The 98,985-nt window shown below is 58.3% G+C and carries 83 protein-coding genes; 24 read left to right on the forward strand and 59 right to left on the reverse strand.

Translation table 11 applies throughout. The features are described 5' to 3' along the window. Positions 1-239: 239 nt before the first annotated feature. The 3 genes from RUH64_RS11475 to RUH64_RS11485 all read right to left on the reverse strand — a co-directional run bounded on the left by RUH64_RS11475 (position 240) and on the right by RUH64_RS11485 (position 3,656). Positions 240-1,346, reverse strand: a complete 1,107-nt coding sequence (locus RUH64_RS11475) for a DUF4192 domain-containing protein (RefSeq protein WP_313813485.1) — start codon at positions 1,344-1,346, stop codon at positions 240-242. 85 nt (positions 1,347-1,431) lie between these two features. Next, the gene (locus RUH64_RS11480) at positions 1,432-2,697 is read right to left on the reverse strand and encodes an MFS transporter (RefSeq protein WP_313813487.1); all 1,266 of its coding nucleotides are present in this window, start codon (positions 2,695-2,697) and stop codon (positions 1,432-1,434) included. Continuing rightward, on the reverse strand, positions 2,697-3,656 hold the full coding sequence (locus tag RUH64_RS11485) for a PAC2 family protein (protein WP_313813488.1): 960 nt from the start codon (positions 3,654-3,656) through the stop codon (positions 2,697-2,699). Before RUH64_RS11485 ends, RUH64_RS11480 begins: the two co-directional genes overlap by 1 nt. A gap of 266 nt (positions 3,657-3,922) precedes the next feature. Between RUH64_RS11485 and RUH64_RS11490 the strand changes: the two genes are divergently transcribed. The 4 genes from RUH64_RS11490 (at position 3,923) to RUH64_RS11505 (ending at position 9,340) form a co-directional block, all read left to right on the forward strand. Next, the gene (locus tag RUH64_RS11490; RefSeq protein ID WP_313813489.1) at positions 3,923-5,437 is read left to right on the forward strand and encodes a leucyl aminopeptidase; all 1,515 of its coding nucleotides are present in this window, start codon (positions 3,923-3,925) and stop codon (positions 5,435-5,437) included. 255 nt (positions 5,438-5,692) lie between these two features. Then, positions 5,693-7,072: a dihydrolipoyl dehydrogenase gene (gene lpdA, locus RUH64_RS11495; protein WP_313813490.1), complete on the forward strand. Its 1,380-nt coding sequence runs from the start codon at positions 5,693-5,695 to the stop codon at positions 7,070-7,072. A gap of 116 nt (positions 7,073-7,188) precedes the next feature. Beyond that, positions 7,189-8,874 carry a 2-oxoglutarate dehydrogenase, E2 component, dihydrolipoamide succinyltransferase gene (gene sucB / locus RUH64_RS11500; RefSeq protein ID WP_313813492.1) on the forward strand — a complete coding sequence of 562 codons (1,686 nt, stop codon included), beginning with the start codon at positions 7,189-7,191 and terminating at the stop codon, positions 8,872-8,874. A 115-nt stretch (positions 8,875-8,989) separates the two neighbouring features. Continuing rightward, entirely contained in the window at positions 8,990-9,340 is a 351-nt protein-coding gene (locus RUH64_RS11505) for a hypothetical protein (protein WP_313813494.1), read from the forward strand. 69 nt (positions 9,341-9,409) lie between these two features. Here the strand turns inward: RUH64_RS11505 and RUH64_RS11510 are convergent, their stop codons facing one another. Beyond that, positions 9,410-10,861: a protein kinase domain-containing protein gene (locus RUH64_RS11510; RefSeq protein WP_313813495.1), complete on the reverse strand. Its 1,452-nt coding sequence runs from the start codon at positions 10,859-10,861 to the stop codon at positions 9,410-9,412. 148 nt (positions 10,862-11,009) lie between these two features. Between RUH64_RS11510 and lipB the strand changes: the two genes are divergently transcribed. From lipB to RUH64_RS11525, 3 genes are all read left to right on the forward strand, one after another. After that, on the forward strand, positions 11,010-11,663 hold the full coding sequence (gene lipB, locus RUH64_RS11515; RefSeq protein ID WP_313813593.1) for a lipoyl(octanoyl) transferase LipB: 654 nt from the start codon (positions 11,010-11,012) through the stop codon (positions 11,661-11,663). Positions 11,664-11,696: 33 nt separating this feature from the next. After that, on the forward strand, positions 11,697-12,698 hold the full coding sequence (gene lipA, locus RUH64_RS11520) for a lipoyl synthase (RefSeq protein ID WP_396276011.1): 1,002 nt from the start codon (positions 11,697-11,699) through the stop codon (positions 12,696-12,698). Between the two features lie 175 nt (positions 12,699-12,873). Continuing rightward, positions 12,874-13,626, forward strand: coding sequence for a DUF4191 domain-containing protein (locus RUH64_RS11525; RefSeq protein WP_313813496.1), 753 nt, complete (start codon positions 12,874-12,876; stop codon positions 13,624-13,626). Positions 13,627-13,711: 85 nt separating this feature from the next. Here RUH64_RS11525 and RUH64_RS11530 read toward each other — a convergent pair whose 3' ends face one another. Then, positions 13,712-14,149, reverse strand: a complete 438-nt coding sequence (locus RUH64_RS11530) for an RDD family protein (RefSeq protein WP_313813497.1) — start codon at positions 14,147-14,149, stop codon at positions 13,712-13,714. Between the two features lie 261 nt (positions 14,150-14,410). On the opposite strand from RUH64_RS11530, the gene glnA (RUH64_RS11535) reads away from it, so the two are divergent. Both glnA (RUH64_RS11535) and RUH64_RS11540 read left to right on the forward strand, forming a co-directional pair. Next, positions 14,411-15,835, forward strand: coding sequence for a type I glutamate--ammonia ligase (gene glnA, locus RUH64_RS11535; protein ID WP_313813498.1), 1,425 nt, complete (start codon positions 14,411-14,413; stop codon positions 15,833-15,835). 144 nt (positions 15,836-15,979) lie between these two features. Next, complete coding sequence (locus tag RUH64_RS11540) at positions 15,980-16,351, forward strand: hypothetical protein (protein ID WP_313813499.1); 372 nt, start codon at positions 15,980-15,982, stop codon at positions 16,349-16,351. 36 nt (positions 16,352-16,387) lie between these two features. Here RUH64_RS11540 and RUH64_RS11545 read toward each other — a convergent pair whose 3' ends face one another. Genes RUH64_RS11545 through glnA (RUH64_RS11555) form a run of 3 tightly spaced genes read right to left on the reverse strand, consistent with a single transcriptional unit; the run spans position 16,388 to position 21,345 of the window. Then, positions 16,388-16,918: a DUF1990 family protein gene (locus RUH64_RS11545; RefSeq protein WP_313813500.1), complete on the reverse strand. Its 531-nt coding sequence runs from the start codon at positions 16,916-16,918 to the stop codon at positions 16,388-16,390. A gap of 8 nt (positions 16,919-16,926) precedes the next feature. Continuing rightward, entirely contained in the window at positions 16,927-19,953 is a 3,027-nt protein-coding gene (locus RUH64_RS11550) for a bifunctional [glutamine synthetase] adenylyltransferase/[glutamine synthetase]-adenylyl-L-tyrosine phosphorylase (protein WP_313813502.1), read from the reverse strand. A 51-nt stretch (positions 19,954-20,004) separates the two neighbouring features. Then, positions 20,005-21,345 carry a type I glutamate--ammonia ligase gene (gene glnA / locus RUH64_RS11555; protein ID WP_313813503.1) on the reverse strand — a complete coding sequence of 447 codons (1,341 nt, stop codon included), beginning with the start codon at positions 21,343-21,345 and terminating at the stop codon, positions 20,005-20,007. Between the two features lie 134 nt (positions 21,346-21,479). Between glnA (RUH64_RS11555) and panB the strand changes: the two genes are divergently transcribed. Beyond that, a complete protein-coding gene (panB, locus tag RUH64_RS11560; protein ID WP_313813504.1) occupies positions 21,480-22,316 on the forward strand; it encodes a 3-methyl-2-oxobutanoate hydroxymethyltransferase in 837 nt (278 codons plus the stop codon). An 83-nt stretch (positions 22,317-22,399) separates the two neighbouring features. On the opposite strand, the gene RUH64_RS11565 is transcribed toward panB, so the two are convergent. Continuing rightward, complete coding sequence (locus tag RUH64_RS11565) at positions 22,400-22,594, reverse strand: SPOR domain-containing protein (RefSeq protein ID WP_313813505.1); 195 nt, start codon at positions 22,592-22,594, stop codon at positions 22,400-22,402. Between the two features lie 131 nt (positions 22,595-22,725). On the opposite strand from RUH64_RS11565, the gene map reads away from it, so the two are divergent. Next, positions 22,726-23,601 (forward strand): type I methionyl aminopeptidase, encoded by an 876-nt coding sequence (map, locus tag RUH64_RS11570; protein ID WP_313813507.1) that lies wholly within the window; start codon positions 22,726-22,728, stop codon positions 23,599-23,601. 73 nt (positions 23,602-23,674) lie between these two features. Here the strand turns inward: map and nrdR are convergent, their stop codons facing one another. The 24 genes from nrdR to dinB form a co-directional block, all read right to left on the reverse strand. Then, the gene (gene nrdR, locus RUH64_RS11575; protein ID WP_313813508.1) at positions 23,675-24,163 is read right to left on the reverse strand and encodes a transcriptional regulator NrdR; all 489 of its coding nucleotides are present in this window, start codon (positions 24,161-24,163) and stop codon (positions 23,675-23,677) included. An 83-nt stretch (positions 24,164-24,246) separates the two neighbouring features. Next, a complete protein-coding gene (gene hisD / locus RUH64_RS11580; RefSeq protein WP_313813509.1) occupies positions 24,247-25,599 on the reverse strand; it encodes a histidinol dehydrogenase in 1,353 nt (450 codons plus the stop codon). Positions 25,600-25,687: 88 nt separating this feature from the next. Then, complete coding sequence (gene dnaE / locus RUH64_RS11585; RefSeq protein ID WP_313813510.1) at positions 25,688-29,251, reverse strand: DNA polymerase III subunit alpha; 3,564 nt, start codon at positions 29,249-29,251, stop codon at positions 25,688-25,690. A gap of 119 nt (positions 29,252-29,370) precedes the next feature. Continuing rightward, the gene (locus tag RUH64_RS11590; RefSeq protein ID WP_313813511.1) at positions 29,371-30,318 is read right to left on the reverse strand and encodes an RluA family pseudouridine synthase; all 948 of its coding nucleotides are present in this window, start codon (positions 30,316-30,318) and stop codon (positions 29,371-29,373) included. Then, on the reverse strand, positions 30,315-30,899 hold the full coding sequence (gene lspA, locus RUH64_RS11595; RefSeq protein WP_313813512.1) for a signal peptidase II: 585 nt from the start codon (positions 30,897-30,899) through the stop codon (positions 30,315-30,317). The genes RUH64_RS11590 and lspA overlap by 4 nt, the downstream gene beginning before the upstream one ends. Before the next feature lie 109 nt (positions 30,900-31,008). Continuing rightward, positions 31,009-31,749: a DivIVA domain-containing protein gene (locus tag RUH64_RS11600; RefSeq protein WP_313813514.1), complete on the reverse strand. Its 741-nt coding sequence runs from the start codon at positions 31,747-31,749 to the stop codon at positions 31,009-31,011. 226 nt (positions 31,750-31,975) lie between these two features. Next, entirely contained in the window at positions 31,976-32,272 is a 297-nt protein-coding gene (locus tag RUH64_RS11605; protein WP_313813515.1) for a YggT family protein, read from the reverse strand. A gap of 24 nt (positions 32,273-32,296) precedes the next feature. Then, positions 32,297-32,848, reverse strand: coding sequence for a cell division protein SepF (locus RUH64_RS11610; RefSeq protein WP_313813516.1), 552 nt, complete (start codon positions 32,846-32,848; stop codon positions 32,297-32,299). Positions 32,849-32,935: 87 nt separating this feature from the next. Further along, on the reverse strand, positions 32,936-33,694 hold the full coding sequence (locus RUH64_RS11615) for a polyphenol oxidase family protein (protein WP_313813517.1): 759 nt from the start codon (positions 33,692-33,694) through the stop codon (positions 32,936-32,938). 20 nt (positions 33,695-33,714) lie between these two features. After that, positions 33,715-34,902, reverse strand: coding sequence for a cell division protein FtsZ (gene ftsZ / locus RUH64_RS11620; protein ID WP_313813519.1), 1,188 nt, complete (start codon positions 34,900-34,902; stop codon positions 33,715-33,717). A 221-nt stretch (positions 34,903-35,123) separates the two neighbouring features. Then, the gene (locus tag RUH64_RS11625) at positions 35,124-35,858 is read right to left on the reverse strand and encodes an FtsQ-type POTRA domain-containing protein (RefSeq protein WP_313813520.1); all 735 of its coding nucleotides are present in this window, start codon (positions 35,856-35,858) and stop codon (positions 35,124-35,126) included. Positions 35,859-35,891: 33 nt separating this feature from the next. Then, on the reverse strand, positions 35,892-37,289 hold the full coding sequence (gene murC, locus RUH64_RS11630; protein ID WP_313813522.1) for a UDP-N-acetylmuramate--L-alanine ligase: 1,398 nt from the start codon (positions 37,287-37,289) through the stop codon (positions 35,892-35,894). Between the two features lie 2 nt (positions 37,290-37,291). After that, a complete protein-coding gene (murG, locus tag RUH64_RS11635) occupies positions 37,292-38,413 on the reverse strand; it encodes an undecaprenyldiphospho-muramoylpentapeptide beta-N-acetylglucosaminyltransferase (protein WP_313813523.1) in 1,122 nt (373 codons plus the stop codon). An 80-nt stretch (positions 38,414-38,493) separates the two neighbouring features. Continuing rightward, positions 38,494-39,771: a putative lipid II flippase FtsW gene (ftsW, locus tag RUH64_RS11640; RefSeq protein ID WP_313813525.1), complete on the reverse strand. Its 1,278-nt coding sequence runs from the start codon at positions 39,769-39,771 to the stop codon at positions 38,494-38,496. 54 nt (positions 39,772-39,825) lie between these two features. Then, complete coding sequence (gene murD, locus RUH64_RS11645; RefSeq protein ID WP_313813527.1) at positions 39,826-41,364, reverse strand: UDP-N-acetylmuramoyl-L-alanine--D-glutamate ligase; 1,539 nt, start codon at positions 41,362-41,364, stop codon at positions 39,826-39,828. Between the two features lie 2 nt (positions 41,365-41,366). Continuing rightward, positions 41,367-42,470, reverse strand: a complete 1,104-nt coding sequence (gene mraY / locus RUH64_RS11650; RefSeq protein ID WP_313813528.1) for a phospho-N-acetylmuramoyl-pentapeptide-transferase — start codon at positions 42,468-42,470, stop codon at positions 41,367-41,369. Further along, positions 42,467-43,924 carry a UDP-N-acetylmuramoyl-tripeptide--D-alanyl-D-alanine ligase gene (gene murF, locus RUH64_RS11655; protein WP_313813530.1) on the reverse strand — a complete coding sequence of 486 codons (1,458 nt, stop codon included), beginning with the start codon at positions 43,922-43,924 and terminating at the stop codon, positions 42,467-42,469. The genes mraY and murF overlap by 4 nt, the downstream gene beginning before the upstream one ends. Before the next feature lie 50 nt (positions 43,925-43,974). Beyond that, positions 43,975-45,567: a UDP-N-acetylmuramoyl-L-alanyl-D-glutamate--2,6-diaminopimelate ligase gene (locus tag RUH64_RS11660; RefSeq protein ID WP_313813531.1), complete on the reverse strand. Its 1,593-nt coding sequence runs from the start codon at positions 45,565-45,567 to the stop codon at positions 43,975-43,977. Then, positions 45,561-47,378: a penicillin-binding protein 2 gene (locus tag RUH64_RS11665; RefSeq protein WP_313813534.1), complete on the reverse strand. Its 1,818-nt coding sequence runs from the start codon at positions 47,376-47,378 to the stop codon at positions 45,561-45,563. Before RUH64_RS11665 ends, RUH64_RS11660 begins: the two co-directional genes overlap by 7 nt. Positions 47,379-47,453: 75 nt before the next feature. Further along, a complete protein-coding gene (locus RUH64_RS11670; RefSeq protein ID WP_313813536.1) occupies positions 47,454-48,221 on the reverse strand; it encodes a hypothetical protein in 768 nt (255 codons plus the stop codon). 1 nt (position 48,222) lies between these two features. Then, the gene (gene rsmH / locus RUH64_RS11675; RefSeq protein ID WP_313813538.1) at positions 48,223-49,215 is read right to left on the reverse strand and encodes a 16S rRNA (cytosine(1402)-N(4))-methyltransferase RsmH; all 993 of its coding nucleotides are present in this window, start codon (positions 49,213-49,215) and stop codon (positions 48,223-48,225) included. Between the two features lie 171 nt (positions 49,216-49,386). Further along, positions 49,387-49,800 (reverse strand): division/cell wall cluster transcriptional repressor MraZ, encoded by a 414-nt coding sequence (gene mraZ / locus RUH64_RS11680; protein WP_313813540.1) that lies wholly within the window; start codon positions 49,798-49,800, stop codon positions 49,387-49,389. A 478-nt stretch (positions 49,801-50,278) separates the two neighbouring features. Further along, positions 50,279-50,662, reverse strand: a complete 384-nt coding sequence (locus RUH64_RS11685) for a DUF3040 domain-containing protein (RefSeq protein WP_313813542.1) — start codon at positions 50,660-50,662, stop codon at positions 50,279-50,281. A 179-nt stretch (positions 50,663-50,841) separates the two neighbouring features. Continuing rightward, positions 50,842-52,020 (reverse strand): DNA polymerase IV, encoded by a 1,179-nt coding sequence (dinB, locus tag RUH64_RS11690; RefSeq protein ID WP_313813544.1) that lies wholly within the window; start codon positions 52,018-52,020, stop codon positions 50,842-50,844. Between the two features lie 160 nt (positions 52,021-52,180). Between dinB and RUH64_RS11695 the strand changes: the two genes are divergently transcribed. Beyond that, positions 52,181-53,287: a polyprenyl synthetase family protein gene (locus RUH64_RS11695; protein ID WP_313813546.1), complete on the forward strand. Its 1,107-nt coding sequence runs from the start codon at positions 52,181-52,183 to the stop codon at positions 53,285-53,287. Positions 53,288-53,377: 90 nt separating this feature from the next. On the opposite strand, the gene RUH64_RS11700 is transcribed toward RUH64_RS11695, so the two are convergent. Then, positions 53,378-53,710, reverse strand: coding sequence for an Rv2175c family DNA-binding protein (locus tag RUH64_RS11700; RefSeq protein ID WP_396276015.1), 333 nt, complete (start codon positions 53,708-53,710; stop codon positions 53,378-53,380). A gap of 226 nt (positions 53,711-53,936) precedes the next feature. Between RUH64_RS11700 and RUH64_RS11705 the strand changes: the two genes are divergently transcribed. Then, positions 53,937-55,664, forward strand: a complete 1,728-nt coding sequence (locus RUH64_RS11705; protein ID WP_313813548.1) for a LysM peptidoglycan-binding domain-containing protein — start codon at positions 53,937-53,939, stop codon at positions 55,662-55,664. A gap of 73 nt (positions 55,665-55,737) precedes the next feature. On the opposite strand, the gene RUH64_RS11710 is transcribed toward RUH64_RS11705, so the two are convergent. From RUH64_RS11710 to RUH64_RS11730, 5 genes are all read right to left on the reverse strand, one after another. After that, positions 55,738-57,216 (reverse strand): histidine kinase N-terminal domain-containing protein, encoded by a 1,479-nt coding sequence (locus RUH64_RS11710; protein ID WP_313813549.1) that lies wholly within the window; start codon positions 57,214-57,216, stop codon positions 55,738-55,740. Positions 57,217-57,225: 9 nt separating this feature from the next. Beyond that, entirely contained in the window at positions 57,226-62,040 is a 4,815-nt protein-coding gene (locus RUH64_RS11715) for an NAD-glutamate dehydrogenase (RefSeq protein ID WP_313813550.1), read from the reverse strand. 111 nt (positions 62,041-62,151) lie between these two features. Then, the gene (locus RUH64_RS11720; RefSeq protein WP_313813552.1) at positions 62,152-63,399 is read right to left on the reverse strand and encodes a chromosome partitioning protein; all 1,248 of its coding nucleotides are present in this window, start codon (positions 63,397-63,399) and stop codon (positions 62,152-62,154) included. Continuing rightward, positions 63,396-63,917, reverse strand: a complete 522-nt coding sequence (locus tag RUH64_RS11725) for a hypothetical protein (protein WP_313813553.1) — start codon at positions 63,915-63,917, stop codon at positions 63,396-63,398. Before RUH64_RS11725 ends, RUH64_RS11720 begins: the two co-directional genes overlap by 4 nt. A gap of 230 nt (positions 63,918-64,147) precedes the next feature. Then, positions 64,148-64,708 (reverse strand): hypothetical protein, encoded by a 561-nt coding sequence (locus RUH64_RS11730; RefSeq protein ID WP_313813554.1) that lies wholly within the window; start codon positions 64,706-64,708, stop codon positions 64,148-64,150. A 108-nt stretch (positions 64,709-64,816) separates the two neighbouring features. Here RUH64_RS11730 and RUH64_RS11735 point away from each other — a divergent pair, with 108 nt between their 5' ends. Both RUH64_RS11735 and RUH64_RS11740 read left to right on the forward strand, forming a co-directional pair. Then, a complete protein-coding gene (locus RUH64_RS11735) occupies positions 64,817-65,554 on the forward strand; it encodes a LysM peptidoglycan-binding domain-containing protein (protein ID WP_313813556.1) in 738 nt (245 codons plus the stop codon). Positions 65,555-65,626: 72 nt separating this feature from the next. Next, positions 65,627-66,163 carry an Rv3235 family protein gene (locus RUH64_RS11740; protein ID WP_313813557.1) on the forward strand — a complete coding sequence of 179 codons (537 nt, stop codon included), beginning with the start codon at positions 65,627-65,629 and terminating at the stop codon, positions 66,161-66,163. Here RUH64_RS11740 and secA read toward each other — a convergent pair. The 13 genes from secA to RUH64_RS11805 all read right to left on the reverse strand — a co-directional run bounded on the left by secA (position 66,160) and on the right by RUH64_RS11805 (position 83,345). After that, complete coding sequence (secA, locus tag RUH64_RS11745) at positions 66,160-68,814, reverse strand: preprotein translocase subunit SecA (protein ID WP_313813558.1); 2,655 nt, start codon at positions 68,812-68,814, stop codon at positions 66,160-66,162. The genes RUH64_RS11740 and secA overlap by 4 nt on opposite strands. 132 nt (positions 68,815-68,946) lie before the next feature. Beyond that, a complete protein-coding gene (locus RUH64_RS11750; protein ID WP_313813559.1) occupies positions 68,947-69,999 on the reverse strand; it encodes a DNA glycosylase AlkZ-like family protein in 1,053 nt (350 codons plus the stop codon). Positions 70,000-70,133: 134 nt separating this feature from the next. Further along, positions 70,134-70,832, reverse strand: coding sequence for a ribosome hibernation-promoting factor, HPF/YfiA family (gene hpf / locus RUH64_RS11755; RefSeq protein ID WP_313813561.1), 699 nt, complete (start codon positions 70,830-70,832; stop codon positions 70,134-70,136). A 168-nt stretch (positions 70,833-71,000) separates the two neighbouring features. Then, entirely contained in the window at positions 71,001-71,789 is a 789-nt protein-coding gene (locus RUH64_RS11760) for a hypothetical protein (protein WP_313813563.1), read from the reverse strand. A gap of 58 nt (positions 71,790-71,847) precedes the next feature. Beyond that, a complete protein-coding gene (locus RUH64_RS11765) occupies positions 71,848-73,551 on the reverse strand; it encodes an LpqB family beta-propeller domain-containing protein (protein WP_313813565.1) in 1,704 nt (567 codons plus the stop codon). Further along, positions 73,551-75,353 (reverse strand): MtrAB system histidine kinase MtrB, encoded by a 1,803-nt coding sequence (gene mtrB, locus RUH64_RS11770; RefSeq protein ID WP_313813566.1) that lies wholly within the window; start codon positions 75,351-75,353, stop codon positions 73,551-73,553. The genes RUH64_RS11765 and mtrB overlap by 1 nt, the downstream gene beginning before the upstream one ends. Then, the gene (gene mtrA / locus RUH64_RS11775; RefSeq protein ID WP_313813568.1) at positions 75,350-76,030 is read right to left on the reverse strand and encodes an MtrAB system response regulator MtrA; all 681 of its coding nucleotides are present in this window, start codon (positions 76,028-76,030) and stop codon (positions 75,350-75,352) included. Before mtrA ends, mtrB begins: the two co-directional genes overlap by 4 nt. Before the next feature lie 190 nt (positions 76,031-76,220). Continuing rightward, a complete protein-coding gene (locus tag RUH64_RS11780) occupies positions 76,221-77,294 on the reverse strand; it encodes a hypothetical protein (protein ID WP_313813569.1) in 1,074 nt (357 codons plus the stop codon). Continuing rightward, positions 77,287-77,670 (reverse strand): chorismate mutase, encoded by a 384-nt coding sequence (locus RUH64_RS11785; protein WP_313813570.1) that lies wholly within the window; start codon positions 77,668-77,670, stop codon positions 77,287-77,289. The genes RUH64_RS11780 and RUH64_RS11785 overlap by 8 nt, the downstream gene beginning before the upstream one ends. A 140-nt stretch (positions 77,671-77,810) precedes the next feature. Next, entirely contained in the window at positions 77,811-79,499 is a 1,689-nt protein-coding gene (locus tag RUH64_RS11790; protein WP_313813571.1) for an ABC transporter ATP-binding protein, read from the reverse strand. Next, positions 79,496-80,473 (reverse strand): ABC transporter permease, encoded by a 978-nt coding sequence (locus tag RUH64_RS11795; protein WP_313813572.1) that lies wholly within the window; start codon positions 80,471-80,473, stop codon positions 79,496-79,498. Before RUH64_RS11795 ends, RUH64_RS11790 begins: the two co-directional genes overlap by 4 nt. A 2-nt stretch (positions 80,474-80,475) precedes the next feature. Continuing rightward, on the reverse strand, positions 80,476-81,573 hold the full coding sequence (locus RUH64_RS11800) for an ABC transporter permease (RefSeq protein WP_396276012.1): 1,098 nt from the start codon (positions 81,571-81,573) through the stop codon (positions 80,476-80,478). A gap of 134 nt (positions 81,574-81,707) precedes the next feature. Then, the gene (locus RUH64_RS11805) at positions 81,708-83,345 is read right to left on the reverse strand and encodes an ABC transporter substrate-binding protein (protein WP_313813574.1); all 1,638 of its coding nucleotides are present in this window, start codon (positions 83,343-83,345) and stop codon (positions 81,708-81,710) included. A gap of 235 nt (positions 83,346-83,580) precedes the next feature. Here RUH64_RS11805 and RUH64_RS11810 point away from each other — a divergent pair, with 235 nt between their 5' ends. Then, a complete protein-coding gene (locus RUH64_RS11810; RefSeq protein ID WP_313813575.1) occupies positions 83,581-83,940 on the forward strand; it encodes a hypothetical protein in 360 nt (119 codons plus the stop codon). Positions 83,941-84,087: 147 nt separating this feature from the next. On the opposite strand, the gene mnmA is transcribed toward RUH64_RS11810, so the two are convergent. From mnmA to RUH64_RS11825, 3 genes are read right to left on the reverse strand one after another with little or no spacing between them, the layout of a single operon-like run. After that, positions 84,088-85,224: a tRNA 2-thiouridine(34) synthase MnmA gene (mnmA, locus tag RUH64_RS11815; RefSeq protein WP_313813576.1), complete on the reverse strand. Its 1,137-nt coding sequence runs from the start codon at positions 85,222-85,224 to the stop codon at positions 84,088-84,090. Further along, the gene (locus tag RUH64_RS11820; RefSeq protein ID WP_313813577.1) at positions 85,221-86,456 is read right to left on the reverse strand and encodes a cysteine desulfurase family protein; all 1,236 of its coding nucleotides are present in this window, start codon (positions 86,454-86,456) and stop codon (positions 85,221-85,223) included. Before RUH64_RS11820 ends, mnmA begins: the two co-directional genes overlap by 4 nt. A gap of 29 nt (positions 86,457-86,485) precedes the next feature. Further along, positions 86,486-87,292 (reverse strand): hypothetical protein, encoded by an 807-nt coding sequence (locus tag RUH64_RS11825; RefSeq protein ID WP_313813579.1) that lies wholly within the window; start codon positions 87,290-87,292, stop codon positions 86,486-86,488. Here RUH64_RS11825 and RUH64_RS11830 point away from each other — a divergent pair. The 6 genes from RUH64_RS11830 (at position 87,278) to RUH64_RS11855 (ending at position 91,322) form a co-directional block, all read left to right on the forward strand. After that, entirely contained in the window at positions 87,278-87,496 is a 219-nt protein-coding gene (locus RUH64_RS11830; protein WP_313813595.1) for a hypothetical protein, read from the forward strand. The two genes, RUH64_RS11825 and RUH64_RS11830, sit on opposite strands and share 15 nt — an antisense overlap. Beyond that, on the forward strand, positions 87,405-88,337 hold the full coding sequence (gene folP, locus RUH64_RS11835; RefSeq protein ID WP_313813580.1) for a dihydropteroate synthase: 933 nt from the start codon (positions 87,405-87,407) through the stop codon (positions 88,335-88,337). Before RUH64_RS11830 ends, folP begins: the two co-directional genes overlap by 92 nt. Before the next feature lie 11 nt (positions 88,338-88,348). Further along, positions 88,349-89,086: a dihydrofolate reductase family protein gene (locus RUH64_RS11840; RefSeq protein ID WP_313813581.1), complete on the forward strand. Its 738-nt coding sequence runs from the start codon at positions 88,349-88,351 to the stop codon at positions 89,084-89,086. 129 nt (positions 89,087-89,215) lie between these two features. Beyond that, positions 89,216-90,115, forward strand: coding sequence for a J domain-containing protein (locus RUH64_RS11845; protein WP_313813582.1), 900 nt, complete (start codon positions 89,216-89,218; stop codon positions 90,113-90,115). Between the two features lie 41 nt (positions 90,116-90,156). Continuing rightward, a complete protein-coding gene (locus RUH64_RS11850) occupies positions 90,157-90,618 on the forward strand; it encodes a tRNA (cytidine(34)-2'-O)-methyltransferase (RefSeq protein ID WP_313813584.1) in 462 nt (153 codons plus the stop codon). Positions 90,619-90,743: 125 nt separating this feature from the next. After that, on the forward strand, positions 90,744-91,322 hold the full coding sequence (locus RUH64_RS11855) for an anti-sigma factor domain-containing protein (protein WP_313813585.1): 579 nt from the start codon (positions 90,744-90,746) through the stop codon (positions 91,320-91,322). Positions 91,323-91,401: 79 nt separating this feature from the next. Here RUH64_RS11855 and RUH64_RS11860 read toward each other — a convergent pair whose 3' ends face one another. The 4 genes from RUH64_RS11860 to RUH64_RS11875 form a co-directional block, all read right to left on the reverse strand. Beyond that, on the reverse strand, positions 91,402-92,163 hold the full coding sequence (locus RUH64_RS11860; protein ID WP_313813586.1) for a PIG-L deacetylase family protein: 762 nt from the start codon (positions 92,161-92,163) through the stop codon (positions 91,402-91,404). Continuing rightward, positions 92,160-93,104, reverse strand: coding sequence for an electron transfer flavoprotein subunit alpha/FixB family protein (locus RUH64_RS11865; protein WP_313813588.1), 945 nt, complete (start codon positions 93,102-93,104; stop codon positions 92,160-92,162). The genes RUH64_RS11860 and RUH64_RS11865 overlap by 4 nt, the downstream gene beginning before the upstream one ends. A gap of 15 nt (positions 93,105-93,119) precedes the next feature. Further along, the gene (locus RUH64_RS11870) at positions 93,120-93,941 is read right to left on the reverse strand and encodes an electron transfer flavoprotein subunit beta/FixA family protein (protein ID WP_313813589.1); all 822 of its coding nucleotides are present in this window, start codon (positions 93,939-93,941) and stop codon (positions 93,120-93,122) included. Between the two features lie 193 nt (positions 93,942-94,134). After that, on the reverse strand, positions 94,135-95,760 hold the full coding sequence (locus RUH64_RS11875) for a trypsin-like peptidase domain-containing protein (protein WP_313813590.1): 1,626 nt from the start codon (positions 95,758-95,760) through the stop codon (positions 94,135-94,137). A gap of 236 nt (positions 95,761-95,996) precedes the next feature. Here RUH64_RS11875 and RUH64_RS11880 point away from each other — a divergent pair, with 236 nt between their 5' ends. Further along, positions 95,997-98,060, forward strand: a complete 2,064-nt coding sequence (locus RUH64_RS11880; protein WP_313813591.1) for a TPM domain-containing protein — start codon at positions 95,997-95,999, stop codon at positions 98,058-98,060. Positions 98,061-98,133: 73 nt separating this feature from the next. Continuing rightward, positions 98,134-98,865: a PspA/IM30 family protein gene (locus RUH64_RS11885; protein WP_313813592.1), complete on the forward strand. Its 732-nt coding sequence runs from the start codon at positions 98,134-98,136 to the stop codon at positions 98,863-98,865. The last annotated feature ends 120 nt before the right edge of the window (positions 98,866-98,985 follow it).

Genomic DNA, 98,985 nt, shown 5'->3' on the forward strand with positions numbered 1-98,985 from the left:
CGATGCGTTCCGGATGCACCTGCCGGTAACACCACTATGACCCTGTCAAGTCCGAGGGCGTTTCGTTCAAGACGATTCACCTTGAGCGAGCACATATTATTCAACGCACCACACTCGCCGAATGTTCCCAAAATCTATGTTTTGGAATCACCAGCATTTTCGAACCTAACCGGGTCTGTTGAACCATTATCCATGAATTCATCCCCGGATACCACTTGAAGCTACCTAGACACTTTGTGTCACACGAATTGTGCCCGCCAGGCGCGTAATTGATCGGTGGCCCAATACGGCATCACACCGCTCATCAGCAGCTGTTTGAGAAGCACAGCCAAGTTGTAATCTTCGCATTCGCGCAGCACCTGCTCCAAAAGCGTCATGGCCAACGAGCCTCGGCCACGCGCCCACTCTATCCAAGCGAGTACGCACAACAGTGCGTACCGTTGATTCCCCTGAGCCACGCCGAGTAGATCCCGGGCGACGGCCCAGAGCCGCTCAGTCCGCTGCCAATCGGGACTGCGCCAACCACGCCCAAGGAGAAAATTCGAAAGTTCAGGAACGGCTTCACCTTGTTTCCGTTCGGTCAAAATATTGAAAATTTTCAAGGTAGCGTCCTGATCCGTGCCAGCCAGATACGGAAGCAGGTCACGGACAACCTTCCAATGGAGGGAACGCAACAGCTCTACGGCGCAATCCGGATCCGAGTGGAGATAAATCAGTGCGCGGTCTACGGGGAAATTGAGCAGCTCAGCCCATCGAACCAGCCCTGCACTTTTTTGGGCGCCAGGTGCCTTAGACCTGTCGAAGACTTCCCGAGCGTTGGGCCACGGTGGAATGCCGCATCCGTCCCAAGGCTTTTGCAGGGGCGCAGACCCAGCAAGCACCATCGACAAATTGGTCGCATTCGATAACGTCGAAGGCCGCGGTTTTGCCTTGTTCCAGCCTGGTGCGTCATAGTCCCACACCGAAGTGTCATCCACGCACCATGAATGTTGCAGCCCAATTTGCCTCGCGCTCAGGTGGGCCTCAAGTCGTTCATGTAGTTCCGCGAGCGGGGCCTGTTCATGCTCCCCTACCACCTCTGGCACGAACGCCACAGATATGACGCTTTGGATCCCCGGCAATTGACCTGCGAGATTCGTTACCTGCCGGAGCCACGAATCCAGGTCCTTCGATGCCGATGCCTCATCGGGAAGATCCACGCGCAACGTCGCTTCAAGCCGCTTGCCGTCGATCAGCAGCAGCACCATCGAATTGCTGGGCTGAAATCCGAGTGCATGCGGGATATAAGCAAGGATGTCCTCTATATCGGACAGCGAAAGCGGTTGCCGTTCAGGTGTTGTTGTCATGATCCAACACTCACCCAGTTGAAGGGACGCGCTGTCCTCACCGCGACGAGCTGTGGACAAGCGCGGAAGGAGACCGGCGTTGAAGCTATTTGGAGTTCAGCTGACGTTTCGCTTTGCCGCGCTCAATCAGCATGAAGGTGACGCCGATGGCAGTCATGACGAACTGGAACGACAATGCAAATTTGAAGGCGGGCAGGTTATACAGTTCTCCGACGGAGCCGGCTGCCTTGTATTGCCAGTCCATGATGAATCCGATGACATAGATCGTGATGAAAGCACCGATGAAACCGCCGGTATTCACTACGCCGGTAGCTGTTCCCATCAATTGCGGCGGATTGAACGTCCGGGCGAAATCAAAACTAATCACCGATGCAGGTCCACCTGCTGCCACGGCGATCATCAAGATGATCAAGACCCACATCGGAGCCTGCCCTGGCCAGGCCAGAACGATGATCCACATCAGCACAATCCAGCCGACGATCGAGAGGGCAAAAGTCGATCGTTTTTCCGGGTAGCGAGAGGTAAGCGCTCCCAGAAGCGGGCCCACCAACACGGCAACGACGACAAAGATTGTCATCAAGCTTGATGCGATCGAACTGTCGATGCCTTCGCCCTGGACAAGGAAGGGGTAGCCCCAAGACATCATGAAGACATTTGCCATGAAAGCGGTCGTGAAATGCGTCCAAAAACCGAGCCGAGTTCCTGGCTGACGAATCGCGGCGGCAAGCCTGGAACCTTGATGTGATTCACCGTGGACTTGCGCGCCTGACCATCGCGGGCCATTGCGCACAAACGCGACTGTCGTGACAAGCGTTGCGAACGCCAGCGCCGACAGCATGGAAAATGCCTGAGTCCAGCCGATGCTGATCAGCATCATATGGAACGGGAAAATGCTGATGAGCTGGCCAAGTTGCCCGAAAGTTCCGGTCAACTGCGTCAGAATCGGAATTCTGGAACCGGAGAACCACAACGGAAGCAGCTTAAGCACCGAGACGAAAACCATCGCGTCACCCATGCCAACCATGACGCGGCCGACAAGGCCCATGGGCACGTTAGTGGATATCGCAAGGAACGCCTGGCCCACGGTCATCAGTGCCGCACCGCTGGTAATAAGTATTCGAGGGCCGAGCTTATCAAGGGCTAAACCGACCGGCACCTGCGCCCCGGCGTAGACCACAAGCTGCACCACCGAAAACGTCGCTAAGATTTGTGCACTTGCGTTAAATCGCTCGGTGGCTTCCAGGCCCGCCACACCGAAGCTGGTGCGCTGGGCGATCGCTGAGATGTAGGTGAGTATGGCAAAACCATAAACAGTCCACGATTTCGCAGAATTAAGCTGCGTGGAAGTCACTACTCCGGATCACCTGGCAATTGTCCGTTATCGGTACTGTTCAGCCAGTCGTCGGTATCTTCGATGGTCGCCAGGAAGTCCTCTACTCGAGTACCGAGCTCTTCTGCATCGGGCAGGTTCTCCCCTTCGTCCAGAAGGAGCGAACGGCGTTCGTGTTCTTGCGAATGGGCGTCGAACCGCTTTTCGAATCCGTCGACCATTTGCCTCACGTCGGTGCTGTTTTCCAACTGCTCAGCAAGCTGTCCATCCACCAGTCGGCCCGCTTCACGCAGGTTGTCGGTGGGCAAGGCAAGTTTTAGTGCGGCACCGACATATTCCAGGGCGGCTACCGCAACGGCTGGGTATTCAGATTCTGCAAGGTAGTGCGGGGTGTGCAGCGAGTAGCCGACCACATCGCGCTCGATGTCGTTCAACCGGATTTCAAGAAGCGAGGTTAAACCCGCTGGGGATTCAACCGTCGGGCTCCACGTAGAGATGTTCTCTATCAGATCCTTGCGGTTTCCGTGTGCTGTGACGCCAACCGGTCGGGTGTGTGGAACGGGCATAGGAAGCGATGCTGTGCTGACGACCAAATCGACGTTGAATGCTTTGACGAAACTGATCAGTTCGGTGATGACCCGTTCCCACTTCAAGTCAGGCTCCACGCCGGTGACAAGCCAAAAGCGTTGTTCAAGTTCGTCGGTCATCAGGTAGATCTCCAGGCGCGGAGCCTGGTATCCGGCGAAATGATCACCGAGGAATGTCACGCGTGGCCGTTGTGAGGTGTAGGCGACAAGTTCATCAGCGTCGAAGCTTGCAAAAAGTTCGGAGTCCAGCTTGCCGAATAGTTCGTTGGCTACCTGCGAATGGGTGTTGCCCGCATCCGACATTCCACGCAGGGAGATGTACATCCCCAAACCCTGCAGGCTTGGATCGTCCAGTTCGTTCGCGACAAGAGTCATCAACGGTTCTTTGGACATGTCCACCTCTCTTACTGCGCTGGGAACGACTTTCATCGGTTCCATGGTTCACTCGCGACACCTGATGCTCAGGGTCTGCGCAATGAACTCAATTCATCATCATATCGTGGACCGACTTACGCTCGCTGTGAAGTAACGCACCATGACGCTATACCTCGGATAATATTTTCTATTGGGAGTACACAGTCTGCCGGTCTTACCGTGACCGGAAGTTACGCGGACTGTCTCATCCTTAGACCCTACAAAGGCACAGAAGGACTGATTTTGTGATCAACTCCAGTGATCTCACACTGACTGCCATTGGCACCGAGATTCAGCGCAAGGGCGCGGATACTTTGGTGCTGGGCGTATGGAAGAACGAAGACAAGGTATTCATTGCCGCTTCTCCGTTCTCTGCGGACACCACCACCGAACTTGAGAAGACGCTGAACGCCATTGGCGTTGCCGGTAAGGCCGATGAAGTGACCTTGCTGCCAGCCGTGGAAGAAACCAAGGCCAAAGTCCTGATGTTCATCGGGCTGGGCGTAAAAGATCTTGCAGAACTTACCGATGAGAAGCTGCGTCGCGCCGCTGGTTCAGCCGCCCGTCAGCTTTCCAACGCAAAGAGCGCAATCTTCGCGTTCCCAGCCGACAGCGTTGCGCGGGCGGCAGCGGTCGCCGAAGGCATTGCCCTGGGCAGCTATCGCTATGAGAACCTGCGTTCCAAGCAGAGCGACAAGCCAGTGCTCAGCGAAGCGCTGATCGCCACCTCGGTCGCCACCGACAAGGATCTGCCGGCGGCGCTCAAGCGCGCGGCCGTACTGGGACGTGCGGTTCGTGCCACCCGCGACCTGATCAACACCCCAGCAAATCTGCTCTACCCCGAGTCGTTCGCCGCTACCGTCAAGGACTACGCCAAGTCCCTGCCGTTGAAGGTCACCGTCATGGATGAGAAGCGACTGGCCAAGGACGGCTTCGGCGGCCTGATCGGCGTTGGCGGCGGCTCCGTACGCCAGCCGCGCATGGTCAAGGTCGAGTACGCACCGGCCAAGGCTGCCAAGCACCTGGCGTTGATCGGCAAGGGCATTACCTTTGACACCGGCGGCATCTCACTGAAGCCGCCTGCAGGCATGCACGCCATGAAGTCCGACATGTCGGGCGCCGCCGCCATGTTCCAGACCATCGCAGCGATTGCGGAGCTGGGCCTGAACCTCAAGGTGACCGCATGGTTGTGCCTGGCGGAAAATATGCCAGGCGGAGCGTCGACTCGTCCCGGCGATGTCATCACCATGTTCGGCGGCAAGACCGTCGAGGTGCTGAACACCGATGCCGAAGGCCGTCTTGTCATGGCCGACGGCCTTGCTGCAGCCAGCGAAGAAAAGCCAGATGTAATGATCGACATGGCAACCCTGACCGGCGCCCAGATGCTCGCACTGGGCCTGCGCACCGCCGGAATCATGGGCGACGAGGCAGTCCGCGACGAGCTCGTTGCCGCTTCCAACGAGGTGGGCGAGCTGGCCTGGGCCATGCCGCTGCCAGAGGAGCTGCGCCCGAGCATCGACTCGCAGGTAGCGGATCTTGCAAACATCGGCGAACGCATGGGCGGCATGATGACCGCCGCAGTGTTCCTGGAGGAGTTCGTCGGCGAGGTCGACGGCAAGAAGATTCCTTGGGCACACATCGACTTTGCCGGTCCTGCTTTCAACGAGGGCAGCGCCTGGGGCTATACCCCGAAGAACGGCACCGGTTCCCAGGTTCGCACCCTGGTGGCCTATGCCGAGAAGCTTGCGGGCTCCAACTAGTCGCAATTGTGACGTCAGCCCGTGGTGCCCGGATTCTCGGTAATTCGCGCACCACGGGCAGTTCAACAGACGAGACTTGCCTGACTTTTAAGCGCCCGAAGATGACTATGGCGTATTGACGGTACTAAGGTAAGTTCTGAAACATCACCGTAGACTCATGGCCCGCGCCTATCAGCGCAAAACCCTGTGCTCTGCGACCCGATCCCCTGGTCGGCCAAAGCCGACCTCACTTAGCTAATACGAGGGAGCGTTCACGTGGCCGATTCGGCAGCAACGCAAGAATTTGATGTCCTCATCCTCGGCGGTGGATCCGCTGGATACTCGGCAGCCTTGCGCGCCATCCAGCTGGGCTACAGCGTCGGACTGATCGAAAAGGAGAAGCTGGGCGGCACCTGCCTGCACACCGGCTGTATCCCAACCAAGGCTTACCTGCACGCAGCTGAGCTTGCCGAGAACGCTCGCGAGGGTGCCAAGTACGGCATCAACTCCTCGCTGCAGTCCATCGACATGGCTGGCGTACGCAAGTACAAGGAAGGCATTGTCGCTGGAAAGCACAAGGGCCTTGAAGGCCTGCTGAAGATGAAGAAGGTCAACGTTATCACCGGTAACGGCCGCCTCATCTCGCAGGATTCCATCGATGTCGATGGCACCGTTTACAAGGGCAAGAACATCATCCTCGCCACCGGTTCCGAGTCCAAGACCTTCGGTCTGGAAATCGGCGGCCGCATCCTGACCAGCACCGAAGCGCTGAACATGGAAGAGGTGCCAAAGAGCGCCATCGTCCTGGGCGGCGGCGTCATCGGCGTTGAATTCGCATCCGTTTGGAACTCCTTCGGTGTGGACGTCACCATCGTTGAGGGCCTGCCATCGCTGGTTCCAAACGAGGACCCAGCCATCATCAAGGTTCTGGAGCGCGCGTTCAAGAAGCGCGGCATCAAGTTCAACACCGGTGTCTTCTTCGAGAAGGTTGAGCAGGACGCCAACGGCGTCAAGGTCTCGCTGGCCGACGGCAAGGTTCTGGAAGCCGAGATCGTTCTGGTGGCAGTGGGCCGCGGTCCGGTCACCGCAAACCTGGGCTACGAGGAGCAGGGCATCACCATCGATCGCGGCTTCGTGATCACCAACGAGCGCCTGCACACCGGCGTAGGCAACATCTACGCCATCGGCGACATTGTTCCAGGTGTCCAGCTGGCTCACCGCGGTTACCAGCACGGCCGTTTCGTGGCCGAAGAAATCGCTGGCCTGAAGCCAACCATCGTCGAGGACATCAACATCCCGAAGGTGACCTTCTGCGAACCTGAGATCGCATCGGTGGGCTACTCCGAGCCAAAGGCCAAGGAGAAGTTCGGCGCCGATCAGATCGAAACCACCGAGTACAACCTGGCCGGCAACGGCAAGTCCTCGATCCTTGGCACCAGCGGCATCATCAAGATGGTCCGCGTCAAGAACGGCCCAATCGTGGGCGTTCACGGCATCGGCGGCCGCATCGGCGAGCAGATCGGCGAAGCACAGCTGATCGTGAACTGGGAGGCATTCCCAGAGGACGTGGCTCAGCTGATCCATGCGCACCCAACCCAGAACGAGTCCCTGGGTGAGGCCGCTATGGCCTTGGCCGGCGCTCCTCTGCACGGCTAAAGACGCATTTGAGTCATTCAGGCAGCGCGTTTTCCGACGCGTTGCCTGAATGCACTAGGCTCGGAGGCAACGCCTCCTACAGAATTCAAGCTTTATAAACGAGGAGATACGGGACGATGTCTGAAACCGTAAACCTACCCGCACTGGGTGAAAGCGTTACCGAAGGTACGGTAACCCGCTGGCTGAAGCAGGTCGGCGACCGTGTCGAGGTAGACGAACCGTTGGTGGAAGTTTCCACCGACAAGGTAGACACCGAGGTTCCTTCGCCAGTTGCTGGCATCATTGAAGAAATCTTTGTCGCCGAGGACGAGGAAGCCGAAGTTGGCGCTCCACTGGTCCGCATTGGCGACGGTTCGGGCTCCGGCGAAGCCGCTGCCCCAGCCGCACCAGCCGCCGAAGAGGCACCTGCCGCTGCACCAGCAGTCGAGGAAGCTCCAGCTGCCCCTGCAGCTGCCGCCGCTCCTGCTGCACCAGCCGCCGGCGCAACTTCCGGCACCGAAATCACTTTGCCAGCGCTGGGCGAATCGGTCACCGAAGGTACCGTCACCCGCTGGTTGAAGGAAGTCGGCGAAGAAGTAGCAGTTGACGAGCCTCTGGTTGAGGTCTCCACCGACAAGGTCGACACCGAGGTTCCTTCCCCGGTTGCTGGCACCCTGCTGGAGATCCGCGTTCCAGAAGACGAGACCGCTGAAGTCGGCGCAGTCATCGCTGTCATCGGTGCCGCCGGCGCCGCTGCACCAGCACCGGCCGCTCCTGCAGCCCCAGCTCCTGCCGCCGCTCCTGCTCCATCTGCACCTGCAGCCCCGGCAGCCGCTCCGGCTCCTGCCGCGGCCCCAGCTGCACCTGAAGCTCCAGCAGCAGAATCCAACGAGTCCGGCTACGTCACTCCCCTGGTTCGCCGTCTGGCCAACCAGCACGGTATTGACATTGCATCGGTCAAGGGAACCGGCGTTGGTGGACGCATCCGCAAGCAGGACGTGCTTGAAGCAGTTGCCGCCAAGGAAGCAGCAGCTGCGCCAGCAGCCGCAGCAGCTCCAGCAGCCGCAAAGCCAGCTGCTCCAGTCGTCGAGGCTTCCTCGCTGCGTGGCACCACCGTCAAGGCTCCGCGCATCCGTCAGGTCATCGCACGCCGCATGCGCGAGTCCCTGGACATCTCGACTCAGCTGACCCAGGTCCACGAGATCGACATGACCCGCATCGTGAACCTGCGCGCCAAGGCCAAGGCCAGCTTCAAGGCCACCAACGGTGTGAACCTGACCTACCTGCCGTTCATCGCCAAGGCTGTCACCGAGGCACTGAAGGCTCACCCATCGGTCAACGCCAACTACGATGAGGAAAAGCAGGAGATCACCTACCACAACGCCGAGCACCTCGGCTTCGCGGTAGATTCCGAAAAGGGTCTGCTGGTACCGGTCGTCTCCAACGCAGGCGACCTGAACCTTGCTGGCCTGGCCAACAAGATCGCTGACGTTGCAGCACGTACCCGCGGCAACAAGATCGGCCCGAACGAGCTCTCCGGCGGCACCTTCACCATCACCAACATTGGTTCGGTCGGCGCCCTGTTCGACACCCCGATCATCAACCAGCCAGAGGTTGCCATCTTGGGCACCGGCACCATCGTCAAGCGCCCGGCAGTCATCACCGACGCCGAGGGCAACGATTCGATCGCCATCCGCCACATGATGTACCTGTGCCTGACCTACGATCACCGTCTGGTTGACGGCGCCGACGCCGGTCGCTTCCTGCAGACCGTGAAGGCTCGCCTTGAGGGCGGCGCTTTCGAAGGCGATCTGGGACTGTAACAGCACTAGCTCAACTTAGTCGGACTAGCTAAGAAAATCGCTCCTCCCCCGTATCGGGGGCGGGGGCGATTTTCTCGTTTTCTACGAACAGTCGAAGATCGATTAGGCTAGGGGTATGACAATCCTGTTTTCCATTCTTCTTTTCGTGCACATTCTTGGTGCAGCAGCAATTTTCGGCGGCTGGCTAGCCAACTTTAAGAACCCTACCGTGACCATCTGGCAGTGGTACGGCGCGCTGGTACAGCTGATCACCGGACTGGCAATGGTTGGCTTGGCAGAAGCCAACGGCGGCGACTTGAACCACATCAAGATCGGCGTCAAGCTGGTCATCGCCATCGTCGTTGCAGTGGCCGCTTTCATTGGCCGCAAGAAGGTCAAGGCCGGCGAGGAAGTTTCCACCGGTTTGGCCCACGCTGTCGGCGGCATGACGTTCATCAACATCGCCGTGGCAGTGCTCTGGCACTAAAGCCTTGGCGCACCGCGTCTTCAAACGCCCTAACACCAATGAGCAGTGGTGTTAGGGCGTTTTTTGCGGCTACTTCTGCCTGCTCAGCACATTTCCCAGCCGCCATTTGCCCTCAACCAGCTGCACCTGAACTTCTATTTGCTCTTCTCCCCCGGCCGCAACTTCATGCAGGGTCTTGCCATCGGAATCTACGTACTTGAAATCGTTCATCGTTGATTTGGCGCCCAAGATCACCACGTCACCCGCCCCGCGAGCGATCACCCTCAGATCACGCAGCTTAGTGTTTAGGCCTTGTATGCTAAGCCCCAGCTTCGAGAGCTGCTTCAGGGTCTGCTGGTCTCGCGAAAGCTGCTCGGAACCCTTCACATAGATATCATTCAGGGCATTTAGGTCTTTGGTATTCATTGCCTGGTCTCGTTGAGCCGACAAGGTCAAAAATGAAGAAATGACCGTGTCGGATTCAAAAGCGCACGCTGGAACATAGCTAACATCCTTGATGTGACAGCTGGAGTCTTCAGTAGGCTGTGCAGCCAGCGCAAGTGGCGAAGCTTCCTGGCCGGAGAGAAGTGACGACACCGCATATGCGCCTCCGGAGAACACAATCAGCGCCGCGATCGCAGAACTTGTGATCTTGAGCGCCCCAGGCGTTCGTCGAAGCTCATGCCCATGCCACTGGTTGCCTGACTCAGGGTTGGTGTGGCGCGTTCGAGGCTTCCGTCTGTGGGACCCTGGCTTGTCGTAGGAATGAACGGTTTCCATGAGGTGGTTGGTTTCGGGGTCGATATGCCCTTCCCAATGAATTGGTTCAGCGGCGGCACTGGTAAACAGCGTTCTGGCAAATTGTTCGGCGCTGGGGCGCTCCAGCGGATCGTCGCTGAGCGAATCGACAAGCAAACATTGGACGATCTCCGGGATGTCCGGGAACTGCACGCGCACCGGTGCGCGGGTGTGAAGATCCCCCGGAGCATTCCCGCAAAGCAAAAACCAGAGGCAGGCTCCCAACGCGTACACGTCTTGGTCGCCAAAGTTCTGTTCGATCCCGCCGTGAATGACCTCAGGAGCGATAAACCCCGGCGTTCCGGCCATCGGCGCCTGAATCTGGCTGACCGAGGACTCTTGGAAATCGATAATCTTTGGCATGCCCTGTGCAGTCAACAATATATTCGCTGGAGAGATATCACCGTGGCGAATGCCATGTGCATGCAGCCCGCTGATGGTTTGTGCGATGGGTGCCAAAGCTGTGACGGATTCGCCGAGGGTAAATACAGAACGATGTTGCACCAAGGATGCGAGATTTCCACCGGGACAATATTCCATCAGCAGTCCGTCGCCAAGATCCGTAGTAAGGATCCCGTAAAAATCAACGACATATTTCTGTTTCAAGGCGACATTTTCTTGCTTCAGCGATGCAAGATTTTCGGTCCCCTCGCTGAACTTTAGAACCATGTACTTTTGGTCTGAGTCCCTTCGAATCAACCAGACTTTACATGGTGACTTGGTAGTTAACGGTTTGATGGTCATATACCCGGGGCATGTAGGCCACGCCAGGACGTTACCTAGTTCACTCATACGTCCGTTGTACCCGAGAAAAGCAAAAAGCAAACTCGTTATCCACAGCTATTACTACACATTGTCGAATTAGCGACGTTTCGTTCAACGGCGTAGGGTAATTTCCATGGCGATCGAATTCGAAAGAGTCGGACTCGGCACAAATTATGTACCTTATATGCAAGCTTGGGACTACCAGATCCAATTGCATGATGCAGTAGCCGCGGACGAACAAACCCCTAAAGTCCTATTCCTCGAACACGAAGCAGTGTACACCGCAGGAAAACGGACTGAGCCCGAGGATCTTCCTCTCGACGGTACCCCCGTCGTAGACGTTGATCGCGGTGGCAAACTCACCTGGCACGGTCCAGGACAGCTCATTGGTTACCCAATAGTCAAGCTTCGCAAAATCAGCGCAATTCGACTTTACGTGGAAACCTTGGAACAAGCGCTCATCAATGTCATTGACGAGTATGGAATCCCCACTGTTCAGGTCAAGGGCCGCTCTGGTGTATGGGTTCCTGGCAAGGATGGAGAACAGGACCGCAAGATTGCGGCCATCGGCATCCGCATCAACCACGGCGTTACAATGCACGGCTTTGCCCTGAATTGTTCAAATGATCTCGCCGCCTACGAACAGATCATCCCGTGCGGCATTTCTGATGCGGGAGTCACTACAATGTCTAAGGAGCTGGGTCGAGAAGTGTCGCCCAGCGATGTAGTCGATCGGGTTCAGGAAGAGATTGAGCGTCTCCTCAGCCCACAAGTCGTCTAGACAACAATTCCTTCCCCTAAGAAAGAGCAGTTCATGAGCATCGAGCCAGAAGGCCGTCGACTACTTCGCGTTGAAAAGCGCAATGCTGCAGTTCCCGTTGAGCGTAAGCCAGATTGGATCAAGGCTAAACTCAACATCGGTCCAGAGTATGTGGGCCTGAAGAACCTCGTGCAGTCCGAAGGCCTGCACACCGTCTGCGAAGAAGCAGGCTGCCCCAATATCTTCGAGTGCTGGGAAGACCGCGAAGCCTCATTCCTGATCGGTGGATCCGAGTGCACCCGCCGTTGCGACTTCTGCCAAATCGACACCGGCAAGCCAGCCGCACTGGACCGTTCAGAGCCATTCAAGGTAGCCATGAGCGTTAAGAAGATGGACCTTCGCTACGCCACCGTTACCGGCGTGGCACGCGACGACCTTGAGGACGAAGGCGTCTGGCTGTATGCAGAAACCGTTCGCCGCATTCACCAGTTCAACGAAAACACCGGTGTCGAGCTGCTGATCCCGGATTTCTCAGGCAAACCCGAGAACTTGGACGCTATCTGCGATTCTGCACCCGAGGTCTACGCGCACAATGTTGAAACGGTTCCGCGTATTTTCAAGCGCATCCGCCCGGCATTCCGCTACGAACGCTCCATGGACGTCATCACCCACGGCCACAAGCGCGGCCTGATCACCAAGTCCAACCTGATCCTTGGCATGGGCGAAACCCGCGAAGAAATCTCCGAGGCCATGCGCGACCTGCACGAGGCGGGCTGCGACTTGCTGACCATTACCCAATACCTGCGACCAACCGAACGCCACCTCCCGGTGGACCGCTGGGTCAAGCCGCAGGAATTCTTGGAGCTGCAGCAGGAAGCCGAGGAACTCGGCTTCGCAGGTGTGATGTCCGGACCGTTGGTCCGCTCTTCGTACCGCGCAGGACGTCTCTGGGCGGGTGCCATGCGCAAGAAGGGACGCGAAATCCCTGAGGCGCTGGCACACATTGAATCATCCGGCGACACCCGTCAGGAAGCCGCCTCGTTGGTGAACCACTAACCACAACTTTCCTGCCGCACCAATACTGCAGCAATTCAGGCTCCGCTGCCAGCGAGTTATTCCAACTCGGTGGCGGTGGAGCCTGAACACGTTTGAACGGCATGCCTCCAGCGGGCGTAAAGGTGTTGTGCACTTCGAATATGATCCTAGAAATCTCGGGTAGAATTGAGGCACTATGGCCAAAAACTCCGACAACGATGCCGCCTCGCAACCAAAGCGCGGGCTGTTTTCACGTAAACCAAAAGCTGAAAAGCCGAACAAAGAGCCAGGTCGCCTAAAGCAAATCGGCCAGGTCTTCCAGATGACCCGCCGCTACGACCCCATGGTCGTTTGGTGGATGTTGCTGGCAGCCTTGGGCGTTATCGCTGTGGGTCTGATCATCGGTATCTTGATCGACAACTGGATCACGATGCTGATCATTGCCATCCCATTGGCATTGTTGGCGGCAATGTTCATCATGTCCCGACGCGCCGAGAAGGCTGCATTCTCCCAGCTGATCGGACGCCCCGGTGCTGCTGGCGCCGCGATGAGCGTACTACGCCGTGGTTGGATCCTGAAGGAAGAACCTGTTGCCTACAACCGCCATCAGGATTTGGTGTTCATGGCAGTAGGACGCCCAGGCGTGGTTCTGGTCACCGAAGGCCCCAAGTCTCGTGTTCGCGAACTAGTGATCTCGGAACGCAAGCGCATCGGCCGAGTTCTGCCCAACGTTCCAATCCATGTGATTAACGCTGGCCAGGAAGAGGGGCAGGTTGAGCTGCAGGACGTCGCCAAGCAGATGAAAAAGCTTCCCAAGTCAATCACCAAGCTTGAGGTCAGCGCCGTAGACAAGCGCCTGAGCACATTGACGGCCAACCGTCTGCCAATTCCTAAGGGCATTGATCCAAACCGAGTCCGGCCAAACCGCCGCGCCACCCGCGGACGCTAAAGTCAACTTAAACCAAAAAAGAAACCGCACTGGGCGGTTTCTTTTTTGGTTTAAGCCGTCATTTCAGGCTGCTGTCGAAAACCATCTACCGAATATTTACCAGGATGCTCTTCGCAAGGCGGTCGTGCAGGCCACGCTGATCCTTGTCCACAACCAATGCCGGAATAAACAGACACAAGAGAACTGACCGGATCAGGCCCTGCCGCGGTTTCACTGCGTCTCCATCCATCGACTGTACCTGCATACCAAACAGGCGATGCCCCAGAGAATGCCCTAATAGACCGACGCCCAACAGCTGGCCAGCAAAAAATACGAGAAGAGTCGCCAGCTCATGAGAGCTGAACAGCCAATAGCTAATCAGCATCGATAGTCCCCAGTCCAAAAATACCGCCATCAGCCGGCGCGGGAACCGTGCAACCGAGCCGGGACCGCGCTCGGGACGGCCCAGCTGTTCTCCGGGCCATTGCTGAGAGTTGGGCTGGGGCGGGCCTTCGAGCCACGAACTAAAGTCTTTACGTTCCACAATCCAAGTCTATCGAGGCTGTCTGTGTAATTTTCGGGAGCATTACTGGCAGCCACAGATAAAGTTACTCTTCGCATTCGCCCAGCTCAGAGACGCGCGACACGCCCAAATGACGCTCATGTAACGCGGATGAAACAATCGAGACACCAATAAGAAACGGATCCTAGGTAAGGTTAACGGGTAAGCAAGAGAACAGATCAGATCACTTCGCATGATCGTTCCGTTTACCAAACTCAAATCTCACCAGGGAGTAACCTGCACATGTTTAAGAGTCCAGAAGAAGCTTTGGCCTACATCGCCGAAGAGGACATCAAGTTCGTTGATATTCGCTTCACCGATCTTCCAGGTGTTCAGCAGCACTTCAACGTGCCAGCCAAGTCCGTCGATGCCGACTTCTTCGTCAACGGCCAGCTCTTCGACGGATCTTCGATCCGCGGCTTCGCTGGAATTTCCGATTCAGACATGCAGCTGATCCCGGACGTCACCACCGCCTTCATCGATCCTTTCCGTATCGAGAAGACCTTGGCAATGAACTTCTCGATCATCAACCCACGCACCGGCGAGCCATACCACCGCGACCCACGCGGCGTGGCAGAGCGTGCTGAAGCCTACCTTGAGTCCACCGGCATTGCCGACACCGCGTTCTTCGCTCCCGAAGCAGAATTCTTCATCTTCGAAGACGTCCGCTACGAATCAAAGCCACAGGGTGCTTTCTACAAGATCGATTCAGATGAGGCTCCTTGGAACACCGGCCGCAAGGAAGAAGGCGGCAACCAGGGCTACAAGACTCCGTTCAAGGGCGGCTACTTCCCTGTGTCCCCCACCGACAAGCAGGCAGACCTGCGCGACGCCATCTGCGTCGAGCTGGACAATGCCGGCCTAGAAGTTGAGCGCAGCCACCACGAGGTCGGTGCGGCCGGCCAGGCCGAGATCAACTACAAGTTCAACACCATGGTTCACGCAGCCGACGAACTGATGCTGTTCAAGTACATCGTGAAGAACGTCGCTGATGCCTGGGGCAAGTCTGCTACCTTCATGCCAAAGCCCGTCTTCGGTGACAACGGTTCCGGCATGCACGTGCACCAGTCGCTGTGGAGCAACGGCGATCCGCTGTTCTACGATGAAAAGGGCTACGCGGGCCTGTCCGACACCGCCCGCTGGTACATCGGCGGCCTGCTCAAGCACGCTGACGCGGTGCTTGCGTTCACCAACCCAACCGTCAACTCCTACCGCCGCTTGGTCAAGGGCTACGAGGCTCCGGTCAACATGGTGTACTCGCAGGGCAACCGCTCGGCCGGCATCCGCATTCCAATCACCGGTTCGAACCCGAAGGCCAAGCGCATCGAGTTCCGCGCACCGGATGCTTCCTCGAACCCGTACCTGGCCTTCGCCGCACAGCTGATGGCTGGCCTGGACGGCATCAAGAACCGTATCGAGCCTGCCGATCCGATCGACAAGGACCTCTACGAGCTTCCTGCTGAAGAGGCCAAGGACATTCAGCGTGCACCTGAGACCCTTGAAGACGCGCTCAAGGCTCTGGAGGCCGACCACGACTTCCTGCTCGAAGGCGGCGTCTTCACCGAAGACCTGATCCAGACCTGGATCGAGTACAAGCGCGAGTACGAAATCAAGCCGCTGAGCCTTCGCCCGAACCCGTACGAGTTCGAACTGTACTACGGCTGCTAATTACTTCTTGACCTAGATTAGGTACGAGACAGAATTCAGAAAAATCGCACGAGCTGTCTGAGCATCGCTTTGACAGCTCGTGCGATTTTTGTTCGTGGTCACCGACAGGGCGGCGGTTTGGCATATGGGCTAGGCTGGTGGGTCATGGACACTTCGGCATGGTTGAGCGTGCAACGCGATGATGGGGAAACCGTCGGGTATTTAGAACCGGTGGATTCCAATTACGATCGAGTGATTGCGCGCAATGTACTGGGCCACCAAGTTCACGGACCCTGCGAGTACCACCGCGGCGAACAATTGCTCCTTGAACGCGGCATTTACGAATTGATGCAGTCCTGGGTGATCGACAGCGGAGAACATGCAGGACCTCGTGAATTGAGCCTACTTGAGGTATCCCGACAGGAAATCATTCTCGGCGACGCACTGTTGACCAAAGCGCTGGCAGCAACAGAACGGATCAATGTCCCCTGGCCGGATACCCACCACATATTGAAGGCTGCGCCGGAAGCACCCTAGGTTTCGAAACAGCACGCTAGCCGTGCAACGCTGCGTTTATCCCTCGGAGGAACGCAAGACCCGCCCCAGCCGAGAAAGCTCCTGCTCGGGCTTCAACGCCTGACGATAGCGCAGCCTGACGGCTTTCTGCACCATGCTGAGCAGGGCAAATCTCCTGCGCCACCGTGCCTCGCCAGAAGGTGCAGACAGCGAACGAATAATCAGCACCACCTGAGCGCCGCGCTTTTGCAGGATGAAGGATTCTTCGCCATCAATGGGATGGCCCGCCAAAGTTTTGTAGGCATAGCCGATTCGATCGGTACTGACCAATACGTCGCAGACCTCAATCGGTTCCTGAATAGTCACCCGCCCTATGGTTACCGAGAGATTCGGCCGGGATCCCAGTGAAACGACGCTCTCTGGATGGATGGTGAATCCGCTTCTGGTTTTCACCTTCCAGCGCATCAGCGCCGAGGAAGCCTGGGCCCACAGCACATCTCCGCGGCCCACCAGCGATTCCTGCTCGTAGATACGGTATCGGCCGCTCTCCGGGTTCCATTGTGAACTTGAGATATTCGTCAGCGACATGCGGCCCCCTAGTCTTCAAACCCGTAGAAAAGCAGCTCAAAGATGGCGCGTGCATGCCTTGTGGCACGCAGATAGTCCTCTTCCAGTTCCATCCCCGTGTTCGGTTCATAGCCGCACCAACGCGCCACGGCTTCCATATCCCTGGCCGAGCCGGGAAGAACATCGCTGGAACGACCGGAGGTGATGATCTCCGCACTTCGGATTCTGGTGGCAAGGCGCCACGCAATATCGAGCTGATGTGCCTCTTCCTCGGAAATCAGCTCCAAGGCTGCAAGCTGGTCCAAAGCCGTCAGCGTCGAGGTAGTTCTCAACTCTTCATGCTTCCAGGCATATTGCAGCTGGTAGAACTGCACCAGCCATTCGACATCGGACAAAGATCCGCGGCCAAGCTTAAGATGCCTGTTGGGGTCTGCCCCGCGGGGAAGGCGTTCGGCCTCCACCCTGGCCTTGATCTTTCGAATCTCGCGAATTTCGCCATCATCCAGGCCTCGACCATAACGCAACGGCTCAATGAGGTTCATAAAATCCGCGGCGAGCTGCTCGTCCCCGGCGAAGGCTCTGGCGCGCTGCAGTGCCTGTCGCTCCCACACCTCTACCCAGCGCTCATAGTATGCAGCATAGGAATCCAGCGAACGCACCAGTGCCCCCTGGCGTCCTTCTGGACGAAGGTCCGAATCAATCTTCAGCTTCACCTCGGCGGGAATGGCTGGCTTGAGCGGTTTGGAGCTCCACGAAATCAGGTCCGCAACAACTCGTTCGGCTTGTTCCTGGGCCAGCTGAGGGTCGGCGGATTCCACCGGCCGCTGCACATACAGCACATCGGCGTCAGAGCCGTATCCGATCTCATATCCGCCCTGGCGGCCCATGGCAATAACGGCGATGCTCGCCTGTTTGCCATGGGAATCCTGATCCGCGCGCAGCAGAACCTGTAGGATCCCGTCGACCATTGCCGAGTCGATATCGGACAGCGCCTGACCTACCTGGTCCACGCGCAGCAACCCCGCACCATCGGCGAGCGCGACGCGCAGGATCTCCCGGCGGCGCACCAGCCTGATCTGGCGGATGGCTGCCTCGGGCTGTTTGGTGCGCTGGATGATCGAGGCGTTCTGCTGCAGCAGGCTCTCACGGCTTTGCGGGCGCAGGGAACTGTCATTGCCCAGCCAGGCCGCCGCGGCAGGTTCGTTGGCCAGCAGATCCGTCAGGAAGCGCGTGTTTGACAGCAGGTGGCTCAGTCGCTCGGCGGCGGCGTTCGTGTCGCGCAGCATGCCAAGGAACCAGTGAGTCTTGCCCAGCGCCTCGCTGAGTCGACGGAATCCCAGCAGGCCGGCATCCGGGTCGACGCCACGGGCGAACCAGTCAAGCAAGACCGGTAAGAGCTGACGCTGCAGGGAGGCGCGTCGGGATACTCCCCCGGTCAGCGCTTCGATGTGACGCATGGCGGCCTTGGGGTCCAGGTATCCAAGTGCGCTCAGGCGTGCCTGGGCCGATTCTGCCGTCAGCCGCACCTCATCGGCGGAGAGGTTGGAACTGCTGACCAGTAGCGGGCGGTAGAAGATGCGCTCATGAAGGGAGCGGACGAGGCGTTTTGTCTCATTCCAACGCCGCATGAGCTTCTCTGGACTTGTGTGCTGCAGGTCGCCTGCCCCGCGAATGGCACGGGCAAGCACTCGTTGGGCATTCTCTCCGCGCGGCATCAGGTGGGTGCGGCGCAGTTGGCTCAGCTGGATGCGGTGTTCCAACAGACGCAGGAATCGGTAGGAACCGTCAAAGTTCACGGCGTCGTCCCGGCCGATGTACCCGGTGTCGCTCATGGCCTGGATTGCCAGGGTGGTGGTGGGCACTTGGATGAGCGGTTCAGCCCGGCCATGGACCAGCTGCAGCAGCTGCACGGTGAATTCGACGTCGCGCAGCCCGCCTGGACCCAATTTAATCTGCCACGGAACATCGTCCTTGCTGATGTTATTGCTCACGCGTCGGCGCATTGCCTGGACCGACTCCACAAAGCCTTCACGCTGAGAGCTTGACCAGACCATCGGGGATACCATGCGTTCATAGGCTTCACCCAGATCCTTATCACCGGCGATGGCGCGGGCCTTGAGCAGGGCCTGGAACTCCCATGAGTGGGCCCACCGCCGGTAATAGGCCTCGTGGGAGGATAGCGTGCGCGAGAGCGCCCCGTCTTTGCCCTCCGGGCGCAGGTTGGCATCGACTTCCCAGAGCATCGGCTCCGGGCCTGGGACCATGATGGCACGTGCGGTCAGTCCACACAGCGCTGTGGCAATGGCGGCTGCTTGGTCTTCACTGATTCCCGGCAGCGAGCCGTGTACATAGATCACGTCGACATCGGAAATGTAATTCAGTTCCCGGGCACCGCATTTGCCCATGCCGATCACGGCGACCTTTACCTGATCGATCTCCTGCTCGGGGAACTGCTCGGCTGCTTCGGCACGGGCCACGGCAAGCGCCGCTTCCAGAGCGGCGGCGGCCATGTCTGCCAGCTCGGCCGCTACCTGCGGGATCACCCACTGCGGCTGGGTGCTGCTCAGGTCGCGGTGGGCCAGGGACAACAGTGCCAGCCGGTAGCCGACGCGCAGCTTGTTGCGGGCTTCAGCCCCGGTCACTGCCGCAATCCAGTGTCCGTTGGGGCTCAAGCTGGCGCCGACCGACTGCAGCAGGTTTTCCTTCAGGGTGGCGGCATTCACCGGGACAAAGTCGGTAGGCGGCGCAGAACCGATGACTTCCAAACCATCTGCGCAGCGGATCAGGAATTCCCCGAGTGCCGAGGAGCTTCCCAACAGCCGGATCAATGCCTGCGCGCTGTGGGGATCGGCAAAGATCTTGACAGCTTGCGCATGTTTGTCCACCAAGCGCAGGGCTAGCAGCAGCGCCTGGTCTGGATCCGGCGCGTGGGCCATCGTCCTCACGATGAGCTCTGGATCTACAGTGGCAAGCTCCTTAGATTCTAAGAACTTCTTTGCCCGGTCGGTATCGGAAAATCCGGCATTGATCAGTGCTCGTGAAGATATCGCTGTCATGACTTTGTCGTAGGCTCCTGCATCTTGCGCTGCGCCGGCGCTGAGTGGGGTTTAGAGGTTCCCCAGGTACTTGTCCAGTTCGTACGGGGTGATGACCTGTCGGTACTCTTCCCACTCGGTGCGCTTGTTGGCGAGGAAGGAATTGAAGACCTGTTCGCCGAGAATTTCTGCCATCAATTCCGACTCTTCCAAGGCGCGCAGGGCGTCATGCAGGCTGCCCGGCAATGGGACGTGGCCCGAGGCGCGTCGTTCCGCCGTGGACAGGCTCCATACGTCGTCCTCGGTTGGTTCTTCCAATTCGTAGCCTTCGCGGATGCCCTTCAGGCCAGCGCCGAGCAGGCAGGCATAGGCAAGGTAGGGATTGGCAGCGGAATCGATGCCGCGGTACTCCACGCGTGCACTTTGTCCCTTGCCCGGCTTGTACAGCGGCACCCGCAGCAGGGCCGAACGGTTGTTGTGCCCCCATGAGCGGTGGCTTGGGGCTTCTCCCCCTCCCCACAGGCGCTTATAGGAGTTCACGAACTGATTGGTGATGGCTGTCAGCTCTTGGGCGTGGTGCAGGATGCCCGCGATGAACGACCTGGCGACATCCGAGAGCTGGTATTCACGGCCGGCTTCGAAGAATGCGTTGGCGTCTCCCTCGAAGAGCGAGAAGTGCGTGTGCATGCCGCTGCCCGGGTGCTCGGCGAATGGCTTTGGCATGAATGTTGCGTGGATGCCCTTCTGCATTGCCATCTCCTTGATGACGGTGCGGAAGGTCATGATGTTGTCGGCCGTCTGCAGGGCGTCTGCGTAACGCAGGTCGATTTCGTTCTGGCCCGGGCCGGTCTCATGGTGGGAGAACTCCACCGAAATGCCCAACGCTTCCAGGGTCGTCACGGATGCGCGGCGGAAGTCTTGACCAACCCCGTCCGGCACGTGGTCGAAATATCCTCCGTTGTCGATTGGCTGAGGACGACCGTGCTGATCGAGTTCTGCGTTTTTGAGCAGATAGAACTCTATCTCGGGGTGGGTGTAGCAGGTGAAGCCCATATTAGCGGCTTCGGTCAACTGACGCTTGAGCACCTGGCGCGGGTCGGCATTCGACGGCTGGCCCTCCGGAGTGAGGATGTCGCAGAACATCCTGGAGGTTGGCTCCACCTCGCCGCGCCACGGCAGCAGCTGGAAGGTGGCCGGGTCCGGCTGCAGCAGCATGTCAGATTCGGAAATGCGGGAGAGGCCGTCAATTGACGAACCATCGAAGCCCAGCCCCTCTTCAAAGGCGTCTTCCACCTCTGCCGGAGCCAGTGCGACCGATTTGAGCGAGCCCACCACATCGGTAAACCACATACGCACAAAACGAACGTCACGTTCTTCAATGGTGCGCAGCACAAACTCTTGCTGACGATCCATCTTCCACCGCCTTGTAAATCCTCGAATCCGGCGCTTACTGGGCCGGTAGTAATCATGACCTGTTGCAAGACTATATCTTTTAGCACCCGCGCAGGTGCACGCATCGCCTGCTCCAAGTGCGATACAGTCATTTCATGCCTCAACCATATGTAGCGAACCCTGAGAAAGGCCCGTCTCGCATTCGGGTTCACCATCTACAGCAAGCAAAAGAACGCGGCGAAAAATTTGCCATGTTAACCGCTTATGACGTCATGATGGCAGAGATCTTTGATTCTGCTGGAATAGAAATTTTGCTGGTCGGTGACTCTGCAGCCAACACCGTCATAGGCTACGAGTCCACCCTTCCCATCAGCGTGGACGAAATGATCGTTTTCACCAAGGCCGTAGCCAACGGTGCCAAGCGCTCCATGGTGGTGGCGGACCTGCCCTTTGGCAGCTATGAGCAGTCCCCGGCGCAGGCAGTCGAGACCGCTGTGCGCCTGATGAAAGAGGGCCATGCCCACGCGGTGAAGATGGAAGGCACCGCGGCCTACGCAGAGCATGTGCGGGCAATGGTGCTTGCAGGTGTTCCAGTCATCGGACATATTGGCTTTACCCCGCAGTCCGAACATGCCCTGGGCGGTTATCGCATCCAGGGACGCGGCGACACCGCACAGATCATGAAGGAAGATGCCATCGCATTGCAGGATGCCGGCGCATTCTGCATCCTGATGGAAATGGTGCCAAGCCCGGCCGCGGCCGAAATCGACGCCGCATTGCGTGTCCCAACCATCGGCATCGGCGCGGGGTCCTCCACCACCGGTCAGGTGCTGGTGTGGCAGGACATGCTTGGCCTGGGCGGCCATCGCACACCAAAATTCGTCAAAAAGTATGCGGATCTTCGTTCCGTCGTCTCCCAGGCCGTCAGCTCCTACCATCAGGACGTATTGTCGGGGCAGTTCCCGAGTGCTGACTACGAGTTCGACAAGTAAACAGCCGGCCCTGCGCTGAACTGCTCGAGACCTAATGCCGCGGGCGCTCTCTGCTGATGCAGAAAGCGCCCGCGGCATTCTCGTTATTCTTCGTCTTCCTCCTGCTCATCCCACGCTTCGTTGCGCGCCTGGACCTTGGCCATGGCGTTGCGGGCCTCTTCTTCGCTGTCGTAGGGACCCAGCAGCCGGGACCAGTCGGACTGCGGGCCGCGCTCAATGGTCTTGGTCGTCACGTTGTACCAATACTGGCCCTCGCCAGGGGTTCCAACCGAGCTCATGGCGTCTCCTTTGATCATGGTGGAGTCTGTCGCTTTCAACGCTAACCTATCCGCGTTGGTTTTTACCTCCCCAAGGTGAACGGGGCTCTTTGCTCGCCGGCAGACGGCGGCGCGGGCGATAGAATAAAACCATGGCAACTGCTGCGACTGCACCAATCGGAAACTTGAGCGCCGGTACTATTTCCCCTCAGCTTCCCGTTCCCAAACACATCGAACGACCTGAATACGTGGGCAAGAAAGAACCTGCACCAAACACCGCATCCGAGGTGAAGAGCCCGGAGGTCATCGAAAGAATTCGAATTGCCTCCCGCATAGCGGCGCAGGCCTTGGAAGTAGTAGGCAAAGCCTGCCAGCCTGGAATCACCACCGATGAGCTCGACCGTATCGGCCACGAGTTTCTCATGGACCACAACGCCTACCCCTCGACCCTGGGCTACCGCGGATTCCCAAAGTCCCTATGCTCATCTTTGAATGAGGTCATCTGCCACGGAATCCCAGATTCCACCGTGCTAACCGACGGCGACATCATCAACATCGACATCACCGCGTTCATCGGCGGCGTCCATGGCGACAACAACGCAACGTTCCTGGTCGGTGACGTGGATGAAGAATCTCGCCTGCTCGTGGAGCGCACCGAAATGGCGCTCAACCGAGCCATTAAAGCTGTCATGCCGGGCCGTGAAATCAATGTCATCGGCAGGAGCATCGAAAGCTACGCCAAGCGTTTCGGCTATGGCGTAGTCAAGGACTTCACCGGTCACGGCGTGGGTGAATCCTTCCATTCTGGTTTGATCATTCCGCATTACGATGCGGCCCCGGACTACAACACCCTGATCGAGCCCGGAATGGTGTTCACCATCGAGCCGATGCTGACCCTCGGCACCATCGAATGGGATATGTGGGCCGACGACTGGACCGTGACCACCAAGGACAAAAAGCGCACGGCACAGTTCGAACACACCTTACTGGTCACCGACGACGGCGCAGAAATCCTCACCCTGCCCTAGCGGATCAACCAAGGCGTTACGACGTGGAAGGCCTCGACCATGGCGGTCGAGGCCTTCATCGCGTTTGCTGCACCTAGTCGGCGCTGAGTGGACGCTGGATTCCCTGCGGCGAGGTGCTGCGCTGCTCACGCAGCTTCTGCATTGCAGTTTCAAAATCCTGCAGCGACTGAAAATTATGATAAACACTGGCGAAGCGAAGGTAAGCTACCTCGTCCAGCCGCGAGAGCGGTTCCAAAATCGCCAAGCCAACCTGATGGGCAGAAATTTCTGCGGCCCCGGAGGTCCGCACTGCTTCTTCCACCTCTTGGGCCAGGATCGCCAAATCATGGTCCGTCACCGGTCGCCCCTGGCAGGCCTTGCGCACGCCGTTGATGACCTTGTTGCGGGAGAACGGTTCAACGGCCCCCGATTGCTTCAAGACGCTCAGGCTTGCGGTTTCAATCGTGGTGAACCGTCGCGTGCAGGCTGTGCACTGGCGACGGCGCCTAATGGAGACGCCGTCATCAGCAACTCGGCTGTCAACAACACGCGAATCAGCGTTGCGGCAATATGGGCAGTTCATGGCACCTCCAACTCATGGCACACCGTGAGGTTGCGGACCAGCATAGCCGCACAATCCTCACATGTCATGTATTAGTTTAGCGCCTAGAGTGCATTCCTGATTGCTACAGCATCGCCATGCGCCGGAAGATCCTCCGCATTGGCCAGATTGATCACGTGGGCAGCCACGTCGCCCAGGGCCGCTTTGTCATAGTTGATGACCTGAATGGCCTTCAGGAAGGTGTTCACATTCAGCCCCGAGGCATGCAGCGCCGTGCCGCTGGTGGGCAGCACGTGGTTCGAACCGGCGCAGTAATCGCCCAGGGACACGGGCGCGAAATCTCCAACGAAAATTGCGCCCGCGGCAGTGATGCGCCCGGCGTCGGCCTCCGAATCAGCCGTCATGATTTCAAGGTGTTCGGCCGCATAGGCATTGCACACGTCAATTCCCTGCGCGATATCGTTGACCAGGATGATGGCCGACTGGCTTCCGGACAGCGCCTCGCGCACTCTTTCGGTGTGCTTGGTCGCCGCGACCTGGGCCACCAACTCGACGCGCACCCGTTCTGCTAGGTGCGGCGAGGTGGTTACCAGCACCGCAGCCGCATTGGCATCGTGCTCCGCCTGAGAAATCATGTCTGCCGCAACGAATCCCGGGTTGGCGCTGTCGTCGGCGAGGATCGCAATCTCGGTTGGGCCGGCCTCGGCGTCGATGCCGACGACGCCCTTGACCAGACGTTTGGCTGTGGCGACGAAGACGTTGCCGGGGCCCGAGATGACGTCAACCGGCTCAATGCCGCCTCGGGGGTCCTGTGGAACATCTACACCGTAGGCAAATGCGGCTACCGCTTGGGCGCCGCCCATCGCGTGAACCTCGGTGATGCCCAGCAGCTTCGCTGCGGCGAGAATGGTTGGGTGCGGCAGGCCGCCGAATTCTTTCTGCGGCGGGCTGGCCAACGCCAACGACTGTACACCTGCGGCTTGGGCGGGGACAGTATTCATAATCACGGACGATGGGTAGACCGCCAGGCCGCCTGGCACATAAAGCCCCACTCTGCGAACCGGCACCCAGCGTTGGGTGACGCTGCCGCCGTTGCTGTAGCCGACGACCGCGTCCTGCGGCACCTGGGCTCCGGCAAATTCACGGGCGCGGGAAATTGATTCTTCCAGGGCCCTGCGGACCAGTGGGTCAAGCTCATCCAACGCGCGGTCCAGCTCGGCCTGGGCAACTCGAGTGTGTTCCAGTTCCACGTGGTCGAAACGCAATGCGAGATCCTTGAGGGCCTGCATGCCGCGGGCGCGCACGTCCTCGATAATCTGCCCCACCGCTTCGGCTGCAGTCTGCGAATTGACTGCCGGCCGCGGCAGATGGGCCTTGAGCTGGGCATAGGAGAAGTCCTTCTCACGCCAGTCAAGAGTTGCCAGTTCGGAAAAGTTGGTTTCTGGAATGGAGTTCACGAACCCTAGTTTAACGCTGATGACCGGGTGAGGTATCCATTGGTTACCTCACCCGGTCATCTAGCTTCACCCTTGAGCTGTTCGGCGCTTAGACATCCAAGCAGTGTGGCCCGAGCAGCACTTTGAGATCGCCGAAGAGCGCAGGGTTCGGGTTGACCCTGAAATTCATGCCCAACCGCATCAACGAGGTGCCCCGGCTACCCGAGAGCTTCACCCTCACCTCGGTGTTTCCGCTGTGGGTACGCAATACGTCCCCCAGCTGTTGGACCAATGACTCGGTGGCCTTGTGCGTGGGGATGCCGATGACCACAGGCCCGCCATTAGCGTCCTCCGACAGCTCGGGGATCATCATTTCTTGGGCATTAAGCGTAATTGAGCCATCGTCGCGTCGTTGAACACGACCCTTGATCACCACGATCAGGTCGTCCGCAAGCACCTCGGCGATCGGCTGGTAGGCCTGTCCGAAGAACATGACTTCCATGGAGCCTGAGAGGTCCTCCACTTCGCAGCGCGCATAGGGATTGCCGCTCTTTTTGGCAATGCGCCGCTGCAGGCCAGAAATCATGCCGGCAATCGAGATGATGTGGCCGTCCTGCGGTCCGTCGTCCGAAAGTACATGCGTCACGGACATATCGGCATACTGTTCCAGTGCGGACCCGAGACCCTGCAGCGGGTGGTCGGAGACATACAACCCAAGCATGTCCCGCTCGTAGGCCAGCTTTTCCTTCTTTTCCCAGTCGGGCAGGTCGGGCACCGCCACGGCCATCGCGTCGGAGGCCTCGGAGGAATCCAGCGCGCTGAAAAGGTCGAACTGGTTTGCCGCTTCATTGCGCTTGAGCTGAATGACTGAGTCAACGGCTTCTTCGTGGATTGCTACCAGCGCGCGGCGCGGGTGGCCCATCGAGTCGAAGGCGCCGGCCTTGATCAGCGATTCGATGGTTCGCTTGTTGCAGACCACCGCTGGGACCTTGTTCAGGAAATCACTGAAGTCTGCGTAGGACCCCTTTTCCTCCCTTGCCTGGACCATGCCGTCGACGACGTTCGAGCCGACGTTGCGGATCGCTCCCATGCCAAAGCGGATATCGTCTCCGACCGGGGTGAAGGTCAGTGCGGATTCGTTGACGTCGGGCGGAAGCACGGTAATGCCGAGGTGGCGGCATTCGTTCAGGTACAAGGCCAGCTTGTCCTTATCGTCGCCCACGGAGGTGAGCAGGGCGGCCATGTACTCTGCGGTGTAATGCTCCTTGAGGTAGGCAGTCCAATAGGAAACCACACCGTAGGCGGCCGAGTGAGCTTTGTTAAACGCGTAGTCGGAGAATGGCAGCAGAATGTCCCACAGGGTCTGCACTGCCTCATCGGAGTACCCGTTGTCGTTCATGCCCTGTTTGAAGCCTGCGAACTGCTTGTCCAGCTCCGACTTCTTCTTCTTGCCCATGGCGCGGCGCAGAATATCTGCCTGGCCGAGCGAGTAGCCGGCCAGCTTCTGCGCAATGGCCATAACCTGCTCCTGATACACGATCAGGCCGAAGGTGCCGCCAAGGATGTCCTCCAAGGGTTCTGCCAATTGAGGATGGATCGGCACAACATCTTGCAGCTTGTTTTTACGCAGTGCGTAGTTGGTGTGCGCGTTCGCGCCCATCGGTCCGGGACGATACAGCGCCAGAACTGCGGAAATGTCTTCAAAGTTATCCGGGCGCATCATTTTCAGCAGCGAACGCATGGGTCCGCCGTCAAGCTGGAACACGCCCAGGGTGTCGCCACGGGCCAGCAGCTGATAGGTTTCAGCGTCATCCAGCGCAAGTGTTTCAAGGTCAATCTCGACGTTCTTATTGGCCTTAACATTTGCCAGGGCGTCGGAAATGATCGTGAGATTTCGCAGACCCAGGAAGTCCATCTTGATCAGACCCAAACCTTCGCAGGTTGGGTAGTCGAATTGGGTGATGACCTGGCCGTCCTGGATGCGCCGCATAATCGGCACGACGTCAATGATCGGGTCTGAGCTCATGATGACGCCTGCAGCGTGTACGCCCCACTGTCGCTTCAGGCCCTCAAGACCCTTCGCCGTTTCAAAGACGCGTTTTGCTTCCGGGTCGGTGGCAACCAGGTTGCGGAAGTCCCCGGCCTCTGAATAGCGCTTGGACTGGGGGTTCTCGATGTCGTTTAGCGGAATGTCCTTGGCCATCACCGCCGGAGGCAGGGCCTTGGTCAGGGTTTCGCCCATGCTGAATGGGTAGCCGAGGACACGGGAGGAGTCCTTCAGGGCCTGCTTGGTCTTAATCGATCCGTAGGTGACGATCATCGATACGCGCTCATCGCCGTACTTCTCGGTCACATAGTGAATTACTTCCGAGCGGCGGCGATCATCGAAGTCGACGTCGAAGTCGGGCATGGAGACACGTTCCGGGTTGAGGAAGCGTTCGAAGATCAGGCCGTGCTGCAGCGGATCGAGGTCGGTAATTCGCATGGCGTAGGCCACCATGGAGCCTGCACCGGAGCCTCGCCCCGGTCCGACGCGAATGCCGTGGTCCTTGGACCAGTTGATGAAGTCGGCCACAACGAGGAAGTAGCCGGGGAAGCCCATCTTGATAATGATTCCCAGTTCATAGTCCGCCTGTTTGCGGACATCCTCGGGAATGCCTCCGGGGTAGCGGTAGGCCAGGCCCTTGTCGACTTCCTTGATCAGCCAGCTGGTCTCATCCTCCCCCGGCGGGCAAGGGAACTTCGGCATGTAGTTGGCATTGGTGTCGAAGGTCAGTTCAACGCGGTCGGCAATGTCCAGCGTGTTGTCGCAAGCCTCTGGGAATTCCTTGAACAGTTCGCGCATTTCACGGGCGCTCTTAAGGTAGTAGCCCGAACCGCTGAAGGCGAAGCGGCTGCCGCCCTGGTCGTAGGTTGGCTCATCAAGCGTGGAACCAGAGTTGATGGCCAGCAGTGCTTCGTGGGCCTTGGCATCGGCCTCATGGGTGTAGTGCAGGTCGTTGGTAGCGACCAGCGGGATCTGCAGCTCCTTGGCCAGGCGCAGCAGATCCTTGGTGATACGGCGTTCGATCTCCAGCCCGTGGTCCATTAGTTCGCAGAAGTAGTTCTCTTTGCCGAACAAGTCCTGGAATTCTGCGGCGGCGGCCTTGGCAGCATCGTATTGGCCTAGGCGAAGTTTGGTCTGGACCTCTCCCGAGGGACAGCCGGTGGTCGCAATCAGGCCCTCGTGGTGGTCGTTGAGCAACTCCCGGTCCCAGCGGGGGTACTTGCCAAAAACCGAGTCCAAGGATGCGCGGGAGGATCCTTTGAAGAGGTTGTCCATGCCCTTGTTGTTGTAAGAGAGCAGCGTCATGTGGTTGTACAGGCCACCGCCGGAGACGTCGTCGCTTTTTTGGCGTTCTTCGGTGCGCCACTTAACACGTGTCTTGTCGGTGCGGTGGGTTCCGGGAGCTACGTAGGCTTCTACGCCGATGATTGGTTTGACTCCGGCACCGGTGGCTTGACGCCAAAAATCAAAAGCGCCGAAGAGGTATCCATGGTCGGTAATCGCCATGGCTTCCATACCTTGGCGGTTCGCCTCGGCGAAGAGTTCGCCTAGTCGGGCCGCTCCATCAAGCATGGAGTATTCGGTATGGGTATGAAGATGAACAAATCCGTCACGTGTCGCACTCACCCATCTAGTCTAGCCACAGAATCTGAGTAAACGGTGGCGCCGACTCGGACTGTGGGCAACACGGCAAACGGACCGATAAGCGCGTGGCGCGGTGTCGATCCGTTGCGTAGAAATGTACTTTAGTAGGTTCCCTCGCGCAGCAATTCGAGTGCGCCGTCGAGGTCAGCTGGGTACTGGCTTTCATACTCCACCCATTGGCCGCTGACCGGGTGTTCAAACCCGAGACGTTTTGCGTGCAGCCACTGTCGAGTCAGACCCAGCGCCGCAGACAGCTTGGGGTCGGCCCCATAGGTTTGATCGCCGGCGCATGGATGCCCAAAGGCGGAGAAGTGCACTCGAATTTGGTGGGTGCGTCCTGTTTCCAAATGTATTTCCACCAGGCTTGCCCTACCGAACGCCTCGACGACCTTGTAATGGGTCACCGAGTTGCGTCCTCCATCAAGCACGGCGAACTTCCAGTCGTGGCCGGGATGGCGGCCGATGGGTGCGTCAATGGTCCCTTCCAGTGGGTCTGGCAGGCCCTGAACCACCGCGTGGTAGATCTTCTTTGGCGTTCGTTCCTTGAATGCTCGCTTCAGCGCCGTGTAGGCCCGCTCGGTCTTAGCCACCACCATCAGCCCACTGGTGCCAACATCGAGCCGATGCACGATACCTTGACGCTCCGAAGCACCCGAAGTCGAGATGTTGTATCCCTCGGCCATGAGCGCACCGACTACGGTTGGCCCAACCCAGCCCGGGGAAGGATGCGCAGCGACACCAACCGGCTTATCGATCACAACATAGTCGTCGTCATCGGCGATGATCTTCAGGTCTTCCACGGCTTCTACCCTTATCTCCAGCGGATCGGCCTGCGCCGGAATGTCCACCGACAGCTTGTCCCCGGCCTTAAGTTTTAGTGACTTGGCAATGATTTTCCCGTTGACCTGCACATGAGAGTCCTTGCACAAGGATGAGGCTAGGGTGCGCGGAATGTTCAGGGTTCGGGCCAGATAGGCATCGAGCCGCGATGCGCTGTCGGCATCATCGACTATCAGGTCGTGATGAGACGCTTCAATGGCTCCGCTCATGCTTCTGGGTCCGCCGGCTTCTGGTCGGTCGACTGAGACTTTCCATCCTTGCTCTTTGACTGCTCGCCGATGGTGCCGTCGAAGTTCACCCCTCGGATCAGCAAGTAGGCAACGGCGATCATCGAACAAACAATGAATGAGTCAGCTACGTTAAATATCGCAAAATGGTTGACGGCGAACATGTCTACGACGTGGCCAAATCCGAAATAGGGTTCGCGGAAAATTCGGTCGCCCAAGTTGCCAAGCACGCCGCCAAGCAACGCACCGAGTGCAATGGCCCAGCTCAGGACCTTCACCTTGCGGAATAACAGGTAGGTGACGTAAACCGCGACTGCCGCCTGCAGCAGCGCGAAGAGAAAGGTCAAGTTCTCCCCCATGGAGAACGCTGCACCAGGGTTCAGGATGTAGTTAATTGAAAAGAAGCCCGGGATTACTTCAATGAGATCGCCCAGCTGCATGTTGTTGGCAACCAGCGTCTTGACTCCCTGATCGATGATCAAGGCAAGCAATGCGATCGACAGTCCCAAGATCGTATAGCGTCGTGTTTTCGACCCTGCGTTGCCAAGTGGTAATTCGCCCACGCTGTTTCCCATCAATTCCTTTTAAAACGTCAACGGTGGTGCCGGATGAAATCCGTGCACCACCGTTGATCTTACTTTATGACGTGTTCAATTATTGAACGAACGGCACTTAGTTAGCAGCCTTGCCTGCCGAACCGTCGATCGAGCCCTGCGACTCCAGGTCGCGCAGCTGGCCTTCGATGTAGGTCTTCAGACGTGCACGGTAGTCGCGCTCGAAGCCACGCAGCTGCTCGAGCTTGCGCTCAAGTACTGACTTCTGCTGCTCAAGGGCGGAAAGGGTCTTGCGGCTCTTCTCCTCAGCCGAGTTGACCAAGGAGTCAGCCTCGGTCTTGGCTTCGGAGATGATCTTGTCGCGCTGTTCAACGCCCGAAGCGACGTACTCGTCGTGCAGACGCTGTGCCATTGCCAAAACGTTGGCTGCAGATTCTGCCGAAGGAGCGGCAGCAGCTGGTGCTGCTGGTGCAGCAGCCGGGGCTGCGGCCTTCTTCTCTTCTGCTGGCTTAGCAGCAGGAGCAGGGGCGGCAGCCTTCTTCTCTTCTGCTGGCTTGGCTGCAGGAGCTGCGGCCTTGGCTTCTTCAGCTGGCTTAGCTTCTGGCTTCTTCTCGTCAGCTGGCTTGGCGGCTGGAGCTGCGGATACCGGTGCAGGCACTGCCTGCTCCTTGGCCACTGCGTTAGCGTCCTCACCAAGATCAGCTAGACGACGGCGCAAAGTCTCATTTTCACCGGTTAGGCGACGGAGCTCCACCACGATCTCGTCGAGGAAATCATCTACCTCGTCCTGGTCGTAGCCTTCACGGAACTTAGTCGGCTGAAAGCGCTTATTGACAACGTCTTCTGGCGTCAAAGCCATTTGGTCACCTCAATACTGGGTCATTTTCACATGTCATGTGGTTTGCCATATGAAACACTTACCGTTCTTCAGTGTCGCGACCGGTGAAGTCGGAGCACTATTTCCTCAAGGGTATAACGATTTGGTCACTAATTACGAAACCAAGTCCAACCCCGAGTCTCATTTCTTTGAATCTACCTTGCCAAACACCTGCGGACAATCCCTCTAATCAAAGAGAATTTCCAACTCAGATGCCAGTACTTGCTCCAATATTTGCCACGATCAATTTTGCAATGATCACAACAATAAAGAAAATCAAAAAGGACAGGTCAAGCCGGATTCCACCGATATCCAATGGCTTAATTCGTCGACGTAGCCACCGAAGCGGCGGATCGGTGATCGAGACGATTACCGATGCCACGACCAAGGCGATGCCCTTGGGGCGCCATTGCCGAGCAAAACTTTCAGTTATATCCAACACAATCCGCATAAGAAGGAGAATCTGCAGGACTGCCAAAGCGAGATAGATGATCCCGAACACCATATTTGTGCGCTCGCTCCTGGTGTATTAGCTCTGGTTGAAGAATGTTGCTTGAGCCTCTGACTGCTTACGGTCCTCGCCCAGCACTTCAACCGTCGATGGCGAGAGCAAGAAGACCTTGTTGGTCACGCGCTCGATCGAGCCGTGAAGCGCAAAGACCAAGCCAGCCGAGAAATCAACCAAACGCTTGGCGTCGGTTTCGCCCATGTCGGTGACGTTCATAATCACCGGAATGCCGTCACGGAAGTTCTCACCGATGATCTTTGCATCGTTGTAAGAACGAGGGTGCACGGTAGTAATCTGACGCAATTCGGAATCCTCATCCCTCACTGAAGGGGCACGCTTGATCGGAGTCACCGGTGCACGATACTCGGCATCCGGCTCAGGGGTAGTTGGTTGCGGAGCTGCAGATCGCACTACGGGTTGAGGGCGGGGGGTTTCCGCCGGCCGCTTAGGAGCAGGATCTTCGACTACACGGACTTGAGGCCGCGGTTCCGGCTTTTCAACTGGTGCTTCTTCATGCTCGACGGCATCCGCCAAGCCAAGGTAGACCATTGCCTTACGCAGTCCGTCAGCCACGATACTTCTCCTCGTTTGTCCCGTGCATGCACCCCATGCATGATTCCGCTACTTCGACGCTATCGCAATGAATTCGAGTAGCAATGTTCATTCGCTTTTTTCTGGTCGGCGTGTCGCACCGGGCCGGGAATCTGCCCAAACGAGTCCGGCGAGTCTGCCCGATTTTTCAGAACGTCGATATGAGAAAAATCGCTCGTCCTCCAAGGTGCAAATATTGCTTTGCCTCACCCACACGCCGAGATTTTCCAGCTCTTGCTGCGCCGAGACTGGAAGATCCAACGAGTCAGTACCCCAGGTGGTCAGTGAACGAATTCCCGGGCGCATAAGTTCTGATTCTTCGGCCATCGCTTGAGGTACTTCATAGCAATGGCCGCATATGGCAGGGCCAATAACAGCCTCAATTTTGGATGCTCCGAACCCACGCAGTTGCTCAACGGTCCTGGTCAGAATTCCATCCAGCAGCCCCCTGCGGCCTGCATGCGCTACTGCCGTAACAGTTTGTTGCGTTTCCTCAGACAGGCCGACGAACAATACCGGAAGACAGTCGGCAACCATGACCGCCAGCGCCTGTTCCCCGCTGGCGTCAACCAATGCGTCGCAGGTCGGTGCCGCAGGTGTTGCCCAGCTGCTTCGCTCCACCCGTTCTGCAGGGTGCACCACGGTGGAATGAATCTGATTCATGAAATGTAAAGAAAAACGTCGAACCCCGATCGAATCTTCCAATCTGGCACGGTTCTCCCCCACTGTTTCGGGGTCGTCATTCACATGCAGGGCGAGGTTTCCCTCGGCTTGTGTTGTGAACGCCAGTTGAATTCTAGGATCGAGGTTCGACGCGAAATGTAGCACTTCTAGTCTTCTTGCGGTGTCTACTTCAAGAAGTCAGGAACATCCAGGTCATCGTTGGAACCATTGAGGTCCGAGTCGACGACGTCTGGCAGGTCCTGGAAGGAGTTGCGTTCAGCAGCAGGCTTTTCTTCAGCAACCGGCGCTGGCGCGGGTGCTGGAGCAGCTGGCTCAACCGGAGCTGCAGGGACTGCTGGCTCCACCGGACGCGGTGCGACAGCTGGCTTAGCTGCAGCCGCCGGTGCCATTGGCTTGCTCGTAACATCCGGCTCGTCGAAGCCGGCGGCAATCACCGTGACGCGTGCTTCATCGCCGAGCGCATCGTCGATGACGGCGCCGAAGATGATGTTTGCCTCCGGGTGGGCCACTTCCTGGACCAGTCGGGCAGCCTCGTTGATTTCGAACAGGCCCAGATCGGAACCGCCCTGAATCGAGAGCAGCACGCCGTGGGCGCCGTCGATGGATGCTTCCAGCAGTGGCGAGGCAATTGCCAGCTCGGCAGCCTTAACCGCACGATCTTCACCGCGCGCGGAACCAATGCCCATCAGCGCTGAACCTGCACCCTGCATCACTGACTTCACATCGGCAAAGTCAAGGTTAATCAAACCAGAGGTGGTGATCAGGTCGGTGATGCCCTGCACGCCGGAGAGCAGAACCTGGTCTGCCTGGCGGAATGCGTCCAGTACCGAAACATTGCGGTCGGAGATCGACAGCAAACGGTCGTTTGGAATCACGATGAGGGTATCGACCTCATCGCGCAAAGCCTCAATGCCGGACTCTGCAGAGTTTGCACGGCGGCGGCCTTCGAAGGTGAATGGTCGAGTAACCACACCAATGGTCAGCGCACCCAAGGAGCGTGCGATGCGCGCAACGACGGGAGCTCCACCGGTACCGGTGCCGCCGCCTTCGCCTGCGGTAACGAAGACCATGTCTGCTCCGCGCAGGACGTCTTCGATTTCTTCTACGTGATCTTCTGCTGCTTGACGGCCAACCTCAGGGTTGGCGCCGGCGCCGAGGCCGCGAGTGAGCTCGCGTCCTACATCCAACTTCACGTCGGCGTCGCTCATGAGCAGTGCCTGAGCGTCGGTATTGATGGCGATGAATTCAACGCCCTTCAAACCGACTTCGATCATACGATTGACTGCGTTTACACCGCCACCGCCGATTCCGACGACTTTAATGACCGCGAGGTAGTTCTGTGGAGCTGCCACGTCCCGCTTCCCTTGTTAGATGTGCTACATAATTCACGACTCAGGCGTAAAACCTTCACCTTTAGCCTTAAGGTTCGGTTCCTGTCAAGCTATCGCTAGTTAGAACGCTATGAGTCATGTCGCCTTAGTGCAACGACCGCCTCTAGGCGTGTCGTTTATTCAAGACTATCTTTCCAGAATTTTTCGCAAGACTGTTCATCCCGCGCCCAGAATGAACCGACTTAATACGTCACCGGATTTTCCGGATTTGACACGTCGACGGTCTTTTTGGCCAGCTTGTTTTCCTTCAGATCTTTGAGGAATATCTTGGACACTTCGTTCTTCAATGCTGCGTTATCTCCATTACCCCAAATCAAGACATGTTTCTTGGGAAGGGCAAGCTCAACAAAGCCCGCTTCGGTCAAGCTTGCAGTAGAGACCTGCTCCAAGATCTTTTCGTCAACACCGGAGAGAACGCCGGCAAGTTCTTTGAACTTCTCCGGATCTTTTGTTGCATCCGAAGCTTTTATTCTCGGCAGTTTGGTCTCGTCCTTCTCGCCAAGCTTCTTGAGCTTGGTACCGGTCTCCGAGACCAGGTAGTCGGAGTCTCCATCGACCAAGATCGCAACTGGCACCGCTTCAATGATCTCAACAACCAATGTGTCGGGCATTTGCGCCCGAACCACCACACCTTCAATCGTCGGCTGATCGCCCAACAGCTCCGTGACCTTTGATTCTGAGATTCGCGGCAATGGAGTTCCCTCAAGAGGTGCGAGAGACTCCATAACCTTTTTCTCATTCATCAGCTTGGTTCCGGTCACTTCGATGTGCTTTGCCGCCAGCAGCGGCGAAAAGCTCAATACCAAAACGGTGACCAGGCTCAGCACGACAATTACAGCCGCCGAGATCAGCAGAATTTTTCGACGCTTCTTCTCTGGGCTTTGTGGTAGTTCAACAACCTTGGCGTTGTGGTCCATTGGTTCCTTTAGCTGACTCAGAGGGACTAGGACTTAGGCAAGTGCGTCCAATAGTTGTGGACCCAAATAGGTGACGTCTCCGGCTCCAACGGTCATGATGATGTCCCCTGATTCCGCCAACCGCGACACGTGTGCCACCGCCTGCTCAGGTCCAAGCACCTTGGCTGGCACTTCAACACGCTCGGCGATCAGCTCGCTGGTGACACCGGGGATCGGTTCTTCGCGTGCGGGATAGATTTCCAAGAGGGTTACGGTATCTGCCAGGGATAGCGCCTGAGCAAATTGACGATAGAACTCGTGGGTGCGCGAGAAAAGGTGCGGTTGGAAAATCACGTGAAGTTTGCCGTTTTCTGCCACAGCACGGCCGGCCTTCAACGCTGCGGTAACTTCGGTGGGGTGATGCGCGTAATCATCGTAAACTCGAATGCCAGCGGCTTCGCCCTTGAATTCGAAGCGTCGAGCTGCGCCGCTGAAGCTGCCTAACGCGTCCAGTGCCTCGTCTACGTCCACCCCGGCGTTTATGCCGACCGAAAGCGCTGCAGCGGCGTTGAGGAGGTTGTGTGCTCCTGGCACCGCGAGGTTCAAGACATACTCCTGTCCGCTGCCCCATTCAATCGTGGCGGCGAATCTTCCACCATCGCGAACATGGGCATCGGATAGTCGGCGGTCGGCGTGCTCCGCAAATCCGTAGGTCTGAACCCGAATATCCGGGCGGCGCTCACGCATCTTATGCGCGAGGTCGTTGGCGCCTGGGTCGTCGGCGCAGCAGATCAGCAGTCCGTCCGGAGGCAAGAGGTCTGCGAAGTCGACAAATGCCTGGTGCACCGCCTCGGCAGTGCCGTAGTGGTCCAGATGGTCGGCCTCGACGTTGGTCACGATGATCACGTCGGGTCGGTAGTTCAGGAATGACGCGTCGGATTCATCGGCTTCGGCGACGAAATAATTTCCCGTGCCCAGTTCCGCGTTGGTTCCCAGACTTGCAATGTTCGCTCCGACGGCAAAACTCGGCGCCGCGCCGATGCTCTTGAGCATGTGAGCCGTCAAGGAAGTAGTGGTGGTCTTGCCATGGGTTCCAGCAACCGTCACGATCATGTCGTGTCCACGCATAGCCGCCTCAAGGCCCTGGGAACGATGCAAGATCTTCAGTCCGCGGGAAACAGCTTCATCATATTCGGCGTTGCCCGGTTTGATGATTGAAGAGATCACCACGGTGTCTGCGTCGTCGAGATTGCTTGGATCGTAGCCGACGTTGATGCGTGCCCCGCGTGCGCGTAGGTCATCGAGCACCGGAAGGTCCTTTGCGTCGGAACCCGAAACGCTCAGACCGTAGTCGAGCAGCAGACGGGCTACCGCCGAAACACCGACGCCGCCGACACCCATAAGGTGCACTTTGCCTAGTTCAGCATTGAGCTGATCAGCTCGATTCGACATGATTAGCCTTCCTGTCCCACAGTGCCGCGGGATGAAATTTCAGCAATGATCTTGTGTGCCATGTTCTGTGCGGCGTCGCGTTTACCCAACGCTGCGGCGCAGAGGGACATCTGTTCAAGTTTATCCGCGTCCACAAGCAGTGCAGCGACGGTCTCGTCGATGTAGGCCTTCGTGAAGTCCTTGTCGTCTACCAGCAGTGCACCCCCGGCCGCCACTAGTTCACGTGCGTTCAGCTTCTGCTCGCCGTTGCCGATCGGCAGTGGGACTAGCACCGAGGGCGTGCCTGCAACTTCAAGTTCGCAGACGGTTCCGGCTCCGGAACGGCAGACCATCAGGTCCGCTGCCGCGTAGGCAAGTTCCATCCGGTCGACGTATTCAACCTGGGTGTACCGATCATGGGTCAACAGCCGGCCATGATCATCCAAAATCTGCTTGCCGCGGCCGGTGATATGTACGACGTTGATTCCCGCCGCCGCCAAATTGTCCAGGCTTGCAGCGACCGCGGTGTTGATGCTTTGCGCACCCGAAGATCCACCGGTGACCAGCAACAGCGGATTCTCGTCCGTGATGCCGAAGAAGGATCGGGCTTCCTCGCGCAGCGACGTGCGGTCCATGTGCGCAACATTCGAGCGCATGGGCATCCCCACCTGCTCCTCACCGGGCAGTCCGGTATTGGCAAAGGTGGTGCCGACGGCAACCGCCGACTTGGCGCCGACCTTGTTTGCCATCCCGGCCTTGGAATTGGCCTCGTGGACAAAAATCGGGATGCCGAGTTTCTTTGCAGCGACGTAGGCGGGGGTGCAGACGTAGCCGCCCACGCCGAGCAGCGCTTGGGCGTTGTTTTCTTTCATCACCCTTTTGGCCCCGTTGACTGCCTTCATGAACCTAAACGGAAACTTGAACATGTCAAGGCTAATGCTGCGGGGCATTGGCGCCTTTGGAATGAGTTCCAGATTGTAACCGGCTTCTGGAACGAGCCGGGTTTCCAGTCCGCCCGGGGAACCGATTGCGGTAATCTGCGCTTCAGGGAATTCATCCTTGACCGCGTCGGCGATGGCCAACATGGGCGAAATATGTCCGGCAGTTCCGCCGCCCGCGACGACCAGACGAATTGTATCGCTCATGATGTAGTTCTACTCCTAGGGTACAAAGCCAGTTGGTGGCCAAATCGGTATTGAAGAAAGTTCGGAATCGCAGGCGGTGATTATTCGTGCGTGCTTGGCTTCTCAACTGCGACAGGTGCCTCGGCCTTCAGCAGTTCCAGCTTCTGTGCACGGGCCGACGAGAGGACGAAGCCCATGGCGAGCATGACGGCGAGCATTGCCGAACCGCCCGATGAGATGAACGGCAGCGGCACGCCGATCACCGGCAGGACACCGGTAACGGTACCCAGGTTGACGAAGGTCTGGCCGATTATCCACGCCATCAGGCAACCCATGAGGACCTTGGTGTAAAGGTCCGCGGCGCGTGCGGCGATTCGATACATCGCAATAGCCAAAACCGTGAACAACGCCAGGACGAACAGGACGCCGATCAGACCGAATTCTTCTCCCAGAATGGAGAAGATGAAGTCGTTCTGCGCTTCTGGTACGTAGGACCACTTCATGCGGGACTGGCCCGGCCCCACGCCGAACCAGCCGCCCGAGGCGAACGCATGCAAACCCATTTTGGACTGATAGCACTGGTCGTCGACGCCGCATTCAATGTTTAGCCAAGCCAGGATGCGGCCGCGGCGGTTACTGGAGCCCATGACCGCAACTGCAAGCCCGACGAATCCGACAGCAGCCAATGCCAAAATCCATTTCATCCGCATGCCGCCAAGAAACATGGCGGTACCGATGATCATGATCAATACCAGGGCCGTGCCGACGTCCTTGCCGATGAGCACCAGCCCCAAAATCGCAATGCCTACCGGTGCTACCACGGGGACAAGCAGGTGCTTGACGTCAGAGAGCATGTGCTGTTTTTTCTCCAGCATGAACGCGGCAAAGACCGCCAAGGCCAGCTTCGCGAACTCACTGGGCTGCAGGCCGAAGCCGCCGATCTTGATCCAGTTGCGGTTGCCCAGCACGGTATGGCCCAAGCCGGTGAAAGCGACAAGGAACAACAGTACAAACGCCGCGATGACCGAGGGCCAGGCAAGTTTCTTCAGACTGTCGGGTTTGATGAATTGCATGACCAGCATGCAGCCGATGCCTACCACGGCAAACATTGCCTGCGACAGCGCTACGGTAAAGCCGTTCCTGCCGGCGGCGATCGCTTCCACCGAGGCCGAAGACTGCACCATAATGACGCCAAAAATCGCCAGCACGATCGAGGCCAACACCACCAGCCAATAGTCGGTGACTGCAAGCCGGGCACCGCGATTAGCTACCTGATCCAGAAATTTCTCGGCCTTCGCCCCGGAAGTCTGGACGCGGGGGTCGGTTGGTTTCCGACGTGCAGTGCCGGATTTTCCTGGCTGCTTACGCTCCTTGGTCACCACCCGTGCCCCCGTCTGTCTTACGTTCCCCCCTGCTGCGAAGGGGTGTTGCTGCTATTTGTCGCTTGAATCTTGACTCGATGAATCACTATCCATCAGATCACTGACCGCGCTGATAAAGGCGTTGCCACGCTGGGCATAGGAGCTGAATTGATCCATCGACGCCGCAGCCGGGGCCATCAGCACCGTGTCCCCCGCAACCGCCAGTTCCGCTGCCTTCCGTACTGCCCGGTTCATTACCTGGGGTCCGGTCGGAGCGATGCCCTCTTCGGCGATACTCTGCGCCGTGATGTCGAAGACCGGCACCTGCGGCGCTTTCTCGGCCAACGCACTGCGCAGCCCTGCGACGTCGGTCCCGATTAATAGCACGCTGCTCAAACGCTGAGCATGCTTGGAGATCAGCTCGTTGTAGTCAACGCCCTTCGACAGGCCCCCGGCAATCCAGATCACCTTGGTAAAAGCAGCCAGCGATGCGTCAGCCGCATGCGGATTGGTTGCCTTGGAATCGTTGATCCACAGTACGTCGTCTCGGCGGGCTACCGCCTGGATGCGGTGGGCGCCGGCGTCAAAGCTGCTCAATCCCTTGAGCACCGCCTCGGGCTCCACACCATAGGCGCGGGTCAGCGCCGAGGCTGCGGCGGCATTGGCCGCGGTGTGCCGGGGCACGATCTCAGAGATTTCATTCAGCGCAATGAGTTCTACTGCACTGTTGCGGCGGTCATCGATATAGGCGCGGTCCACCAGCAACCCTTCGACTACCCCTACCATCGACATCGCTGGGGTGTCGGTGGTGAAGCCGATGGCACGGCAGCCCTCGATGACGTCGGCTTCTTCCACCATTGAAATGGTGACAGGTTCCTGCGCATTGAAGATCGCCGCAACCTGGGTGCGCTCATAGATCTTTGCCTTTGCGGCCTTGTAATTCTCAAATCCGTCGTGCCAGTCGACGTGGTCTTCGGCGATGTTGAGCACTACCGATGCCACCGGTGAGATGGTGTGGGTGTAGTGCAGCTGGAAGCTGGAGAGCTCCACTGCGAAGACGTCATAGTCCACCGGCTCTCGCACGGCGTCAAGGATTGGGGTTCCAACGTTGCCGACGGCAATGGCCTTCAAGCCCTGGGCCTGCAAAATCGCCTCGGTCATTGACACCGTGGTGGTCTTCCCGTTGGTGCCGGTAATCACCAGCCACTTCGGGGCGGTATGGCCCTCACGGTTCTGCACGCGCCAGGCCAGCTCGATGTCGCTCCACACCTCGATGCCTGCTTCGGTGGCTTCGGCGATGACCGGGTGGCGTGGGTTCCATCCCGGCGAGGCGATGACCAGTTCCGGGGCCTGCCCCTGGACCTGCGGCAGATGCGCGACGTGCTGTGCCCCGAGGAGCACCTCGTGCGCGCCGACGATCTTCAGAGTTTCGCCGCGCTGCTGGTTCAGTTCGTCGTCGCGTCCGTCGATCACGGTGACGACCGCTCCCAGTTCGATCAGGGTGTCGGCGGCGGAGAAGCCCGACAGGCCCAGCCCCGCCACAATCACACGCAGCCCGTTCCAGTCTGCGTCCCAGCTGGTGAGCCCCGCTAGTTTTTCATTGGCGTTCATGCTCACAGTGCAACGACCCATTCAGAGTAGAAGATGCCCAGACCCGCGGCCACGAACAGGCCCGCAAGGATCCAGAATCGGATGACCACGTTTTCCTCGGACCATCCGGAGAGTTCAAAGTGGTGCTGCAGCGGTGCCATCTTGAACACACGCTTGCCGCCCGAAAGCTTGAAGTAGCCCACCTGGATGATGACCGACAGCGAGATGATGACGAACAGGCCGGCGATGATCACCAGCAGCAGTTCGGTGCGCGAGAGGATCGCGAAGGCAGCTACCGCGCCGCCGATGGCCAGGGAGCCGGTGTCGCCCATGAAAATCTTGGCGGGTTTGGCGTTGAACCACAGGAATCCGATCAGCGCCCCGGAGAGGATCGCGCCGAGCAGCGCCAAATCCTGCGGGTCGCGGACGCTGTAGCAGACATCGAGTGCGTTGATGTTGCTGCATGCCTGGTTCTGCTGCCAGATGCCCATCAGCGTGTAGGCGCCGAATACCATGATGGAGGCGCCTGTCGCCAGGCCGTCCAGGCCGTCGGTGAGGTTCACGCCGTTCGTGGTGCCGGTGATGATGAAGTTGGCCCAGATCACGAACAGCACTAGGCCTAGTATCGGCCCGGCGAAGGCTAGGTCGATGTTGGTGTCGCGCAGGAAGGAAATGGCAGTGGAAGCAGGGGTGAGCCCCTGTTCATTCGGGAACTGCAGGGCGAGCACGGCAAAGACCACGCCGATGATTCCCTGCAGCACTATCTTCTGCCAGGCTCGGAGGCCAAGGGACCGCTTCTTGAAGATCTTGATGAAGTCATCCAGGAATCCGACCAGGCCCATGCCGCCGAAGAGGAACAACAGCAGCAGTCCGCTGGCGGTGATCCCCGAGCTGGCGCGGCCCAACATGCTCAGAATCAGGTGCGTAGCAAAGTAGGAGACGAAGACCGCTAGAACGAAAACCACGCCGCCCATGGTGGGCGTGCCTGACTTCACCGCATGCGAGTCAGGCCCGTCGTCGCGCACCACTTGGCCGTACTGCTTCTTGGTCAATAGCTTGATATACAGCGGCATGAACACCACTGTCAGCAGCAGGGAAAGGCCTGCTCCAATGATGAGTCCGATCATGCTCGGCCACCTTTCTGTCCGAATGCTGCAATTTCGTCACCTAGATGGCGCAGTCCAGCACCGTTGGAAGACTTGAACAGCACGATGTCTCCCGGTTCCAGCTGTTCTTGCAAAAGGGTCCGTGCTTCGGCTGCGTCCTCGACGAAGTACGCTTCGTCCCCCCAGCTGCCCTCGAGGACCGCCGAGTTGTAGGCTGCCTTGGCACCCCGTCCAACGACTACAAGCTTTTGGATGTTCATCCGCACGGCCATGCGGCCGAGCAGATCGTGCTGGTGGATTGACTCTTCACCCAGCTCCAGCATTTCTCCCAGCACGGCCCAGGTGCGTCGGGCCGGCGCGTCGGCGCTTGGCAGGCCGAGTTCTGCAAGGGTGACCAGGGCGGCGCGCATGGATTCTGGGTTGGCGTTGTAGGCGTCGTTGATGATGCTCACGCCGTCGGTCCGCTCGATGCGTTCCATGCGCCAGCGGCTGCCGGCCTTGCGGCCGTTCAATACGCGGGCGACGAGCTCCGGTTCGATGCCCAGTTCGTTGGCCGCGTTGGCAGCCGCAAGGATGTTGGCCACATGGTGGCGGCCTAGCAGGCCCGAGGTGATGCGCTGGCTGTAGCCGTTGGGGAATTCAAGGGTCATTTCCGGCTGGCCGTCGGTGTTGACCAAGACCTCGCCGGCCCAGACACCGGCGTTCTCCGGCTTAACGGCACCGCTGCCGAAGAGTCGGACCGCACTGTTTGCACGGGATGCCATGCGAGCGACTCGAGGGTCTTCAGCGTTCAAAATTGCCACACCGTCGGCGTCAAGGGCTTCTACCAGTTCGCCCTTGGCCTTTTCGATGTTCTCCACTCCCCCGAATTCACCGGCGTGGGCGGTGCCGACGCAGAGCACCACGCCGATCTTCGGGTGCACCATGTCGGTGAGGTAGGTCAGGTGGCCCAGACCGGTGGCGCCCATTTCAATGACCAGATACTTGGTGTCTTCGGTGGCGTTGAATACCGTCAGCGGCACGCCGACTTCGCCGTTGTAGGAGCCAATCGGCGCAACGGTAGGCGCAACTTCGGAGAGGATCGCGGCGAGCAGATCCTTGGTGGTGGTCTTGCCCGCCGAGCCGGTGATGCCGATGACCTCGGCGTTGTTCTTGGCTTTGAGATAGTTGACGATGTGAGCGGCGATGCTACCCATGGCTTCTACCGCGTCATCGACGATGACTGCGGGGTGTTCATTGCGTTCTTCGTCGTAAGTCACGCGTTCGGCAAGGGCGAGCACGGCCCCACGGGACAAGGCCGAATCGATGAATGCGTGGCCGTCGGAGAATTCACCCGGCTTGGCAACAAATAGCGAACCTTGTACAACTTCACGGGAGTCGGTGGTTGCCGAAGAAACCACCGTGTCGGGCGCAACGCTGGCGGTTGCATGCCCTCCGGTGATCTTCAGCAGATCGGTCAGAGACAGTTCAATCATGGCAATAAGGACTTTACACTTGGGCGAGGATAAACGTGGACTTGGACGTACTAGTGGATGGTCACAAAACCATGAAGATTCAACGCGTTAGCTAGCTCCACTCGATCGTCGAGTTCCACGTCAATTCCTGCGACATCTTGGCTGACTTCATGTCCCCTGCCGGCAATCAGGATCGCGTCATTCTCCGACGCCAAACTCACAGCAAACTCTACGGCTTTAGCCCGTGGCGCGATCGTGAACAACTGCACCTCGGGGCGTTCCGCGTCGATCACCTGCTGCGCGCCGGCCGCCACCTGCTCCCGAATCGGTGCCGGGTCCTCGCTGTGTGGGTCGTCGTCGGTGACGATGACGATGTCTGCGTGGCGCGCCGCCACGGCACCCATATCCGGGCGTTTGGTCTTGTCGCGGTCGCCGGTCGCTCCGAAAACGATGATGCGGCGCCCGGCTTCCCCTGGACGTACAGAATCCAACGCCTTGGCAATGGCATCCGAGTTGTGCGCAAAGTCGACCACTGCCACCGGGGCATGGCCTACTACCTGCATGCGTCCCGGCACCGCTACCGAGAGCGGGTCCCGGGCTTCAAGCGCCAGCTGCAGCTGATCAAGTTCTACCCCGCTGGCCAATACCATCAGCACCGCCAGTGCCGCATTCGCCACATTGAACATGCCGGGCAAACCGGTACGCGTGGTGATGCTCCGCCCGTCGCGGTGCACCAGGCTGAAGCTGTGCCCCAAGGCGAAATGTTCAAGGTTAGTTACTCGCCAGTCCGCCGCGGCGTTCGACTCGTCCAGGCTGAGCGACTCGGTGGGGATCAACGCGCGCTGAGCGAGCTGGAGTCCATAGGGATCATCTACCAGTACGACGGCTCGTTCGCTGCGTTCGGCAGTGAACAGCTGCGCCTTGGTCTCGAAGTACTCCTGCATGGTTCCGTGCAGGTCCAGATGGTCCTGGGTGAGATTGGTGTAGCCCGCGACGGCGAAGCGCAGCGCGTCCACTCGGCCGTAGCTCAGCGAGTGGCTGGAGACTTCCATGGCCACAGATTCAACCTGTTGTTCGGCCATGCGTGCCAGCACACCGTGCAACTGGGTCGATTCGGGCGTGGTCAACACGCTCGGAATGACCTCCCCGCGCGCAGACATTTCAATGGTGCCCACCAGCCCGGTCTCAACGCCCAGCGCTTCGAGGATGGAGCGGATCATGAAGGTTGTGGTGGTTTTGCCGTTGGTGCCGGTGACGCCGAAGAGTTGAGGGCTGCGTTCGTCGGTTCCATAGACCCGCGTAGCGGCCAGGGCGGCGATCTGCCGTACATTGGGCACCACGGCAACCGGAAGCTGGAAGCCCACGGGCAAATATGCAAGCCCGGCGGCGTCGGTGATCAGGGCAGCAGCCCCATTCTCTTGGGCTGTTGCGGCGAATTCTGCACCGTGGCGCTTTGCCCCCGAGATCGCCAAGAAGACATCTCCTGGCTGTACTACCTGCGGGTTCAGGCTGACGCCGTGAACCCTAGGGTTGGCTGTTGACCCCGCCGCGTTGACTTGCCCGCCGATGGCTGCGCAAAGTTCTTCGAAGGAGATGATTGACACGTCTTGTGGACGCAAATGCCGTTCCAGCGCGCGCGGCGTGCCGGCTTCCTGGGCTACCAAGGTTTCTTTTGTTCCTTACCTATAAAGGCGTCGTACGCCTCAGATTCGGTCGTGCTCGGTGGCACATTGTATGTATGCAAAGTGTGGCTCATGACCTCGGTGAAGGTATCTGCCACGGAGAACTGCTTCCAGTCGCCCTTTGGACGGTACATGGTCGCGACCACTACGTACTGCGGGTCATCCAGTGGTGCGACGCCGGCGAATGAATAGGTGTATCCGTCGTATCCACCGTTCGGGCCTGCGGCCTGACCGGTGCCGGACTTACCGCCCACTCGGTATCCCGGTATCTTCATTTTAGTACCGGTACCGTGGTCGACGACGCCTTCCATGAGTTTGAGCATCTCAGTTGCTGTGGATTCCTTCACAACGCGCTCCTCTTTGGGATTCGTTGGATCGGAAATCGAGCCGTCTTCATTCTGATACCCATTGATCAGACTTGGCTGGATGCGGACCCCGCCATTGGCCAGGGTCTGGAAAATGGCAGCGGTGTGCAGGGCGGACTGGGAATAGCCCTGCCCGAACTGGGTGGTGTACTGCTGTCGGCGGTCCCAATTCTCCGGCGGTGCCAGCTGGCCGGAGGTGGCTCCGTTCAGTCCAACGTCAATGGGCGAACCGAGGCCGAAGGCGCGCATGTAGTCATAACGAGTCTTCTTGCTGACCTTGTTGCCGATCATCACGGTACCGGTGTTGTATGAACGGGCGAAGATGCCGGCAGCGGTCATGTCGTAAGTCGAGTGCTCCAACGAGTCATGGATGGTTTCGTTGGTGAAGGTCTTGGCGTTCGGGACGCGGAATGCGTCGGTGGGCTTGACGGCCCCAGAATCTATGGCCGCGGCGAAGGTGGCGGCCTTGCCGGTGGATCCGGGCTCAAAGGCGCGGGTGACGGATACAGAACGCCGGAACTCGGGGTCGGTGGCGCCGGGGTTGTTGGGATCCAGTTCGGCCGAGTCGCCAATGGCCAGCAGTTTGCCGGTTTTAACTTCCTCAACGATCACGGTCACCCAGTCGGCGTTGAACTGCTTGCGCTTGGCTTCCGCCGCTCGCTGTGCCTCATACTGAATGTCCGAATCAATGGTCAGCAGAATGTTCTGGCCGTTCACCGCTGGAGTCTCATCGAGGTCTGTGGTGGGGATGCGCACGCCGTCGGCGCTGACTTCATAGCTTCGCTTGCCTGGGGTTCCTGCCAGGTGCTGTTCTTGACTTAGTTCTAGGCCTTCGGCACCAACAACACCGGTTTGATCTTCGGAATTGCGCACGAATCCCAGCAAGGGTCCGGCGATAACACCCTGTGGATACTGGCGTTCGCTGCGAAGCTGGGATGATAGGCGCGGAATGCCGATTTCCATGGCTTCGTTGCGCACTTCGGGTGTGACGCTCTTGGCGATCACAACATATCCCTTGGGCTTAGCTCCGTCCTGTGGGCGAATTGCCTTGGTCAGTTCATCGACGTTTTGATCAAGGACCTCCGACAACTCTTTAATTGCCTGTTCCCAGGTGACCTGCTCGCGGACGTTAGACCCGTCGAGCTTTTTGCGGCGGATGCTCTCACCCTGCTGGCGCTGGTCCAGGACCAGATCATAGCGGTCGACCGAAACGGCCAAAGTTGTGCCGTTCTTATCCAGAATTGATCCACGGGCAGGTTGGATGACTTCGGTACGGCTTCGATCAGCCTGCGCCGTATCGGCCACTGCAGTCATATTGATTCCCTGTACCCAGAAGAGCCGCAGGGCGATGACCACCAGCAGTACGAGCGACAAAAGCAGGACGAAACGCATCCGTTTCTTCGCCGTATTGATGACAGTCGCGCTCACAGGGAACCTAGCTTTCCTTCAACCTGGATTTCTAGCGGTTAAAAACCGTTCGTGAACAAGCTTAGAAAGACAAGCCTAGTTCGTTGGGGATTTCATGGTTGGCGCCGGAATCGTGCCTCCGTTGAGTTCCCCATCGGTGAATACCGGCCGTCCCTCATCGTCGGTCTTGCGATCGACCTTTGTAGGCGCGGCCTTGGTCTCGACCTTTGCCGCTTCTTCAGAATCAGCCTTTTTACCGACTGACGTCTGTGGAGTCGTCGACTTGGCTTCATCCTTGGAAGCCTGTTCCTTGGCCTTGCTTGCACCGTTGATCGCTTCGCCTGGCAGCGGCAGCGTCTGGTACTTGGTAGCAGCCTCTTCGCCCTTGACCGCGTCATCTGCCTTCTGGGTGATCTTTCCCTTAGTGAGATCGATCATGCCCGGCGCACCTGGTGCCACCAGTCCGAGATCCTTGGCCTTCTTAGCCAGGGCCTGAGGCGCCGACAACGACTGCGCCTCTTTAAGCAGCGCCTGGTTTTCCTGCGACAACGCACGTTCTTGATTTCGCAGAGAAACGATGTCGTACTGACGCTGGGCCACCGAGGTGTTCATCAATACCAGTGACACAATGAGGCCGATGAAGAGCAGTACCATCACCGCGGAGGTCACCACCACTGAGCGCCTATTGCCCGAGTTGATCCTTGGGACCAACGACAGTGTGACGCGATGAGGTGTGTCGCTGACCGGAAGGTCGCTAGCTGGAACGGGCTCTGGGCGCACGGCGCGGGCGGCATTGCCGTCGGCCATTGCTTGGACAGTGACGGCAGCATTCTTCTGCACGCGGCGCTGGGCTCGTTGGCTCATGCTAGCTCCTCTTAAGAACTCGTTCCACGGCCCGAAGTCGGGCCGAGGCTGCACGGGAATTTTCTGCTATTTCGGCTTCACTGGGCTTTTCTGTGCCCTTGGTCAGCACCTTGAACTCCGCCTTGTGCTCTTCGAGCTCTACGGGGAATCCTGGAGGGGCCGACGATGTCGAACCTTGGACGAAGTGTCTCTTGGTGATCTTGTCTTCCAGCGAGTGATAGCTCATAACAACTACGCGCCCGCCGACGTTCAAGGAATGCATTGCCGCTGGAATTGCACGTTCCAAAACGTCCAATTCTTCGTTTACCGCGATGCGCAAAGCCTGAAAGGTTCTCTTGGCGGGATGCCCGTGGTTTCGTGCAGCGGCTGCGGGAACTACCGAACGTATGACCTCAACCAATTGCGCGGTAGTGGTTATTCGTTCCTTGGTGCGTGCTTCAACGATGGCGGTGGAAATTCGCCCGGCGAATTTCTCCTCGCCCCACTGGCGAATAATGCGCAGCAGTTCCTCACGTTCCAGGTCGTTGACGAGGTCTTCTGCAGTTGGGCCAACCGAGGTGTCCATGCGCATGTCCAACGGCGCATCGTAGGAATAGGCGAATCCACGTTCACGCTCGTCAAGCTGAAGGGATGAAACTCCAAGGTCGAAAAGCACTCCGTCGACGCCCGGGTATCCAAGGTCGGCGACGACATCGGCGATTTCGTCGTAGACCGCGTGAACCAGGTCAACGCGATCCTCGAAAGGGGCCAAACGGGCACCAGCTAGTTCGTGAGCCTGTTCATCTCGGTCGAGCCCGATCAGGTGAAGGTTGTCGAATCTTTTCAGGATGGCTTCCGAATGGCCGCCCATTCCCAAGGTGCAGTCGACAACGATTGCTTCGCGTCCTTCCGCATTGGCCCGCTCAACGCCTGGAGCCAGCAGATTGACGCAACGATCCAGAAGTACCGGAACATGTCGTTCGGATGCTGGTCGCTGGGAATCCTGATTCGGCACTGCGCCCCCTTTTCGCGTTCAAATCTGTTGCTGCAATCAGATCCCCCTCCAACCCTTTGGTGGTGAAGTGCTCTGGCTCCGGGGAAGTGAAGCCAGAACCATTCCCCCTCAAGGTGGCTGGAGATCTCATCGCAGCAGCTGCAACGTGGATTACGTCCGGTGATCGGATGATCAATCCTCGTCGGTGTCGGAAAATGCTTCTTCCTGTTCCTGCAAGTACTGCTGCCAGGCCGTCGTGTCCCAGATTTCAATGCGGTTGCCCGCACCGATCACAGTGACTTCACGATCCAACCCTCCATAGGTTCTTAGGATTTGTGGAATCGTGACGCGACCCTGCTTATCAGGTACCTCGTCTGAAGCACCAGACAAGAACACACGAGCATAGTCCCTCGCCTTGCGAGAAGTCAGAGATGCCTGAGCTAGCTGCTCATGTTGCTTCTCAAATTCCCGCTGGCTGAAAACGTAGATGCAGCGTTCCTGTCCGCGTGTCAGAACCAACCCGTAGGCAAGTTCATCGCGGTACTTGGCAGGCAGAATCAGGCGGCCTTTCTCATCAAGTCGCGGCGTGTAAGTTCCAAGGAACATGCACACCGCCTTTCTTGAAAGTGGCCAGAATCCCCAATTCCCTCTACTGCACTCCACTTTACTCCACAACCCTCCACTGTCAACGCGCCTAGAGGGTTATCCCGAATGTTTAGAGATAAAAAATCGCGTATTTTCGTAGGTTTTCGACCTTTTCCACAGTGGAGGGAACCGGGCACACGAATTGGCGATTGGAGGCCTAGGGCCTCATTTCAGGCTTCGCCATTCCCGTATTTCCGCGGAAGCGGGGCGAAAGGGGGCGAAGTGGAGGAACTTGGGGAGGGAAGTGGAGTCGTTCGGCGAGCAACGTTTTCGAATCAACCCTTGGAGTATGCCAAGAATCGCACATCGCATTCACCGGCGAGTCGTGCGCGCGCCCGCGCGGTTTGCTTACAACTGGAATCCTCTGTGATCCGAAGTTTGCCAAGACGCAAAAATGGGGTGCGACCTAGTGGTCGCACCCCATTAAAAACTTTTTGTCTTAGCCGTCAGACTGGTCTCGCTTACGCTGATTCCATTTTTCTTCGAGCCCTGACATGAACTGGGAGCTGCTGTTTGAAGTACTTTTGGCGCCGGGCGCACGGCCCTGACCAATTTTTCCTGTTGCTGATTTCCTCAGTGCCAACATGACTCCACCGAACATCACTGCAAAGCCAATGACTCCTACGATGATGAGTTGCTGGGAAATACCAAATAATAGGCCAGCGAGCCCAAGGATCACCAAGAGGATGCCCAGAGCAATGTTTCGAGTGGAAAGTCGCCCAGTACTTGCTGGGGCTTTCATGTTGGAGGCAAAGCGACGGTCTTCATGCAGCTGTTTCTCCAACTGCTCCAACAGACGCTGCTCGTGTTCCGATAGCGGCATCGCCTTCTCCTTCCAATGACTTTCCAGACGGCCATTTACCATCCCTAGGTTCAACGTGTGACTTCGGAAATAAGTTCCAAGATCGTCGCGTGTTCCTACTTCAAGGATAGTCTCTTTTGACCATACCCTGCCACTTGATCTTCCACACTGTTAACTAATACATAGCTAGCAAATTACGCTTATTTGTCCTTGGGACCGAGGAAACGCGCAGGCCCCACTGAGGCACTGGGAAATTTCCGGATGATCTGATCAACTGCCCGCTCAGCGTCGCGCGTTTTTCCTTCAATCGGGTCAAGACTCAGTTGAATTCCACCCGATTGGCTTTCTAAACGTTCCGCTTTTACCCCTAGCAATCGAATCGGCTGCTTCAATGGCAATAAGTTCTTAAGCAACAGCACGACTTCACGCCCAATTAAGGATGATGAATCGGTAGCCGCCATGAGGGTTTTGCTCCTATTAACTGTGCTGAAATCTTGGTACTTCACCTTAATCCCAACACCTCTCCCACTTTTACCCTGAGCTCGTAGCCTCTGACCGACACGGTGACTGAGTTTGAGTAATTCATACTCCAACAACTCGACATCCCAAATATCTTCAGCGAATGTATGCTCGGCCGAAATACTCTTTTCTTCGCGTTCCGGCTGGACCGGACGGTCGTCAATGCCATGGGCCAGCAGATGCAGTGAGCGACCATGTTCGCCGAAATGCGTCACAAGCCGGGACTCGCTGATTTGCGCCAGCTGGGCAATGGTGTCGATACCCATCACGTGAAGCTGCTGGGCAGTACGCTTTCCGACGCCCCACATTTTCGCAACCGGCAGTTGGTGCAAAAACTCAACGGTACGATCAGGAGGCACCACCGTCATCCCATTCGGTTTCGCATAGGTCGAGGCAAGCTTGGCAACAAATTTGTTCCTAGCAACTCCCACGCTTGACGGCAGCTCGAAGCGACGGGCAATTTCATTTCGAATCCCCTCAGCGATCGCCACCGGTCCTCCGAGCATGCGCATACTTCCAGTCACATCCAAGAACGCTTCGTCGACGCTGACCTGCTCGACCAAAGGGGTAATCGAATGTAAATAGCCCATTATCTCTTTGGAGATTCGGTAGTACCTTTCGTGATGAGGCTCAATAATCGTGGCTTCAGGCATGAGGGCAATAGCCTGGCTCATTGGCATCGCCGAATGCACACCCCTGGAGCGGCAGTCATAAGAAGCAGACAAAACAACGCTCCGGCCTCCGGGAAAGCCCACGATGACCGGCCCATGTACGAGTTCGGGCCGGCTCAGCAATTCGACAGAAACAAAGAACGCATCCATATCTATGTGGAGAATCGCGCGTTGCTCTATGTCGGCCATAAGGTCAAGTCTATCCATTCAACACCACTATTCGAAAGTACGTTCGAAATGGTTTGAGATAAATCCATCCGCCGTTCCTTGCCTCATAACACCCTTAAGGCACATTCCCGGTACAGTTAGTGGTAGTCACCTAGCACGAATCGCGTAGAAATGAATTTGCATGTCGATGCCTGAAGCAACCTCTTCCCTCGAATCCGAAGTCCGGGGTCTGAGTCGGGCTTTTACAGATTCCGTTGCCCGGAAACTCGAAGATTTCCTTGAAGTTAAGAGTCAGGAAGTTTCTTCGATTACCACCAGCGCCACGGAAATCGTCAATGCAATTCGCGAACTAACACGCGGCGGTAAGCGTCTTCGACCACTTTTCGCCTATTGGGGATTCTTGGGTGCCGGTGGTAGCCCATCATCGCCGGATGCGGTTCAGCTCGGTGCGGCCCTGGAGCTTTTTCAGGCGGCAGCTTTGATCCATGATGACATTATCGACAACTCCGATACACGGCGTGGGCGTCCGAGCGTACACAAACATTTCGAAGCTCAACACCAGGCGCTTGGGCTCTCGGGCAGTGCGGCGCACTATGGCATGGCCAGTGCCATACTGACAGGCGACCTATGCCTTTCTTTAAGTGAAGAGCTTTTTGCATCTATTCCGAGCGTCAATCCAAGTACCCGCAGAATTTTCAATCGCATGCGCACCCAGGTCATGGCGGGCCAGTACCTCGACGTGCTCGAAGAGTCCGCCGGCCCGGCCTACAATCCAGCCGAAGCTGTCAAGCGCGCGCGTACCATCGTTCGGTTCAAATCCGCCAAGTACTCCACGGAAAATCCGTTCCTTTTGGGCGGTGCATTGGCAGATGCCGATGCACTGCTGCTCGAAAGTTACAGCGCATTTGCCCTCCCCCTCGGAGAAGCGTTCCAGTTGCGCGATGATGTACTCGGAGTTTTCGGCGACCCGGAAATCACTGGGAAACCTGCGGGAGACGATCTTCGCGAAGGAAAACGCACCGAACTAATTGCCCACGCGCTGTCACTGACAACTCAGGAAAACCAAGACTTCATCCAGGCACGGCTGGGGGCATCGAATCTCAGCGATGCCGAGGTCGACCGACTGAGCACGATTTTGCGAGACAGCGGGGCTCTGGCAGCAACCGAACGAAGCATCAGCGAACTGACGAATCAATCATTGGTAGCCCTTGGCAAAATTCAAGTTGCCGACTTGCCGCTTGCTGGCATGAAGTATCTGAGCGACGCTGTGACCAAACGCAGCAAGTAGGCATTGAGCATTAATAAAGATTGCATAAACAGTTGGGGCTCGATCATCTGAATCAGATGATCGAGCCCCAACTGTTTTAACAACGGTGGGCTACCAAGCCAAGGACTGAGCCCGACGTCGAATCTCGGTCTTACGTCCGGTACGCAACGCATTCATTGGAGTGCCAGGAAGAGACTCATCTTCGGTGAACAACCACTTGATGCTCTCTTCGTCAGAGAACCCGGCGTCCTTCAAGACCGACAGAGTGCCCTTCAGGCTATCGACAACTTGATCGTCTTGGAGAAAATCTGCTGGGATCGAACGTACTTTGCGTTCTCCGATTCGCAGTTCAATAATGACGCGTTCGTCGAGCAGCCGATGTACGCGGCGAATGTCTACGTCTAGGATCTCAGCAACAGCTGGCAGATTGAGCCACTGGCCCACAAGGTTTTCGATGTCTTTCACCCTTTAAGGTTCCCACAAATCCTTAATACGCGCAGAAAATTGCCTAGATCGAGTCTCAGTTGTTCCCACCAGTCACATAAGTAGTGTAAATTTTCATGTATCACTTTGATAACAATTGCAACACGATCATCATTCAGCACAATCAGGCTGGTCGCACCGGATCGTGAATGCAGTCGTCGCTACCGTACAAATGAGGAATGCCTACATGCCCAACGAAGCGAAATACGCATCCAAGCACACGCTAGGTGTCGTTGCAGGTGCTGCAATTCCTGCCGCCGTGATTGGCAGCCTTGCGCTGGCACCGGCCGCTCAAGCTGCACCAGCCAGCGCGGTATCCCTTCCAGGATCCAGTGCCAAGTCAATTACGCCTCAGAACATCAAGATCGCAGAAGATCAGATTAAGGCGCACCTGATCGCATCCCGCGTCTCAACGCTGGGACTTCCTGCCAAGGCCAGCGTCAAGGAAATCAAGATTCCCGCTGGAGCAACGTTGTCAGCTTTGGCCGTCAAATACGACACCACAGTTGGCAAGCTCAAAGACCTAAATAATCTGAAAAACGACTTTATCGTTGCAGGTAAGAGCCTCAAGGTTCCGGGGCAGGGCTCCTCCAAGAGTTCCAGCAGCTCTAAGAGCTCAAAATCGTCCAAGGGCTCCGGCACCGGAAACTACACGGTGAAGTCGGGCGACACCCTCAGTGGCATTGCAAATAAGCACGATATGAGTCTCAGCAGCCTTCTGGAGATGAACGACATCTCTGCCAGCAAAACCATCTACCCTGGCAACAAGCTCAAGGTTAAGGGTGGTTCCAGCTCAAATTCAGGAAGCAAGAACACCTCGCACCGGTCTTCTTCCTCATCGTCGTCAAATTACACGGTCAAGGCTGGTGACACCCTCAGCGGCATCGCTGCCAAGCACAACATGAGCTTGCAGGCCTTGTTGAGCAAAAACAACATCTCCTCCAGCAAGATCATTCGCCCCGGAGACAAGATCAAGGTCAACGGCGGCTCGAATGATTCGTCGAAGTCTTCTTCCAAGAGCAGCGCACCGAAGGCTTCCAGCTCAAGCGCGAGCTACACGGTCAAGTCTGGCGACACCCTGAGCGGCATCGCCGCCAAGCACGGCATGAAGCTGTCGGAGTTGCTCTCGATCAACGGGATTTCGGCGTCCAAGAAGATCTTCCCAGGCGACAAGGTCAAGGTCTCCGGATCCGGAAGCTCCACGAAGTCATCGAGCTCCGCACCGAAGAGCAGTGCACCGAAGACGTCAACGTACACCGTGAAGTCTGGCGATACCCTGGGTGGAATTTCGACAAGCCACAATATGAAGCTCGCTGCGTTGCTGGATCTGAATCCTTCGATCAGTACAGAGACTCCATTGAAAATCGGCACCAAGCTTAAGGTCCGCGGTTCATCGGTTTCTTCAACCTCCAGCAGCTCCAAGCCACGGAAGGTGCCGAACTCATTCTTGGGCCGCACCTACGAAGATCACGTGGTGGATAACGCAAATAACAACAAGGACTACCTAGATTCAATCTCGGTTCCGAGCCGTTCGGAGATGCAAAGCATCATTGTTGCCCAGGCAAACCGAATGGGTGTCGATCCAGCCTTGGCGTTGGCACACGGCATGCAGGAGTCAGGTTTCAACATGCGCGCAGTTTCTCCCGCGAATGCAATCGGCGCCATGCAGGTTATTCCCAGCACCGGAGAATGGATTTCAGGCCGCGTTGGCAAGAAACTGAATCTGATGGATCCTAGGGACAACGCACTTGCCGGTGTTGCGGTGATCCGCTACAACTTGGACAATACCGACAACTTGGACGATGCAATTGCTTCGTATTACCAAGGCCTGGGCGGAGTTCAGAAGTACGGAATGTACGACGACACTAAGAAGTACGTTGCGAGCGTCAAGTCATTGATGAAGCAGTTCCGCTAAACATTGCGCGAAAATAGGCGAGTGGGGTAAGAAAACTTACCCCACTCGCCTATTTGGCTTCTTTCCTAATTTGCTAATGATCCAGGGTCAGCGGCATATCTATGACTACACGGGTACCGTTGGGTTCGCCCGGAAGCCACTGAATTTCGCCGGAAAGTTCGCTGTTGACCAAGGTCCGCACAATTTGCAGTCCCAATCCTTCGCGCCGCTCCCCCTCGGGTAGGCCATGGCCATCATCCTCAATTGTGACTTTTAGCCACTGCTTGGAATCTGCTCCAACGTAGCGTTCAGCGATCAATGCCACGGTACCGTCGCGGTGGGCGAGTCCATGCTCCACGGCGTTGGTGACTAGCTCGTTGATTACCAACGACAGCGGCGTGGCCAGATCCGCGTCCAGCATGCCAAACGTTCCCTCACGGCGCGTGGAGACCTTTTGACCTGGCGAAGCGATTTCTACAATGAGCCTGAATTGTCGATCCATCAGATCATCGAACTTGACTGTTTCGTTCAGGCCCTTGGACAGGAAATCATGGACCGAAGCAATCGTGGATACGCGGCGCATCGCCTGTTCTAGGCCTTGTTTGCCTTCTTCCGAGTTCATCCGTCGAGATTGCATGCGTAGCAGCGCTGCGACGGTTTGCAGGTTGTTCTTGACGCGGTGGTGAATTTCGCGGATGGTGGCGTCCTTGGTCACCAATTCCTTCTCACGGCGGCGCAGCTCGGAAACATCGCGGCACAGGACAAGCGCGCCCCAGCGCCGCGACTGATCGCGCAGGGGAATCGCGCGCAGCGAGAGCGTCACCCCGCGGTGCTCGACTTCCGTGCGCCAGGGCATCTTTCCCTGCAGCACCAACGGAAGCGTTTCATCGACCACCCTCCGATCGCGCACCAGGGCCATGGTCAGATCCGCAAGCCGCTGTCCTTGGAGCACATCTGCTGCGCCAAGCCTGCGGAAGGCGGAAACGGCATTGGGGCTGGCGAACTCCACCGCGCCTGCGGCTTCAAGTCGGATAAAGCCGTCGCCGACACGGGGCGCGCCACGGCGTGAGCCTGTGGGGCTAGCGAAATCGGGCCACAGCCCTCGTGTGGCCATGGTCAGCAGGTCCTCGGCGCTTTGGCGGTAGACCAGTTCAAGGTTTGATGGGGTCCGCGATTGATTGCGATCGAAATGAGAAGTGATCGCGGCGATGGTGCGGTTTTGGCGTACCAGGGGTATCGCCTGAACGCTGGTAAGCCCTGGAATCATCTCTGTTCCGGCCTGATCTGCCGAACGCTGGATCTGTCGGGTGTTCCATGCTTCATCCACCATGATGCGAAGATCCTTGCGGATCCTCTCCCCGACGAAGTCGGTGTGAAAGGTCGTGTGCGTGGTGGAGGGACGCACATGAGCCAATGCGGTATAGGAACCGTCGCCGGTGGGGAACCAGAGCACCAGGTCCGCGAACGCGAGGTCCGCTACCAGTTGCCAGTCCCCCACCAGCAGGTGGAGCCAGTCCTCATCACCGGGGCCGAGGTCGGCTTTTAGACGTAGATCTTCGGTGATGAGGGCCATTAGGGGTGATTACCTCCGGACGATGGAACGCAGCAGGCGAAGGGCTACGGACAGCGATGCCATGTCATCGCGTTCCAGGCTGTTCACTTCGGCGAACATAGCCTTCGCACGATCCAGATTAGCCTCGTTTGCCTCTTCCCACGCCGCAACACGCTCGTCGGCGGTGGCGAACTCGCCCTCGACCTCCAGCACGTTGGCGGTCATGTCGATGATCGTGGTGTACAGATCATCACGCATGGCTGCGCGGGCCAGCGCCTGCCAACGATCCGAACGCGGAAGGTTGGTTATGCGGTTGAGCAGGTTGTCCACCTGGAACATGTCGTAGAGAACGAAGTAGGTCTCGGCGACCTTGGCCACGTCGTCCTGACGGCGCTGTACCAGGTCGGCCACGTCCAGCAGTGCGTAGGATTCGAACTGGGAAGCCCACATGTTGGCGCGGCGCTCTCCGATGCCCTTCTCCAGTGCATCTGCATGCCACTGCTTGAAGCGCTCCTGGTCGTTTCCGCGCAACAGGCCCGGCAGCTCTTCGCGCAGCTGGGTGACGATTGCCTCGTAGCGTTCAACTGCCTGGTTGACCAACAGTTCCTGGTCAACGCGGTTGATGAACCAGCGCGTGGCGCGGTCCAGCAGACGGCGCATATCGTGATGCTGGCGGCCCCAGTAGTCAACGTCCGTACCGGCAGGCTGGGCGTTGATTGCCTCGAACTGTGCATCGAAGCGGTAGACCTCGCGCAGGGCGCAGAAGACCTTGGCGATCTGCACCTCGCCGGCGCCGGTTTCTTCCATGGCGCGGAACACGTAGGTGATGCCGCCGATGTTCACTACATCGTTGGCAATGACCGTAGCGATGATTTCCTTGCGCAGCGGATGCGACTGCAGCTGGGTGCCGAAGCGCTCGACCAGGCGCGGCGGGAAGTAGCGGTGCATGGTCTTGGCGAAGTATGGGTCTTCGGCCAGGTCCGATTCGGTCAGCGCGTGGGCCAACTGGATCTTTGCGTACGCTGCAAGTACCGACAGCTCGGGGGTGGTCATCGCTTCGCCGGCCAGGCGGCGCTCGTCAAGCTGCTCTGCGGTGGGCAGGAACTCAAGTTCGCGGTTCAGGTCAGCGTGCTCTTCCAACCACTGCATCAGACGCTCATAGGCTGGAGCCCAGGTCAATGCCGCGTGCTTTTCGTTCAGCAGCAGCACATTCTGGTTGAAGTTGGTCTGCAGCACCAAGTCGCCGACGGTGTCGGTCATCGAGAGCAGGAAGTCCTTGCGCTCTTCAGGATCGATGTTGCCCGCCTTGATCTGACGGTCGACGAAGATCTTGATGTTGACCTCACGGTCGGAGGTATCCACACCGGCGGAGTTGTCGATGGCGTCGGAGTTCAGCAGGATGCCCTTGCGGGCGGCTTCGATGCGGCCCAGCTGGGTCATGCCCAGGTTGCCGCCTTCGCCGACGACCTTCACACGCAGCTGATCGCCGTTGACGCGGATCGCATCATTGGCGCGGTCCCCCACCATGCCGTGGGTTTCGGCCGCAGACTTCACATAGGTGCCGATGCCGCCGTTGTAGAGCAGGTCTACCGGAGCCGACAGGATGGCCTTGAGCAGTTCGTTCGGGGACAGCGCGGTCACCGAGGCGTCAAGGCCTAGGACCTCGCGGACCTCGGGGCTGAGCGGAACCGACTTCAGGCTGCGCGAGTACACGCCGCCGCCGGAAGAAATCAGCTCTGGGTTGTAGTCGGCCCAGCTGGAGCGCGGGGTGAAGTACAGGCGCTCGCGCTCCTCGAAGGCTACGTGCGGGTTCGGGTTTGGGTCCAGGAAGATGTCGCGGTGGTCGAAGGCCGCCACCAGCTTGACGGTCTTGGTGCGGCGCAGGCCGTTGCCGAAGACGTCGCCGGACATATCACCGACGCCAACCGCGGTGAATTCTTCGCTCTGGGTGTCAAGGCCCAGCTGGAAGAAGTGGCGCTTGACCGATTCCCAGGCGCCGCGGGCGGTGATGCCCATGCCCTTGTGGTCATAGCCCACCGAGCCGCCGGAGGCGAACGCATCGCCCAGCCAGTGGCCCTTCTCCTCGGAGATGGAGTTGGCGATATCGGAGAAGCTTGCGGTGCCCTTGTCGGCTGCGACCACCAGGTAGGTGTCGTCGCCGTCGCGGCGCACAACGTTCTGCGGTGCCTGAACGTGCTCGCCGTTGTCGTCGGAGATCAGGTTGTCGGTCAGTTCCAGCAGGGTGCGGATGAAGATGCGGTAGGCTGCCTTGCCCTCTTCCATCCATGCTCCGCGGTCAACTGCAGGGTTTGGCAGCTGCTTGGCGTAGAAGCCGCCCTTCGCGCCGGTTGGCACGATCACGGAGTTCTTCACCATCTGGGCCTTGACCAGGCCGAGAACTTCGGTGCGGAAATCTTCACGTCGATCCGACCAGCGCAGGCCGCCTCGGGCCACTGCGCCGAAGCGGAAGTGGGTGCCCTCGACGCGCGGCGAGTAGACCCACAGTTCGTGCTTTGGACGTGGGAACGGTGCGAAGTCGATCTCCTCAGGTGCCAGCTTGAATGCCAGCGCCTGGTGGCCGTCCGCGTAGTAGTTGGTACGCTTGGTTGCCTCGATGACCTTCACGATGCGACGCAGCAGGGTATCGGCGTCGAGGGTCGGAACTGCTTCCAGCGCCTGCGCGATCTGTGCGTGGGCAGCCGTGCGGGCATCCTCGGACTGCTGGGCGCTCAGCTTCGGGTCGAAGGTGGCGTGGAACAGGGCGACGATACCGTGGGTGACCGCCGCGTTGTTCACCAGCGCGCTGGCGATGAAGCCGGTGGAGTTCGGCACGCCCAGCTGCAGCAGGTAGTGGGCGTAGCCGCGCAGCATGGCGACCTCTTCCCAGTCCAGTCCTTCGCGCAATACCAGGGCGTTGAGCTTGTCGGATTCTGCGGCGTTGCGGACCACTGCTGCGTAGGCAGCGGCCAGCTTGTCCTGGACTACGGCGAAGTCGATGTTTTCATCGAGCTTCAGACCCATGTCGTAGATGAAGCGCTGGCCGATACCCTCTGGGTTCAACTCATATGGACGCTCGTCGACGACCTCAAGACCCAGGTCCTGCAACACCGGCAGGATGCGCGACAGCAGCAGCGGACGGTCGACGTAGATCTTCATGCGCTTGGAGACCAGCGCGTCTTCGTCGTCGGTGCTGGGGTTGTAGAAGGAGACGACCGGGCCGGCCGCGGCGGAGGGGCCTTCCAGTTCGGACAGCAGTTCGATGTCGCTCAGTGCCTCGTCGATTTCGAACTGAACTTTGTAGGAGGCCGGGAAGGCCTCGGCCCACATGCTGCTCAGCTGGTTGGCCTCGCCGAGCTCAAGGTTGGCGCGCGCGGCGTCGACGATCGCTTCGGACCAAGAGCGCACGGCATTCGCGATGCGGTCCTCCAGTACCTTGCGGTCGACCACCGGTGCCAGGCCGTGGCGCTGCAGGCGCAGGCGGTAGAACAGACGCACCAGCGAACCCGAGCCGAGCTGTGCTTCGTATTCCACCGATTCCGCGTTGAAAGCGTTCTGCAGTTCCTGCTCGACGCGGTAGCGCACCGCGGTGGAGAAACGGTCGCGCGGGATGTAGACCATGGCGGTCACGAAACGGCCGTAGTCGTCAGTGCGCAGGAAGACCGAGGTGCGGCGGCGTTCCTGCAGGCGCAGGATGCCTAGGGCGGCTTCCGTGAGGTCTTCCACGCTGATCTGGAACATCTCATCGCGTGGGTAGGTTTCCAGGATGGTGGTGATGTCCTTGCCCGAGTGGGAGTTCGGTGCGAAGCCGGTGCTCTTGAGCACTGCGTCGACCTTTTCGCGGACCACTGGGACCGTGTTGACACTCGAGGTGTACATGCTGGAGGAGAACAAGCCGATGAAACGGCGTTCGCCGTTGACCTCGCCGTTGGCGTCGAAGCTCTTGACCCCGACGTAGTCCAGGTACACGCCGCGGTGCACCGTGGAGCGGGAGTTGGCCTTGGTGACGATCAGGGCGCGCTTGTCGCGGGCGGTGATGCGTCCACGCTTGGTCAGGTGCTGCGGGCCTTGGCTCTCAAGGTCGCGCATCAGACCCAGTCCGGAGCCGGCGTGCGGCACCAGAACGTCTTCGCCGTTCTTGGTTTCTAGGTCGTACTGGCGGTAGCCCAGGAAGGTGAACTTGTCGTCCGCCATCCATTCAAGCAGCTGTACCGCCTGGTCAAGCTCGGCAATCTGGCCGGCGTTGGCGGTCTGCGGCAGGCTTTGGGCAATTGCTCGAGCCTGGTCGAGCATCGCAGCCCAGTCGGTGACAGCAACGCGCACGTCGTTGAGCACCTTGGACAGGGTGGAGATGATCTCCTTGGCCTGCTCGTCGCTGAGTTCGCGAGCCAGCTCGACGGAGATCCACGATTCGACCTTGGTCAGCGTATCGGCAGAGGTCAGGGTGCTTAGGTCCGAAAGTGCGGCGGTGTCGCCGCTGGCCACATGCTGGGTGCTGGTGAAGCTCAGCTGTGCAATCGCGCCGGTGGTACGGTCGCGTGAAACCACGAAAGTAGGGTGGACCACCAACTGGATGGGGGCGTTGAGCTGGACCAGCGCCGCGGTGACTGAGTCCACCAAGAACGGCATGTCATCGGTGACGATGTTGACTACCGAAACACCGGCATTGCCGGTGATGGCGACGTTTGCTGTATCCGCTTCGCGTTGATAACCAATTTCCAGATGGGCGGCGACACGCGATTGGAGTTCGTCTGGCCGGTAAGCCGCAACGTCCTCCTTCGCGATCTGGCCGTAGTACTCGCTCACCAAGGATGAGGTGAGAGTCGCATCCATGAATGATTCAGACATGCTGGATTCCGACGAGTTCAAGTGAACGCCTCCAAGAACGATGTTCGATCGGCCCGCGCCGTTGCGAGCCTATAGTTTTATCCACATTACATGTTTTCAAAGACTCGTTGTTCACCGGCTCCGCTCAAATCGACGACTCGCTCCCTTTCGGGTCGAATCCGTGGATTTTATGCCAGCTAATTGCTGAATTGAGGAGCGTAATGAACTTTTTGGAGCAATTTCCAACAGTGGGCTTCCTGCCAAGATTGCAGCACTACAGACCTCATTGTCATTGGGCAAGGAACCAACGACTAAGTGCGTTGGCCCAAAGCGTTCCCAAGCCTCCATCACTCGGCGCCGAGGACTGCGCCCGGAGTTCGCTACACCAAGCTTGTTAAATACGATCTTTACCTCAATTCCAGGCACTCGATCTTCAAGTTCATCAAGAGCCCTAATGGCCCGCGGAAGTCCCACACTGTCGGCTGCCACCACCATCATTACCTCATCGGCGCACCGCAGCATTTCAACCGTCACCGCATTGCGCTGCGGCGCCATGGTGTCAAAGGTGAGCTGTTCATCAAGCTCGATGTAGGGCGCGACGTCCACGACCACCAGAGCATGGTGGGAGCGCAAGATCTGCACTGCCCGGCGCAGCGCCGCTGCACGCACTTCCGGCCACCGGCTGGCCCGCGGTATCCCCGTGGCCACCAGCATTGAGCCATCGCCGACTTCTACCGCCATGCATGCGGCGTTCAACCTCGCGGCGTCCTTGGCATTGCCGTCAACGACTCTGCAAATCTGTGCGATGGATGCCGATTCATCGATCATTCCCAGTTGGATGGCAATTGACGCCGCATAGGTGTCGGCATCGAGGATCACGACAGATTGACCTGCGACGGCTGCTTCAGCCGCATAGTTCAATGCGACCGTACTGCGTCCCGGAGAACCTGCGGCACCCCAAAAACAGATGATCCTTCCCGGCTGCCGACCCTCGGCGCCAAAGGATGTGTTTCCACTCTCCGGGGCCAACTCCGAATACGCCTCCATGCCGCGCTGTTCCTGCAGGATCGATGCTTCCAGCTCAATCATCGACATTGAATCGGCTACTTCCAGGAGCCCCGGCGTAGCATTCTCGCCTGTCGCTTCCCTGTCTCGCAGAACGACTATGGTGCGCTGCATTCTGAGGTTGTCGATCTGCTCCATTGGAGGCAGCAGGCGGCGCTCGGCAACCAGTAAAACGTCGACAGATTCGACGGTGCACACCGCAATGGCCTCTGCAGGTTCGTCGCAGATGCGGATGACGATCAGTTCACCACGATAGCTTTCAATCTCGCGAACCAGCTTCTCTTCTCGCCCTAGGACCACTACCGTCAGGCTCATTGTTGGTCCCCGGCCGGATTGTAGATCACCGTGATTCTTGAATCATTGGCCAACGACTGTAGGAAGGTTTCAAGGTCGTCCGACTCAACCAGCAATTCCAGATTTGATCCGTTGTCACCAACGATGCTGCCGGTGTGATTCACCCGCGCTGACACCTCCACCATTGAGGCCAGTTTTTCCGGTACGCCATAGGTCGCTCCGCCTCTTTGCCGCTTGGCAACCCAGACGTCAACAAAGCTTCCCGGTGTAATTGCTTCGCTCAGTCCTGAGGGCAATTCAACGTTTACCGGTCTACGAGATCCCAGTTGGCTTGTGGTAATCGAAGTTTGGGCAATCAGCTCGCCCTCCTCGATGAAGGTGTTGGCCCTTGCCTGTCCCAGATCGTCGTCATCGACCGCGAGGTAATGGCCCAGCGAGTCTCCCAGTTGTACTTCCCTTGTTTTGAGGTTCTCGTGCGTGAGCTGCTCACCAAGGGTGATGTTCGTCGCTGCAACGTAAACCAAAGTTGTTTCGTTCATCCCCCGCACCAGGTAAACGGTGCCAATCACGGAGGCGGTGATCAACGCCGCGCCGAGGGCAAGCCTTGGATCCTTCCAACTGGGACGTTTGACTCGCGCTGCGACATTCGGATGAGAATCCTTGGAATGTTGTTCACTGAGCACAACGGACACCTCCAAAATGTGGATGCATTTGAGGTGAGCCTACGACAACTTATTTCGGCGCGAAAGACTATTAGAAAATCTGTGGACTAGAAGCCCTTGGGGAGGATCACCCAGGCAACGGCGCTGAGCGGTACCATCGTTTGTTCAGTAACCGACGATGCTCTGGCGAACTCGTCACGAGGATGTATCAGAAGCACCAAGAAGTCCGCTCCCACCTGGCTCAGTGTTCCTTCAGCAATTGCTGCGCCGCTATCGTCGAATAGCTGAATCCTGGATCGATCTCGCATCAGGCTTCGCAGCAACGTCGAGAATTTGATTTTCGGGCGACCCATCCGACATCTCCTAGCTTGCTCACGGCCCGAAGGAACGCTAAGACTGCGGATGGACCGATAGCTGATCAGCCAATCTGCTTGATCGGTTTCGAAGCATAGATAGCTGTCACCCAGTGGCCCGAGGACCCCCAGTATGTCTAAACCCGGTCCCAAACGTAGCCGCAGTTCGTGGCTTATGAGTTTTTCGAGCCGCTCGGCCCACGTCTCAACTGCTTGTTCCGCCCTGATATTCTGCGTGACTTCATCGCGGAATTGCGCAGCGAATTCACCGTGGAACTGTGATTCCAAATCATCGAAGAGCGAATCCCAACGCATGAGCCAACTGTACGAGTCAAATGTTTTTGATGAAACCCTCTTCCCTAAAATTCATTTAAGTGTCACCATGTGTACCTAAGTGCATCAAATCACATCAAATTTTCTGAAATGAGTATTACAGTGATCCTGCGGCGGAAACTCTTCATAGCAGTCATTCTTGCTGTCTGCATTTCAGTGACCATCGCCGGCATCGTGCTCTGGATTGTCGACTCCCATCCGAAATTCAACCCAGAAATCTCGGTAATAGACAGCATGCTGGTTTTGCTCGCATACGCTTCGGCAGTCCTCTGCCTTCTGGCGATTCTAAAAGTAGCCCTGGTCGCACTGCTCCGCTGGGCTGTCCACCATCAGCGGATCAGATTGCTGCAGCTGGCGCACCGTTGGGCGCCTGCCCTGACACAAGGTGTCGTGGGTACTGCGTTGGGAACCTCAATTGTGCTTGCCAGTTCTTCGATGGCACACGCTGCAGCGGACCCACCCCCGGCGCCCGCAGTTTCGGCAGCCTTCAACCCTGCCACCGAGCAAGGACAGCAAAGCACACCGAATTCCATGACGCAGCTGCCCACCCCTCGATGGAGCGCACAGCCGCTGCCCGTTCAATTGCCCCGTGTGCTTGGCACACCTCAAACTCCGCGAAAGGCACCGAAAGATGTGGAGCAAGAAGTCATTGTCCGCCACGGCGACACACTGTGGAACATCGCTGAATCGCAGTTGGGCAGGCAAGCCACCATCGCGGAAATTTCAACTTTCTGGCCGAAAATCTACGAACTCAATAAACGGGCCATCGGCCCCGATCCAGACCGCCTGGAACTGGGCATAGTGCTGAAGATCCCACGACTGGTCTAGCCACCGGCCCACTGGACAGGCTCAAACGCACCGGGTCCTCGTCATCACCAACAATTTTTAGGAGCACAACCAATGAGCACCGACACCAGTTTCCGTGATCTCGTCCATTCGCTTCCCGCCGAAGGGTCAGTGCCTCCGGATTTACTGCAGCACGACGGCAGTCAGCGATGCAGGAACATTTTTGTTCAGGGCCGACATGAGACTCGCTCACCGGCTTGTATTGCGACTTCTATGGACTACATTTTCCACCGATGCGGCCAAACATTGCCGGAAAAGTTGAGCGTTGTCCGACTTTCGCACGCCGTTTCCCGTGCAGTCTTTGAAATTATTGCCGGTTACCGCAGCGTTACTCAACTCAAATTCATCATGTCCAATGACTGCATCTGCAAACTACGCAATCAGGCTTTGCTTGAAACAGACGGCTACAAACTCGCCCCCGAGCCTGGCACCACCCATGGCCAGGTTCAGTCAATGCGCTTGCGTGCCACACTTGGTGGGGCGTGGGAATGCACTGTCATCCTTGGCTTTAAATACCGCGTCCGTGCCGTGGCCCTACGAATAGAACCATGGCACGGACGGTGGCAGGTTACCGGCTTAGAAATGCTTTAGCGCTTGTTCTTCGCCTTCTTCTTGTTCTTCTTCTGCGAGTTCGAGGCCTGCTCACGTGTGGTGCTTGCGTGGCCTTCCTCGTCCGGCCCTGTGTACTGCAGGTTCGTTGCCGGTGCCGGAGCTGCTGGTGCCGCTTGGCTCGCCTCTTCGGATCCTGTTGGAACTTCCAGGTTGAACAACGTACCGATGCTCTCTTCGCGAATGCCTTCCATCATCGTTTGGAACATGGTGAAGCCTTCACGCTGGTACTCGACCAGAGGATCGCGCTGCGCCATGGCCCGCAATCCAATGCCTTCCTTGAGGTAATCCATCTCGTAGAGGTGTTCTTGCCACTTGCGGCCGATGGTGGAGAGCACGACGCGGCGTTCCAAATCGCGCAAGACCCCCGATCCAATCTGGTTTTCGCGCAGTTCGTATTGGTACTGGGCATCGGAGAGGATTTCACGCTCAAGGAACTCGGCGGTCACGTGGCCAAGTCCCCCGGCTTCTTCAATTACTTCGTTCTGAGTGATGCCAATGGGGTACAGCTGCTTGAGGTTCAGCCACAATTGCTTGAGGTCCCAGTCGTCTGGGTTGCCGACCTGTGTTGCTTCGAGAACCATCGCCTTAACCACGTCCTCAAGGAAATGCCCGACCTTTTCTTCAAGGTCGTTTCCTTCCAAGATGGCACGGCGGTCGGTGTAGATAGCTTCACGCTGGCGGTTCATCACGTCATCGTACTTCAGCACGTTCTTGCGCTGTTCAGCGTTGACGCCTTCAACCTGTGCCTGCGCGGACTCAATTGCTCGGGAGACCATCTTGGATTCCAGCGCAACATCGTCTGGCATCGACGGATTGTTCATGATGCGCTCGGCCATTCCAGAGTTGAAGCGGCGCATCAAGTCGTCGGTCATCGACAGGTAGAAACGCGATTCGCCGGGGTCGCCCTGGCGTCCGGCACGACCACGCAACTGGTTGTCGATACGGCGCGACTCGTGGCGTTCGGTGCCCAGTACATACAAGCCGCCGAGCTCTGCGACCTCCACTGCCTCGTCTGCCACGGTCTTTTTTGCCTGGGCAAAGACCTCATCCCACAGCTTGTTGTACTCTTCTGGATGGTTCTCAGCGTCGATTCCCCGGCGTTCCATTTCCGCCACTGCAAGGAATTCGGCGTTGCCACCGAGCATGATGTCGGTACCGCGTCCCGCCATATTGGTGGACACGGTAACGCCGTTCTTACGACCGGCCATAGCCACCACGGCAGCCTCGCGAGCATGCTGCTTTGCATTGAGCACCTCGTGACGGATGCCCTTTTTCGCCAGCAGGCGGGAGAGGTATTCGCTCTTCTCCACGCTGGTGGTGCCGACTAGGATCGGCTGACCGGTCTTGTGACGCGCCTCGATGTCTTCGACAACGGCGTTGAACTTGGCAATTTCGTTCTTGTAGATCAGGTCTGCCTGATCCTGGCGGATGGCAGGTCGGTTCGTCGGAATTTCGACGACGCCGAGCTTGTAGGTGCCATGGAATTCTGCTGCCTCGGTTACGGCGGTACCGGTCATGCCAGAAATCTTGTCGTACATGCGGAAGTAGTTCTGCAGCGTAATGGTTGCCAGGGTCTGATTTTCGGCCTTGATCGTTACATGTTCCTTGGCTTCAATTGCCTGGTGCATGCCTTCAGAGTAACGGCGGCCCTCAAGTGCACGGCCGGTGTGCTCGTCGACGATCATGACTTCGCCGTTGACCACGACGTAATCCTTGTCCTTTTTGAACAGTTCCTTGGCCTTGATCGCGTTGTTCAAGAATCCGATCAGCGGGGTGTTGGTCGCCTCGTAGAGGTTGTCGATGCCGAGGTAGTCCTCAACTTTTTCGATGCCTGATTCGAGCACGCCAACGGTGCGCTTCTTCTCATCAACTTCGTAGTCGTCTTCACGGTTCAGCTTTGAGACGATCTTTGCAAATTCAACGTACCAGCGGTTTACATCGCCCGACGCCTGACCGGAAATGATCAGTGGTGTTCGGGCCTCGTCGATGAGGATGGAGTCAACCTCATCGACAATGACGAAGTTGTGACCGCGCTGGACCAATTCGTCCTTGCTCCAGGCCATGTTGTCGCGCAGGTAGTCGAAACCGAACTCGTTATTGGTGCCGTAGGTGATGTCGGCGGCGTACTGCTTACGGCGCACGGCCGGGTCCATGTTGGCCAAGATGCAGCCGCAACTAAGACCAAGGAATCGGAAAACGCGTCCCATGAGGTCAGACTGGTACTGGGCGAGGAAGTCATTAGTGGTGACCACGTGCACGCCCTTGCCGGACAGTGCATTGAGGTAGGCAGGGGCGGTAGCAACGAGGGTTTTACCCTCACCGGTTCGCATTTCAGCAATATTGCCCAGGTGCAGTGCTGCACCACCCATGAGCTGTACATCAAAGTGGCGCATGCCCAGCACGCGATCGGCGGCTTCTCGGACTACCGCAAAGGCTTCCGGGAGCAGAGCATCAAGCGATTCGCCGTCGGCCAACCGAGCGCGGAACTTGTCGGTTTCAGACTTCAGTTCCTCATCGGATAGGCCGCGAATCTCGTCTTCCAACGTATTGATCGTGTCGGCGTACTTTCGAAGGACCTTGAGGGTCTTCTTATCGCCGGTACGCAGAATACGTTCTAACAATGATGCCACGTGGTAGCTCCCAATATCTCAAGCGCAGTAAATCTGGCGTATTTAGTCTACGTGAGGAAAACAGCCGGCACGGCTATTTCCTCTCCCCTGACATTGTTCTTAGGGACAACAAAAACCCGATGAACAGATGACTCACAGTTTATGCTCTACACGCTCCAGCCCCAGCCATTGGGCCATGCGAGCCAATTCCTGCGCAAGTTTGCAGTTAATTTCATCGGTTGGCTCCTGCTCGAAGTGCACAGACAGTACTCGGAGTGCACCACTTTGGCGGTCGGCCTTCAAGTCAATGCGGCCTACGAATTTCTCGCCGAGCAAAATTGGGAAGACGTAATAGCCATAGCGGCGCTTCTCGCGGGGAACGTAGATTTCGACCCGATAGTTGAAATCGAAGAACATCTGAAGCCTGCGGCGGTTGAATACCATCGAATCAAAGGGCGCCAAGAGCCGCAAATCCTGATCAATTTTCCGTGGGATCACCGTGCCCGGAAGCCGGTAGCACTGCTGCTGAATTCCCCGCACGCTCACTGCTTCAACTTTCTCGGCTCCGACCAAGTCATTCAGTTGGGCGACGACTTCGGACTGAGGCAATCTGAAGTACTCTGCTACGCAGTGTGCAGTGCCCACCCCCTGAGATTTCAATGAGCGCAGGATCAGCCGCGACAGTGCATCAGTTGATCTCGACGGTTGAGCATTGACGTGCAATACGTCGCTGGCAAGAGCGAAGCGCCGTTCAAATTGGGTGCTGCGGCCGAGGGAAAGGATCCGCCCCTGGGCAAAGAGGGATTCGGTGACAAATTTGGTGTCGTTCCAGTTCCATCCCCAGTTAGTTTTCTCGGCAACTGACGCCACATTCAGGACACTGCTCAGTTCACGTGCGGTGGTCCCCGGATGCTTCGCAAGGTAATCGAGGATCCTTTCAACCAGGTCATGATGCTCGGCTTCGAACTGATCCGAGCGGTCAATCCATCGACGACGCTGCCAGCTCATCAGGTCCGGAACCAATTCACTGCGCACATAACTAGCTTCGTGCGCCCAATACTCGGTTGTCTGACCGCGTTTTTTCGATACCAGACCGTCAAGAACGCTGGTATCGTAGCTGCCCAATCTGGCAAACAACGGCATGTAGTGGGCCCGGCTGACCACGTTGATTGAGTCGATCTGCAGTTGAGCAATTGAGTCCAACATCGAATTGATCTTGCGCGGTGTCACCGGATCAGCCGAGCGTGCCCTAGACAAAGACTGAGCGGCCAACGCCGCCCTACGAGCCTGAGACAGGCTGAGGGTGCGTTGACCGCCCGATGAAGTCAAGGTGCTAATGACTAGCCCTCGTTTGCCATGGCCTTGTCGCGGTAGCCGCGGGTTTCAGTGGTTGAAACTTCATCGGCGCTGAGCGACGCGTCAAGGGTGATGACACCGTACTGATACTGGGTGCGCCCATAGACCACCGCATGGGCCCCCGTTGATTCATCGATGAACAGGTAGAACGGGTGTCCGACGAGCTCCATGCGATCCACTGCGTCGTCGACGCTCATGACCTCGGCAGGGAATGACTTGCGGCGGATGACCACCGGTGAGTACTCACGGTTTACCTCGGCCTCTGCAGCTTCACTGGCTGCCTGTGCTGCGAGGGTCTCTTCAACCAGAGACTTCTCTGCAGGTACTACCGGCAGTGAGCTGGTGGCCTGATGAACTGCCACCGGGGTGTGGTTTCCACGGTGAACCTTGCGCTTGTCACGGGCTTTGCGCAGGCGCTCGAGGAGCTTCGCGAAGGCGACATCAAAAGCTGCAAATTTGTCGGCCCCGCGAGCTTCGGCTCGGATTGCCGGCCCACGTCCGACTACCGTCAATTCCACGGAGAGTGCTGTGCTCTGATCACGGGCATGAGCTTCCTTGACGACCTTCACATCGATGCGCTGGACCTTTGATGCCAGCTGGTCGACCTTGGTGATTTTCTCGTCAACATACTCACGGAAACGATCGGAAATGGTGATGTTACGTCCGCTGTAGTTCAGCTCCATGGTGTCCTCCAAAATAGAGTCGGGTGACACAACAGTTACGGAGTTACGCCTCCGAACTGAAGATGGGCTTTCGCTGCATCTCTGGGATGCAACCCATACTTCACTTTAGGCCACGGCGACGAAGTTTCATATGCCCTTCAGCTAGATTTCATATCGCGTTGAGCGTAATCAGAACGCGTGACTTTCCGACGGTCCTTTGGTCAGCGCGAGCACTACCGCTCCAAGCACCTCAAAGCCTGCAAGGTCACAAGACACCGCCGCATTTCGCAGCGTCGACCCGGTGGTCATCACATCGTCAACGAGCACGATGGGCTGGCCTGGTCTTGGCGGAGGCTCGGCAATGAACCTGATCTTTCGTCCTCGCCGGTCCGAACCCGACTTACTCTTCTGCGCCCCGGACAACAGCTGGCCCGGGCTGTAGTGCAGCAGCGGTGTGACTCTGTAGCCGGCGGCCAGCATCCCATTATTTTGGGCGGTGCGCAGCAGCGACTGAACCGGAAGATAGCCTCGTTTGCCACTTGCCTTCAGCGAACTGGGCATTGGTACCAACAAGGTGCGACAGTCTGAGGGTTGCGGCACCAGCATCATATTCAGCGAAGCAGCAAGGTAAGGAGCCAGCAGGTGTCGAAGAAAATATCGTTGATGGTCCTTGTAGGCCAGAATTGCGCGCGCCAGCTCATTTGCATATATCCCGCTCGCGGCCACCGGGATCTGCCGTTGCTGCCATGGCAGCTCAAGATAACGCTGCTGCCCCTCAGGCAGCGGCGGCAGGCTCAACTGTTCGTGCAACGCGTGGCAGCACCTAGTGCACAGCCTCGCATCGGCACGCGAACACACTGCACAGCTTGCTGGCATCACGAGGTTCGCGGTCTCCATGAGGCTGTGCCCGATCCACCCGAGGGGCTCGGTGAGGATCAGCTCGTCGATGATGCGCAGCATTCGGCCATTGGTACTCATGCTCCATGGTGCCTGCGCCGAGGCCGTGAAAGTGCAGGATGCCGACCGAGTGTGCAGATCAGCCTGGGTAGGAGATGTCCCTTGCGAAGTCATCAAGTACGTGCCATGAGTTGCCGACTCGGGTGAAGAGCTGATCAACCGTTTCTGCGTAGACCGCTCGCTGATCGCCGATTCCGGCGGTAATCCCGATCATTCCCAACAGCACTTGGAATGGTTCGCTGCCGCCGCTCAGGCTCATCTTCACCGGGGCTACCTGCTCGTTGCCGCTCAGACCGGCGACGATGATCGAACGGTCGGAGTCCCAAACAGCGGTGTTCACCGGCACCTGTGGATACATCTTCATCGGCGACTTGGTCAGCCCGCGCGGCACGCCATCCGCGTCGCGGATGACTCCTGCAACGTAGACGGTGGTGTTCGAATTCTTGGTGGCAACGATCAACGCCCGTGATCCGTCGCGGGAAATCCGCAGGGAATCAATTTTCGCATTTTCCAACCACGACACGTTGATCGGACGTCCCTCGCCCTGGTTTTCAACGTCATTGGGAACCGCATGGATCGGGTTTTTCGCCGTGTTGTCGGCGGTCCAGGTCCAACCTGCAAGGTCCATCGACGGTTGAATCAGCTCATGCCCCTGTAGTGCGAGGCTCAACTTTCCGTCCTCCCCGATGGTCCACATCTGGGTGCGCGACTTGTTCAGGAAGGAGTAGCGGTTGCCCACCGGCGACATGGCCGGTTCACGGGGTTTGAAGGCTGAAACATCTGGCAGCCCGCCCACCGGAATGATCGAACGGCCCTTGACGTAGACCAGCGCATCCTTTGACACCCCGATCAGGGTATCCGGCGTGCTCGGGTTGATCTCCGCCGCGTCGATGGTGGCACCCTGGTCGACCAGGGTCAGCTCCTTCTCGTTCTGCAGCATCTTCACGTCGGTGACGTTCTTCAGCGTCGTGAGCGTTGCTTCCAGCTGCTGGTCCATGAGCAGCAGGGTTTCATCGTTAGCGTCTTGGAAGGTGGCCGAGTCCAGATCAACGGTCGCGGTGCCGTCGCGCACCGGAACCGCCGAGCGCACCAGCGAACCGGCCGAGGTGAAGGCGGAGACCACAGCATTTTGCAGGTATGGCGCAGGGCCCTTCAGCAGCGCCTGCACCATGGAGGTGGCGGTGCCGCTGCCGGTGGCGAACCAGCGGATGTCCGGGACGAGGTACTTGTGGCTGTTGTTGTAGAAATACAGGGTCTGCGCGGAGAAGATCTTGTTGAACGTGGATGCTTCAAGCATGGTGCCGTTGGGGGCATCGGAGATCCGCCATTGGTCCTCGACCTTTGACACCACGACGTCCACCGCCCTGGTTGAATGGTCCGGATACATGGTGCGCACGCCGTTGGCATCGACGTCGCCGATGATTTCAAGCTGAATGGTGTACTGGTTCGCATCGGCCCCGTTGACCACGTTGACAGCTTCATAGATCAGCGTGTTGGTGTCCCCGCGCCATTTCTGCTTCAGCTCGGGGGTCAGGAATTCGCGGGCCACCGCATAGTCCTCGGACACCGATCGGCCGGCGGCGACGAAGCCGTCAACGATGCTGCGCGCATCGGCCCCGTCCACCGGGCCATCGGCGGTGTAGCTGTAGGTGTCCTGTTCGCTGCCGTCGGCGTCGACGTCGAACTGCTGCACCTGAGAGGAGCGCGGGATCGATGCGCAGCCGGTGGCGGTAAGCATGAGTCCCAGCAGCAGGGCCAGTGTTCGAAGCAGTGAGCGTCGCATTAGTTCTCCTGTGCGCTGGCGGCGGTGCCTGGTGCCCCGGGGTCGGTCACGTCGTCGTCGGCATCTTCATCGGCCAGCACCAGCGGGGTAAAGCCGATCTTCGGCACCTCGCCGGTCAACGGGAAGCTGTCGGTTCCGCTGGCCACCGGGTTGGCCGCGGCGGTCGGCTCCAGCGGCAGCGGCGAAGAGTCGATGGTGTCCGCTGCGGTGCGCGGTAGGGTCAGGCGGAAGACCGAACCCTCGCCGATCTTGCCCCAGGCCTCCAGCCTGCCCTCGTGCAGCCTGGTGTCTTCCATGGCGATGGACAGGCCCAGACCCGAGCCGCCGGTGGTGCGGGCGCGGGCGGGATCTGCACGCCAGAACCGGTCGAAGACGTGCTTGCAGGATTCCTCGGACATGCCGATGCCGTAGTCGCGCACCGTGACCGCCACCGCTGATTCGTCGCCCGCCACCGTCACGTCGATGGGCTTGGCTTCGCCGTGCTCGACGGCGTTGAGCACGAGGTTGCGGATCACTCGTTCCACGCGCCGCGGGTCGATTTCAGCCACGCAGCCCTCGGTGGGGGCGTTGAGTCGGATGATCGAACCGTAGTCGTCTGCCACCGGCGTCGCGGTGACGATCACCTTGCCCACGATGACGTTCAGGTCGGTGGATTCCCGATCCAGTGCGGCCACGCCGGCGTCGAACCGCGAGACTTCCAGCAGGTCGTTGAGCAGGTTCTGGAAGCGTTCGATCTGGTTGTACATCAGCTCGGCCGAGCGGGCGGTGAGCGGGTCGAAGTTTTCGCGGGCGTCGTGGATCAGCTCGGCCGCCATGCGCACGGTGGTCAGCGGGGTGCGCAGTTCGTGGGAGACGTCGGAGACGAAGCGCTGCTGCATTGCCGAGAGGTTGTTCAGCGCGGTGATCTGCTCCTGCAGGGAGGCGGCCATGTGGTTGAAGGCGGTGCCCAGTCGCGCCACCTCGTCGCGGCCCGAGACCTTCATGCGCCGGTCCAGGTCGCCGGCGGCGATGCGTTCGGAGACATAGGCGGCGTCGGCCACGGGGCGGACCACGGTGCGCGCTACCGACCAGGCGACGAAGCCGACCACGAGCAGCAGCACCATGCCGGTGAAGGTCATGGCGCGGTTGATGAAGGCCAGGGTTTCCTGCACGCTGCTCAGGTCGTAGACAAGGTACAGCCCGTATTCTCGACCCGGCGGGATCAATACCTTGGTGCCGATGATCAATCCTGGGTTCTTGTCCCCGTCGGCCGAGAGCTGGATGGAACGCCAGAAGATCCCCTGCTCCGCCGCCACCCGTTCGGCAAGATCCGCGGGGATGATGCGGGGCGTGAGCGATCCTGAGGCCATGGGCCCGACATAGAGGTTTTCATCTCCGGCGATGGGCATCAGCACGAAGTCGCGGATGACCGTGGCGCCATCGCCCTCAAGGGTGGCAAGGGTGGAGTTCACCAGCGCCTGGGTGGACGCCCTGTCGGTGGTGGAGGCGGATTCAAGGATCGAGCGCGCCTGGGTCAGGCCGCGTTCGGATTCCTTTTCAATCTGGTTGAAGCGCTCCTGAAAAAGCGTGGAGGCGATCTGATTGGACAGGAATGCCCCGGCCGCCAGCAGGGCCAGCGAGGTAAACAGCAGCGTCGAAATGACGGTTCGGTACATCAGGTGGCGCTGCCACCGATTGCGCAGCAGATTGATCGGACGCTGGATCCAGTGCTTGATGCGGTAGAAGCGCGATACCTGAGGGAGATCGTTGACACGCACATCGACCGGTAACAGCTCTCCTCCGGCCGGGGCGTGGTTGCTCAACTTGCCGATCCAGCCTTATAACCGACGCCGCGGACGGTCTGAATGATCGCAGGCTTTTCCGGATCGACCTCAATCTTCGAGCGCAGCCGCTGCACGTGGACATTGACCAGCCTGGTATCCGCGGCGTGCCGGTAGCCCCAGACGGCTTCCAGCAGCTGTTCGCGGGAGAAGACCTGCCAAGGCTTGCGGGCCATGGTGACCAACAGGTCGAATTCCAACGGGGTCAGCGAAACGACCTGGCCGGAGCGGGTGACCCGATGGCCCGCCACGTCTATGCTGACCTCTCCAACCTGAAGGGTTTCTGCTGCGTGGGTTTCGTTCGGGCGCAACCGTGCGCGCACACGAGCCACCAGTTCAGCTGGCTTAAATGGCTTCGGGACATAGTCGTCCGCCCCGGATTCAAGCCCGCGCACCACGTCGGCGGTGTCCGACTTAGCGGTCAACATGACCACGGGAACATCGGACTCGGCTCGGATCTGCTTGCATACCTCGATGCCGTCGATACCCGGCAGCATCAGGTCAAGCAGTACTAGATCGGGATTTGATTCGCGGAATGCTTCCAAGGCGCCGGAGCCGTTATAGCAAAACGACGCTTCGAAGCCGTCATTTTGCAAGACGATGCCGATCATCTCTGACAACGCCTCGTCATCATCAACGACCAGAATTCGTGCCTTCATCCAATTTCCCCCTGAAACTTTGTGCACGGCGCGTACGGGGCTGCCCGACAAGGTGAAGATCCTCGTCAACCAACCTTCTGAAGATGATGTTCCTCATCCTTCGATCGCCGATATTCCTAAGATACATGACGCTGCCATGAAGATGCTTAGAGACTGGCGCAAATTCCTCCGTTTAGCAGGCAAACCCCAGTTAGGCGTCGATGCGGGTCTGCTCCAGCGCCTGGGCGTAGCCGGTGACATGCCCCAAGCAGTCCACCACCTGGGCCGCTGAAGACCGTGCGAAACTGCCGCGCGGCATGAGCGTGAGCTGGCCGAGTTTTTCAAGGCTCAACCCCAGTTGGCGCCATGGGCGCAGGATCGTCTTCACCCCGTCGACCACCCCCGGCGCCTTTCCGCCCGGCTCCAACACCTGGAGAAAAATTTGGCAGTCATCCTCGACAAGTCCTGCGATGCTTTCCCATTCGCGATGGCCGAGGTTCATCGGATCGATCACCCAACCAGCCATCCCGGCCTGATGCAGCAGTTGGATGCGCTCGGACAAGCCGGTATCGGCGGCCGGCAGATTGACCGCTAGACGCAGTGACTGGTCTCCCAGCGCCGCGCCGAGCACCCGGATGAACTGCTGATAGCCGGCCCTGACCTCGTTGCGCGGCACCGACCTCAAGGTCCGGTATCCGCTGGCGGTGGGGATCTGGCCGTCAAGCACCGCTGGCAGCAGTGGTTCATCGAGCTGCACCGTGAAGTGTTCGATGGGGGTGATGTGGGCAAGGCGTTGCAGCTGCGCTGCTACCCCGTGTGCATAGGCTTCGATGACGTCCCTTCGGGCGCCGAAATCGCTGAGCACGCGTTCGCCGTTGTTCAGGTAGACGCCCGCTACCAGGCTGTATGGGCCGAGCACGGTGCTCTTCAAGCGGGTGGGCGCCGTCTTTTCCGCACCGGCGATATCCGCTAGGAGGTTTTCATCGCTGCGCAGCAGGCTGCGCGCACGACGGGCGTCGATTCCATCCGGGACGGCAATGCGCCAGCCATGCGGCTGCAGATCGAATCCCATCTCCGCAATCATCGCGGCGCTGCGTCCCAGCGGGTCGGCTCCGACGCCGCGGTCGGGAAGCTGCGGAAAGACCGCAAGATTGGGCTCGCCCAGTTCGCCGCGGATCACCCGGTGGATCTCCACCGGGTCGGTGCCGGGAAATTGGCAGAACGCGGTGGCGTGGACGTCCCTGCGCTGGGCGGCAGACTCCGCGATAGCACTCGTATCAGGCATCTGCACCATGTGACTTGTGCGAGTCAGAGATGTTCTGGTGATGCCGGATGACCTCGGAAATGATGAAGTTCAAGAACTTCTCGGCGAATTCTGGATCGAGGTGCGCCTCGTGCGCGAGGTTGCGCAGGCGTTCGATCTGGGCCTTCTCGCGATTCGGGTCGCTTGGCGGCAGCTGGTGTGCTGCCTTCAGATGTCCAACTCGCTGAGTCGCCTTGAAGCGTTCGGCCAGCAGGTACACCAGCTGCGCGTCGAAGTTATCGATGCTCCCGCGGATGGCGAACAGCTCATCGAGCACTTCCTGCTGGACCTCGCCCTGCAGTGAGCTCTGGCGCGGGTCGAAGGACTGTGTTGATTCTTTAGGGTTCGGCTCGCTCATGTTTTGTAGTTTACGTGGTCAACCAGCAGTTGACCCAGAAGGTGACGCCGGGCACTTAAATGCCTATCGCCCGCGTGATAGGAAGTTTCCGAAGAAAAATTCCTATCATCGCGGGCGATGGGTCCAGCCGCCGGTGTCAGCTAGAAGGACTGCTTGTTCAGTTCTTCAATCCGTGCACGGCGCTGGGCTTGTTCGCGTGGATCCGGCACCGGGAGGGAAGCGATCAGCCGCTGGGTGTACTCATGTTTTGGATTCGCCAAGACCTTCGACCCCAATCCTTCCTCAAGCAGTGTGCCGCGGAAGAGCACGCCCACCCAGGTGGAGAGCTGGTCCACCACTGCGAGGTCGTGGGAGACGAACAGGGCGGCAAAGCCAAGTTCGCGCTGCAGCTCCCGGAAGAGTTCGAGTACCCTGGCCTGCACCGAAACGTCCAATGCGCTGGTCGGCTCGTCGGCAATCAACAGCTTCGGTTCCAATGCCAGTGCGCGGGCCAGCGATGCTCGTTGGCGCTGGCCGCCTGAAAGCTCGTGCGGGTAGCGGTCGGCGAATCCAGCTGGCAGCTGCACAGCTTCAAGCAGTTCGCCCACCTTCGTCCTGGTCGCCGAGGCTCCCAGCGCGCGGTGCACCATCAAGGGTTCGGCCACACATTCACCGATGGTCAGGTGTGGGTTGAAGCTTGCCGCGGGATCTTGGAATACGAAACCGATCTGCTCGCGCAGCGGCTTGAAGCTGCGTTCCTTGAAGCTCGCCATTTCGTAGCCCAGGACGTTCAGCGATCCGCTGGTCATCTTGTTCAACCCGGCGATGGTGCGGCCGATGGTAGTCTTTCCGGAACCCGACTCCCCCACCAGCCCGTAGACCTCGCCGGCGTGAATCTTCAAATCCACACCGTTCACCGCGGTAAATCCGGGAGAACCCATGCGTCCCGGGAAATGGACGACGAGGTCCTTGGCTTCCACCAATACCTCCGCCCCTGCCGTAGGACGTTCTTCCAATCCCTCCGATGCGCTTTCACGGCCCAGGTGTGGAACTGCTGCCAGCAGGGAGCGGGTGTAGTCCTCCTGCGGCTGCTCGAACAGCTGCAGCACCGGTGCCTGCTCCACGATCTTTCCCTGGTTCATCACGATCACCCGGTCGGCTATGTCCGCCACCACACCCATGTTGTGGGTGATTATCACGATCGCGGTGCCCAGTTCGCTGCGCAGCTCGCGCAGCAGAGCCAGGATTTCCGCCTGCACCGTCACGTCGAGTGCTGTGGTCGGTTCATCTGCGACGATCAATTCGGGTTTGAGCGCCAACGCCGCCGCAATGACGACGCGCTGCTTCTGGCCGCCGGAGAACTGATGAGGGTAATAATCTACGCGCTGTTCGGGATCCGGGATGCCAACCTGCGCCATGGCCTCGATAGCGCGGGCCTTGGCCTCCTTCTTGGAGACCTTCGAATGGGCGCGGATGCCCTCCATGATCTGCCATCCCACGGTAAAGACCGGGTTCAAAGCGGTGGACGGTTCCTGGAAGACCATGGCGACGTCCTTGCCGCGCACCTCGCGCAGCTCGGACCCGTGAAGGGTCAGCATGTTCTTGCCATTCAGGTAGACCGCACCGCGGCTTGCTCCGTTTTCGGCGAGAATCCCCAACGCGGTACGGGCGGTGACCGACTTGCCGGATCCCGATTCGCCGACGATGGCAAGAATTTCTCCGGCTTTGACCTCAAGGTCGACGCCGCGCACCGCCGGGACCGCGCCTGCATCGGTGACAAAGTCGATGTTCAGGTCCTCGATGCGCAGAACATCGGCGATTTCTTCTTTTACAGTTATGTCCTTGCTCATGCCCGGCCTCCTGACTGGGTGATGCGCTTTGCCTTTTTGCGGCTGAAGCGGCGCAAACGCGGATCGTTCAGGTCGTTCATCGATTCGCCGACCAGGGTCAGCCCCAGCACCGTCAGCACGATGGCAAGGCCCGGGAACATACCCGTCCACCAGATCCCGCTGGTGGCATCCGACATGGCTCGGTTCAGGTCATAGCCCCACTCCGAGGCGCTGGTCGGCTCGATGCCGAATCCCAGGAAGCCCAGGCCGGCAAGGGTCAGCAGCGCCTCGGTGGCGTTCAGCGTGAAGATCAGCGGCAGGGTACGGGTGGCGTTGCGCAGCAGGTGGGTGAACATGACCCGCCACAGGCTAGAGCCGATCACCTGGGCGGACTCCACAAAAGGCTCGGCCTTCAGGCGCATCACCTCGGCGCGCACCACTCGGAAATACTGCGGGATGAACACCACGGTGATGGAGATGGCGGCCGCCATGACACCGCCGAAAAGCGATGACTGGCCGTGGGAGATCACGATGGACATCACGATGGCCAGCAGCAGCGAAGGGAAGGCGTAGATCGCGTCCGCGAGCACCACCATGATCCGGTCGAACCAGCCGCCGAGGTAGCCGGAGAGCAGGCCGAGCAAGACGCCCACGAACAGGGACATCACCACGGCCGCGATGATGACCAGGATAGCGGTCTGGGCGCCGAATACGGTGCGAGAGAAAACGTCATAACCACTGGCCGTAGTGCCCCAGATGAACTGCCCGCCGGGAGCCGCCTGGCGCGGGAAATCTCCAGCGGCGTCCGATGACTGGGCGAAGCCGAAGGGTGCAATCAATGGTGCGAACACCGCGCAGATCACGAAGAGCACGCTGAGGATCAGACCCGTAACGAGCATTCCGCGCTGCAGTCCGGAGGACATGCGCAGGTGGGAGACGATGGGCAGCTTGGAGAGCCAGCTGCTGTTTGCCTTGGATAGTGTTGCTGTGCTCATGGCTAGTACCTGACTCTCGGGTCGATCAAAGCGGCCAGGATGTCAACGATGAAATTGGTGATTGCCACGATGATTGCCAGGAGCACCACGATGCCCTGCACCGCGACGAAGTCTCGGGCGGTCAGGTATTCGGCAAGCTTAAAGCCCAGTCCCTTCCACTCGAAGGTGGTCTCGGTCAACACGGCGCCGCCGAGCAGCATGGCGATCTGCATACCCATCACGGTGATGATCGGGATCAGTGCCGGGCGGTAGGCGTGCTTGGTGGTCAGTCGGAATTCGCTGACGCCGCGCGAGCGACCGGCCTCGACGTATTCACGGCCGAGGGTGCCGATGGCGTTGGTACGCACCAGGCGCAGGAATACGCCGCCGGTCAGCAAGCCGAGGGCGACGGCGGGGAGGATTGCGTGTTCCATGACGTTGCCGAAGGCTTCCATATTGCCGCTGCGCAATGCATCGAGCCAGTAGATTCCGCTCGGGGCCTGCAGGCTCGTCAGCTGCAGCTCGGTCTGCCAGTCGGCGCGGCCGGCGATGGGCAGCCAGGGCAGCCAGACTCCGAAGACCAGCTTGAGCAGCAGGCCGGCGAAGAATACCGGGGTGGCGTAGGACAGGATGGCCAGCACGCGCAGTACAGCATCCGGGTAGCGGTCGCGGAACTTCGCGGCCACAAGCCCCAGCGGGATGCCGATGATCAGTGCAACGATCAAGGCGTTGATCGCCAGCTCCAGGGTTGCCGCTCCATAGGTGGTGAGAATTTCAGACACCGCGCGGTTGTCGGTGAGGGTCCGGCCCAAATCACCGGTGAAGATGTTGCCCAGGTACTCGAAGTACTGAAGGATTAACGGTCTGTCGTAGCCGGCTTCGTGGATACGGGCCGCCAGCTGATCCGGGGTCAGCCGTCCACCCAGGGCCGCGGTGATCGGGTCGCCGGTGATGCGCATGAGGAAGAAAACAACCGTGATGAGGATGAACACGGTAGGGATGATCAGCAGGAACCGCGTGATCAGGTAGCGGAGGAAGCCTCCGCCTTTTTGCTTGGCTGGCTTGGGTGCCGCCAGCGGGCTGGACACTTGGCCCGGGGGTGACGTGATGGTCATCGTCAATCCTTAAACTTGCAAATCTGAGGCTTGGTGCGCCGCTTCAGGGCGCAGATTTAGGGGATTCGCGGCCGCCGATCTGGATTGATCGGGACCGCGAACCCCCTGGAAATCTGGGAATTAGCTCATGTAGCGGATGGCTACTTGCTCAGAACACCCAGGCGGAACTTGAACGATGCGTCCAAGGTCTTGTCGACGCCGTTGACGTCCTTTCCTGCAACCGCAACCTGGGCACCCTGCAGCAGTGGGAGGGTCGACAGATCCTTGGCGACCATCGTCTGCAGTTCTTCGATGGCCTTGGTGCGCTTTGCCGGATCGGTCATGCCGCGCTGGGCAGCAATGAGCTTGTCGACAGCCGGGTTGTCGTAGTTATTCGACAGGAAGTTGTCCTTGGCGAAGAACGGCGACAGGAAGTTGTCGGCATCCGAGTAGTCGGGGAACCAACCCAATTGGTAGGCAGGGTAGTCGGTGACGCGCTGCTTCTGATAGGTGACCCATTCGGTGGACTTCAGGTCCACCTTGAACAAGCCGTCGGCTTCCAGCTGCTTCTGGATCATTGCGTACTCGTCGCCCGAGTTTGGACCGTAGTGGTCTGGGTTGTACTGCAGCGGTAGGTTGACAGGTGTTTGAACTCCCGCATCTTCCAGGGCCTTCTTGGCTTTGGCCGCATCAGGCTTTCCATCGGTGCCGTACATGTCCTTCAGCGGCTCAATCGCGCCGGTGAAGCCCTGGGGCACGTAGGAATAGGCAGGGGTGTAGGTGTCTTTGTAGACCTCGGTGGCAATTGCCTGGCGGTCGATCAGGTCTGCGGCCGCCTGACGAACCGCCAGTGCCTTCTTCTCGTCGGCGTCAGCGGTCTTTGCACCATATGGCATGGTGTCGAAGTTGAAGACGATGTAGCGCAGCTCGCCGCCCGGCCCCTTGTGGACCGTCAGGTTTTCCTGGCCTTCCAAGTCTTGAATATCGGTAGGGGTCAGCGAACGCCATGCGACGTCGATGTTGCCCTGCTGGATATCCAACTTCATGTTGTTTGCATCGGCGTAGTACTTGATGGCCGCCGACTTGTTGGCCGCCGGGCCGAGCAGACCCGCATATGCGTCGTTGGCAGAGAAGGAGATCAGGCTGTTCTTGTTGTACGAGTCGATCACATACTGGCCGCCGAAGGCCTTGGAGGAGACGATTTCCGAATCGTCCAGAACCTTGTCGGCGGGGAATACTTCGTCATCGACGATGGGGCCGACGGGCGAGGTGAGCACCTGTGGGAAGGTCTGGTCGTTGGGGACCTTGAGCTTGAAGACCACGGTGCTGGCATCGGGTGTCTCGATGGACTTCACGTTGCCCAGCAGCGACGACGGGCCGTTGGGGTCGGCAATCTTCAGCTGGCGGTCGAAGGTGAACTTGACGTCCTTTGAGTCGAGGTCATGGCCATTGGCCCACTTCAAACCCGACTTGAGCTTGACGGTGTACTCGGTGGGCGAGGTAAATTCTGCAGATTCCGCCAGGTCGTTTGACGGATCGGGGCTTCCCGGCTCGGAGTTGAGCAGGAACGGGAAGATCTGGTTCATGACCATGAATGAACCGTTGTCGTAGGAACCGGCCGGGTCCAGCGAGGTGACCTTGTCGGTGGTGCCCAAGGTGATGGGCGCGCTTGCTGCATCGCCATTTGAACCGTCGCCTTCGCTCCCGCTTGGAGCGGCAGAGGTGCAGCCGGTCAGTGCGAGTGCGGAGATACCCAAAACGGCTGCGGCGAGTCGCAGCCCGTTCTTTTTGCGAGTCATTGAGTGATCCTTAAATAATCCGTGAGCATGTTTGTACTGGTGATGGATAACACATGCTTCACATAAGAGTATGTGATCGAAGCCACTAATGACTAATGCTTTCGTGATTTGAATCGCATTCCCGATGGCTAAAGCGCCCAGAATCGGTGTTCTGCATCACGAGTTCAACCTCTCAGGGTGATGCTGCCGGACAGCACTGGTAGTTGACTCAACCGGTCAACTAGGCTTAGAGGTAATGATGACACGTAGAGACGCCGCCATTGCGTTGGATATTCCCCTAGAAATGGCTAAGAAGCACGGCATTCCAGGAAAGATCAGCGAGGCTGATTTTCGAGAATTGAACGCAAATCCCCCTGCATGGTTGGCGCAGTCTCGCTCTAATCGCACCGGCAAGCGTCCCGTGTGGATCCATCTGGTGTGCGAGGTCTGCGGCGCCGAAGACTACGAGCGTCCGAAGAAGTGGTGGCCCACCTTCGATTTTGTGCATTGCAACATCCACTCCCCCGCTCAGCTGCCAAAACTTGAGGCGGGAAAGACCCGGGTGGAGTACCAAGATATTTCAGCGCGGATGTTCGGCATCGTCGACGAAGACTAATACAGCGTGATCAACCACGGATTCGGAAGAGAGAATATTCCGAATCCGTGGTTTTACTTTGCTGCAACCGCAGCGAGCGCAGGAAATAACGCGAGCGCCGCGGTTCACTTTCGGGTGAACCGCGGCGCTCGCGTTGTGTCTGAGTGGCTAGCCGACCTGGGCCGGGTCCCAAGCGCTGGAACGCGCCGAGTCGATGGTCGCCTGACCGAGCACGCGAGTGCCCTGGTAAACCACCATGGTCTGGCCAGGTGCAACACCGCGCATGCCCTCGGGAAGGTTCACCACCAGATTCTCGCTTCCGTCGTCGGCACGCTCCATGTGGGCTACGGCTTCCACCGGGTCTCCGTGGGCACGCACCTGGACCATGCACTCAAAGCTGGTTCCGGTACCGATTTCGTCGATGGGCAGACCCGCCCACGACACGCGGATGCCGGTGAGCTGATCCACGGCAAGCAGCGCTTCCGGTCCGACGATGACCTTGTTTTCCTTCGGGCGGATTTCAAGCACGAAGCGAGGCTTCCCATCGGCGGCAGGGCGCCCGAGATGCAGTCCCTTGCGCTGTCCGACGGTGAAGGCCTGGGCGCCGCCGTGCTCTCCGAGCTGGTTGCCCTCGTGGTCCACAATGGCGCCCGGCTTCATCTCGATGCGTTCGGCAAGCCAGCCGCGGGTGTCTCCGTCGGGAATGAAACAAATGTCGTAGCTGTCCGGCTTATTCGCCACGGTCAGGCCACGGGCCGCGGCCTCGGCGCGAACCTCCGCCTTGGAGGGGGTTTCTGCTAACGGGAACATGCAGTGGTCAAGCTGCTCGTGGGTGAGCACGCCCAGAACATATGACTGGTCCTTGGCCCAGTCGGCGGCGCGGTGCAGCTCGGGGTTGCCTGCCTCATCGCGGATGACCTTGGCATAATGTCCGGTGCAGACCGCGTCGAAGCCCAGTGCCAATGCCTTCTCCAGCAGGGCGGCAAACTTGATCTTTTCGTTGCAGCGCATGCAGGGGTTCGGGGTGCGTCCGGCCTCGTACTCGGAGACGAAGTCGTCAACCACGTCTTCTGCGAAGCGGTCGGAGAAATCCCAGACATAGAAGGGGATGCCCAGCTTGTCGCAGGCGCGCCAGGCGTCGTTGGAGTCTTCCACGGTGCAGCAGCCACGCGAACCTGTGCGCAGGGTGCCGCGCATGCGCGAGAGTGCAAGGTGGACTCCCACCACGTCGTGGCCGGCTTCTACGGCGCGGGCTGCGGCCACTGCCGAGTCGACGCCGCCGGACATTGCTGCGAGTACCTTCATCGTGAAAAACCTGTTCCTGCCGTGTGAATGCTGCTTTCGTCGGCTGCCATGCCAGCCTTCCTTGCCCGCTCATAAGCCTGCGGCAAGGCCTCCAATAATGCGTCAACGTCTTCTTGAGTGGTTCTATGCCCCATTGTGAAGCGTTGCACACTGCGAGCTGTGCGGGGGTCGCGGCCCATGGCCAGCAAAACATGCGAGGGCTGCGGCACCCCGGCGGTGCAGGCAGAGCCTGTGGAGGAGGCGATGCCCTGCATGTCCAGCATGAACAGCAGCGAGTCCCCCTCGCATTCGGGGAACGTGTAGTGCAGGTTGCCAGGCAGCCGCTGCCCTTGATTCTGGGCATCGCGCGGACCGTTGAGCACCGCGTCGGGGATCAGCTGTGCAATGCGCTGCACCGCATACTCACGCAGCGCGCACAGTCGTGCGTTTTCGGCTGCCAAATGGGCGTGGACGTCGGTGGCGGCCGCCGCAAAGCCTGCAGCCGCGGCGGCGTTCATGGTGCCCGAACGCATCTTCCGTTCGTGTCCTCCGCCGTGCTGCACCGGGGTCAGGGTAATGTCGCGGCGAACAAGCAGGGCGCCGATGCCTACGGGTCCGCCGATTTTATGTGCGCTGATCGCCATCGTGGCAAGTTTCGATTCGGCAAAGTCCACCTCGACTGCGCCAAATGCCTGCACCGCGTCGCTGTGCGCGGGGATCCCGTAAGCGGCAAGCATCTGGGCGAACTGTGCCACGGGCTGGACGGTTCCAACCTCGTTGTTCGCCCACATGATGGTGCCCAGTGCAATGGATTCGTGGTGTTCTTCTAAAAGCTCCGCGAGCACCTGAAGATCAAGCACACCGTCCTGGTCCACCGGCATCCACAGCAGCGTGGCCCCTTCATGTTCTTCAAGCCACGTGGCGGTATCCAACACCGCATGATGCTCGATCCCGGAAAGCAAGATGGTGCGGGCCTTTGAATTGGCCTGTACCCGCGACCAATACAAACCCTTGAGCGCCAAATTGTCGGATTCCGTGCCCCCGGAGGTGAAAATCAGCTCGCTGGGATGCGCCCCGGCAGCCGTTGCGATTGCGGTGCGCGCGTCATCCACCACGCGGTTGGCACGCCTCCCCGCCGTGTGCAGCGAGGAGGGATTACCGGTGAGTGCGAATTGTTCGGTGATCGCGCTGAGCGCCGCCGGGTTCAGGTCGGTGGTTGCCGCGTGATCCAGGTATACGGCGGAAGTATTCATATACCTTCAATGGTACGAGTTTTATCCGCCTAGTTTGAATGGCCGATCCGTGTGAATTCGCCGACCTCGATGGCCTCTAGGTTTGGGTCGCGCAGAATCGCATCGATCAGCTCGGCAGATCCGCCAACGATCGTGCAATCGTCATAGGGTTCGGTAGACAGCATCCAGGACCGGTCTGCCGCGAATGCCAACGACGGACGCTGGCGCTGCTCCCCCTCGGAGGTACGAGCCCACAACGGATTGGCCAGGAATTCGGCATCCACCTCGAATAAATGGAAATTGCGGTACCCACCGCCGAGCTCCAAGGCCCCCTGGGACAAATCCTCTTCGCTAAATGCTGGCTTCTGCGCCTCGGCGAGCGCCGCTGCATAGGCCGCGGCGTTTTGCTCTTCACTCAAGGATGGGTCGGGCTCCAATTCGATCTGGATTCGCTCCCCGCCTTCGATGAAGGCATAGCCTGCCCAAAGGCCAGCGATGAAGTTTTGCCGGCCCGATGCATGAATCAGGATCTTGGCAAGTTGGGCCCAGAGATTGCTGGGAAGTTCATCCAACGGAAGATCGGTGTCGACCCATGCGTCATCGGAGACGGGGTTTCCCTGGGCGTCGAGTCCTGCGACAGTTTCGAAAAGGTCTGCCGCGGTCAGGATGTGGTGGCGGCTGGCCGCCACCGTGGCCCAGGTGACCTGCTGGTCGTTTTCGTCCAGAGCTGGGTGCAAGATGCGGACGTAGCGTTCATAGCCGACGGGCACCTGAGAGGTGACAGTCAGTGGATCTGCGGTGGCGCAGGCATCGATGATCCATTGACCGGTTTCGGCGGAGACATGGGAAAACTGCATGACTCAAGACTACCGAGCGTTCACCTGACCATCACTAGTTTTGCGGTGGGCAGTGATATGAATGATGCAGTAGATAAATTCAAAGAATTTGATGACAAGGGAGCCGCCAGCAATGTTTCTGCCAGATCTAAAGGTCCCCGTTCATCACTTTGCGTGCAAGAGCATCGATTTCTCGCAGCGGATTGCCGTCATGGCAGTGATTAACCGCACCCCGGATTCCTTTTATGACGCAGGATCGACTTTCGGACTCGACCAGGCAGTGGAAGCAGCGATGAACGCCGTGGATGCAGGCGCAGACTGGCTCGATATCGGCGGAGTCCCTTTTTCCCCGGGTCCAGAGCTGCCCTGGCAGGAGGAAGCTGAGCGTATAGTTCCGGTCATTCGGGAGGTGCGACGCCGCAGCGACGTCATTATCTCCGCCGATACCTTCCAGCCTCGGGTCGCACAGGCTGCCATCGATGCAGGGGCAGACGTCATCAACGACACCACGGGCCTTGCCTATCCGCAGTTGGCAGAGGTAGTTGCCAAAAATAATGTTCATATCGTGTTGACCCATTCACTGGCCAAGCCTCGCACCATCTACCCACGTCCCCACTATGATGACGTGGTGGCAGAGGTACGCGAGTATCTTCAGCAGCGCGTCGAACTTGCCAAACAGTTCGGGATCGACGAATCGAAAATCATCATCGATCCGGGACACGACCTGAATAAGAACACCCGGCACACTTTGGACATCACCGCAAACTTTCAAGGCATCGCAGATCTTGGCTATCCAACTCTGGCCGCAGTGTCCAACAAAGATTTCATTGGTGAAACCCTGGACCTCCCGAAATCCGAGCGCGTCATTGGTTCCATGGTCGCTGCCACCATGTGCGCCATGGGCGGAGCACGCATCATCCGCATGCACAATATCGTTGAATCAGTGCAAACAGTACGCCTGATCGAAGCCGCACAAGGCTGGCGGCAGCCGGTCAAACAGATCCACAATATGGGTGATGTGAATCCACCAGCCCATCCCGAACGAGAAGCCAACCGGCAAGCCTGAGGATAGATTCCATGCGCGCACTTTTGCCAGATGTCCTTGAAAACGTCGACGACGACTACCTGCTCTCGCGGTATGGGAGCCGACAACTACCCTTCATCAGGTTCAATTTCGTTTCGAGTGTGGATGGTTCCGCTCAGCTTGGCGGCCTGTCCGGCGCTCTGGGGTCCGCGGCGGACCATCGGGTGTTCATGCTGCTGCGCAGACTTGCCCAAGTGGTGCTCGTCGGTTCTGGTACGGTTCATGCAGAAGGCTACGAAGGCCCGCTTGTATCAGACGAAGATCGAGCCTGGCGGTTGGCTCATAACCTGTCCCCCGACCCGGTGCTAGCGATCGTATCGCGCAGCCTCTCGCTGAGCCCACAGACCCCTGCCCTCAACGAATCCCCAGCCCCGGTGCTGCTTTTTTGCGCTGAACCGGTCAGCGAGCAAGTGCGGGCAAGCTATCCAAGTAATGTTGAAATCATTCAGATCGGTCGTCGAGGTGACGGCGTGGACCCTTCCCAGATCGTAGCCCAACTCGTTTCACGGGGGCTGCAGTTTATTCATGCCGAAGGTGGTCCTCGGCTCTTCGGTCAGTTCGCCGCCGCCGGAGTACTTGATTCCCTCTGCCTGAGCTACTCTCCCGTGCTCGCCGCCGGTCAAGGGGCTCGCATCTGCTCATCGCCTGAGGAAACGGAAATACAACTGCATCTTCACACCCTGCTAGAGGAGGACTCCATGTTGCTCTCCGAGTACCGGGTGGGGCAATAGCAACACCGAAGTGATTCCATACAACTGTCAGCTAACTTTCAGAATCGAAAAGCTTGGGCCACAGTTCTTTGGCTAGGATAGACAGTGTCAGCCCTGCATCCACGCTCGCCGGAAGGAACTTGCCACAGCATGAGTTCGCCAAGCCCCTACGAGATTCTTGGCGTTTCCCCTGCGGCAAGTATGGAAGAGATCAAAGTTGCCTACCGCAAGGCGGCCAGGGCGACACACCCGGACCTAGGCGGCAGTGAAGACGCTTTTAAAGATGTCCAGCGCGCCTATCAAATGCTCAGTGACATGCAGGCTCCCGATGCATTCGAGCGGACATTCCAGTCTCCTGGTCAGGCTCCTCGTGCCGGGTACCGGGCGCGACCCTATGATGAGCGTTTACGTACAACGCCTCAACAGCCCAAGGCCCAGCTGCCCACCGAGTATGTGCCGCCGCTGGATGACTTGAACTTCACCTTGTTGAATGCGGCCAGGTCCGAGCAACGTATCCACGGCGAACCGCGGAAACGAGGGTTGTTCGCGGCACGCTCAAGGCTGGCCCGCGAGGCCACCACAATAAACCTGCTGTCCAAGAACCTGCTCACGGTGCTTCCTGCCGCGCGGCTAGTGACGGGGCTGCATTCGCCCAATGGTGGTCATTTTGACCACGTGGTGATGGCTGGCTATCGCATGGCCGTGATCAATACCATGACGCTTCCGGAAGGTTACTATTCCTTTGACGGAGCGGTGCTGCGCAATGGCAACAAGATGACGCAACCTCCGGTAATTCAGATTTCCGGTATGCAGCGGGCCTTCATGCAAATGAACGTCGCCGCCTACACACTGGTTCTTGCAGCTAATGGAAATCACCATGAGCCGGTCATCGAATATCGCCGCAATGCGGAGCCGTCGTCTTCTTCCTCGCAGAATGTAGTCAATGCCGCAACGCTGGTGCGCGAGCTCAAGCTGTTCTTGGGTTCGGGCCCATCCCCCAACGTCGTTGATCGTGAAGTCTTGGCAAAGTTACTTGGCGGAATGTACTGATCTGGTCGTTCGATCATCCAAACACCCATTAAGCTGGATAGGTGTTTCGAATCGTTTTCAATGCTCCAGAAATTCCGGGTAACTCCGGAAACGCCATCCGCCTCTCCGCCATCACCGGCGCAGAGCTGCATCTAGTTAAGCCACTGGGTTTTAATTTTGAAGATTCAAACTTGAAACGTGCCGGCTTGGACTACCACGATCTGGCAAATGTCACGGTGCATGAAAATCTCGATGCCGCATTCGAAGCTTTGGGCGCAGGTCGCGTCTTCGCGTTCACTTCCGAGGGCGACAAGCTATACAGCGACATCAGCTATGAACCAAGCGATATCTTCCTTTTCGGCAAAGAGTCCGTGGGGCTCAGCGCCGAAGATAAGAAGCATTCACGGATCACCGATCTGGTACGACTGCCGATGCTGCCCGGCCGGCGTTCATTGAATCTGGCGAACACCGCTTCAATCGTGGCCTACGAGGCTTGGCGGCAGCACGGATTTGCCGGGGCCTAAAGTACCAGCTCAATCAAGCCACGTATACAGCTTTACCTAATCTTTATAAAGTAGGCTCTTTACTGTGCCTGTAAAAACCGCAGGTATTGAACTATGCCCACGACAACTCGGGAGTAACCAAGACAATGAACGGTAGCGAATCCCAGCACCGCGAAGAGCCTCAGGACGAAAATCTTGGATTGGACCTTGTAAGCCAAGTCGCAAGTACTTCACGGGCGGACACTGGTTCAAAGCCAAAGCGCTGGATTTTCGGCATCGTTGGCGCCGTCATCGTGGTCGTGCTTGCGATTGTTGGGTTCTCATTGCTCAATGGCGGGACCAAGGCATCCGAAGCCGCCAAGGCCAGCGATGCAGTCAGCCAGACCATCCAGCTCCAGCATGGCGGCGAAGCAGTTTTGAGCTCTTCCAAGTCAAAGGACGCTATTGGGGTAAAAATAACCAGCCTGCCCCCGCTGGATGACTCGCAGCAGTACGTTGTCTGGGCGGTTCACGAAGAAACCGGCGCATCGGTGATGGCTTCCAGCAGTGGTGAAGACATCGATGCAGGGCTGTCCCCCGCCAATGACGTCCTTGCCATCCACATCACGATCGAGGACACCCCGATTCCGGATGTGCCTTCGGAAGACACCGAAGCCTCTGTTGATCTTCCACTGGACGCTAACGCTTCGCCAAAGACTGAAGAAACCACCAGCGACAACGGCTAATATCCGATTCACCGCAAAGAGCAGGACCTCAAGTTTGAACTTGAGGTCCTGCTCTTTTTTCGTACCGATTCCAGTGGCCTTAGAACCCGGCGATGGTGTCATCCGCGTTGACGGCTACCAGGTGAAATGCCTCGGCCAGCGCGCCCTCGGGCAGCTGCCCTCGCTGCGCATTGTGCTGGCATTGCTGCAGGACGAACTTCTCCATTGCTGCAACATCCGGGTGCTGCGTGAAATGTGCGCGTAACGCATCCATCTTCTGAGTAAAGAAGTTCGTGATGTCGATGAAGCCGTTCTCGCGTTCCTTCGGTGCGCCGTAGAGCCACAGCCATGGAACCTTATATGCTTCGAGTCCTTCATCCTGCAACAGTTGAGGATAGGCAAAGGGATTCTCAACCGCCGGGTAGATGGCCCTCGTTACGGCCTCGCCGCAGGCAAGGTGATCTGGGTGCGAACGCTGAATCCGATCCCAGTTGCGCTCGGGGTGCATGGCCAAAACAATCGTTGGCCGAACCTGACGGATCAGCCGCACAACTTTGGCCATCACCTCGTGGCTGGCTTCGAGGTAGCCGTCCCGTTCACCCAAGAAGTGCACCTGGCTGACACCCACGCGTGAGGCGGCAACTCGCTGTTCCTCATGTCGAAGTCTGGCAGTTTCCAGCGGGTCGCGATCGTCGAATCCACCGGCATCCCCGTCGGTCATAATGCAATATTGAACCTCGACACCTGCGGCACTTAATGCGGCGATGGTTCCGGCGGCCCCGAAGTCGAGATCGTCGGGATGCGCAGCAAAAGCAAGGACGCGTTCGGTCGATGCTGCAATGAATTGCTGTGCGTCGATCATGCTTGACGGCGTCGAATCTCGGCGGCTGCCTGCGGCAGCACCTTGGAGAGGTCCCCTACAATGCCCAGGTCTGCGATTTCAAAGACCGGCGCGTCCATATCCTTGTTCACGGCAATGATGAACTTGCTGGTCTGCATACCGGCCTTTTGCTGGATGGCACCGGAAATGCCTGCCGAAATGTACAGCTGGGGTGACACTGTCACGCCGGTCTGTCCAATCTGCGCATCGTGGGAAATCCAACCGGCGTCGGTAGCTGCGCGTGAAGCACCGATGGCTGCACCCAGCGCGTCGGCGAGATCTTCAACGGGCCCGAAATCACCGTCAACACCGCGGCCGCCGGCCACAACGATGCGTGCTTCATTGAGCGCGGGGCGGTCCGATACAACCTTCTGGTCTACGGCAACGATGCTGACAGATGGGCCAGAAGACTGGGCAAGCTCCAGATCCTTAACTGAGACCCCGTCTTGTGCGCCGTGTGGTGCGTCTTCGACGCTGTTCGGCTTGACGGTGGCGATGAGTACACCGGTCGTCGACTTGACGCTGGCGCTGTAGCTTCCGGCCAGTTCATCCTTGGTAGCGATGAGATCCGCAGAAATATCCACGACGTCGGTGACGATGGCGGTATTTCGGCGGACCGCGATCCGAGCGCCAATCTCGCGACTGAAGCTGTCATTTTCGAGTAAGACTAGGTCGGCATCGGTGTGTTGCAGCGCGGCATCAAGCACCGCAAGTTCGTGGCCGCCAAAATCGGTGTTCGGGTTTTGGGCCTGAAGCGCGGTGGCGATGCCGTACTGTCCAAGCACCTCGCGCGCTTCATCTGCAATGAGCGACGCTGCGGCCACGGTCGGGTTTTCGAATCGGGCTGCAAGGGTAAGCAGCTCGCGCTGGGCCTTGCTTGGCGCGGTGGACAGGTTGGAGAAAAATACTAGTGCAGAAGACATGTTCGTTATGGTTCCTTAGATCAGCTTCTGTTCGGCGAGGAAGTCGACCAGCGCAATGCCGGCGTCGCCGCTGTCGGTGATGATGGTGCCGGCTTCGCGCGACGGCCGCTGATCGGCGGCAAGCACACTGGTGGTCGATCCCTCTGCCCCGACTTCGCTTGCTTCGAGGCCTAGTGCTGCCAGATCAACTTCCTCGATGCTCTTTTTCTTCGCAGCCATGATGCCCTTGAAATTTGGGTAACGAGGGTCGTTGGCCTGGTCGGTCACCGAAAGTACCGCTGGCAGTGCCGCTTTCAAGCTCAGACGCTGGTCTCCGTGCTCGCGATGAATCGTTACTTCGCGCTGCGAAGCATCAAACTCGACTGACTGCGCGTGGGTGAGCTGCGCAAAACCAAGTCGCTCGGCAAGCTGTGCAGCAATCACCGACGTTTCGGCGTCGGTAGATGCCATACCGGTAATTACCAGGTCAACGTCTGGTACGTATGAAACCAGAGCAGCAAGCGCCTTAGAGGTAGCTACGGTGTCGGAACCGGCGATCGCCTCATCGTTCAGGTGCAGACCGGAAGAGGCGCCCATCTGCAGGGCCTTCTTCACGGAGTTAGCAGAGCTGCTTGGACCAACGGTAGCGGCAATGACCTGGTGCCCTGCAGCGAATCCACCGTTCTCCTCAACAATGGCCAATGCAGCTTCCACCGCATACTCGTCGAGTTCCGAAAGAACTGACTCGGAACGGTCAAGCCGTAGCGAGTCCTGAGAGATATGTCGGTCAAACTGAACATCTGGAACATGCTTGACCAGCACCACTAGGGTCAGTGGCGTGTTGTTCGCGTCGCTCATGCGCGCCTTCCTCATAATTGGCAACACCGGGCAGCCAAGGTTGACCCGGAAAATTCTTCACTTTCTATCGTATCTACCTGTGGCAGGGTTACCTGACTTTATCGCTCATAGAACAACACGTGACGCGGATGGTTGTTCACCACTCCGCGCCACGTGTCGTAGCGTGACTATATGACGACTCTTGGAGTCATATTTACTTGGCGGTTAATTCGCCAACCGTAGCAGTGGTCTTTTGTTCCTGACCGTTACGTACATAGGTGATTTCTGCTTTACCGCCGGCTGGTACTTCACGAATTGCGGCCGTCACCGTCTGCGAATCGCGAACTGCACGTCCATTGACCGAGGTAATGACGTCACCCGACTTCAGGCCTGCCTTATCCGCTGCCGAACCGTTGCTCACGTCAACCACCGTTGCTCCAACAGAGAATGAACTGGTTGGGCTGCCTGCAGAATTCTGCGAACCAGCGGTTGCCTGAACCGTTGCGCCCAGCAGACCGTGGGTTGCCTTGCCATTTTGAATCAAGTCATTGGCGATGCGCTTGGCATAGTCGATCGGAATGGCGAAGCCAACACCGATGGAGCCGCCGTCTTCGCTGTTACCTGCCGATGCGATGGCAACATTAACGCCGATGATCTGACCCTGCGAATTGACCAGTGCGCCACCGGAGTTGCCGTGGTTAATTGCTGCGTCAGTCTGGATGACATTGACGTAAATTGAACCGCTAGAGCTCTGCTGCTGTTGCTGTTCTTGACCAGGGAACTGGAAGTTGAACTGGCTGCCATTGTCCCCGTTTCCGTCGGTCGACGTACTGTCCGGCACTGCCGATGAAGCAATCGAGATGGTCCGGTTCATCGTCGAGATGATGCCGTCGGTGACGGTACCACTTAGACCCAGCGGAGCGCCAATGGCTACCGCAGTATCGCCTACGTTCATGTCCGAGGAATTACCCAGGGTTGCAGGAACCAGATTCGGCGCATCGATCTTGATGATTGCCAGATCCGACATCGGGTCGGTTCCCACGACCTTTGCATTATAGACCTTGCCGTCATTGGTCTGGACGGAGATCTGCGGGTCGGCAACCTGTCCGCCCAGTGTCACCACGTGGGTGTTGGTCAGGATGTGACCATCCTTGTCAAAGATAATGCCCGAGCCCGAACCGCTTGAACTGCCACCCGACACCTCGATGGTGACTACGCTAGGGCTCGCCTTGGCTGCCGCTGCGGTGACTTCGGTGACCTTATCAGGATTGTTGATGACAACGCCCTGTTGTGGAGCCGAAGTCGAGGACACTGCACCGGCGTTGTTGCCGGAGATGAAATAGGTGGTACCAGCAGCCGCCAAACCGCCGACGAGTGCCGCAGCGACCATACCGGAGACCAGTGTGGCACTGGTGAACTTCTTTGCCCCGGAAGTTTTGCGCTCTGGTGGAACAGGATAGTTCACGTATGAAGCGTCCGGTGCACTGTAGGCCGCTGGATATTCCGGACCGTTGTGGGCACCCGAATTGTGATTGCCGTACTGAGCCCCGTGTCCGGCGCTGTGCTGCGCAGCATACTGTGGCTGCTCGGTCTGCGCTGGTGGAACATTCGCCGGCTGCTGTGCTGCAGTCGGCTGATTTTCATTATGTGCCGGTACGTCATTGCGTGGCATGCTGACCGTTGGTTCAGTTGGGTTCACGGGCAAGGCAGAAGTCGGCTGGTTATCGTCGACCGGCTGCGCATCGCTGCGTGGCATGCTGACCGTCGGGTCGACTGGATTTACCGGCTGTGAAGAGTCACCCAAGTTGTTGTCGCGTGGCTCATTCGGATTCTGGCTCATGGTTCGCCTCTTTCGAATTCTAGGATCTCTTGGGTTCTATTATTCAGTTCGGTTCTGTGGCATGAAACTGCACTAACTTTGCGCTCGCTGTGAGTTAACTATTCTCGCAGCTAAATGTCGTAGACGTGGCTCACTGGGGCAAATAGAATCAAAACGAAGTGAAAAATCACGTTCTACTAGGGACAGAACCCGTTCTGTTTCAGGTTCAATTCGACTTAGCAGTTCAGGTGGGAAGCATGGGAATCAAGGTTCGTCGATTGTTGGCGGGAGCCGTTTTGGCTTCGGTCGCAGGTCTAGGACTAGGTGTCCCCGCTATGGCGGAATCCCCAGTGACAATTCCTCCTGGAGACTTTATCGTCGACGACGCGAATGTTCTAGGTTCAGATATTGATGACCTAGAAAAGCAAATCACGCAGCTGCGAAACGATACAGGAATCAGCTTCTTCGCTGTCTATGTCGACGAGTTCACGGACCCGAATGACCCGCGTGAATGGGCCAAAGAGGTTTACACCAAAAAGAACATGGGCACCTCGGATGTTCTACTCGTCGTCGCTACCGAACAGCGTCAGGCTTATTTGGGCAGTTCAGAAAACAGCCCTATTAATGACTATCGGCAGGATATTTTCTCCAAGAAAGTTCTACCTGCGCTCAGCGATGATGATTGGGCCGGAGCAGCCGAGGGCGCAATCGACGGTATCGAAAGCGCTGCAAACAACGACCCCATTACTTCTGGTTCTTCATCCGGAATCAGTTTCTTTTGGGTGATGATCATCGTGGCCGGCGTCGGCGTCCTGGGCTTTCTGATTCTCAACCGTCGAAGCAAAAATAGGAATGCGCGCCTTCCTCAGGGACAGGCTCAAGGACCTATCGGTTATGGACAGCCGCAGACACAACTAGTTCCACTAGAACAGTTGCGCCGTCAGGCAGACCAGCTCCTGGTCGCAGCGGATGACTCGATTAGATCCTCAGAGCAGGAGTTGGGATTCGCAGAGGCTCAGTACGGCAAGTCGGCAATTGAGGTTTTTGCCAAGGATTTGTCCAATGCTAAAGAACAGCTGACCAAGTCGTTCCATCTGCAGCAGCAACTTGACGACGATATCCCAGACACTGAGCAAGATCAGCGCAACTGGCTGGGCGAGATTATTAGCCGTTGTGGTCAGGTAAATGAGATTCTGCAGAAACACGCAGATGCCTTTAAGTCGTTGAGGCAGTTGGAGCAAAACGCAGAAACGCGCATAACCGAGTTGACCGCCGAGCAGGAGCCCTTGAATCAAAAACTTTCCGCTCAGGTTTCAGTTCTTGAACAGCTCACCGCTAAATACGATCAAACGGCCGTCTCACAGATAATGGACAACGTCGAACAGGCTTCCGAGCGTCTGTCATTTTCGGCGTCAGCGCTGAAACAGGCTACTGACGAGTTGACGAAGGACCGTTCCGCTGCGGCTGCACTAATTCAGAACGCTGAGGAATCTCAAGATCAGGCAGGCGTCTTGATGGAGGCCATCACCAAGTCTGCCGAGGCGCTCAGACATGCAGATACCGATTTGGAATCCGCCGTTGCCCTCGCAGCACGAGACGTGGCACAAGCTAAGGCACTGGTTGACAATGGTTCACAGCCGGACCTGGCGGGTGCAGTTTCAACCGTTATGAGCACCTTGAACAGTATCAAACAATCTATTCAGGGCGGCAAGCACAATCCTCTGGCGCTCATTGCCCAGCTGGACGAGGCGTCAATGCCTTTGTCCTCGGCGCTGGCCACCCTTCGCAATCAGGCCGAGCAGCAAGAAGCTGCTCGGGCTCAGCTACAGAGCCTGCTGCGCACTGCTGAGTCACGTGTCGAGGGTACCGAGGACTACATCCGCGCACGACGCGGTGGAGTCCGTTCCTCAGCTCGTACCAGATTGTCCGAAGCACAGCGTTGTCTTGACGATGCACACTCAATGGAGCAGCGCGATCCGGCTACTGCAGTAGCTGCCGCACAGCGCGCCATCCAATTGGCAGATCAGGCTGCAAGCATGGCGGAACAGGACGTCAACGGTTTCGGTGGCGGTGACGGCTTCGGCTCTGACGGAGGCTTTGGTGGACGAGGTCGCGGCAGGGGCGGCATGTTCGACGGCATTGGCGGTGCAGTTCTCGGCGGCATTCTGATAGATTCCATTCTCAATGGCGGACATCGCGGAGGCCACGGTGGCGACGATTCGATGTTTGGAGGCGGCGGATTCGGCGGCTTCGGCGGTGGAGACGGTGGATTCGGTGGCGGCGACGGTGGAGGCTTCGGCGGCGCCGGCGGAAGCTTCTAAGGACTCACGCACTGAAAAGTTTTTTAGATGTAGTACCCATGATCGTTACATTCGATAGACAGGAAATCTGACCATGGTAAAGCAGTCAATCTTCGGGCGAATCACTCAACTCGCCAAGGCAAACATTAATGCGCTCCTCGATTCAGCAGAGGATCCACAGAAGATGATGGACCAGATGGTCCGCGACTACAACGACAACATCGCTGAAGCCGAGCAGGCAATCGCACAAACCATCGGCAACCTGCGAATGATCGAAGACGACTACAAAGAAGACGAACAGGCAGCTTCTGATTGGGGTAACAAGGCGCTGGCAGCGTCGAATAAGGCAGACGAGTTCCGGACTGCTGGTAATGCTACCGATGCTGCCAAGTTCGACAATCTTGCCAAGGTTGCGATTCAACGACAGATGCAAGCAGAGTCTGAAATGAAGACCGCTGAGCCGACAATCACCTCGCAGCGCGAGATCGTTGAGAAACTGAAAACCGGCCTGAACCAAATGAAGGAAAAGCGCACTGAATTGACGAGCAAGCGCGATGAGCTCATCGCTCGTTCCAAGGCCGCTCACGCTCAGAATCAAGTCAATGAAGCTGTCAAGGCAGTCAATATCATGGATCCTTCCAGCGAAATCGGACGCTTTGAGGAAAAGGTTCGTCGCGAAGAAGCTCGTGTTCGAGGCGCAGCGGAACTGGCCTCCTCAAGCCTTGACGCACAGTTCGAGTCCCTTGAGGACCTGGGAGAACAAACCGAGGTTGAAGCGCGGCTGGCGGCCTTGAAGGCAAAGCAGACCGGACAGCTCGAAGGTTAGTCTCCTTTCATCACGCATGCGACGATGGCTCCGAATCCTTAGTGATTCGGAGCCATCGTCGTATGGGCAAAAAGAAAGGACGGAAGCGATTGCTTCCGTCCTTGCCACTTTCGTGGCGGG

Source organism: Glutamicibacter sp., assembly GCF_032154645.1.
GTDB lineage: Bacteria > Actinomycetota > Actinomycetes > Actinomycetales > Micrococcaceae > Glutamicibacter.

Bases quoted from the DNA above. Each gene is read 5' to 3' on its own strand.
- RUH64_RS11590 (WP_313813511.1), bottom strand. From the start codon at position 30,318: ATGAGCGGAGCCATTGAAGCGTCTCATCACGACCTGATAGTCGATGAT.
- panB (WP_313813504.1), top strand. From the start codon at position 21,480: ATGCCTCAACCATATGTAGCGAACCCTGAGAAAGGCCCGTCTCGCATT.
- dinB (WP_313813544.1), bottom strand. From the start codon at position 52,020: ATGGCCGACATAGAGCAACGCGCGATTCTCCACATAGATATGGATGCG.
- RUH64_RS11830 (WP_313813595.1), top strand. From the start codon at position 87,278: ATGGGAAAACTGCATGACTCAAGACTACCGAGCGTTCACCTGACCATC.
- RUH64_RS11805 (WP_313813574.1), bottom strand. From the start codon at position 83,345: ATGACTCGCAAAAAGAACGGGCTGCGACTCGCCGCAGCCGTTTTGGGT.
- RUH64_RS11875 (WP_313813590.1), bottom strand. From the start codon at position 95,760: ATGAGCCAGAATCCGAATGAGCCACGCGACAACAACTTGGGTGACTCT.
- RUH64_RS11550 (WP_313813502.1), bottom strand. From the start codon at position 19,953: ATGACAGCGATATCTTCACGAGCACTGATCAATGCCGGATTTTCCGAT.
- RUH64_RS11885 (WP_313813592.1), top strand. From the start codon at position 98,134: ATGGTAAAGCAGTCAATCTTCGGGCGAATCACTCAACTCGCCAAGGCA.
- RUH64_RS11820 (WP_313813577.1), bottom strand. From the start codon at position 86,456: ATGAATACTTCCGCCGTATACCTGGATCACGCGGCAACCACCGACCTG.
- mraZ (WP_313813540.1), bottom strand. From the start codon at position 49,800: ATGTTCCTTGGAACTTACACGCCGCGACTTGATGAGAAAGGCCGCCTG.
- RUH64_RS11475 (WP_313813485.1), bottom strand. From the start codon at position 1,346: ATGACAACAACACCTGAACGGCAACCGCTTTCGCTGTCCGATATAGAG.
- sucB (WP_313813492.1), top strand. From the start codon at position 7,189: ATGTCTGAAACCGTAAACCTACCCGCACTGGGTGAAAGCGTTACCGAA.
- RUH64_RS11825 (WP_313813579.1), bottom strand. From the start codon at position 87,292: ATGCAGTTTTCCCATGTCTCCGCCGAAACCGGTCAATGGATCATCGAT.
- mtrA (WP_313813568.1), bottom strand. From the start codon at position 76,030: ATGAAGGCACGAATTCTGGTCGTTGATGATGACGAGGCGTTGTCAGAG.
- RUH64_RS11785 (WP_313813570.1), bottom strand. From the start codon at position 77,670: ATGAGCGAGCCGAACCCTAAAGAATCAACACAGTCCTTCGACCCGCGC.
- glnA (WP_313813503.1), bottom strand. From the start codon at position 21,345: ATGGATCGTCAGCAAGAGTTTGTGCTGCGCACCATTGAAGAACGTGAC.
- RUH64_RS11740 (WP_313813557.1), top strand. From the start codon at position 65,627: ATGAGCACCGACACCAGTTTCCGTGATCTCGTCCATTCGCTTCCCGCC.
- RUH64_RS11810 (WP_313813575.1), top strand. From the start codon at position 83,581: ATGATGACACGTAGAGACGCCGCCATTGCGTTGGATATTCCCCTAGAA.
- RUH64_RS11685 (WP_313813542.1), bottom strand. From the start codon at position 50,662: ATGCCGCTATCGGAACACGAGCAGCGTCTGTTGGAGCAGTTGGAGAAA.
- RUH64_RS11750 (WP_313813559.1), bottom strand. From the start codon at position 69,999: ATGTTGGACTCAATTGCTCAACTGCAGATCGACTCAATCAACGTGGTC.
- mnmA (WP_313813576.1), bottom strand. From the start codon at position 85,224: ATGAAGGTACTCGCAGCAATGTCCGGCGGCGTCGACTCGGCAGTGGCC.
- RUH64_RS11795 (WP_313813572.1), bottom strand. From the start codon at position 80,473: ATGAGCACAGCAACACTATCCAAGGCAAACAGCAGCTGGCTCTCCAAG.
- RUH64_RS11670 (WP_313813536.1), bottom strand. From the start codon at position 48,221: ATGAGCCAACGAGCCCAGCGCCGCGTGCAGAAGAATGCTGCCGTCACT.
- RUH64_RS11730 (WP_313813554.1), bottom strand. From the start codon at position 64,708: ATGCGTTGGGATTCGCTCTTCGATGATTTGGAATCACAGTTCCACGGT.
- RUH64_RS11565 (WP_313813505.1), bottom strand. From the start codon at position 22,594: ATGAGCTCGGTTGGAACCCCTGGCGAGGGCCAGTATTGGTACAACGTG.
- lipA (WP_396276011.1), top strand. From the start codon at position 11,697: ATGAGCATCGAGCCAGAAGGCCGTCGACTACTTCGCGTTGAAAAGCGC.
- RUH64_RS11880 (WP_313813591.1), top strand. From the start codon at position 95,997: ATGGGAATCAAGGTTCGTCGATTGTTGGCGGGAGCCGTTTTGGCTTCG.
- RUH64_RS11860 (WP_313813586.1), bottom strand. From the start codon at position 92,163: ATGATCGACGCACAGCAATTCATTGCAGCATCGACCGAACGCGTCCTT.
- RUH64_RS11540 (WP_313813499.1), top strand. From the start codon at position 15,980: ATGGACACTTCGGCATGGTTGAGCGTGCAACGCGATGATGGGGAAACC.
- RUH64_RS11760 (WP_313813563.1), bottom strand. From the start codon at position 71,789: ATGAGTACCAATGGCCGAATGCTGCGCATCATCGACGAGCTGATCCTC.
- murC (WP_313813522.1), bottom strand. From the start codon at position 37,289: ATGTCGAATCGAGCTGATCAGCTCAATGCTGAACTAGGCAAAGTGCAC.
- RUH64_RS11865 (WP_313813588.1), bottom strand. From the start codon at position 93,104: ATGTCTTCTGCACTAGTATTTTTCTCCAACCTGTCCACCGCGCCAAGC.
- RUH64_RS11780 (WP_313813569.1), bottom strand. From the start codon at position 77,294: ATGCCTGATACGAGTGCTATCGCGGAGTCTGCCGCCCAGCGCAGGGAC.
- RUH64_RS11790 (WP_313813571.1), bottom strand. From the start codon at position 79,499: ATGAGCAAGGACATAACTGTAAAAGAAGAAATCGCCGATGTTCTGCGC.
- RUH64_RS11720 (WP_313813552.1), bottom strand. From the start codon at position 63,399: ATGAGCCTGACGGTAGTGGTCCTAGGGCGAGAAGAGAAGCTGGTTCGC.
- hpf (WP_313813561.1), bottom strand. From the start codon at position 70,832: ATGGAGCTGAACTACAGCGGACGTAACATCACCATTTCCGATCGTTTC.
- RUH64_RS11695 (WP_313813546.1), top strand. From the start codon at position 52,181: ATGTCGATGCCTGAAGCAACCTCTTCCCTCGAATCCGAAGTCCGGGGT.
- RUH64_RS11710 (WP_313813549.1), bottom strand. From the start codon at position 57,216: ATGGCCCTCATCACCGAAGATCTACGTCTAAAAGCCGACCTCGGCCCC.
- RUH64_RS11600 (WP_313813514.1), bottom strand. From the start codon at position 31,749: ATGGCTTTGACGCCAGAAGACGTTGTCAATAAGCGCTTTCAGCCGACT.
- nrdR (WP_313813508.1), bottom strand. From the start codon at position 24,163: ATGAACTGCCCATATTGCCGCAACGCTGATTCGCGTGTTGTTGACAGC.
- RUH64_RS11545 (WP_313813500.1), bottom strand. From the start codon at position 16,918: ATGTCGCTGACGAATATCTCAAGTTCACAATGGAACCCGGAGAGCGGC.
- RUH64_RS11715 (WP_313813550.1), bottom strand. From the start codon at position 62,040: ATGTCTGAATCATTCATGGATGCGACTCTCACCTCATCCTTGGTGAGC.
- RUH64_RS11605 (WP_313813515.1), bottom strand. From the start codon at position 32,272: ATGGTGTTCGGGATCATCTATCTCGCTTTGGCAGTCCTGCAGATTCTC.
- folP (WP_313813580.1), top strand. From the start codon at position 87,405: ATGTTTCTGCCAGATCTAAAGGTCCCCGTTCATCACTTTGCGTGCAAG.
- RUH64_RS11705 (WP_313813548.1), top strand. From the start codon at position 53,937: ATGCCCAACGAAGCGAAATACGCATCCAAGCACACGCTAGGTGTCGTT.
- RUH64_RS11870 (WP_313813589.1), bottom strand. From the start codon at position 93,941: ATGAGCGACGCGAACAACACGCCACTGACCCTAGTGGTGCTGGTCAAG.
- RUH64_RS11485 (WP_313813488.1), bottom strand. From the start codon at position 3,656: ATGTCCAAAGAACCGTTGATGACTCTTGTCGCGAACGAACTGGACGAT.
- RUH64_RS11765 (WP_313813565.1), bottom strand. From the start codon at position 73,551: ATGCGACGCTCACTGCTTCGAACACTGGCCCTGCTGCTGGGACTCATG.
- map (WP_313813507.1), top strand. From the start codon at position 22,726: ATGGCAACTGCTGCGACTGCACCAATCGGAAACTTGAGCGCCGGTACT.
- RUH64_RS11855 (WP_313813585.1), top strand. From the start codon at position 90,744: ATGAACGGTAGCGAATCCCAGCACCGCGAAGAGCCTCAGGACGAAAAT.
- RUH64_RS11840 (WP_313813581.1), top strand. From the start codon at position 88,349: ATGCGCGCACTTTTGCCAGATGTCCTTGAAAACGTCGACGACGACTAC.
- RUH64_RS11735 (WP_313813556.1), top strand. From the start codon at position 64,817: ATGAGTATTACAGTGATCCTGCGGCGGAAACTCTTCATAGCAGTCATT.
- glnA (WP_313813498.1), top strand. From the start codon at position 14,411: ATGTTTAAGAGTCCAGAAGAAGCTTTGGCCTACATCGCCGAAGAGGAC.
- RUH64_RS11510 (WP_313813495.1), bottom strand. From the start codon at position 10,861: ATGACCATCAAACCGTTAACTACCAAGTCACCATGTAAAGTCTGGTTG.
- RUH64_RS11625 (WP_313813520.1), bottom strand. From the start codon at position 35,858: ATGGACCACAACGCCAAGGTTGTTGAACTACCACAAAGCCCAGAGAAG.
- RUH64_RS11725 (WP_313813553.1), bottom strand. From the start codon at position 63,917: ATGAACGAAACAACTTTGGTTTACGTTGCAGCGACGAACATCACCCTT.
- RUH64_RS11505 (WP_313813494.1), top strand. From the start codon at position 8,990: ATGACAATCCTGTTTTCCATTCTTCTTTTCGTGCACATTCTTGGTGCA.
- RUH64_RS11525 (WP_313813496.1), top strand. From the start codon at position 12,874: ATGGCCAAAAACTCCGACAACGATGCCGCCTCGCAACCAAAGCGCGGG.
- murG (WP_313813523.1), bottom strand. From the start codon at position 38,413: ATGAGCGATACAATTCGTCTGGTCGTCGCGGGCGGCGGAACTGCCGGA.
- murD (WP_313813527.1), bottom strand. From the start codon at position 41,364: ATGAACGCCAATGAAAAACTAGCGGGGCTCACCAGCTGGGACGCAGAC.
- mraY (WP_313813528.1), bottom strand. From the start codon at position 42,470: ATGATCGGACTCATCATTGGAGCAGGCCTTTCCCTGCTGCTGACAGTG.
- murF (WP_313813530.1), bottom strand. From the start codon at position 43,924: ATGATTGAACTGTCTCTGACCGATCTGCTGAAGATCACCGGAGGGCAT.
- RUH64_RS11845 (WP_313813582.1), top strand. From the start codon at position 89,216: ATGAGTTCGCCAAGCCCCTACGAGATTCTTGGCGTTTCCCCTGCGGCA.